The following is a 113,410-nucleotide window of genomic DNA, read 5'->3' on the forward strand; positions in this document are numbered from 1 at the left end:
GCCCGGGGCCCCCACCCCCCCCCCCCCCGGGGGGGGGTGGGGGGTGGGGGGGGGCCCCCCTCCGGCGGATGCAGAGCTGTCCGGTCCCCCCTCAACCCCCTCACCCCGACCCTCTCCCCAGAGGGGAGAGGGAGAAAATGGCCAAAGTCAGCGCCAATACGTGAAAGCGGGAATCTGAAAAGGGCCTCCCAAACACCTGCGTCGGCATTTTCCACTTTGGAAATTTCCTCATCACCGGAATTCCCCCATCGCCGATGGGAAACACGGGATCGCCATCGTGGCGATCCCCCTTTGAAAAATGGAGTGTGTCATGACGATCAAGACCGTTGCCGCCGCTAGCCTGCTGTCCTTCGGCCTGCTGCTGTCCGCCGCCCCGTCCTTTGCCGCCGCCTCATCCGACGGATCGGACGCCTACCAGCAGGGCATCGCGAAGCTGCACCAGGAGCTGGCGGACAACTACCTCCTGGGATCCCGCCGCCGCGAGCGGGTGGACATCAACCTGCACACGGCCGAATGGCTGCACCAGCAGGGCCGGGACAAGCAGGCGCTCTCCTACCTGGACTTTGCGATCGGGCAGGCGAGCCTGCCTTATTGAACCGGCCGCAGGGCTGGGTCCGCCGCTCCATCCGGCCTCCATCCGGAACGGCGGACCCGCCTGAGCCAACTCCCGACCATACATGAAGGAGACGACATGCCAGCGCAGACACCGGATTCCGCGCGCTACGGCCTGGGCGCCCTGCGCCAGACGTCTTGGCTCAACCTCGGCATCGTCGTGGCCGCCGTGGCCGGGACGGCGGGAGCCTTCGCCTACGCCGGCGGGTGGATCGCGCCGCAACGCCTGTCGCAGGGCCGCATCATCGACCGTTTCGAGCAGGTCAACGGCCAGCATCCCGGCTTCCGGCGCAACCACGCCAAGGGGCTGTGCTTCGCCGGCTGGTTCGACGGCAACGGGGAAGGGGAGCGCCTGTCCAAGGCGGCCGTGTTCCGGGCCGAGCGCACCCCGGTGTTCGGGCGCTTCGCCCTGGCGGGCGGCCAGCCCTACCAGGCGGACATGGCGGCGACCGTGCGCAGCATGGCGGTCAACTTCGCGCTGGCCGACGGCGAGATCTGGCGCACGGGCATGAACAACATCCCGGTCTTCCCGGTGCGCGACGCGGCGGGCTTCTACGACCAGCTGGCCGCGTCGAAACCCGACCCCGCCACCGGCAAGCCCGACCCCGCCCGGATGTCGGCCTTCCTCGCCGCCCATACTGAGGCCGGCCGCGCCCTGGCGCTGATCAAGGCGCAGGCGCCCACCGCCGGTTTTGCCGACGCGAGCTACAACAGCCTGAACGCCTTCCGCTTCGTCGCGGCGTCCGGCGCCTCCACGCCCGTCCGCTGGAGCATGGTGGCCGACGAGCCGCCCCAGGCCCCCCAGCCGGCCAGCGCCGGCAACGCCGACCCGAACCGCCTGTTCGACGCCCTGGAAACCCGGGTGGAGCGCGGCCCGGTGCGCTGGCACCTGCTGGTGACCGTCGGGCAGCCGGGCGATCCGACCGCCGACGCCACCGTTCCCTGGCCGGCCAACCGCGAGCGGTTGGACGTCGGCATCCTGACGGTGAAGAGCGTGCAGGACGAAGCTGAGGGGGATTGCCGGGACGTCAACTTCGACCCACTGCTCCTGCCCGACGGCATTCAGCCCTCGGACGACCCGCTGCTCAGCGTGCGATCCGCCGCCTATTCCGAATCCTTCACCCGGCGCGCGGGTGAGCCGAAATCGCCGAGCGCCATTCAGCTGTCCGCCAACGCCGGGGGTGCCCGCCCATGACCAGCACGACCTTGTTCCCGGCCGTCTCGCGCCTTCTCCACTGGCTGATGGCGGTGATGATCCTGGCGATGCTGTTCATCGGCGTGGGCATGGTCACGTCGCCGGACTGGTACCACTGGCTGCTGTCGGTGCACCGCCCGCTGGGCGCCGCGATCCTCGTGCTCGCTGCGCTGCGGCTGCTGAACCGCCAACTCAACCCGCCGCCGCCGCTGCCGCGGGACATGCCCTCGCCCATGAAGGCGATGGCGCACCTGTCCCACGTCGCCCTCTACGCGCTGATGTTTGCAGTGCCGCTCGCCGGCTGGGGGGCGCTGTCCGCGGGCGGCTACCCGATCGTGCTCTACGGGGCCATCCACCTGCCGCCGATCCTGCCGCAGGGGGCTGCGCTCTACACCGCCCTGCACATGGCGCACGAAATCCTGGCGCTCCTGCTGTTCGCGACCTTCCTCGCCCATCTCGGCGCCGCGCTGGCCCACGCCCTGGTCTTCCGCGACGGGGTGTTCGAGAGCATGGCCTCGCTCAAGGCCGCCGCATCCCGCCAGGCTGAACCCGGAGCCCGGTAGACCACCCTCATTCCAGCGTGGCGCCCAGCCGGCGCCCGTAGGCGGCCACGGCGGCGCCCGCGGGGTGGCGCTCGCGGTTGTAGGCCTGGAGGGCGTCGGGAACGCGGTCGTGCCGCGTCAGCTGCCGGTGCAGAGTCATGGCGTCGCCCGCCGCCTTGGCCACACCCATCGCGGTGTGTGGCCGAACCACGAAAGCGGCGTCGCCCAGCAACGCCACGCGGCCCAGCGCCATCTCCGGCGCTTCGTAATCGAAGATGGCCTGGAGGAAGGGCCGCGGCTCCGCCGCCACCGCCGCCGCGAAGGGCGGGGGCAACTGGTCCGCCGCGTCCCGCCGAAGCCGCTCCGCGACATCCCGCGGCATCTGTCCGGGCGCGAGGGAGAAGGGATGGCGCCGCCCCTCCGCGTCGGTCAGCACCGCCGGGAGGTCCGCTTCCGCGATCGGCCGGTACCAGACCCAGTTGTAGCGGCGGGCGCCCGCCTCCGTCTCCGCCCCCGGGCCGGCCACCAGATAGCCCAGCGCGTGCGAGCGCGGCATGTCGTAGAAGGCGAAGCGCTCCAGCAGCATGGCCGCAGCTTCCGGCAGCTCCCCCTCCGGGACGAGGCCCCGCCAGGCGACGTAGCCGGCGTAGCGGTTGGCCGACCGATCTCCAACCACGGCGGTGCGCACGACGGAGCCCAGCCCGTCGGCCCCGATGACGAGGTCCGCCTCCTCCACCGCGCCGTCCTCGAACAGCAGGCGGGCGGAGCCTTCGTCCTGCTCCACCGCGCGGACGGCGCGGCCCAGCTCATACTCCGCGTCCGCCACCTTGCCGCGCATGGTGCGGTAGAGGTGGTCCCAGGAAATCTGGGTTTGCGGAGTCTTCTGCCGGTGGTCGATGCCGCCGGCGCGGTTCAGGAAGATGCGCTCCCAGGCGACCACGCCGACCTGCGCGACGCGTTCGCAGCCGACCGCGCGCAGCAGGTCGAACAGGTCGCGCTGCCCCACCAGCCCGGCGCCGCGCCCGGCCAGCCCGCCGGTGGAACGCTCGTAGAGGCGGACGTCGTGCCCCTGCTGCCGCAGCAGGGCCGCGGCGAAAAGGCCGCCGACCGAACCGCCGACGATCCGCACGCGCAATGGATTCATCGCTGTGGTCTCCCTATTCCAGGGGTGCCGGCCCGGTCGGGCTCGACAAGGAGGCCGGCTTACGGGATCCGGGACCGCCGGGTCTTGTCGGATCCGGACATCCTTGCCGGAGAATGCCGCCTCCGGAGGTCGTCGCGCGCTTCACCGCGCCCGCGGCACCCGGTATCCTGGTCTGCAACGGCGGGCAGGGGAGGGCGTTATGGCGGACAGCGACCTGACGGTGCGGGTGGCGGGGCCGGAGGAGGTCGCGCTGATCCTCGACTGGGCGGCGGCGGAGGGCTGGAACCCCGGCCGGCAGGACGCGGCCTGCTTCCGGGCGCAGGACCCCCAGGGCTTCTTCGTGGGCGTGGCGGACGGGGTCCCGGTGTCCGCCATCTCCGTCGTCACCTACGGGTCGGCGTTCGCGTTCCTCGGCTGCTACATCGTCCGGCCCGACCGCCGCGGGCGGGGCTACGGGATGGCGACGTGGCGGGCCGGGCTGGCGCACGGCGGCGAGCGCCCGATCGGGCTCGACGGCGTGGTCGCGCAGCAGGACAACTACCGCAAGTCCGGCTTCACCCTGGCCCACCGCAACGTCCGCTACGGCGGGACGGTGGAGGCGCTGGGCCGCGTCGATGGAAGCGTCGTCCCGCTCGCCTCCCTGGGGTTCGACGCCCTGGCCGCCTACGACTCCGCGTGTTTCCCGGCGGAACGTCCGGCCTTCCTGCGCGCCTGGACCACGGCGCCCGGCCACCACGCCCTGGGCGTGCTGCGCGACGGCCGCCTCGCCGGCTACGGCGTCGCCCGGCCTTGCCGCGAGGGGACGAAGATCGGCCCGCTGTTCGCCGACGACCGCGCCGCCGCCGACAGCCTGTTCGACGCGCTCGCCGCGGCGTCCGGGGGCGGCCTTCTGTTCCTCGACGTGCCCGAACCCAACGCCGCCGCCGTCGCCCTGGCCGAGGCGCGCGGCCTCCGCCCGGTCTTCGAGACGGCGCGCATGTATACACGGCCGGTCCGCCCGGTCGCGCTGGAACGCGTGTTCGGCATCACGACCTTCGAGCTGGGCTGACACCCACAACCCCCGGTCATAACGCGACCCCCGACCATGGTCGGGGGTGACGCGGACGGTTTGCCTGTCTCACTATCCAACTACAAACAATAGGCGGGAGTTGCGGCTCCCGTTGGGGAATGGGAGGGCACAAGAGACATGGCCTACGCAGCAGCGGCGGGATCCGCCAGCCGAAGCATCACCGGGGAGGAACGGAAGGTCATCTTCGCGTCCTCGCTCGGCACCGTGTTCGAATGGTACGACTTCTACCTCTACGGCTCGCTCAGCGCCGTGATCGCCAAGCAGTTCTTCTCCGGCGTCAACCCGACGGCGGCCTTCATCTTCGCGCTGATGGCCTTCGCCGCGGGCTTCGCCGTGCGCCCCTTCGGCGCGCTGTTCTTCGGCCGGCTGGGCGACCTGATCGGGCGCAAGCACACCTTCCTCGTCACCATCCTGATCATGGGCCTGTCCACCTTTATCGTGGGCATCCTGCCGACCTACGCCAGCATCGGCATCGCGGCCCCGATCATCCTGATCGTCCTGCGCCTCCTCCAGGGCCTGGCGCTGGGCGGCGAGTACGGCGGTGCGGCCACCTACGTGGCGGAGCACGCGCCGAACGGGCGCCGCGGCGCCTACACCTCCTGGATCCAGACCACCGCGACGCTCGGCCTGTTCCTGTCGCTGCTGGTCATCCTGGGCTGCCGCCTGTCCATGTCGTCCGAGGATTTCGACGCCTGGGGCTGGCGCATTCCGTTCCTGATCTCGATCCTCCTGCTGGGCATCTCGGTCTGGATCCGGCTGATGCTCAACGAAAGCCCGGCCTTCAAGCGCATGAAGGAAGAGGGCAAGACCTCCAAGGCGCCGCTGACCGAGTCCTTCGGCGAGTGGAAGAACCTGAAGGTCGTGCTGCTGGCCCTGTTCGGCCTCGTCGCCGGCCAGGCGGTGGTCTGGTACACCGGCCAGTTCTACGCGCTGTTCTTCCTGACGCAGACGCTGAAGGTCGACGCCCAGGCGGCGAACCTGATGATCGCCGGCGCGCTCCTGCTCGGCACGCCCTTCTTCGTCATCTTCGGATCGCTGTCCGACCGCATCGGCCGCAAGCCGATCATCATGGCCGGCCTGCTGCTGGCCTGCGTCACCTACTTCCCGATCTTCAAGGGCATCACCCACTTCGCCAACCCGGCGCTGGAGCAGGCCGTCGCCACCTCCCCGGTGGTGGTCGTCGCCGACCCGAGCGAGTGCTCCTTCCAGTTCAACCCGGTCGGCACCAGCCAGTTCACCACCTCCTGCGACATCGCCAAGAGCGCGCTGGTGAAGCGCGGCATCCCCTACCGGAACGAGACGGCGCCCGCCGGCACGGTCGCCCAGGTGAAGGTCGGCAGCACGGCCATCCCGTCCTACACCGCCACCCCGGCGGCGAACACGGCGGTCAACATCGGCCACGGCCCGTCCACCGCCGCCGCCCCGACCGACGCCAAGGCTGCCGGCGCCGTCTTCGACAAGGGCCTGGGCGACGCCCTGAAGACCGCCGGCTACCCGGCCAAGGCCGACCCGGCCGCCATCAACTACACCATGACGGTGCTGCTGCTGACGGTGCTGGTGATCTACGTGACGCTGGTCTACGCCCCCATCGCCGCCATGCTGGTGGAGATGTTCCCGACCCGCATCCGCTACACCTCCATGTCGCTGCCCTACCACATCGGCAACGGCTGGTTCGGCGGCTTCCTGCCGACGACCTCCTTCGCCATCGTGGCGGCCACCGGCGACATCTACTCCGGCCTCTGGTACCCGATCGTCATCGCCGCGGCGACCCTGCTGATCGGCCTGCTGTTCGTCCGCGAAACCAAGGACCTGGACATCCACCACCACGACTGACGCAGTCGGCGCTTCACCTTTACCCAGCCCCTCTCCCCGCAAGGGAGGGGGGCTTCGCTGTTCCCTCTCCCCCCTGGGGAGAGGGTTAGGGTGAGGGGGTTGCGCTTTTGCCGTACGTGCCAAAAATGCGAGACCCCCTCACCCTCCCCTCTCCCGCTCTCGGCGGCCAACGGCCGCCTGTCGCCGACAGCGCAAGCTTCGCTTGCGCGAAAGGCCAGAGGGGAGAGGGTTAACGAGCCAAGCGCGGACGCTTTCATGGAGAGTTGGTTCATTCTGGCGGTGTCGCTGGTCTACCTGGCCTCGCTGTTCGCCATCGCCTGGTACAGTGACCGCAAGGCCGAAACGCCGGCGGAATCGCCCGGTGACCGGCGCACCCCGCTCCTCTACGCGCTCAGCCTCGGCGTCTACTGCACCTCCTGGACCTTCTACGGCGCGGTCGGGCGGGCGGCGACCGGGGGGTTCTATTTCCTGCCGATCTACATCGGCCCCATCGTCATGATCGGGCTCGGCTGGCCGGTGCTGGCCCGCATCGTCCGGCTGGCGAAGGCGGAGAACGTCGTCTCCATCTCCGACTTCCTGGCCGCCCGCTACGGCAAGAGCCAGGGGCTGGCGGCGCTGGTCACCGCCACCGCGGTGATCGGGCTGCTGCCCTACATCGCCTTGCAGATGAAGGCCATCACCATCAGCTTCGAGGCGCTGGCTGGCGGCGCATCCGGCGCAGCACTCGGGGCGGAAACCGCGCGGCTGCCCGGCGGGACGACGCTGATGGTCGCCTTCCTGATGGCGGCCTTCGCCATCCTGTTCGGCGTGCGCAACATCAGCGCGAACGAGCATCACCGCGGCCTGATGACGGCCATCGCGGCGGAATCGGTGGTGAAGCTGGCCGCCTCCCTGGCGGTCGGGGGCTTCATCGCCTTCGCCGTCTTCGGCGACCCCGCCGGCTTCGTGGCGGCGGTGGCCGCCCATCCCGGATTCCTGGAGACGGTCAGCCTCGGCTCCCTGGGGACGGACTGGTGGGTGGCCTGCCTGCTGTCGGCGCTCGCCATGCTGTGCCTGCCGCGCCAGTTCCACGTCGCGGTGGTGGAGAACACGCATGCGGGCGACATCCGCACCGCGGCGCGGCTGTTCCCGGCCTACCTGATCGTCATCAACCTGTTCGTGCTGCCGGTGGCGCTGGCCGGGCTGATGCTGTTCCCGGCCGGCAGCAACGCCGACACCTTCATGGTCTCCATCCCCCGGCAAGAGGGCTGGCCCTGGCTGGCGCTGATCGCCTTCATCGGCGGGCTGTCGGCGGCCACCAGCATGATCCTGGTGGAGATGGTGGCGCTCAGCACCATGATCTGCAACGACATCGCCGTGCCGCTGCTGATGGCACTGCGCCCCCACGACCGGCGCCTGCGCGAGAATCCGGCGCCGGTGCTGCTGGCGGTGCGGCGGTCGGCGGTGATCGCCGTTCTGGTGCTTGCCTACGGCTGCTACCGCCTGATCGGCTCGGCCTTTCCGCTGGCGACCATCGGGCTGATGTCCTTCACCGCGGTGGCGCAGTTCGCCCCGGCCCTGCTGGGCGGGCTGGTCTGGACGCGGGCGACCAAGGCCGGCGCCTTCGGCGGCATCGGCGCGGGATTCCTCGGCTGGGCCTACACCATGCTGCTGCCCTCCTTCGCCGAGGCCGGCTGGCTGGCGGCGGAGGCCTTGCGCGCCGGGCCCTTCGGCCTGTCGGCGCTCAGCCCCGTGGCGCTGGCGGGCCTGACCGGCATCGACCCGCTGACCAACGCCGTGCTGTGGAGCCTCGGCCCCAACCTGCTGGTCTTCGTCGGCCTGTCCCTGCTGACCAGCCCGTCGCCGCTGGAGGTGCGTCAGGCCGCCCGCTTCGTCCAGCTGCGCCGCGGGCCGGAGGCGGAAACCCACGGTCCGAAGGCCGCCACGCTGGCCGACCTGCACGACCTCGCCGCCCGCTACGTCGGCCAGGCCAAGGCCGACGCCGTCTTCCAGCGCCTGGCCGCCGGGCGGGAGGGGACCGGCAGCGCGATCCAGGCGACCGAACGGCTGCTGGCCGGCGCCGTGGGCACCGCCTCGGCGCGGGTGGTGGTGGCCGGCCTGCTGTCCGACCGGCACCTGTCGCGCACCGACGTGCGCTCCATCATCGACGACGCCTCCCGCGCGATCCTGAAGCAGCACGAGCTTCTGCGCGCCACCGTGGAGAACATCAGCCAGGGCATCGGCGTCTTCGACGAGGAGTTCCGGGTGGCGACCTGGAACCGGCGGTTCGAGGTGCTGCTCGACCTGCCCGACGGCTTCGTCCAGGTCGGCACCACGCTGGAGGAGATCGTCCGCTTCAACGAGCAGCGCGGCGAATACGGCCGCAACGGCGAGATCGAGACCCTGCTCGCCCGCCGCTCCGACCCGCGGCGGCAGGGGCGCCCGGACGTCTACCTGCGCGAACGCCCGGACGGCACGGTGCTGGAGATCGCCACCAACCCCATGCCCGGCGGCGGCTTCGTCGCCGTCTACACCGACGTGACGGAGCAGCACCGCGCCGCCGCGGCACTCCGCGAAGCCAACGAGGGGCTGGAGCGCAAGATCGCCGAGCGCACCCGCGCGCTGGCCGAGGCGAAGACGGAGGCGGAGCGCGCCAACCAGGGCAAGACCCGCTTCCTGGCCGCCGCCGGCCACGACCTGATGCAGCCCCTGCACGCCGCCCGCCTGTTCCTGGCGGCGCTGGGCGACCCGGCGGAGAACGCGACCATCGGGCAGATCGACACCTCCCTGCGCTCGGTGGAGCACATCCTGGGCGACCTGCTGGAGGTGTCGAAGCTGGACAGCGGCGTCATGCGCCCCAACCCCTCGCCCATTCGCATCGGCGACCTGATGGAGCCGCTGATCCAGGAGTTCACCGTGCTCGCCGGCCAGCACGGCCTCACGCTGCGGGCGGTGCGCAGCGACGCCGCGGTGTTCAGCGACCCGCACCTGCTGCGGCGCATCCTGCAGAACTTCCTGTCCAACGCCGTGCGCTACACCACGCGCGGCCGGATCCTGTTCGGCTGCCGCCGCCGCGGCGCTTGCCTGTCCATCGAGGTGTGGGACACCGGCCCCGGCATCCCGCAGGACAAGCAGCGGGAAATCTTCGTGGAGTTCCGCCAGCTGGACGAGGGAGCCGCGGAGGGTGCGGCCGGGCGCGGCCTGGGCCTCGGGCTCGCCATTGTGGAGCGGCTGGCCGGCATCCTCGGCCACGGCATCGCCGTCCGGTCGGAGGTCGGGCGGGGAAGCGGCTTCTCCGTCCTGGTGCCGCTCGCCGCGGACGCCCCGGCGGAGCGCCCGGCGCCGGCGCCGCGCAGCCGCCGCAGCTTCGACGGCGCGCTGGTGCTGTGCGTGGAGAACGAGCCGGCCATCGCCCAGGCCATGGACACACTGCTGACCGGCTGGTCCTGCCGGGTCGTCACCGCCCCCACCGTGGAGCAGGCGCTGGCGGCGCTGGAGGGGGAAATGCCCGACCTGATCCTGTCCGACTACCATCTCGGCCGCGGCCGGACCGGGCTGGAGGCGCTGGAGTCCCTGCACGCGGCCTTCGGGCGGCCGGTGCCGGCGGCCCTGATCACCGCCGACCGCGGCGCCGGCCTGCGCGAATCCGCGAAGGCCGCCGGCTTCCCGCTGCTTCACAAGCCGGTGCGGCCGGGGGCTCTGCGTGCCCTGGTCAACCAGCTCCTCATGCAGGGCCGGTCGGGCGCTCCGAAACTTCCGGCTCCGTCGGCGGAGTCGTGAGGGCGAGCTGGCTGGCGAGGACGGCCGCCTGGGTGCGGCTGTGGACGCCCAGCTTGCGCAGGATGGTCGTGACGTGGGCCTTGACCGTCTTTTCGGTCACGTCCAGCTCGAAGGCGATCTGCTTGTTCAGCTTTCCCACGGCGATCCCGGCCAGGACGCGCAGTTCCTTCGGGGTCAGGCTGGCGATGCGCTGAACCGGCGGGGCGCCGTCCTCCGGCACGTCCGCCACCGGCGGCATCCAGATCTCGCCGTCCAGGACCGCCTGCACCGCCTCCGCGATGGCCGCGTTGGGGGCCGACTTCGGCACGAAGCCGGACGCGCCGCAGTCGATGGCCCGCTGGATGGTCGCCGGCTCTTCCGAGGCGGAGACGACCAGCACCGGGATCCCCGCATGGTCGGCGCGCAGCGTCATCAGGCCGATGAAGCCGCTCATCCCCGGCATGTGGAGGTCCAGCACGATCAGGTCGACCACGTCCGATTCGACCAGCAGAGGCTCGATCTGGTCGAAGCGGGCCGCTTCGATCACCACGGCGTCGTCGAAGCCGAGGGTGATGGTTTGCCGCAACGCCGAACGCATCAGGGGATGGTCGTCGGCAACGAGAATGGTCAACGGCATGACGGCCCTCTCTCCCCAGTCCCCAGCCCTATGTCCGACCCTTGCAGTGGGTCGTATCTTTTATCGCACGATGAAGCAGTTCGGGGATTGTTTCAACAATAGGAAGAATTCTCCCATTCCCGCGGAGGGTTATCGGAAGCGCGAAAGCGCCCTTAAATTTCCCTCTCCCCTCTGGGGAGAGGGTTAGGGTGAGGGGGTTGCGCTTGTGCCGGACGTCCCAAGATGGCGGGACCCCCTCACCCTGCCCTCTCCCCAGAGGGGAGAGGGTTAAACGGCCAGATGCGAAAGAAAAAGCCGCCCGAAGGCGGCTTGAGGGTTGCACTCTGAAAGGTTCGCTCACAACACGAATACCGTATACCACCAAATTGTTCGGTCATCAAGCAGTTTTGTGTGTGAACGGAATCGAAATCCCAGGGCCGGGTTTCACGACGGCTCCCAATCCTCCGTTCCTTCGCCCTCGTCGCCGGTCCAGTCGCCCGACAGGCTGCCGTCGGAGGCAATGCGCAGGTCGTAGCGGAACGGCTCGCCGTCGTGGCGGCCCTCGATGACCAGACGGTTGCCGACCAGCGTCCCGACCCCGTTGTAGACCACGTCGTCGATGTCCCAGCGGACCTGGAAACGGTCGCCGTTCGGGCGCAGCGTGACGGTGCCTTCATAGGTGATGTCCTCGCCGTTCGTGCCGCTGACCGCGTAGCGCTGGGCGAGGCGCGCCATGCCCGCCGACGGGTCGGCCTCCCGCGCCATCTTGCCCGAACGGGGTGCGGTTTCCGCGGTGCGCATGGGTTGCATCCGCACCGGGCTGCCGTTGACCAGCGCCGGACCCACCGGGGTGCCGGGCGGCATCGGCGGCTTCAGCTGCTCGCAGCCCGAGGTGCAGATCGGCTGCGCGACCACCTGCCCGCCGCAGGCGGCGTAGCAATCGTTGTAGTCGACCTTGCACTGCGACTCGACGTTCTGGCAGGCGTAGGAATTGTCGAAATAGGACAGGCTGTGTTTCGGCTTCTCCCCGCGCCGCAGCGTGCTCAGGTAATGGTGATAGGCGTGTTCGGCCCGGCGGTGGGCGTCGGCCTTGCACGAATCCTGGGAATAGCGCGCCTCGCGCACGCACTGGAACCGGCCGGCCTCGCACTGCTGGATGCAGGCCATGCCCCCGCTGCCGGGCGGCGGCGTGTAGGCGTAGCGCGTCTCGATGACCGGGCCGCAGGCGGCCGCAAGGACGGCGACCACAAGGCACAAAAGAACACGTCGCACGTCGCGCACCGGCACCCACTCCCGATTGGATCGTCACGAACGGAGATGACCGATAAATAAGCGCATTTGAAATCTTGCTGCGTCAAGGCGAATGGCGGCCGAAACCTCTCCCCACGATTGAATCCGGGCTGCGGCATTGACCCAAGCCCCGCCCGTGATACCGTTTGTGCACTTGCGATAGGGGAGAGCGACATGCGGATCGAGCCAGCCTTTCTCTTCGATTTGGACGGCACCCTCGTCGACACCGTCTATCAGCACGTCATGGCGTGGCAGGAAGCCCTCCGGGAGGAGGGGATCGAGCTGTCCACCTGGCGAATCCACCGCAAGATCGGGATGAGCGGCGGCCTGTTCACCAACCAGCTGCTGCGCGAAACCGGCGAGCCGATCAGCCCCGAGCGGATCGACCGCCTGCGCCGCCTCCACGCCGACGCCTACAAGCGGCACGCCGACACGATCCGGCCCCTGCCGGGCGCGCGCGAGCTGCTGGATACCCTGACCGGGTCCGGCATCAAGTGGGCCATCGCCACCAGCGCGCACATGGACACCGCCGCGCACAACATCCGGGCGCTGGGCGTCGATCCGGACACGGTGCCGGTCGTGACGCGCGACCTGGTGAAATATGCCAAGCCCGACCCCGACCTGTTCCTCGCCGCCGCCGCGCGGATCGGCGTGCGCATCGAGACGGCCATGGTGGTGGGCGACAGCATCTGGGACATGCTGGCCGCGCAGCGCTGCCGTGCGCTCGGCGTCGGCCTCCTGTGCGGCGGCTATGGCGCTGGGGAGCTGGAACGCGCCGGCGCCTACCGCGTGTACGAGGATCCGGCCGACATGCTCCGGCACCTTGACGAGGTCGGCGGCCGCCTCTGACCGGCCGCATCCCACAACTCCGAACAGCATGAGCGTCGCGGCGCCGGCCCGCCCCCGAACGGGCTAACCCCGCTGCGCATTTTGTTTGTTCGCCAAACAATCATACTGTCGACAGCAGACAGTCGAACAGAAGCCCACGAACGATTGACTGCGGATCGGCCACGGATCGGGCTGGCGACGCGCAAAACGCCGTCGCCGTTCAGCGCAAAAAGACCGCGCGGCCACCCTGAACGCCAAAAAAGAACCATCCCGTTGTTTGGGGCCGCCCTCTGGGGGAGGAATGTCCATGTCGGATGTGTCGGACACCGGACCGGTGCCGAAACCCGCGCTTGCTGACGTACGGGTCCTCGATATCTCGAATTTCCTGGCAGCGCCGCTGTGCTCGATGTTCCTCGCCGACTTCGGCGCCGACGTCGTCAAGATCGAGCAGCCGGGGCGCGGGGACGAAATCCGTTATTGGGGCCACGACAAGGACGGCGTCGGCCTCTACTACAAGGTCGTCAACCGCGGCAAGCGGTCGGTGACCGCCGACCTGCGCACCCCGCTGGGGGTGGAGATCGTCAAGCGGCTCGCCCGCGACGTCGATGTCGTGGTTGAGAATTACCGTCCCGGCACGCTGGAACGCTGGGGCCTCGATTACGAGACGCTCAGCGCGGAGAATCCCGGCCTGATCCTGGTCCGCGTCTCCGGCTTCGGCCAGACCGGCCCGAACAGCCGCCGGCCGGGCTTCGGCACGCTGGCGGAGGCCTACGCCGGCTACGCCCACATCAGCGGCCACCCCGACGGCCCGCCGCTGCTGCCGGCCTTCGGGCTGGCGGACTCCACCACAGGCCTGATGGCCGCCTACCTCACCATGGTCGCGCTGCACGAACAGCGGCGGACGGGCCGGGGCCAAGTCGTGGATTTGGCGATCTACGAGACCCTGCTGACCCTGCTCGGCCCCCAGGTCGTGGACTACGACCAGCTGGGCATCGTGCAGCAGCGCGCCGGCAGCCGGCTGCCCTTCACCGCGCCGCGCAACACCTACCGGACGCGCGACGGCAAATGGGTGTCCATGGCCGGCAGCGCGCAATCGACCTTCGAGCGCATCTGCGCCGCCCTGGAGGCGCCGGAGCTGGTGCAGGACCCGCGCTTCGCCGAGAACCGGGAGCGGCTGAAGAACGCCGCCGCCCTGGACGTCGAGCTGCAAAAGGCCATCGGGCGCTTCGACTTCTCCGACCTTCAGGAACGCTTCCTGCACCACCAGGCGACGGTCGCCCCGGTCAACGACATCGCCGCGATCTTCCGGGACGAGCATATGGCCGCGCGCCAGAACATCGTGGCGCTGGAGGATGCGGAGCTGGGCGGCCCGCTGCGCATGCAGAACGTGGTCGGCAAATTCTCCCGCACGCCGGGGGCGATCCGCTCCACCGGCCCGCGCATGGGGGAACACAACCGCGAGGTCCTCGTGGGCCGGCTGGGCATCGACGCGGAACGGCTGCGCGCGGCCGGCATCCGGCTGGAACCCGCGGAAGACAAGGTTGCAAACGGAGGACAGGCATGACGGTGCTGCGCTCCCTGCTGTTCGCGCCGGGCAACCACCCCCGGCGGGTGGAGAAGGCCTTCACGCTCGGCGCCGACGCGGTGATCCTCGACCTGGAGGACGCCTGCGCGGTGGCCGAGAAGGCGGCGACCCGGCCGGTGGTCGTGGAGGCGCTGCGACGCCTGCGCCCCTGCCTGGGCTATGTCCGCGTCAACGCGCTCAGCACCGACTTCGCCTACGAGGATCTGCGCGCCGTCGTGCAGGCCGGGGTGGACGGCATCGTCCTGCCCAAGGTGGAGCGGCCGGACGACCTGCGGACGGCCGACTGGCTGGTCGGCCAGCTGGAACGGGAACGCGGGCTGCCGGTCGGCAGCACCGACATCATCCCGATCCTGGAAAGCGGCGCCGGGTTCAGCGCGCTCGACGCCATCGCCCGGTCCGGCACGCGGGTCCGCCGCTTCGCCTTCGGGGCCGGCGACTTCACGCTCGACATGGGGCTGACCTGGACGCGGGACGAGCTGGAACTGCTGCACCACCGCAGCGCCATCGTGCTCGCCTCCCGCGCGGCGGGGCTGGAGCCGCCTATCGACACGGTGTGGATCGACCTGAAGGACGCGGACGGCTTCCGGGACTCGTCGGTCCGCGCCCGCACCCTCGGCTTCCAGGGCAAGCTGTGCATCCACCCGGACCAGGTGCCGGCGGTGAACGACGCCTTCACCCCGACCGACGCGGAGGTGCGCAAGGCCCGGCGGGTGATCGACGCCTTCGCGGAGGCTGAGGCCAAGGGCTCCTCCTCCTTCCAGATCGACGGGCAGTTCGTCGATTACCCGATCCTCTACCAGGCGCAGCGGGTGCTTTCGACGCTGGACGCCATCGACGCGCGCCGGACGGCGCGGCTGTGAGACTTCACGGGGAGAAGACCATGGACACGGGCATGGAAACGGGCAACACCGGCAACGGGGGGACGCGGCCGCTGGACGGCCTGCGCGTGATCGACGTGTCGAGCTTCCTCGCCGGCCCCTTCTGCTCGACCCAGCTGGCCGAGTTCGGCGCGGAGGTGATCAAGATCGAGCTGCCGAAGGTGGGCGACGCGCTGCGCCGCTTCGGCTCCATCACAGAATGCGGCGACAGCCTGCCCTGGCTGTCGGAATGCCGAAACAAGAAGTCGGTCACCCTCGACCTGCGCAAGCCGGAGGGGGCGGACCTGCTGAAGGAGCTGGTGCGCGGCGCCGACGTGCTGGTGGAGAATTTCCAGCCTGGCACGCTGGAGAAATGGGGCCTGGGCTGGGAGGATCTGCGCGCGGTCAACGACCGGCTGATCATGGTGCGCATTTCCGGCTATGGGCAGACCGGTCCCTACAGCGGGCGCCCCGGCTTCGGGCGGATCGGCAACGCCTTTGGCGGCCTGTCCTTCCTGGCCGGATACCCGGACCGCCCGCCGGTCACGCCCGGCTCCGCGACGATCCCCGACTACATGGCCGGCATCTACGGCGCGCTCGGCGCCTTGCTGGCGCTGCGGGCGCGCGACCTCACCGGCAAGGGGCAGGTGATCGACATCGGCCTCTACGAGCCGATCTTCCGCATCCTGGACGAACTGGCGCCGGCCTTTCACATGAAGGGCTATGTGCGGGAACGGATGGGGCCGGGCACCGTCAACGTCGTGCCGCACAGCCACTATCCCACCAAGGACGGCCGCTGGATCGCCATCGCCTGCACCAACGACAAGATCTTTGCCCGCCTCGCCGAGGCGATGGGCGAGCCCGAACTGGCCGGCCCCGACCGCTGGGGCCCGCTGAAGAACCGGGAACGTGACCGCGCCGCCGTCGACGCCCATGTCGGCGCCTGGACCGCTCGGCACACGCGCGACGAGGCGCTCGCCGTTTGCGAGGAGTTCCAGGTCCCCTGCGGGGCGGTCTACGCCATCGACGAGATCTTCGAGGATCCGCAGTACAAGGCCCGGCAGAACATCGCCTTCGTCAAGGACGAGCGGATCGGCGAGCTGGCCATCCCCAACGTCGTCCCGCGCCTGACCGAAACCCCCGGCCGCATCGACAGCCTGGGCCCCCCGCTCGGCGCCCACAACGACGAGGTGCTGCGCGGCCTGCTCGGGCTGTCCGAGGAGCGGCTGGCGGCCTTGGCGGCGGCGGGGGTGATTTAAAGAAAAAACCCTCTCCCCTCCGGGGAGAGGGGAGGGTGAGGGGGCCCCGCCACCTTGCAGCGCCCAGCAACAGCGCAACCCCCTCACCCTAACCCTCTCCCCAGAGGGGAGAGGGGACACCTCGGGGAACACTGGTGAGGGCGACATGTACGATTCCGACAACACGGCGCGGCGCTGGGAACTCGATCCCGACACGGTGGAGGACGACGGCGAATCCTGGCGGCTGCCGGAGCAGCGCTCCCTGCCGGACATCGTGGCGGAGCGCATCATCCAGGCGATCCGCAGCGGCGAGCTGAAGCCCGGCGACCGCATCGTCGAGGTGGCGCTGGCAAAACGGCTCGGCGTCAGCCGGGCGCCGCTGCGCGAGGCGCTGAAGACGCTGGGCGCGCGGGGGCTGGTGGAATCCTGGCGCAACCGCGGCACCTTCGTGACCTCGCTCTCGAACGAAAACGCGGTGCAGGTCATCATGATGCGGGCGAACCTGGAAGGCTTCGCCGCCCGCATCGTCGCCTCCACCCTGACCGACGCGATGCTGGCCGACCTGGAGGCCCGCACCCGCGAGATGGAGCGGGTCGGCAAGTCCGGCGACGCCATGGCCTACCGGAACCTGGACTGGGGCTTCCACGAGCGGCTGTGCATCCTGGCCGGCAACGAATACCTGCTCGGCGCCTGGCGCTCCATCAGCAGCCTGGTCTGGCTGTTCCTGCTGAGCCATCCGGACCACGAGCGCGCCGTCCCGCGCGTCATCAACAATCACGAACTGATGCTGGCCGCCCTGGCGTCGCGCGACCCCGACGTCGCGGAGCGGACCTTCCGCGGCGTGATCCTGCGCAGCGGCTTCCGCCGCTACGGCATGGAGATCCCGCCGGCCTTCACCGCCATCGTTGCGGCGCTGCCGGATGGCACCGCGCCCTAGCGAACGCCCTTTAGGCAAGCCCCCTTCATCACACGAGGTGCGGAGATGCCTGTCTTCGAACTGCTCATCGCCGGGATTCTCCTGGGGGGCCTGTACGCCCTGATGGCCTGCGGCCTGAACCTCGTCTTCGGGGTGATGCGCATCATCAACTTCGCGCACGGCGACCTGCTGGCGGTCGGCGCGCTGACCACCGTGTCGATCGTCACCGGCCTGCATCTGCCCTTCTACGTCGCCATCGTCGTGGTCCCGCTGCTGACCGCGGCGCTGGGCCTCGCCATGCAGGTGCTGGTGCTGCGGCGGCTGGCCGACGGGCCGATGATCATGTCGCTGCTCGCCACCTTCGCCCTGTCGACCATCCTGGTGAACCTGTCGATCCTGATCTGGGGCGGCGGCTACCGCGGACTGCCGGGCGTGCTCGGCGGGTCGGTGCACCTGCTGGGGCTGGACGTCGCCCTGTCGCGGCTGGTCTCCTTCCTGGTCGCCATGGCGGTGACGCTGCTGGTCTGGTGGTTCCTGCAAAGCACGCGCTTCGGGCGGGCCATCCGCTCCGTCTCGCAGGCGCCGGAGCTGGCGGTGATCAACGGCATCTCCATCGACGCGGTGCGCAACGTCACCTTCGCGCTGGGGGCGGCAATGGCCGGGCTGGCCGGGGTGCTGCTGGCGCCGACCTTCGCCTCCGACCCGCAGCTGGGCGCGCGCTTCGGCATCAAGGCCTTCGCGGTGATCATCGTCGGCGGCATGGGAAGCTACCCCGGCGCCATGGCGGCGGCCCTGCTGCTGGGCGTGCTGGAGGTCTTCGGCGGCTACTGGTTCGGGCAGGTGATCGGGTCGGCGATGCTGTTCCTGGTCATGCTGGTCGTCCTCCTCGTCCGCCCGCGCGGACTGCTGGGCATGGGGGTACGGGCATGAAGTCCCTGGTCATCATCGTGGTGTCGGCGGCGCTCGCCGCGGTCATCCCCTTCGTCGGCAGCGAATACGCCCTGTCCTTCACGGTGCAGCTGTTCGTCTTCGTGGCGCTGGCCTATTCCTGGAACCTGATCGGCGGCTACGCGGGCTACACCCACTTCGGGCAGGTCGCCTTCTTCGGCGTCGGCGCCTACACCGGCGCCCTGATGATGGACGCCGGCTTCCACTGGCTGCTCGCCGCCGGCGCCGCCGGGCTCAGCGGGGCCTTGCTGGCGCTGCCGCTCGGCGGGGCCATGCTGCGGGTGAAGGGGCCCTTCTTCGCCATCGGCATGTTCGGCATGGCGCGGGTGTGCGAGTCCTTCGCGCTCGGCTTCGACGGCATCACCCAGGGCGGAACCGGCCTCTACCTGACGCCGGTGACCGACCTGAAGCCCCTCTACTTCGTCCTGTGGGCCATCGCCTTCGGCATGGTGGTACTGACCTGGAAGCTGGACAACTCACGCCTCGGCATCCAGCTGCTGGCGATCCGCGAGGACGAGACGGCCGCGGACGCGCTGGGCATCCGGACCACCCGGCTGAAGATCGGCACCTTCGTCGCGTCGGCCATCGCGCCGGCCGCGGTGGGCTCCCTCTACGCCACCTACCTCAGCTTCATCGACCCGGCCACGGCCTTCGCGCCGATGACCGAGCTGACCACCATCGCCATGGTTCTGCTGGGCGGCATGGGCACGACCTTCGGCCCGCTGGTCGGCGCGGTGGTCATGTCGGTGGTGAACGAGCTTCTGTGGTCCCGCTTCCCGGAGATCTACCTGGCGCTGGTCGGGGCGGTGATCCTGGCCGTCGTCCTCTTCATGCCGCGCGGCATCGTCAGCTTCGCGATGCGCCGCGCCTGGTGGTGGGTGCCGGCGGCGCGCAGCAGCCTGCGTCGCCTCGCCAGCCGCCCGGCGCCCAGCCGCAGCCCCAAGGAGGCCCACTGACATGCACGTCCAGCGCATCCAGCCGCAACCCACCCCCGTTCCGCCCCCCGACTTCGCGAGCGCTACGGACACCGCCGAACGAATCCTGGTGGTGGAGGGGGTCGGCAAGCGCTTCGGCGGCCTGGTCGCCCTGTCCGACGTCAGCCTGTCGGTGGGGCGCGGATCCATCACCGGGGTAATCGGGCCGAACGGGTCGGGCAAGTCGACGCTGTTCAACATCATCGCCGGCACGCTGCGGCCCGACCGCGGGCGCGTCTTCCTGAACGGCCACGACACGACGCGCGCCTCCCCGGCCCAGATCTGCCGCAACGGGGTCGGCCGCACCTTCCAGATCAGCCGCCTGTTCGGCGAGATGACCGTGCTGGAAAACCTCGTCGCGGTGGCCCACGGCGCGTCCGACGCGGAGGCGGTGGAGCGGGCGCTCGGCCTGCTCGACTTCCTGGAGATCACGGGCTTGCGCGACAAGTGGGGGACGGAGCTGTCCTACGGCCAGCGCAAGCTGGTGGAGATCGCCCGCGCGCTGATGCTGCGCCCCACGGTCATGCTGCTGGACGAGCCCTTCGCCGGCATCAACCCGCGGCTCCAGAACCGCATCGTCGACCATCTGGAGGCGCTGCGCCAACGTGGCCTGACCCTCTTCTTCATCGACCACGAAATGCGCATCGTCCTGGAGATCTGCGACACGATCCACGTGCTCGCCCAGGGGCGGGTGATCGCCGAAGGCGACGCCGCCGCCATCCGCTCCGACCCCAAGGTCCAGGACGCCTATTTCTGAGGAGGCGAGTCCATGCTCACCATTCCAGACAGCGTCCTCGTCGCGGAGGTCGGCCCCCGCGACGGGCTGCAAAGCCTGCCCCGCTGGATCGACACCGACGCCAAGGTGCGGATGGTCGACCGGCTGAGCGAGGCCGGCTTTCCGGTCATCGAGGTAACGGGATTCGTCAGTCCGCGCGTCATCCCCAACCTGCGCGACGCCGACGAGGTCTTCGCGCGTATCCAGCGCCGGCCGGGCACGGTCTACCGCGCGCTGGTCCCCAACGCCCGCGGGGCGGAGCGGGCGGCGGCGGCCGGGGTGGGGGAGATGCTGGGGCTGACCACCGCCGGGGAGATCTACCTCAAGAAGAACCAGAACATGACGCCGGACACCGCGGTGGAGCAGGCGGCGGAGGCCTTCCGCATCGCCGACCGGGCCGGCATCCCCTTCGTCATGGCCATCGGCGTGGCCTTCTGGTGCGCCTACGAGGGCGCCATCCCGGAAGACCGCGTGCTCGGCCTCGCCCGGCGCCTGCGCAACGCCGGGATCCGCCGCTTCTACCTCGCGGGCTCCATGGGGATGGAGGATCCGGCCCATGTCGGGCGGCTGATCGGGCGGGTCTACGACGCGCTGCCCGACGTGGAGGTTGGCTTCCATGTCCACGACCTCGCCGGCATGGGCGGTGCCAACGTGCTGGCGGCCATCGACGCCGGGGCGCGCTGGGTCGAGGGTTCCATCTGCGGAATCGGCGGCGGCATCGCCATGCCGGGCGCGGTGCATGAGATCGGCTCCGTCGGCAACCTGCCGACCGAGGACATCGTCTGCATGCTGGAGGCCATGGGCGTGCGGACCGGCATCGACCCGGACGCCGCCGTCGCGGCGGCGCGGGACGTGGCCGCGATCCTGGGCATCGAGCCGCGCAGCCGCTCCGCCAAGGGGGCGACCCGGCGCGAGGTTCTGGCCGCGAGCAAGGCCGCAGCCTGATGCACCCCCAAAACGGCCGGAAACAGGCCGGGGGCGAACCACCATCATGGGAGGAAAAGGCATGAACGGGTTCAAGACGATTCTTGCGGGTGCCGCACTTCTGGCCGCACCGGCGCTGACCCTGGCCCCGGCCGGGGCGGCGGAGCCGATCAAGGTCGGCATCGCCCTGTCGCAGTCGGGCAACCTCGCGGACTCCGCGGAGCACTACAAGAAGGCGGTCGAGCTGTGGCGCGACCAGGTGAACGCCCGCGGCGGGCTGCTCAACCGGCCGGTGGAACTGGTGCTCTACGATGACCGCAGCGACCCGGCCACCGCCGCGCGCCTCTATGAACGGCTGATCACCAACGACAACGTCGACCTGCTGGTCTCGCCCTGGGGCTCCGCCTCCACCGCCACGGCCACGGCGGTGGCGGAGAAGCACAAGCGCGTCATGATCAACAGCGGTGGTGCCTCGGAGAAGATCCACCAGCGCAACTTCAAACACATCTTCCAGTCCGCCGCCCCGATCTCCGCCTATGTGGAGGGCATCGGGCCGGTGGCCGAGAAGTTCGGCCTGAAGACCATGGACATCATCTCCCGCGACTACCCGGCGGCGCGCGACATGGAGGTCGCGCTGAACAAGATCGCCAAGGACCGCAACATCAAGATCGAAAAGGCCGAGTATTTCCCGGCGGGGACGTCCGACTACTCCTCCTATCTGGCGCAGGCCAAGCAGTCCAACCCGGACATCTGGATCTCCGTCGGCTACCCCAACGAGGCCATCGAGATGGTCCGGCAGTTCCGGGCCAACAACTACCTGCCGAAGCTGTTCGTGCACAACGGCGCCTCCATCGACGATTTCGTGAAGGCGGCGGGCAAGGACGCCGAATACGCCGTCGGCATGTCGCTCTACGAACCGGTGCTGAAGACCAAGGGCAACGCCGAGTTCGTGAAGGCCTACAAGGACAAGTACGGCGCGGAGCCCGGCTACTACTCCGGCTTCGGCTACGCCGGCGTGACCGTGCTGGAGGAGGCGGTGCGCAAGACCGGCAGCCTCGACCAGGACAAGCTGCGCGAGACCCTGTCCACCATGGAAACCGACACCGTGCTGGGCCACCACAAGGTCGATCCCAAGACGGGCCTCCAGGTCGGCGTGAAGGGCCTGCTCGTCCAGATCCGCGACGGCAAGCGCGCGATCATCTACCCCGAGGAACTGAAGACCGCCGACGCCGTGATCCCCATGCCGGCTTGGGCCAACCGGTGATGATCTCCCTCTCCCCCCTGGGGAGAGGGAAGGGGCCCACGAAGTGGGAAGGGTGAGGGGGGTTCGCAGGACGGCAGGTCCGGCAAAAGTGCAACCCCCTCACCCTAACCCTCTCCCCGGAGGGGAGAGGGGATTGTGGGCGGATTGAATGTGGCGACCCTTGGGAGGGACCGATGGACGGTTCACCGAACACGTTGCTCGAATTGCAGGACGTCACCACCGGCTACGGCGACGTGCCCGTGGTGCGCGGGGCCTCCATGACCTTTGAAAAGGGGCTGATCACCTGCGTCATCGGCTCCAACGGGGCCGGCAAGTCGACGGCGATCAAGGCGGCGGCCGGCTTGCTGCGGGTCTGGTCGGGCCGGGTCTTCGTCTCCGGCGCCGACGTGACGCGGGAGGCGCCGCACCGCCGGCTCGGCCGCGGCGTCGCCTTCGTGCCGCAGGGGCGCATCGTGCTGCCGGAAATGACCGTGCGCGAGAATCTCGAACTCGGCGCGCACATCCTGGGCGGCGACCGCCAGCGCATTGAGGAGGCCATCGCCCGCCTCGTCACCCTGTTCCCCATCGTCGGCAAGCGCATGGGCCAGCTGGCCGGCACCATGAGCGGCGGCGAGCAGCAGATGCTGGCCATCGCGCGGGCGCTGATGACCAGCCCGTCGCTGGTCATCCTCGACGAGCCCAGCCTGGGGCTGGCGCCGAAATACGTGGACATCGTCTTTGACAAGCTGCGGGAACTCGCCGGCACCGGCCTCACCGTCGTGATGGTGGAGCAGAAGGCCTCCCGCGCCCTGTCCTTTTCCGATTGGGGCTACGTCATGCACACGGGCCAGGTCGTCTATGCGGGAGCCGCGCAAGCGCTGCTCGGCAACGAGAACGTGAAGCGCCTGTTCCTCGGCGAGGTGCCGGAGGACGTGCGGCTGCTGGTCGAAGGAGAAGCCGGCCATGCGTGACCCCCATCGACCCGAACCGCGCCTGCGCCGCAGCCTGATGCTGACCCCCGGCAACCGCCGGGACCGGCTGCCCAAGGCGGTCACCCTGCCGTCCGACTGCACCGTCTTCGACCTGGAGGACGGCGTCCCGCCGCAGGAAAAGGACACCGCACGGGCGGCCATCGCCGAGGCCCTCACCACGCTCGACTTCGGCGGGCGGGAGCGCTGCGTGCGCATCAACGGCACCGACACCGCCGACAGCCACACGGATCTCGACAGCCTGCCGCTTGCCCGACTGGACAGCCTGATGCTGCCCAAGGTGGAGAGCGCCGAGGCGCTGCGCCGCTTCGAGGAGCGTCTGGCCGCCGCGGAACGGCGCGCCGGGCGGGAAACCCCCATCGACCTGATCCTCAGCATCGAAACGCCCAAGGGGCTGCTGAAGGCGGCGGAGATCGCCGAGGCGCTGCCGCGGGCCTCGGCCCTGTTCTTCGGCTCGGGCGACTTCACCGCCATCACCGGCGGCGCCGTGTCGGCGGAGGCGCTGCTCTATCCCCGCTCCGTCCTCGTCGTGGCCGCCGCCGCCGCCGGCCTGCAGGCCATCGACGCCGCCTATTTCGCCGCGGTCAAGGATGCGGAGGCGACCCGCCGCGACGCCCTGGCGGCCCGCGACCTCGGCTTCTGCGGCAAACTCGTGTTCCACCCCGTGCAGGTCGATGTCGCCAACGCGGTCTTCGCGCCCACCGAATCCGAAGTCGCCCGCGCCCGGCGCATCGTGCAGGCCTACCACGACAGCCTGGAGCGCGGGCACGGCACCGCGGTCGTGGACGGCATCTTCATCGCCATCGACATGCTGCCGCCCGCGGAGCGGACGCTCCGCACCGCCCGGCAGATCGCGGAGCGCCAGTCTGGAGGACCCATCCATGCCCAACCCTGACCTGCGGCGCCGTCTGGCCGAGGGCCAGTTCGTCTCGGCCCCCGGCGTCTTCGACATGATCTCGGCCAAGATCGCCGACGCCGGCCCGGCCGACGCGCTCTACGTCACCGGCTACGGCACGGTGGCCTCGCACCTCGGCCTGCCGGACGCGGGCATCGCCACCTACACCGACATGGTCGGGCGCGTGGAGCGCATCACCCAGGGCGTCTCGAAACCGGTGATCGCCGACGCCGACACCGGCTACGGCGGGCTGCTCAATGTCCATCACACCGTGCGCGGCTACGAGCGCGCCGGGGTGTCCGGCATTCAGCTGGAAGACCAGGAGTTCCCCAAGAAATGCGGCCACACGCCGGGCCGGCGCGTCGTCCCGGCGGAGGACATGGCGCGCAAGATCCGCGTCGCCTGCGACGCGCGCAGCTCCGCCGACCTGCTGGTCATCGCGCGGACCGACGCGCGGAGCAGCCTCGGCCTCGACGAGGCGCTGCGGCGGGGGGAGGCCTACGCCCGCGCCGGGGCCGACATCCTCTTCATCGAAAGCCCGGAGACGGAGGAGGAGATGGCCCGCATCGGCTCCGCCTTCGACGTGCCGGTGCTGGTCAACATCGTCCACGGCGGCCGCACCCCGGTGCTGGAGCGCGACCAGCTGCGCCAGCTGGGATTCTCCATCGCGATCTACCCGACCGTGGGGTTCCTCGCCGCCGCCCAGGCCATGCGGACCGCCTACGCGGCGATGGCGGAGGGGCGGGCGGAGCCGCCGGTTCCCCTCTACCCCTTCACCGACTTCAACCTGCTGATGGGCTTCGCGGAGGTGTGGGCGTTCGACAAGCGCCACGCCGAAATCCCGGCCGGGGAGGACAAAGATGCGCGCTGAGGGCGTTGCGACGGTGGTCGGGGACGACGTCGACACCGACGTCATCTTCCCGGCCCGCTATCTGGCGGTGCTCGACCCGCAGGACCAGGCCCGGCACCTGTTCGAACCCCTGGGGCCGGAGATCAACGCGAAGATCCGCGCCGGCGGCGTGCTGGTCGGGGGCTGGAACCTCGGCTGCGGCTCGTCGCGCGAACACGCGGTCACCGCCCTGATCGGGGCGGGGGCGCGGCTGGTGATCGCGAAGTCCTTTTCCCGGATTTTCTTCCGCAACGCCATCAACAACGGGCTCGCATTGGTGATCGCTCCCGACCTCGCCGCCGCGATCGCCGACGGCGACCGGGTGCAGGCCGACCTCGCGGCCGGGACCGCAGCGGTGAACGGCGTGGAACACGCCTTCCCGCCGCTGCCGCCGGAGCTTCTGGCCCTGGTGTCCCGCGGCGGCCTGTGGAGCCCGCGGGCGGCCTGACGAAATCCCAAAGAAAGGGTGCTGCGATGGGCCAGACCTTGGCCGAAAAGATCATGTCGCGCCTCGCCGGACGCTCGGTAAGCGCCGGCGACTTCGTGGAAATCCAGCCGGACTGGACCTTCAGCCTGGACGACGGCATCGGGCTGATCGACCGTTACCTGACGGCGAACGGCGTGGACCGGCTGGCGGCGCCGGAGCGGATCGCCGTCTTCTACGACCATTACGCCCCGGCCGACACGCCGCTGCACGCCCATGTCCAGCGCGTCGGGCGGCTGCTGTGCGCGCGGTTCGGGATCGAGCGGCTGTACGACGTGGGGGAGGGGATCTCGCACCAGATCGCCGTTGAAAGCGGCCTCGTCCGCCCCGGCCAGATGGTGACCAACACGGATTCCCACACCACCACGACCGGGGCGGTTGGCGCCGTCGGCTGCGGCATCGGTGCGGCTGAGATGGCCTATCTCTGGGCGCACGGCCGGCTGTGGTTCCGGGTTCCGGAAAGCGTGCGGATCAGCCTGAACGGCCGGCTGGCGCCGGGTGCCGCGGCAAAGGACGTGGTGCTGTCGATCCTGAAGACGGTCACCGCGCGCGGGGCCATCTACCGCTCGGTCGAGTATCACGGTGACGGCATCGGCCAGTTCTCCCTGCCGGAGCGCATGACGCTCTGCAACATGGGCATCGAGATGGGGGCGAAGTTCGCCACCGTGCCCTTCGACGCGGTGACGGCGGAGCATTACCGCAACCTCGGCATCGAAGTCGGCGACCCGCCGCGGCCGGACCCCGACGCCCGCTACGTCGAGGATTGGGCCATCGACCTCGCCACGGTCGAACCCATGGTCTCCGTGCCGAACCGGGTGGACGACGTGCATTCCATCGGCAGCCTGCCGGAGGTGCGCATCAACCAGGCGCTGCTCGGCACCTGCACCAACGGGCGCTTCGAGGACTTGGCGGTCGCCGCCGGAATCCTGAAGGGGCGGCGGATCGCTCCCGGCGTGCGCATGCTCGTCACCCCGGCGTCGAAGGCCGTCTACAAGCGGGCGCTCGCCGCGGGCATCGTGGAGACTCTGGTGGAGGCCGGCTGCACCGTCACGACGCCCGGCTGCGGCGCCTGCGCCGGCATCCACCAGGGCGTCCTGGCGGAGGACGAGGTCTGCATCTCCTCCTCCTCCCGCAACTTCGTCGGCCGGATGGGCAACTGGACCGCGCGGATCTACCTGGGGTCCCCCGCCACCGTGGCGGCCAGCGCGCTGGCCGGCCGCATCACCGACCCGCGTTCCATCCCGGAGGCCGTGCCATGAGCGGACATGAGAGAATGCGGCGCCTGCAACGGTCGGAACTGGCCGTGCCTGCGACGTCGGAGCGCTTCTTCGCCAAGGCGGCGGCCGGACCCGCCGACGTGGTCTTCCTGGACCTGGAGGACGCGGTCGCCCCCACCGCCAAGGAGCAGGCGCGCGAGAACGCCGTCCGCGCCCTGGCGGAGATCGACTGGGGGCCGAAGACCATGGCCCTGCGCGTCAACGGGCTGGACACGCCCTGGGCGCTCAAGGACATCGTGGAGGTGGTGTCGCGCGCGCCGCGGCTCGACCTCGTCCTGCTGCCCAAGGCCGGCTCCGCCTTCGACGTCCGCTTCGTCGAGCAGATCCTCACCCTCATTGAGCGGGAGCAGGGGCGGGACAAGCGGGTCGGCATCGAGGTGCTGATCGAAACCGCCCGCGGCGTCGCGAACGCGGAGGAGATCGCCGCATCCTCCGACCGGCTGGAGGCGATGATCTTCGGCATCGGCGACTACACGGTGGACATGCGCACCTACGACCCGGTGTTCGGCACGCCGAACGAGCGCTACGCCGTCCTGACCGGGCCCGACACCGCGGGACGGCGGGAGCGGCACTGGAACGACCAGTGGCACTTCGCCATGGCGCGCGTCGCCAACGCCTGCCGGGCCAACGGCCTGCGCCCGATCGACGGCCCCTTCACCGACTTCGGCGACGCCGACGGCTACCGGGCGAGCGCGCTGCGCGCCGCCGCGCTGGGCTTCGAAGGGAAGTGGGCCATCCACCCCACGCAGGTGTCCCTCGCCAACGAGGTCTTCTCACCCTCCGAACAGCAAATCGCCTGGGCGCGCGCCGTCCACGAGGCGATGGGCCGCGCGACCGCCGAGGGCCGGGGGGCCGTCGGCGTCGACGGCGTGCTCGTGGACATGGCGCACCTGAAGCAGGCCGACGCCCTGCTGCGCCGCGCCGAGGAGGTCGCAGTCCGGGACGGTCGCAAAGCATAAAGCGGATTGCGATCCGCTTTGGACCGCGACTGCGGTCCCGGACGCCCATGCGTCCGAAGCCCGGCCGGCAAGTGAGGCCATGTGATCCTAAAGCGAATGCAAATTCGCTTTAGGACCGGCGTTCCGCGCGCTGGAGGTTGGCGCCGCCGCGGGCGTAGATCTGCATGGGGCGGCAGGTGTTGTCCAGGTTGACGATGACCGCGCCGTCCTGGTCCCGCGGGTACAGCCAGACATCGTACTGCGAGACTGTGGAACTCGGGCCGCCGCGGATTTCGCTGTAGATGGCGGCCCGGACCTCGGAGATGGGGATCCCCTCGCCGGCCATGACCGAGGCGACGGCCTGGTTGCACGGGCCGCGCACCAGCCCGTTCAGGGCCGTGACCACCGCGGGGTCGGCCGTGGCGGTGCGCGGCGGCGCGAAGCTCGCGCAACCGGTGAGCAGCAGGGCGATCGCCCCGGCGGACAGCCCCGCCGTCGGCGCTGGGCTGCGGACATGGTACGCACGACGGGTCATGGTGGTCTCCACAAGGTTCTCTCCCAAAAGCATGGGTTTGGGGGGAGACCGCACCAACCTCTACCAAGGTTTAGTCCGCAACGAAATCCGCCCGGCGCGTTCGGCGCGCCCAGCGCCACCCATCGGAATGCGTCCGCTCCGGTGCAACCCCGTCGCGTCCCGTTAGGCGAGTGTTTACCGTCGCGATGGTCAAGTGGGGCGGAGTTCCCCGCCGCCCGGACGCCTTGTGACCCGCTTTCCGCCGATCGCCGCACCCGACCGCCGCCGGACCCCCGATGTCCGTCCGGCGCCGTGGCGTGGCGGGCGAACGGTCGGCGCATGAGGATCCGCTACCGCATCGCGCTGGTGGGCGGCGTCCCGGTGGCCGTCGCGGCCGTGATCGCCGTGTCCGGCTGGCTGCTGCTGAGCCGCAGCGAAAAGGTCTACGAGGCGGCGGTCCTCGCCGGGTCCGTGTACCGGGACGTGACCGCGGCCACCGCGGCGCGCGTCGACTACCTCCAGGTGGCGCCGGACGAGCGGGGCCCCCGGGCCGAGCGCTTCCGGTCCTTCGCGGAGTCCGCCCGTTCGGAGCTGGCCAGCCTCGGCGCGGCCATGCGGGGCACGCAGCACGAGCCCGCCCTGACCGCGGCGGCGGCCGTGCTGGACCGCTCCATCTCGCTGATCAACATCTTCGTCGGCGTGACGCGGGAGAACGACGCGCTGGTCGCCGACATGGCGCGGCACGCCGCCACGCTGATCGGCCTGACCGACCGCGCCCGCGCCCGCCAGCACGCGTCCAACGTCGATCTCCTCGGCTCCCTGACCGAGGCCGACCAGCGCCTGCGCGACAGCCGGGAGATCGTCGACCGCGCGCACGAGCTGCGCGAGGCCATGCTGTCGGTCGCGCGGTCGGAGGCGGAGCAGGTGGCCGGCCTCGTGGCGACCGCGGCCCAGCCGACCCGGTCGCGCGACGTCCGGCGGGAGGTTGATCGACTCATCACCTCCGCCCGACACATCCAGCAGGCCCTGCTCCGGACGGACACGCCGTCCGGGCATGGGGAAGCGGTCGAACTGGCGCAGCGCTACGCCGCCGCCGTCGACGGCCTGCAGCGGGCGGTGGCGGCGGTCCGCGACGCGCGGGCCCGCCAGACGGCGGAGGTCGCGCGCTTCGAGCGGGAGGCGGACGCGCTGGCGACCCTGAACGACGGGGCCGAGGCCACCCGGGTCGGCCTTCTGGTGCCCGTCGTCCGCGCGCTCGCCCTGTCCGGCCTGCTGGACCGGCAGCCGGGAGTCGCGGCGCTGGTCGCCGAGACGCCGCCGCTCCTCCCCGCCTTCGCGCGGCTGCTGGACGGGCAGGCGGAGATCGGCCGCGCCAACGCGGCGCTGGAGGCCGCACAGCGCGCCAGCGCGGAGGCGGCGTCGGCGATCGAGGCGCTGACGGCGCGCATCCTCACGCTGCGCACCACCGGCTACACGGCCATCCAGGACGAGGTCGTCCAACTGCTCGCCTTCTCCATCCAGGCCAACGACACGGAGCAGGAGACCCAGAACGTCGCCGTCGTGTCGCTGCGGCTGGGCCGGCAGGCGGCCGACGCCGTCGCCCGCCGGGACGCGGAGGCGGCCGACGCGGTCGTCGGCGACGCGGAGCGGCTGCTGGCCGTCGTGCGCGGGCTGCCCATGTCGCCGCTCCTCCAGGACGAGGTGGTCGCCGCGATCGAAAAGTGGCGCGACAGCCTGGGCAAGACCGCCATGGGCCTGCGCCGCCTCAACGCGACGCTCGTGGCGATGGACGACGATTCGGCCATGATGGTCGAAACCGCGCGGCAGCTCGATGAAACCTTCCGGGAGCAGGCGGCCTCCATCGGCGCGCTGCTGACCCGCGTCCTGCTGGTCGGCGCGACCATCGGCCTTCTGCTGGGCGGCGGCACCGCGCTGGTCGTCGCCCGCTCCATCAGCCGGCCGGTGCTGCGTCTGAAGGAGCAGATGGTGCGGCTGGCCGCCGATCCACAGGCTGCCAACCCGCTTGCCGGCCGCATCGACGGGACCGGCCGCCAGGACGAGTTCGGGGAGATGGCGCGCGCCGCGGCCTTCTTCCTGGGCGAGATCGGCCGGCGCGAAGGCGCGCTGCGCCACGCCAAGGACCAGGCCGACCGCGCGTTGCTTGAGCTGCGGCAGACCCAGGCCGACCTGATCCAGGCGGAGAAGATGGCCTCGCTCGGCCAGCTGGTCGCCGGCGTCGCGCACGAGATCAACACGCCGCTCGGCAACGCCCTGATGGGGGCCTCGCACCTGTCCGACCGGCTGGCCCAGCTGTCGCACGCCGCGGCGGGTGGCACGCTGCGCAAGAAGGGCTTCGACCAGTTCATGGCCGGGGCGGAGGAGCTGACCCGCCTCATGCTGATCAACCTCGACCGCGCGACCCGGCTGGTGCAGAGCTTCAAGTCGGTGGCCGCCGACCAGACCAGCGGCGACCGCCGCCGCTTCGACCTGCGCGCCTACCTGGACGAGCTGGTGACCAGCCTCAACCCCTCCTGGCGCCGGGCGGGGCACGCGGTGCGGATCGATTGCCCCGACTCCATCGACATCGACGGCCATCCGGGCATCCTCGCCCAGATCCTGACGAACTTCGTCATGAACTCCGTCGTGCACGGGTTCGACGACGGCCGGGCCGGCCTGCTGTCGATCAAGGCGGGGCTCATCGACGAGGACACGGTGGAGCTGGTCTACACGGACACCGGCAAGGGGATCGATCCCGCGCATCTCGGCCGGATCTTCGATCCCTTCTTCACAACCAAACGTTCAAAGGGCAGCACCGGCCTCGGCCTGCACATCGTTTACAATCTGGTGACAAGCAAGCTTGGTGGTCGCATCGCTGTGGAAAGCGCGCCAGGGCAGGGCGTTTGTTTCACCATTCGCTTCCCAAGAAGAGTTACCACTGTTAGCCTTCCCTGAATGGGGAGGCTGACGGGTTCTTCTTGGGGTGTTTGATGTCACAAATTGACAAAACTGACAACCGCAGTTTGCGTAATTTTGTCACAGCATCGGCGCTGGCCTTGGCGACGCTGGCGTCTTCGCCCGCGCTGGCGGACAAATCCCTGGTCTTTTGCTCCGAAGGAAACCCGGAAAGCTTCAACCCGCAGGTCACGACAACCGGTACGAGCATGAACGCGGCCCTGCCGCTGTTCAATAACCTCGTGGAGTTCGTGCGCGGCTCGACGAACCTCAAACCCGGCCTTGCGGAATCCTGGACGATTTCCCCGGACGGCCTGACCTATGTGTTCACGCTGCGCCGCGACGTGTGGTTCCACGCCAACGCCGACTTCCAGCCGACCCGCCCGTTCAACGCCGACGACGTCCTGTTTTCCATCAACCGCCAGTGGAAGGACGACCACCCCTTCCACAAGGTCGGCCGGGGCACCTACGACTATTTTAAGGACATGTCGATGGGCAGCCTCCTGAAGGAGGTGGAACGGGTCGACGACCACACGGTGCGCATCGTCCTGAACCGGCCGGAGGCGCCGTTCCTCGCCAACCTCGCCATGCCCTTCTCGTCGATCCAGTCGGCCGAATACGCCGACACGCTGACCCGCCTGAACCGGACGGCGCAGTTCGACGAGGCGCCGATCGGCACGGGGCCGTTCCAGTTCGTCTCCTACCAGAAGGATGCCGCGATCCGCTACAAGGCGTTCGACCGCCATTGGGCGGGGCGCCAGCCGCTCGACAACCTGATCTTCTCCATCAGCCCGAACGCGGCGGTGCGGCTGAACAAGCTGCGGGCGGGCGAATGCCACCTCATGGTCTTCCCCAACCCGGCCGAGCTGGCGAAGATCGACTCCGACCCGAATCTGGTGATCCAGCAGCGGGAGGGGCTGAACGTCGCCTATCTGGCCTTCAACACGCAGAAGGCCCCCTTGAGCGACGTGCGCGTCCGCCGCGCGATCAGCCTGGCGATCGACAAGGGCATGATCCTCGACGGCGTCTACCAGGGCGGCGGCCGGCCGGCCAAGAACCCCATCCCGCCGATCATGTGGTCCTACGACGAGTCCACGAAGGAGTATCCCTTCGCCCCCGACGAGGCGCGGCGGCTGCTGGCCGACGCCGGCTACCCCGACGGCTTCTCCATTGAGCTATGGTACCCGCCGGTCGCCCGCCAGTACATGCCCAACGGGAAGCGCACGGCGGAGATCATCCAGGCCAACCTGGAGCGGGTCGGCATCAAGGCGACGCTGGTCACCGACGAGTGGCGCGAGTACCGCCGGCGCATGGCGAACGGCGAGCATGAGATGGGCATCTACGGCTGGACCGGCGACAACGGCGACCCGGACAACTTCCTGTTCGTCCTGCTCGGCTGCGACGCGACGCGGCCCGGCGGCGGCAACTTCGCGAAATGGTGCAACCCGGAATTCGACGATCCGGTGCTGAAGGCCAAGCGCACCGCGTCCGTGGAGGAACGGACGGCCTATTACCGCCAGGCCCAGCAGGTCTTCAACCGGGAAGCGCCCTGGTACCCCATCGCGCATTCCGTCGTCTCCGTGGCGCTCCGCAAGGAGGTGAAGGGCTACCGCATCGACCCGTTCCTCCAGGTCTTCACCGGCGTCGACATCGTCAACGACTGAACCCGACCATGGACCCGTTGGAAAGCCCGCCAGAAAGCCCGCCGGACAGCGACCTGTTCCTGCGCGAGGATGAACCGGCCGACGGCGCCGCCGGGGCGGAGCCGTGGCTGGTCCTGGTCGTGGACGACGACGAGCAGGTCCACGCCATGACGCGGGTCCTGCTCGGCGACTTCCGGTTCGAAGACCGCCCCTTCGCGATGATCAGCGCCTTCTCCGCGGCCGAGGCGCGGGCGATCCTCGCGGAGCGGCCGGACGTGCCGGTCATGCTGCTCGACGTCGTGATGGAAGCCCAGGATTCCGGGCTGGAGCTGGTCCACCACATCCGCCGGGACCTCGGCAACCAGCGCATCCGCATCATCCTGCGCACCGGCCAGCCGGGCCAGGCGCCGGAGCGCGACGTCATCATCGCCTACGACATCAACGACTATAAGGCCAAGAGCGAGCTGACCTCGCAGAAGCTGTTCACCAGCCTGGTCGGCGCGCTGCGCGCCTGGCGCGACATCGCGACCATCGAGCAGCTGAACCAGTCGCTGGAACGGCGCGTCGCCGAACGCACGGCGGAGCTGGCGCGACAGCAGGCCCAGGCGGAGGAGCAGCGGCGCTTCGTCGAACACCTCATCGAAATGATGCCGAGCCCGGTCTGGTACGAGGACGCCCAGGGGCGCCGCGTGCTGAGCAACCGCGCCTTCCGCGACCTGTTCCCGCAGGCCCCCGCGCAGGACGGGGCCCAGGACACGGAAAGCGAAGCGGGAACGGTGCCGATCGGGCAGGGCCGCTGGGTCCCGGCCATGGACCCGTCCTCCACGGTGTTCGAAACGAGCGTCACCGCCCCCGGCGGGTTCACGCGTGAACTTCTGGTCGTCCGCAAGGCCCTGCCGACGGAGGAGGGCAGCCCCCAGGGCTCCATCGGCATCGCCACCGACATCACCGCGCGCCGCCTGATGGAGCGCGAACTGCACCGGCTGGCCATCACCGACGCGCTGAGCGGGGTCCACAACCGCCGCCACCTGCTGGGCATCCTCGCGGGCGCCGTCGCCGATGTGGCCTCTGGGGCGGCTGCCGGGGCCGATCCCTGCTCCCTGGTCATGCTCGACATCGACCATTTCAAGCGCATCAACGACGAGCACGGCCACGCCGCCGGCGACCGCACCATCGAGTTCGTCGCCGCCGAAATCCGCGAGCATCTGCGCGGCACCGACAGCATCGGCCGCATCGGCGGGGAGGAGTTCGCGATCCTCCTCCCCGGCGCGGCGCTGAAGGCCGCCGGCGCGATCGCCGAGCGGATCCGCGCCGGCATCGCCGCATCGCCGATCCCCCTCCCCGACGGCCGCTTCCACCCCACCACCGCCAGCTTCGGCGTGACCGAACTGCGCCCCGGCCAGGACAGCGTCGAAGCCGTCCTCCACCGCGCCGACGAGGCCCTCTATCGCGCCAAAGCCAACGGCCGCAACCGCATCGAGTTCAATTGAGGGGGCGTGTTCGGCTTCCCAATCTGCAAGTAATAAGGAAGACAAAAGCCCCTCTCCCTTGAGGGGAGAGGGGTTGGGGTGAGGGTGGTGCCGGCTTTGGCCGGCCGGAACTTTCAGAAGTCACCGGGTTCGAGAGTCTTTTCCGGGCTGCCGCCCGTAACGACCCCTCACCCCAACCCCTCTCCCCCAAGGGGCGAGGGGCTTTTTACTGCACCCCTCAAATCACCCCCACCGCCGCCCTCACCCGCTCCGGGCTCAGCGGCATGTCGCGCAGGCGCACGCCGGTGGCGTCGGCCACCGCGTTGGCCAGCGCCGCCGCCGCCGGTCCCTGCGCCGCCTCCGCCGTGCCGAGGAAGGGCTGGCCCGGCCGGTCCATCACATGCACCGCGACGCTGTCCGGCACGTCCTTGAAGCGCAGGATGGGGTAGGCGCTCCAGTCGAAGCCGGTGCGCCGCTCCGCGTCGAAGGACATCGCCTCGCGGCTCGTCCAGCTGATCGACTGGACGATGCCGCCTTCGACCTGGTTGCGGACGCCGTCGGGGCTGGCCGCCTGCCCGCAATCGACCGCGGCGACCGCGCGCCGCACCCGGATGCGGCCGGTCTCCCGCTCCACCTCGACCTCCATCGCCACCGCGCAGTAGGCGCCCAGGTTCTTGTAGCGGGCGAAGGCCAGGCCGCAGCCGCGCCGCCCGTCGGGCCGGGGACGGCCGCGCCAGCCGAAACGCTCCGCCACCGTGGCGATCACGTCCCGCCCGCGCTCGTCCACCATGTGGGCCAGCCGCAGGTCCAGCGGGTCGATGCCGCCGGCCTTGGCCAGCTCGTCGAACATGCTCTCGATGGAGAACACGTTCAGGTGCGCGCCCAGCGAGCGCAGCGCCGACACCCGGATCGGCATGTCCTTCAGGAAGTGATAGACGACGTGCAGGTTCGGCAGGTCGTACAGGGGCACGGAATTGCGGCTGCCGTCGCCCTCCGGCATCGGGATGGGCTTGCCCTCCGGCACCGGGAAGGGGTTCGGGATCTCCCCGCCGGCCAGCACGCCGCCCGCCCCGACCGGGCGGTTGTTGTGCGGGTTGCTCCAGACCTCGTGCCGCCAAGCGGCGATGCGCTTGTCGGGGCCGAGCGACGCTTCCAGTTCCGTCACCATGCCGGGGCCCAGCGGTTCCCAGCCGAACTCCTGCTCCCGCATCCATTGCAGGCGGATCGGGCGGCCGGGCACATGCCTGGCGATCAGCGCGGCGTCGGCCGAGACGTCGTCGGCGCCGTTCTGGCCGTAGCAGCCGGCCCCCTCCACATGGATGGCGTGGACATCCTCCTCCGGAAGGCCGACCAGCTGCGCGGCGACGCGGCGCACGTCGAAGGTGCCCTGGCTGTGCGTCCACACCGTCAGCTTGCCGTCCTGGAACAGCGCCAGGGAACAGGACGGCCCAATGGAGCCGTGGCTCAGCCACGGGCGGGTGTAGCGCGCCTTGACCGTGTGGGCCGGCGTGGCTGGGGTGTCCGGGCCGTCCTGGATCACGATGTCCCGCGACGGCAGCGCCTTCAGCGCCTCCACCACACCACCATTTGGCAGCGGCGGCGCGCTTCGCACCGCCTTCGCGGTTTGGATGCGGCGCAGCGCCTTGACCGCGGTCCATTCCCGTTCCGCGACGATGGCGACGAAGGACCCGTCCTGGACGACCGTCACCACGCCCGGCATCGCCGCGACCTCCGCGATCGCCAGCGGCTCCAGCCGGGTGCCGACGCTGGGGCCGCGGACCACGCGGGCGTGCAGCATGCCCGGCAGCCGCATGTCCTGGATGTAGGCGGCCCCGCCGGCCAGCTTCGCCGGGATGTCCACGCGGGGAAGGTCCCGACCCATGGTCCGGTACTGGGCCGGATCGCGCCGCGGCGCGTCGGGCACCGCCTCCACGTGCAGCGACAGGGCCGCCGCGACCTCGCCATAGGGCGCGGACCGGCCGCCGGGTCCGGCCAGCCGGCCGTCGCCGGTGGTGGTGACCGCGTCCTCCGCCACGCCCCAGCTCTCCGCGGCCTTGCGCGCCAGCAGCATCCGCACATTCGCCGCGGCGTTCAGGATGGCGGTGCCGCTGTCCTGCATGGAATGGCTGCCGGCGGTCAGCCCCTCGTCCGGCGTGCGCGCCGTGTCGGCGGTGACCAGCGTGACGCGCGCCGGCGGCACGTCCAGCTCCTCCGCCGCGACCTGGATCAGCGCGGTCTTGATGCCCTGGCCCAGCTCCACCTTGCCGGTGAAGACGGTGACCGCCCCGTTGGCGTCGATGCGGATCCAGGAATCCAGCATGGGCGCCGATTTCAGGCTGCCCGGCAGGTTCGGCGCGACCACCTTGGGGCCGGGGCCGCCCTCCCCGCCGCCGGCCAGCTGCGCGAAGGCGCGCGGCACCATGGAGAATCCGACGACGAGGGCGCCCGCCGTCAGACCCGTGGAGAGAAATGACCGGCGCGAGAGGGTGTCCAGGGACCGGGTCACGGCTTGGCCTCCAGGCTGGAGGTGCGGGCGCCCGTCGCGTCGACGGCGCGCCGGACCGCGCGCAGGATGCGCATGTGCGTGCCGCAGCGGCACAGGTTCGTCTGCATGTGGTTGCGGATGTCCGCGTCGCTGATCGGCCCGCCGCGGTCGAGCAGGGCCTGCGCGCGCATGATCATGCCAGCGATGCAATAGCCGCACTGGGCCGCCTGCTCCTGTTCGAAGGCCTGTTGCAGCGGGCCGAGGTTGCCGGGCGAGCCCAGCCCTTCCACGGTGGTGACCCGCCGCCCCTGGACCGCCGCGACCGGCGTCAGGCAGGAGAAGACCGGCCGGCCGTCCACATGCACCGTGCAGGCCCCGCACTGGCCGAGCCCGCAGCCGTACTTGGCCCCGTTCAGCCCCAGATCGTCGCGCAGCACGTAGAGCAGGGGGGTGTCCGGCTCCGCGTCGACGCGGTGCTCGGCCCCGTTGATGGTCAGGGTCATGGTCATTGGGGTGATCCTTCGCGCTTGGCCTCGGCGACGGCGTCGGCCAGCTTCGGCCAGGCGGGTTTCTCGCTGAAGCGCGTGCGCACATAGGCGGCGATCTGGGCGACCTGCGCGTCGGTCAGGTTGTCCCGGAAGGGCGGCATGTAAGGGCCGGCCCCGCCGGAGGAGGGCTTCAGCCCCTGGAGGATGGCCTGGACCGCGTTGCGCGGGTCGTCGGCCTGCACAGCGTCGACATGGGACAGGGGCGGCCGGCCCTGCGCCACCATCGGCGCGCCGTCGCCGTGGCATCCTGCGCAGGCCCCGGCGAACAGCGCCGCACCGTTTGGATGCTCCCGCGCCGCCTCCGCCGCACGGTCCACCGGCGGAGAAACGGGCGTAGGCTGAGCCGGCGCCTTCAGGCCCATCACCGACCCGATGTAGGTCGCGATGGCGCGCACGTCCTCCTCCGGCGCGGTGGACAGGCCGTGCACCACCGGCTCCATCGGGCCGGCTGCCGCACCCTGCCGCGGGGACAGGCCGGTGCGCAGATAGGCGTACAGCGTGTCCGCCGTCCAGCCGCGCGCGGCGGCGTTCGAACCGTCGAGCGGCGGAGCGTTCCACCCCTCCGCGACCCCGCCGGCGAAGGCTTTGGAGCGCATCTCCGCGCCGGCGAGGTTGCGCGGCGTGTGGCAGGACCCGCAGTGGCCCAGCCCCTCCACCAGGTACCGGCCGCGGTTCCAGGCGTCGCTCTGCGCCGGGTCCGGGGCGATGCCGCCCGTCTCCAGGAACAGCAGTTTCCAGCCGGCTAGCAGCGGGCGGAACCCCAGCGGCGGGATCAGGCTGTTCTCCGGCGCTTTTGCGGACACCGCCGGCCGGGTCATCAGGTAGGCGTAGAGCGCGTCGAGGTCGCCGTCGGTCACGTGGGTGTAATGGTCGTAGGGCAGCGCGGGATACAGATGGCTGCCATCGCGCGCCACCCCGTCGCGCATCGCGCGCTTGAACGCGTCCTTCGACCAGCGGCCGATGCCCGTCGCCTCGTCCGGGGTGATGTTGGTGGCGTAGAGCGTCCCGAACGGCGTGGCGAGCGGCCGGCCGCCGGCATAGATCACGCCATCTTCGGCCGTATGGCAGACGGCGCAGTCGCCCAGCGTCGCCAGCGTCGCCCCGCGGCGCACCTCATCCGGCGTGAAGTCCCCGGCCGCCGGCCGCCGGATGGGGGCGATCTCCGGCTTCCAGGCGACCACGGCGAACCCCGCCAGCCCGGCCACAGCAAGGGCGGCCAGCGCCGCCGCGGTTCGCAGCGGGGTCATGGGACGCCTGCCACCAGATCCGACATGGACGCGTAGTCCGTGTAGCCCTCCGCCCCGCCGCCGTACCAGCCCACCGGGCGCGGGTCGTTGAATGGCCCGCCTTGGGCGATGCGCGCGGGCAGGTCGGGGTTGGCGATGAACAGCCGCGCGAAGGACGCGAGGCTGATGGTGTCCAGCGCGACCAGCTGCTCCGCCAGGTCGGGGCTCAGTCCGCCGTTGAGGATCACCGGCCCGTGGTAATGCGGCTTGATCATCTGCAGCAGTTCCGTCCGGTCCGGCGCGCCGGCCCAGGCGTTGGTGTCCGCGATCTCCACGAAGCCGACGCCGAGCTGGTCGAGCATCGACGCGACGTGCCCATAGGTCTCATGCGGGTCCGGGTCCATCGGGTTGTTGTAGGCGGCGGTGGGCGACAGCCGGACGCCGACGCGGCCCATCGGCACGACCTCGCCCACCGCCTCGACGATCTCGCGCAGGAAGCGCGCGCGGTTCTCAACAGGACCACCGTAGCGATCGTCGCGGCGGTTGGTGCCCGGCGACAGGAACTGCTGCGGCAGGTAGCCGTTGGCGGCGTGCACCTCCACCCCGTCGAAGCCGGCCGCCCAGGCGTTGGCGGCGGCCACCCGGAACTGCTGCACCGCCTCCTCGACCTCCGCCAGCGTCATGGCGCGCGACGGCGTCGCGGCGATGCGCACATAATGGCCGTTTCCCAGCTGCCCGTAGACCTGGAGGAGCCCCAGGTCGTCGTTGACCGCCGAGGGCGCCAGGGGCTGCTGCCCGTTCAGGATGCCCGCCGCACCCACCCGGCCGCAATGCCACAGCTGGCAGACGATCCGCCCGCCGGCCTCGTGCACCGCGTCGACCACCGGGCGCCAGCCCGCGACCTGCTCCGCCGAGTAAATCCCCGGCGCGTGCTCGAACGCGCAGGACGCCGCCGTGACGTTCGTCGCCTCGGTCACGATCAGGCCGGCGCTCGCCCGCTGGGCGTAGTAGGTGGCGTTCAGGGCCACCGGCACGTCGCCGGCCCCCGCCCGGCAGCGGGTCATTGGCGCCATGACGATGCGGTTCGGAAGCGTGATGTCGCCCAGTTGAAACGGGCTGAGGAGCTTGCTCATGAAGTCGTTCCTGTGAAGCGTCGGCAAAAACGGTCGGCAATGGGCAGGATCTGGAGCGCCGGCGCGGACCGTATTGAAGAATATTCACCGCCCTTGCCCATTCTGGACTTGGGCGCATCAGGCAGCTTCTGGATTTGGCCGCCTCAGGCGGCCAGGCGCGGCGCCACGGCGGTTTCCCGCATCACCGCGTCCGGCGTGCGGTAACGCTCGGCGTTCGCGCGCTCTTCATCGGTGCGGAGCTGCCTGAAGAGACGGTGGCACTCGCCCGGCCACGCCCGCCCGCGGGACAAACGGGGCGCAAGCGCCGGACACCCGACGAGCGCGAGAATAAGGCGGTGACGGGCCACATCCTCATGCGCTTCTTCACCGTCCACGACGCGGTGGAACTGGTCGGCACCGACCCCGCGCTTCAAGGATGCGGCCGGCGGCCTGATCGGGGGCGGCAACATGGTGGCCGTGCATCTGGCCGACGCCATCGGCGGGTCGCTGCTGCTGGGCTTCATCTCCGCGGTCGCCTTCGCCACCATCCTGGCGGTGGTTGCCGGGCTGACGCTGGCCGGCGCGTCGGCGGTCAGCCACGACCTCTACGCCTGCGTTTTCAAGCGCGGGCGCGCGACGGAGGCGCAGGAGATCCGCGTCTCCAAGGGCGCCGCGGTGGTGATCAGCCTGGCGGCCATCGCGCTGGGGATCGAGTTCGAGACGATGAACATCGCCTACATGGTGGGGCTGGTCTTCGCCATCGCCGCCAGCGCCAATTTCCCGATCCTCGTGCTGTCGGTGTTCTGGCGCGGCCTGACCACGCGGGGCGCGGTGGCCGGCGGGGTGACCGGGCTGGTGACGGCGGTCGGCATGGTCGTGCTCGGCCCCGGCGTCTGGGTGGCGGCCCTCCACCACCCCGCGCCGATCTTCCCCTACGAGAACCCGGCCCTGTTCTCCGTCCCCCTGGCCTTCGCGGCGGCCTGGATCGTCTCGGTCCTCGACCGCTCCCGCGCCGCGGCGGAGGTCCGCTCCGCCTTCAACGCCCAGTTCGTCCGCGCCCAGATCGGGGCGGGCGCGGACTGAAGGAAGCCGTCAAACCGTCGCCCGGGCCGCCGCGCGCTCGGCGTCCTTGGCGCGACGGTTGCGGCGCTTCAGGTACCACATGGCCGTGCCGGTCACCGCGAACAGGGGCGGCAGGACGCCGGACAGGAACACCAGCACCTTCCACACCCAGCCCAGCCCCTGGCCGGCGTGCAGCGGCCGCTGCCACGCGACGAAGGTCTCGCCGGCCGAGTAAGTGCGGGGGTCGCGGACCTCGACGACGCGGGACGTCCAGGGATCGACGAAGGCGGTGACCGACGGTGCCCCCGGACGGGCGTCCGGCCGGACCAGCGTGATACGGTAGGCTTGGTCCGGCCGCGCCGGCAGACCGACGGCGCGCACCCGGCCGTCGGGCACGGCGGCTAGGGCCAGCGCCACGGCCTGGTCGGGGCCGGCGGGCTCCGCACCCCGCACCGGCTCCACCTTCACCGCCGCGCGCAGGTCGCGGGTGGGGGAGACCATGGCGACGGCGGCGCTGAGCGTCTGCGGAAAGGCGATGTAGACGCCGGAAAAGCTGACCACCACGAAGACCGCCAGCGTCCAGATGCCGACCGCGCCGTGCAGGTCCCGGTGCAGCCGCACCCCGCGCGCCCCGCGCTTGACCTGCAAGGCCTCCTTCCAGCGGCCCGGCCGCGGCCACCACAGCACCAGCCCGGACACGCCCAGCACCAGCATCGCCACGCCCAGCCAGCCGACCGCGTCCCGGCCGCTGCGGTCGGGGATCAGCAGGTTGGCGTGCAGCATGAAGATCTGCCGCATCAGCCCGCCGCCGCCCGGCTTGCTGGTCTCCAGCACCGCCAGCGAGACCGGATCGACCAGCATGGTGGCCCCACCGCCGCCCGGTCCGCTGCGCCCCGGCGCCATCAAGCGGACCGAGGCCGGCTCGCCCGCCTCGTTGGGCAGCGTCACCATGCCGGGCGCCAGCCCCTGCGGGGCGTTGGCCTTGGCCGTATCCAGGATCGCGGCGACCGACTGCGGCTCGCCCACCGCCAGAGTCCGGGCCGTGGGGGCAGAGAACAGATCCTCAAGCTCGTGCTCGAAGACGAGGATCGCGCCGGTGATGCCAAGCACCGCCAGCGGCAGGCACAGGATGAGCCCGACCCAGAGGTGGATGGTCTGAAGCGCGCGGTGCCAGGGGCGGGCGGAGCGGGGCTGTGTCGCCATGGTCCAACATCGAAAAGGGTTGCCGCCTGCGGGCGGATAATGAGAATTACTCTTATTATCATGGCGAAGGCGGCCATGGCACCCGCTAAATGATAATGACTCGCATTTTCGTTTCTCCCTCTCCCGCCCCGGGAGAGGGAAGGGGCCCACGAAGTGGGAAGGGTGAGGGTGCCGACAAGGATCAAACCGCTGATCCTCGGTCGACCCTCACCCGGCGCCTTGCGGCGCCACCCTCTCCCGGGACGGGAGAGGGAATGAATGCAACGCCCCCGGCCGCAACCCCATTGCTCCCGCTGCCCAAATCCACTAGGATAAGAATCACAAACGGGCGGAATCCGCCCGTGCGACATCACAGCAATTCATGTTTCACAGCGTTTCAAACGTCGCACGGCGCGCGCCGGGAAGGCCCCGACGCGCGCCGCACGGCACCGCTTACAGGAAGCCGCTCACAGGAAACCGATGGACAGCCAGGGAATGGCGGCGACCAGGGCCAGCCCAACCATGAGTGCTGCCAGATAGCCCAGGATCGGCCGCATGCCCTCGTCCGGGCTGACGCGCCCGATGGCCGAGGCGACGTAGTAGCCGACGCCGAAGGGCGGGGCGAACAGGCCCATGCCCATGGCGAGGATGACGACCATGGCGTACTGCACCTCGTGCACGCCCATCTGGCGAGCGATGGGGAACAGCAGCGGGCCGAACAGCACGATGGCGGGGATGCCCTCCAGCACGCTGCCCAGGATGATGAAGGCGACGATGGACACGGCCATGAAGGTGAAGGAGCCGCCCGGCAGGCCGGCCATGAACTGCGCGAGGTCGGTGGAGAAGCCCGACCGGGTCAGGCACCAGGCCATGCCGGTGGCCGTGCCGATGATCAGCAGGATGGCGCCGGACAGGGCTGCCGTCTCCACCAGCATCGGCACGACCCGCCGCCAGTCGAAGCGGCGGTAGACCATCAGCCCGACGGCGATGGAATAGATGATGCCGATGGTCGACACCTCGGTCGCGGTGGCGACGCCCTCCACCACCGCCGCGCGGATGACGAAGGGCAGGGCCAGCGCGGGCAGGGCGACCACAAGGCTGCGGCCCAGCTCCCGCCCGGTGGGGCGGCGGACGTGGGACAGGTCCTCCCCGCGGTAGCGGTACCAGACCACGACGCAGAGCATCGCGGCGAGCACGACGCCGGGCAGCAGGCCGCCTGTGAACAGCGCGGCGATGGACACGCCGGTGACGGAGCCGATGGTGATCAGGACGATGCTGGGCGGGATGGTCTCGGTCTGGGCGCCGGTGGCCGCCAGCAAGGCCACGAGGTCGCCGGGCTTGGCGCCGCGGGCCTTCATCTCCGGGAACAGCACCGGGGCCACCGCGGCCATGTCCGCCGCCTTGGCCCCGGAGATGCCGGAGACGAGGTACATGGCTCCGATCAGCACATAGGACAGGCCGCCGCGCACATGGCCCAGCAGGTTGGCCAACACCGCCACCATGGCCCGCGCCATGCCGGTCATCTCGATCAGCAGGCCGAGGAAGACGAACAGCGGCACCGACAGCAGGATCAGGTGCGACATGCCCTCGTCCATGCGGCCGACGACGACCAGCAGCGGGACCTTCGTGGTCAAAGCGAGGTAACCGAAGCTGGCGAGGCCGAATGAGAAAGCGATGGGCACGCCTGCGAAGACGGTGCCCGCGACGATGCCGACGAAGAAGATCAGCAGGTTGAGCTTGCCGAGCCCGGCCAGCGCCGGCTGCAGCAGGACGAAGGCGGCCATCAATGCCACGACCAGCGCCGCCGCTCCGGCCACCAGCCGCACGCTGCCGACCCGGCCCAGCCGGATCAGCGCCGTGGCGATCATCAGCCCCAGCCCGACCGGCAGGGCCCCGGCCCGGACCATGTTGGAGATCTCCAGTGCCGGCGTGACGATCTCGTACTCCTCGATCGCGAACTCCGCGGCCGGCCCGATGACCAGCAGCAGGAAGCCCAGCGCCGCCGCCACGGCGAAGACGTCCAGGAAGGCCCGCGCGGCGGGCGGCGCCCAGCCGACGAAGGCGGTCATGCGCATGTGCTCGCCCCGGCGGAAGGCGACCACCGAGCCGAGCATGGCGAGCCACAGGAACAGGATGGAGGCCAGCTCGTCCGACCAGGTGATCGGGGTGTGGAGCACATAGCGCGCCACGATGCCGGAGAACAGCAGGATGATCTCGGCGGCGACGAGCAGCGCCACCGGGATCTCCACGATCATGCCGAGTGCGGCGTCCAGGCGCGCCAGCGCGCCCGACCCGCCGCCCCGTGCGGAGGCGGCGTCGGCCGCTCCGCCGGGTTTGACATCGGCCAGGGTGCTCACGTCAGGGCGCCCACGGACTTCTCGAAGACGCCCCAGGCCTCGTCGCCGTACTTGGCCTTCCACTCCTTGTAGAAGCCGGACTTGCGGAGTGCTGCCCGGAAGGGCTCCGGATCGGTCGTGTTGAAGACCAGCCCCTTCTGCGCCAGCGACGCCTGGAGCGCGCTGTTCAGCCCGGCGATGTCCTGGCGCTGCTGAAGGCCGCTCTCGTTGAAGCCGCGGCTGACGACCTCGCGCAGGTCGTCCGGCAGCGACTTCCAGGCCCGGCCGTTCATGACGATCCACGACCCGTCCCAGACGTGGTTGGTCAGCGAGCAGTACTTCTGCACCTCGTAGAACTTGGCGGTGTCGGCAACCACCAGTGGGTTCTCCTGCCCGTCGACCACGCCCGTTTGCAGGGCGGAGTAGACCTCGCCCAGGTTGATGCTGGCCGGCGCGCCGCCCAGCGCCTTGAAGAGCGAGACATAGACCGGGCTGACCGGCACGCGGATCTTGAAGTTGCCGAGATCCTCCGGCCCGTTGATCGGCTTGTTGCGCGTGGTGACCTGGCGGAAGCCGTTGTCCCAGATGCGCTCGAAGCTGTGCAGACCGACCTTGTCGAAACCCTTGCGGACATAAGAGCCAAGGTCGCCGTCCATGGCCTTCCACACGGCGTCGTAGTCCTTGAAGGCGAAGCCCATGCCGTTGATCGACGCCACCGGCACCAGCGTGGACAGGATCAGCCCGCCGGTGCTGAAGAACTCGATGCCGCCGGACCGCACCTGGGCCAGCAGGTCGCTGTCGCCGCCCAACTGGCTGTTCGGGAAGACGGCGATGTCGACCCGGCCGTTGCTGTCCTTCTTGATCCGCTCCGCCGCCTCGACGGCGCGGACGTGCAGCGGGTGGGTGGCCGGGAAGCCGTGGCCGAACTTCCAGCTGAAGTCCGCCGCCCGTGCCCGCGACACGAACGGTCCCATGGCCGCGACCGTGGCGGTGGCCGCCAGAAAAGTCCTGCGATTGACCAGCATCCTCGTTCCTCCCAATCGATGTTCTTCGTATCCGGGCACGCTTGCCCGTTCGTCAGCCCGGCCGCCGCCCGTGGAAGGCCGCGTCCAGGATTCCGCGGACGGCCTCCTCGGTCACCGGCCCCGGGTTGCTGCCGTCGTCGGTCTCAACCGTGATTCGCGCCGCTTCGCCGATGGCGCTTTCGGAGAAGCCGACATCGGCCAGCCGCGTCGGCAGCCCGGCGGTCTTCATCACGTCGAAGATGGCGCCGCCGACCTCCGCCACGCCCATCGCTTCGGCGATCCGGCCCAGCGCCTCGGGTGCGAAGCGCGCGTTGTAGGCGGCGACGTGCGGCAGCACGAGCGCATGGGACAACCCGTGCGGCACGCCGTACGTTCCGCCCAGCACATGGGCGACGCCATGCTGCAGGGCAAAGCCGCCGGTCAGCGCGGCCCCGGCCAGATAGCCGCCGTACAGCAGGTCTCCGCGGGCCTCCAGGTCGTCGGGCTTGCGGGCGACGCGGGGCAGGGCGTCCATGATGACCCGCGCGCCCTCGACCGCCGCCTGCACGATGACCGGGCTGGCCGTCGGCACATAGACGACGTCCACGCAGTGGGCCAGCGCGTTCATGGCGCTGGCCGCACTCACGTCCAGCGGCAGGGACGCCGACAGCGCCGGGTCGTAGACCACGGTGCTGGCCAGCATGCGCAGGCTCTTGTGCATGCGCTTCACGCCGTCGATGGTGATGCCGCAGAAGCCGGTCATCTCCGACCCGGAGTAGGTGGTCGGCACCGCGATGACCGGCACGGCCAGCTCCAGCGCGATGGCTTTGCCGAGCCCGATGGAGGCGCCGCCGCCGACGCTCACGAGGCAGTCGGCGCCCATCTCCTTCGCCCGCGCCTGGCCGCGCCGGGCCAGCTCGATGGGCACCTGGGAGACGGCCTCGGGCAGCAGGCCGATGCAGCGGTCGCCCAACTGGGCGACGATCCGCTCCGCCATGCCGCTGCGGCCGGGGGTGGAGACGACCAGCGCGCGCCGCGCGCCCAGCCGGTCGACCTCCTCCGCGATCCGCTCCGACGTGCCCGCGCCGAAGACCACGCGCGGCGGCACGGCGTTGTAGACGTCACCGGGGGTGCTGAAAGTGCGCATTCTTCTTCTCACCAATCGACAATGGTGCCGTCTTCCAGCACGGCGGACATCGCGTGCATGACCTCGGGCTTGAAGGGGTGCTTGGCGGCTTCGGCCTCGTTCACCTCGATGCCGAAGCCGGGAAGCTCGGGCACCTCCCAGGCGCTGCCGACGCGGCGGATGGGGGTCTGCACCACGTCGTCGTACCAGGGCACGGCGCCGCTCATCTCCTCCTGGATCACGAAGTTCGGGGTGGAGACGTCGAAGTGCAGGGCCGCCACGCCGGCCAGCGGGCCGTTGGGGTTGTGCGGGGCGATGCCGATCAGGGCCGCCTCCGCCGCCGCGGCGATGCGCTTGCCCTCCAGCAGGCCGCCGGTGTGGTTCAGGTCCGGCTGGGCGATGTGCAGGGCGCGCTGGTTGAAGACGGGCTGGAACTCCTTGATGCCGACCAGCCGCTCGCCCGACGCGATGGGGCATTCGGCCTTCTCGGCGATGATGCGCAGCGCCTCCGTGTCGCCGGGCTGCACCGGCTCCTCGCAGAACATCGGGCGGTAGGGCTCTAGCTCGCGGATGAAGCCCATGGCTGCGGCGATGGAGCCCGGCCGGCCGTGGAAGTCGATCATGATGTCCACGCCGTCGCCCACCGTGGTGCGCAGCGCTTCCATCATCTTGCCGACATGGCGCTGCGCCGGGATGGGGGACGTGTGCGCGCCATAGGGGATGAAGACCACCTTCAGCGCGTCATAGCCCTTCTCCACCACCGCCGCGGCGCGCTCCTTCAGGGAGCCGACGTCGAAGGTCTCGTAGACCGACTTCATCTCGCCGAGGCCGAGGTGCGTGTAGACGCGCACCCGGTCGCGCACCTTGCCGCCGAGCAGGCGCCACACCGGCAGGCCGACGCTCTTGCCGAAGATATCCCACAGCGCGTGCTCGATGCCGCTGATGGCGGTCACCCCGACCATGCCGAGGTTGTAATAGCTGAACTTGTTCATGGCGCGGACGCACTGCTCGATGTCGCGCGGGTCGCGGCCCAGCAGCATCGGCTCCAGGTCCTCCACGGCGCCGGTGACGGCGCGGGTCTTCCAGTTCAGGCTCGCCTCGCCCCAGCCATACAGGCCGGGCTGGTCGGTCAGCACCTTCACGAAGATCCAGTTGCGCATCTCGGCGTTGACCACGACCGTCTTCACGCCGGTGATCTTGATCGGCGTGCCGGTGGTCCGCCGGGCGATGTCTTCGTTGTCCCGGATCATGAAACTCATTGCTCCTTAGGCGTTTTGGGAGGGCGCGCGGACCACGTTCACCAGCGGCTCGCCGGCCCGCAGCCGGTCGATGTTCTGCGCGATGAAGGCGTAGCGCCGCTCGGGCAGGCTGCTCGTCCAGGCCGACGAGTGCGGCGTGCAGAAGGCGTTGGGAAGTTCCTCGAACCGGAAGCGCGACGGCGGAACGCGGTCGTCGCTGCCGGTGGGGTAGCCGTACCAGACGTCCAGAAAGGCCCCGGCGATGGTCCGCCGCGACAGGGCGTCGTAGAGCGCCGCCTCGTCCACGATCGGCGCGCGGGAGACGTTGATGAGCACGGCCGAGGGCTTCATGGCCCGAAACTGGTCGGCGCCGATCAGCCCGCGCGTCTGCTCCGTCAGCGGGCAGGACACGACCAGGAAGTCGGCGTCGGCCAGCAACTCCGGCAGGCCGGAGGGGGGCAGCACCGCGTCGGCCAGATCGCCGGGGGCGGACGGCATGGCGTCCAGCGCGATCACGCGCATGCCGAAGGCGCGGGCGCGCCGGGCGATGGTCCGGCCGATGCGGCCAAAGCCGATCAGCCCCAGCGTCTTGCCATAAATCTCGCCATGCGGCACGCGCGCCCGGTAGACGTCCGGCCAGCGGTCCGTGGAGAAGGAGCCGCGCAGCTCGTCCAGCCGGATCTCCCATTGCAGCATGGCCGCGAGGACGAATTCGGCGATGGGGATCTCATGCTCGAAGACGTTGCAGACCGTGCAGCCGGCCGGCAGCGACGCCATGTCGATGCCGTCCAGCCCGGCGCCGGGGACATGCAGCAGCCGGAAGGCCGGAGCCGGCCCGTCCTTGCGGGCGAAGCGCAGGGACACGACGATATCGTCACGGCCAATTGCGCTGTCGAACTCCGACGAAGAAGCCGCTTCGCGCGGCAGCGCGACGATCTCGCAGGGAGTCTTCAGAAAGGCCGCCAGTTTTTCTTTGTGATGGGCCGCCTCGCCGATCATGAACACTTTCATGGGCATTATCCTCCGCGGCGCAGACGATAGGATAAGCCAACTAAGTAGGTCCAACGATTTAAAATGATTGATTGATAAGAGGTTCTTATTAGAGCGCTTTGCGTGAGCAACCTATCACTGCAGCCCTTCGCCGACCGCGGTCGCCACGTCCAGGAAGGTGCGGATTGCCGGCGACGTCTCGTCGCTGGGGTAAGCGACGCCAAGGGTCAGGTAGGGGGCCGGCCCCTCAAGCGGGCGGTAGGTCACGCCCGGGCGGTCGAATTGCTGAAGGCGCGACGCGATGAGCCCGATGCCGAAGTCCGCGGCGGCCAGCGCGATGATCGACTGGGCCGGGGAGGATTCCAGGATCACCTCCGGGCTGAAGCCCGCCTGCTGGCACAGCGTGATGATCTCGTCGTACAGACGCGGCCCGATCACGCGCGGGAAGATGATGAAGCGCTCCTTCGATAGGTCCTCCAGCCGCAGGCTGGGGCGGGAGGCCAGATGGTTGCGGTCGGACAGCACGACGTTGAACCGCATGCGGGCGATCGGGTGCGAGGACAGCGACTGGTCGTCCAGCGGCGGGTGGAAGATGCCGACGTCGATGGTTCCCGACCGCAGCGCCGCCTCCTGCTCCGCCGTCGTCATGACGTGGACGTTGACGCCAACGTTGGGCAACTCGGTCCGGAACTGGTGCATGATCTCCGGGAAGATGATGTAGAGCGCCGGGGCGGTGACCCCGACGGACAGCTGCCCGATCTCGCCCCGGTCGGTCTGGCGGGCGAGGAGGGCCGCATGCTCCATCTGCCGCAGGATCTTCCGCGCCTCATTGAGGAACATCTCCCCTGCACGCGTCAGGGAGACGCGCCGCTTGTTCCGGTGGACCAGCTGCACCTGCAACTCGGCCTCCAGCTGCTGCAGTTGCTGGCTAAGGGCCGGCTGCGTGATGTGGCACCGCGCCGCCGCGCGATGAAAATGCAGCTCTTCGGAGAGCGCGATGAAGGATTGGAGGCGCCGACGATCCATGCCCCAGTGATAGAACCTCCTTATCAGAAGCTCAAGGCCGGGTCTCCAATGGTGGAAAACGCACCACCTTCGTGCGTGCGCCGTTCGCTGCATCGTTCTTATTGATGGCGTGATCGGCGGACCCAGCAGCCAAGATGGATGCGCGAATTCCACAAGGCTCCGCAGGCCAGGGTAAAGCCGAAGGTGCGCCGCGCTCTCCTCTGTCCTGTAAGGACCCCGGCCGCCCGCTGACCGCCGAGGTCGCCTGGGTCCGCTTCGAGGAGGACACGTCGGCCCTGAGCAACTGAGGTCCCGACCAAGCAATGCCCGAGACGCGCGCATGGCTGCCGCAGGAATGCGGCGGCCGTCGGCGTTTGGCGTCAAATCCCTCTCCCGCCTCGGGAGAGGGGGGCCGCGAAGCGGCCGGGTGAGGGTGCCGCCGAGAATCAGCGCGTTCTCCGTGAACACCCCTCACCCTCCCGCCGCTTCGCGGCGGGTCCCTCCCTCTCCCGGGGCGGGAGAGGGAATCGAATGCCGATCGCCCATCAAACCATACCCCTTGTCGGACGGTTGGGGCTTCCCATACACTGCCGATGCGGGCGCCGCTGACGACGGCGATGCACCAGCCCGTCTCGGGTCCCGACGAGCCCGAGCGTCGTTTTCACGACCACCGAGTTCCAGGCCCGATCGGGCCGCCATGCGCCATGTCCGGATGCGCGCAGACTCGTCGTCGCAATCCCCCAAAGAAACGTCTCAACCCATGGGAGGGTATGCCCTCATGTCCGCACAATCCGAACGCCCGAGCCCCCTGGTCTTCCGCCGACGCCTGCTGGGCCGGGAGCCTCTGCTCGGCACCTTCATCAAGACTCCGACCGGGCATGCGATGGAGATCTTCGGCGATGTCGGCTTCGACTTCGCCGTCATCGACGCCGAACACGCCCCGTTCGACCGCGCCGCCATCGACGTGACGCTGATGGCGGCGCGCGCCGCCGGGATCGCCGGACTTGTCCGGGTCGCGGAGCCCAGCCCAGCGCAGCTGCTGGCGGCGCTCGACGACGGGGCCGCCGGGGTGCTCGTTCCGCACGTGTCGACGGCCGAGGCCGCGCGGGCGGCCGTTTCCGCCTGCCGCTACCGCGGCGGACGGCGCGGATTCTCCAACTCGCCGCGCGCCGGGCGGTACGGCGGGCTTGCCATGTGGCCGCACGTCGATGCGCAGGACGCGTCGGTGGCGGTCATCGCCATGATCGAGGATCCGGAGGCACTGGACGTGCTGGACGCCATCCTCGCGACCGACGGGCTGGACGCCGTCTTCATCGGCCGCGCCGACCTGACCGTGGCGCTCGGCGCCGCTTCGCCCGACGCGCCGGAGGTGCGCAACGCCGTCGACCGCATCCTGGCGGCGGCCCGCGCCGCCGATAAGCCGGTCTGCTTGATGGTGGCGAGCGCGGAGGAGGCCCGGTCCTACACCGCGCACGGCGCCAGCGCCTTCATGATCGGCTCCGACCAGGGGCTGATGCGGCAGGCGGCGGCCAAGCACCACAAGGACTTCGCCGCGCTGAAGGGGGCGGCGGGCGGCTGATCCTGCCGTTTGTTCGCTATGCTGAAGATTCTGATCAAAACGGTACGCGGAACGGAAAATAGGTGATTGACAACAGCGCATGCCGGAGTAATCATAGGCCCACGTTGAAACGACGTTTCAACATTTAAAACGACAGCCAAGCCGAAACCGCCGAACAGATTGGGTGCAGGAGCCGCAGGAGCCTGTGGAGAGGGCATGCCTTGCCTGAAGTCGCACGCCATCGATGAAACGGCGTTTCAATATTTAAAACGGAGTGGGAAGCCAGTGCAAGGGGCGCCGAAACCAGTGGAGAAGGAACCGGCGGGGACCAGCACGCTGGATCTGGCGCTGCGCGCCCTGGAGCTTCTCGCCCTTGAGAACCAACCCATGGCGCTGGCCCAGATCGCCCACGCGCTGGCCGCGTCCAAGGCCACGATCTACCGCCATCTCGTGACGCTCCAGCGCCATGGCCTCGTCAGCCAGGACCCGGAGACCGGACGTTACGAGGCCGGCGTGAAGCTCCTGGTCCTGGGCGAGGCCGTGCGCACCCGGTTCGACATCGTGACGACCGGGCGCGACGAGCTGATGCGCCTGCGCGACGCGACGGGCCAGGCCGTCACCATCTGCCGCATCGTCGACGGCGAGCTGGTGGTCCTGGACCTGATCCAGGGGCGCACGGTGGTCGAGTTCGGAACGCGCCCCGGAACGCGCTTCGACCTCCACAACAGCGCCCATGGCAAGGTCTGGCTGGCCTTCGGGCCGCCGGCGCTGCTCGACAAGACCCTTTCGGCGCCGATGCGCCAGTGGACGCCCCACACCATCACCGACCCCGAACGCCTGCGCGCCGAGGTCACGGAGGTGCGGCAGCGCGGCTGGGCCATCGCCGCCGACGAAATGATCACCGCCGTCAACGCCTTGGCCGCTCCGGTCTTCGATCATCGAAACCAGATCGCCGGCTCCATCGCGATCGTCGGCTCCACGCAATTCATCCCTTCCCCCCCTGACGCCCTGCACCTCGAGAAGATCCTTGCCGCCGCGCAGTCGATCTCCCGGGGGCTCGGCTGGAGATCGAGCCGATGAGCTATTCACTCGCCGTCGACATCGGTGGGACCTTCACCGACATCGTCCTGCGCAACTCCGACGGCAGCCTGACCGTCGACAAGACCCTGACCACGCACGAGGATCTGCTGTCCGGCTTCTTCGGCGGCGTCCATTCGGTGCTGCGCAAGGCCGGCGTGTCCGCCCAGGCGGTCGACGGCGTCGTCGTCCACGCCACAACGGTCGTCACCAACGCGCTGATCGAGCGCAAGGGGCCGCCGACCGCGCTGGTGGTCACCGAGGGCTTCCGCGACGTGCTCGCCATCCGCAACGAGCACCGCTACGACATGTACGACCCGCAGATCGAGTTTCCGGAACCCCTGGTGCCGGATAGCCTGACCTTCGGGCTGAAGGAGCGGACGCTCGCCGACGGCACGGTGGTGACCGAGCCCGCGGCGGAGGACATCGCCGAACTGGCGCAGACGCTGCGCGCCAGCGGCGCCAAGGCGGTCGCCATCTGCTTCCTCAACAGCTTCGCCAACCCGGCCAACGAGGCCGCCGTGGCGGCGGAGCTGGGCCGGCAGCTGAACGACATGTTCATCTGCACCTCCTCCGACGTGGCGCCGCAGATCCGCGAATACCCGCGGGCCTCCACGGCCACCGTCAACGCTTACACCATGCCGATCTCCCAGCCCTACCTGCGCCGCCTCAGCGAGCAGCTGCGGACCGAGGGCTTCGGCAACACGCCGCTGATCATGCTGTCGTCGGGCGGCGTTGTCGGGGCGGAGACGGCCGGGCGCAACCCGGTCCGCATGATCGAAAGCGGCCCGGCCGCCGGCGCGCTGGCCGCCTGCCACTACGCGGAGATCCTGGGGATCGACCGGCTGATGTCCTTCGACATGGGCGGGACCACCGCCAAGGCCTGCCTGATCGAGAACCGCACGCCGCTGGTCACCGGCCTGTTCGAGGTCGATCGCCGCTACCGCTTCAAGGAAGGCAGCGGCCTGCCCGTGACGGTGCCGTCCATCGACCTGATCGAGATCGGCGCCGGTGGCGGCAGCATCGCGCATGTGGACGGCCTCGGCCTGCTGAAGGTCGGGCCGGAGAGCGCCGGCTCCAACCCCGGCCCGGCCTGCTACGGCCGCGGCGGCACGGGGGCGACGGTGACCGACGCCGACCTGATGCTGGGCCTGATCGACGCCGACAACTTCCTGGGCGGCGAGATGAAACTCGACCGCGCCGCAACGGAAGGTGCGCTGACGGCCCTGGCGGACAAGCTGGGCGGCACGGCAGTGCAGGCCGCGCGCGGCATCTACCGCGTGGTGACGGAGGCGATGGCGTCCGCCGCGCGCTCCCACGCCACCGACCGCGGCGTCGATTACCGCGGCCTGCCGCTGTTCGCCTTCGGCGGCGCCGGCCCGCTGCACGCCTGCGGCGTGGCGGAACTGCTGCAAAGCTCCTCCGTCATCGTGCCGCCGCAGTCGAGCGTACTGTCCGCCTTCGGGACCCTGGTCACGCCGGTCCGCCTCGACCTCGTGCGCAGCGACCTGATGCGGCTGGACACCGTCGACTGGGACCGCGTCGGCCGCATCGTCGCCGATCTGGAGAAGGAAGGGCGCAGCGCCCTTGCCGAGGCCGGCTGCGCGCCGTCCGACGTGCGGGTCGCGGTGGGCGCTGATATGCGCTACACCGGCCAGCAGAACGAAGTCACGGTCATGTTCGACGTCGATCCGCGCGACAGCCGCGACGTCGCCGCCATCGCGGAGCAGTTCGCGCAGACCTACCGCGTGCTCTACGGCATGAACCCGTCGCACGTCCCGGCGGAGATCGTCACCTGGCGCATCACCGTCCAGGGCCCGGCCATCCGCTTCCACCCCGCCGGCAAGCCGGCGAGCGAGCCCGGCAAGCCGAAGAATTTCCGCCCGGTCCACGCCTGGGCGGACGGCCAGTCGGTCCCGGTCTACGAACGCCGCGACCTCGCGGTCGGCCAGACCGTCGCCGGCCCCGCCATCATCGAGGAGCGCGAGACCACCACGGCCATCCCGCCGGGCTGGGTCGCCACCATCGATCCCATGGGCTGCATCGTCGCCACCACCGCCCCCCAAGCCCGCGCCTGACCAAAGGACATCGGAACATGGACGGAGTCGAACTCGAAATCCTGTGGTCCAACCTGATCGGCGTCGTGACCGAGCGGGCCAAGGCCCTCCAGCGCATCGCCTTCAGCCCGATCGTTCGCGAGGCCGGCGACCTCGCCTGCGCGCTGTTCGACCAGCGCGGCCGGATGGTCGCCCAGGCCAACACCGGCACGCCGGGCCACATCAACTCGCTGGCCTTCGCCGGCGCCCATCTGGTCCGCGAGTTCGCCGGCCGCTGCGAGCCGGGCGACGTGCTGATCACCAACGACCCGTGGCTGTCCGCCGGCCACTTCTTCGACATCACCACCCTGACGCCGATCTTCAACGGCGACCGGCTGATCGCCTACATCGGCTCGACCATCCACCACACGGACATTGGCGGCTACGGCATCGGCGCCGGCGCGCGCGACGTGCATGAGGAAGGGCTGTGGATCCCGCCGCTGAAGCTGTATGAGCGCGGCACGCCGAACCCGGTCCTGCACGCCATGATCCGCCGCAACGTGCGCACGCCGGACGCCGTCTTCGGCGACCTCGCCGCCCAGGTGTCGAGCGGGCAGGCGGCGGCGGAGCACTTGATCGCTCTGTGCGAGCGGCACGGGCTGACCGAGATCGAGGCGCTGTCGGACGAGATCATTTCCCGGTCGGAGGAGGCCACCCGCGCCGCCATCCGCAAGCTGAAACCGGGCACCTACCACGGCGAGTCCAGCTTCGACGTGCCGGGCGGCGAGGTCATCACGCTGAAGACCGCGGTCACGGTCGATGCGGAATCCGGCGGGATCCTGGTGGACTTCACCGGCAGCTCCATGCAGACGACGACCGGCATCAACGTGGTGCTGAACTACACCCACGCCTATGCCACCTTCGCCATCCGCAGCTGCCTGAACCCCGACCTGCCGAACAACACCGGCAGCCTCGCGCCGATCACGTTGCAGGCGCCGGAAGGCTCGATCATCAACTGCCGCTACCCGGCCCCGGTCAACGCGCGCCACGTCGTCGGCATGTATGTGCCGATGCCGATCCTGAAGGCGCTCTACCAGGTGCTTCCGGAACGGGTGCTGGCCGAAGGCTCCGGCGCGGTCTGGACGATCCAGATCGGTGGGCGGAAGGCCGACGGGCAGAACTTCACCTCCTCCATGTTCAACTACTCCGGCGGCATGGGCGCCCGCGCCACCAAGCCGGGGCCGAGCGCCACCTGCTACCCGACGGGCGTGGCGGCCGTGCCGGTGGAGATCCTGGAGGCGGCGATGCCCATCGTCTTCGACCGCAAGGAGTTGCGGCGCGGTTCCGGCGGCGCCGGGCGCACGCCGGGCGGCGACGGCCAGATCATCGCCTTCCACATGAACACCCAGGATCCCTGGATGCTCAACGCCGTGCCCAGCCGCCTCAACATGGGGCCGGAAGGGCTGGGCGGCGGCGAACCCGGACAGCCAGGCCGCTTCCTGGTCAACGGCGCCTCCGTCAGCCAGGCGCGCAAGCTGAACATGGAGCCGGGCGACCGGGTGGTCCTGGAAACCCCGGGCGGCGGCGGCTTCGGCCCGGCAGCGTAGGGGTCTGGCCGATTAGCCCTCTCCCCTCTGGGGAGAGGGTGGCCCGGAGGGCCGGTGAGGGGGTCCGGCTTTTGGGGACGTCCGGCAAAAGCGCAACCCCCTCACCCTAACCCTCTCCCCAGAGGGGAGAGGGGACAGCAACGACAGGCGCTGTCCAACAGGCGCCGCACGGGAGGGAGGTGCATGCCCATGAAGCAAAACATCCAGCGGACTATTCTCGCTGTCGCCGTCACCGCGGCGACCCTGGCCGGCGTCCAGCCGGCGTCCTCGGCCGAAGCGCTGAAGATCGGCATCTCAGCCGGCCTGACCGGTTACGCCGCGACCGTCGACCGGGCCTGGCGCGACGGCGTCCAGGTTGCCGCCGACGCGCTGAACGCGCAGGGCGGCGTCATGGGCCGGAAGATCGAGGTGGTCGTCGAGGACAACCGGTCCGAACCGCAGGAGGCCGTGACCGTCTACCGCAAGATGATGTCGTCGGACAACGTCGACGTCTTCATCAGCGGCTGCGTGTCGGCCGGCAACTTCGCCGCCGCCAGCATGGTCGCCAAGGCCGAGAAGCCGATGATGCTGTGCTCCATCCTGCCGCAGCAGGCCGCCCAGGTGAAATGGGCCTTCACCACCCTGCCGCCCGCCGGGTTCGAGGTGGAGAAGCGGTTCGAATACCTGCGTGACAAGACCGACATCCGCAAGGTGGGCGTGCTGCACGACCCGACCCCCTACGCGCTGCTGCAGAAGACCGTGGCGCAGGACGTCGCGGCCAAGTACGGACTCCAGGTCGTCGGGGTCGAGTCCTACAAGCAGGACGACGCCGATCTCAGCGTCCAGATCAGCAAGATCCAGGCGGCGGGGGCCGGCGCCATCATCAAGATCGGGCTGGGCGGCACCACGCTGACCGCGGCCAAGAACTTGAAGCAGCTGAATTCCAACATGCTGATGCTGACGAGCCTTGAGGATCTGGCGGTCTTCAAGCCGGTGGCGGAGGTGCTGGGCGACAAGTTCTTCTTCGTCGCCTCGCCGTCGCAAGTGTACGACGCATTGCCCGACAGCGCGACCAAGGCGGAGATCGGCAAGTTCCTGGGGCCGTGGCGCGCGAAGTACGGCGACCGCGATCCGAACTGGGCGTCGCGCGGCTGGGACGGCGTGATGCTGACCGTTGCCGCGATCGTGAACGGCAAGTCGGCCGAGGGGCCGGCGATCCGCGACAACATCGAGAAGATCACCGGCTTCCAGGGCACGACCGGTGTCTACAACTTCACCGCGGCGAACCACCAGGGGATCACGCAGAACCCCTTCGTGCTCGCCACCATCGCCGGCAACCAAGTCAAGATCGTCCAATGACGGCGGCCAACTCGCCCGTTTTGGATGGCCCCGTTTTGGAAGCGCGGAACCTCAGCGCGCGCTACGGGCAGGTGCAGGCGCTGGCCCCCATCGACTTCCAGGTGGGGGCGGGCGAGCTGGTCGCGGTGCTCGGCCCCAACGGTGCGGGCAAATCGACCCTGCTGCGCGCCATCCTCGGCCTCGTGACCAACGCCGGGGAGGTCGCCTTCATGGGGGCCGCGCTGCCGCGCCGCAATCCGGTGGCCGTCGCGTCGCGCGGCGTGGTGCTGGTCCCGGAAGGGCGCGGCATCTTCGGGCCGATGACCGTGATGGAGAACCTGGAACTCGGCGCCTACCGCCTGAAGGACCGGCACGAGCGCCAGCGCCGCTTCGACCGTGTGTTCGAGCTGTTCCCCAGGCTGAAGGAGCGGCTTGGGCAAACGGCCGGCTCCATGTCCGGCGGCGAGCAGCAGATGCTCGCCATCGGGCGGGCGCTGATGGCCGACCCGAAGATCCTGCTGCTCGACGAGCCGTCGCTGGGGCTGGCGCCGCGGGTGACGGACGAAATCCTGGAAACGCTCGGCGTCCTCAACCGGTCGGGGCTGCCGGTGGTGCTGGTGGAGCAGAGGGCGCCGCAGGCGCTGAAGCTTGCGCACCGCGCCTACCTGCTGTCGCTCGGCCGCCTGGTCGCCGTCATCGACCCACGCGAGGTCCAATCGCATGACCAGCTCGCCCAGTACTACTTTGCGTGAGGCCGCGCGGGCGCCGGCGCGGGGATCCCTGCGGGGCCACGCCGCCCGCGCCGCGCCCTGGCTGATCGCCGCCTGCGTGGTCGGCTACGCGCTGGTCGTCGGCGGCTACGCCGCGACGGTCGTCGCCTTCGCGCTGATCTACGCCATCTTCGTGTCCGGCCTGAACATCTTCATGGGGCTGACCGCCCAGGTCTCCTTTGGGCAGAGCGCCTTCGCGGCCATCGGCGGATACGCGTCGGCGGTGCTCACCACCGAGTACGAGTGGGGGCTGCTGCCGGCCATGGGCGCCGGGCTGGCCGGGGCGCTGGCCTTCGCCTTCGTCGTCGGCTACCCGACGCTGCGGCTGAAGGGCCATTACCTGTCCATGGCGACGCTGGCCATCGGCCTGATCACCTACGAGATCGCCGTGCAGTGGGACAGCGTCACCCAGGGCTATCTCGGCATCTCCGGCATTCCGCCGCTGGGCATCGCGGGGTACGAGGCGACGACCGACCGGCAGATTCTGATCGTGCTGTCGGTCTGCGTCATCGCCACGGTGCTGGCGGTGGCGCGCATCCGAAGGTCCCGCGTTGGCCGAGCCTTTGCCGGACTGGCCGGCAGCGAGGAGGCGGCGCGGGCGCTGGGCATCAACGTGGCGCGCTACAAGCTGCTGTCCTTCCTGCTGTCGGCCGGCTTCGGCTCTCTCGCCGGGTCGCTGTTCGTCCATGTGGTCGGCTATGTCAGCCCGGAAGTGTTCAGCCTGCACATGATCATTCTGTCCTTCACCATGCTCTATGTTGGCGGCATCGGCACCATCGCCGGGCCGGTGGTCGGGGCGCTGGTGGTCAGCGTGCTGCCGGAAACCTTCCGGGCCTTCCGCGACTACCAGGATTTGGCCTACGGGACGGCGCTGATCCTGCTGCTGATCTTCGCGCCGCGTGGCTTGGCCGGGCTGTTCACCGCGATTGAAGAAAAGAGGTCGCCATGACGGCCTGCCTCAAGGTGGAGGGCGCCACGAAGACCTTCGGCGGCCTGACCGCGGTCAACGCCGTCAGTTTCGAGGTGAAGCCGCGCAGCGTCACCGCGATCATCGGCCCGAACGGCGCCGGCAAGACGACGCTGTTCAACCTGATCTCCGGCGCGCTGCCGCTCAGCGACGGGCGCGTCCTGTTCGAGGGCGTGGACGTCACCGCCGAGGAGCCGGAGGCCAAGGCGGCGCGCGGCCTGATCCGCACCTTCCAGCTGGTGAAGCTGTTCCCGGAACTGAGCGCGGTCGAGAACGTCAAGGTGGGCTTTCATCTCCGCAGCCGCGGCGGCCTGCTGTCCGCCCTTCTGCGCCCGCGCTGGGTCCGGCAGATGGAGGCGGAGATCGACGGCCGCGCGCGCGAATTGCTCGACCTCGTTGGGCTGGGTACGGCCGCCGACCGTCCGGCCTCGGCGCTCAGCTACGGGCAGGGGCGGTTGCTGGAGGTGGCACGTGCGCTCGCCGCCGGGCCGAAGCTGCTGCTGCTCGACGAGCCGGCAGCGGGGCTGAACGCGGACGAAAGCGCGCGCTTGGCCTCTCTCATCCGGCGCATCGCCGAGGACGGCACCGCGGTGCTGCTGATCGAGCATGACATGCATCTGGTGATGAACACCGCCGACGACATCGTGGTCGTCGATTTCGGCAAGAAGATCGCCCAGGGCGCGCCCGACCGCATCCGCGAGGATCCCGCCGTCATCGCCGCCTATCTCGGGTGAAGGAAAGACCGACACATGGACAGCGCCCTCATCGGCCAGAGTCTGGTCAGCGGTCTCGGCATCGGCTGTGTCTACGGCCTGATCGGGATCGGCTTCTGCGTGATCTACAACGCCAGCGGCATCGTGAACTTCGCCCAGGGCGCCTTCGTCATGCTGGGCGGCATGATCACCCACGTGCTGCTGGTGCGCGGGCAGTTGCCCTACATCGCCGCCATCGTCCTGTCGGTGCTCGTGGTGGCGCTGCTCGGCGTCGTCATCGAACGGCTGGTCGTGCGCCCCCTGTGGAAGCGGAACGCGCCGATGTTCGTGATGATCCTGGCGACGCTGGCCGCCCAGATCGTCATCGAAAGGCTGACCTTCCTGGCGGTGGACGACCAGCCCAAGACGCTGCCGGTCTTCACCGACCTGCCGCCCATCATGGTCGGTGGCGTCGCGGTGAACATCCAGTCGCTGTGGATCGTCGCCGGATCGTTGGCCATCGTCGGGCTGCTCGCCCTGTTCTTCAAGGGCACGCGGACCGGCAAGGCGATGCGCGCCTGCGCCATCAACCGCGAGGCGGCGGCGCTCCAGGGCATCCCGGTGCACGGCATGCTGGCGCTGGCCTTCGGGCTCAGCGCCGGGCTGGGCGCCATCGCCGGCATCATGCTGACGCCGACGCAATACACCGCCTTCAACGTCGGCGTGCCCTTCGCGATCTCCGGCTTCATCGCCGCCATCATCGGCGGCTTCGGCCGGCCCTTCGGTGCTTTCCTCGGCGGCCTGACGCTGGGTGTCGTGCAGTCGGTCGCCATCCTGGCCTTCGGGGCTGGGCTGAAGACCGTGGTCGCGCTGTCGGTCCTGCTGCTCTTCCTGTTCGTCCGGCCGTCCGGAATCCTCGGCGCCGCCAAATAACGCCAATCATGGAGAGTTCGAGAATGCCCATCCCCAGCGTCGATTGGAGCGCGCTGCCCTGGACGCCGGTGCGTCCCGGCGTCGAGCGCAAGGTCTTCACCGGCGAGGGCGCCACGCTGGCGCTCCACCGCCTGATGCCGGGCCACGAGCCGCGTCCGCACAGCCACGTGCACGAGCAGATCGTCTACATCCTGGCCGGCACCATCCGCTTCCACGTGGCGGGGGAGGAGCATCTGGTCGGGCCGGGCGGCCTGCTCGCCATCCCGTCCAACGTCGAGCATTGGGGCGAGGTGGTCGGCGACGAGCCGGTGCTGAACCTGGACGTGTTCACCCCGAAGCGTCCGGAATATCTTTGACCGCATATGGTATGGATCGACAATAATCGGCGGGACCGAGGACAGGCTGGGGTGCGCAGGTGAATCTTTTCTCCCTTCTCGACCAAGCGGCGACGCGCTTCCCGAACAACGGCGCGGTGTTCCGCGGCACGGAGCAAGTCCACAGCTTCGCCGAACTGCGGTCCCGCGCGCTGCGACTCGCCGCGGCCCTGCGGGAGCGTGGGCGGCCGGGGGACCGCATCGCCATCGTCAGCGAGAACGCGCCGGAGTATGTGGAGCTGTTCTTCGCCGTCTGGGCCGCCGGCATGGCCGCGACGCCGATCAACGCCAAGCTCCACGCCAAGGAGGTCGTCCAGATCCTGGAGGACGCGGGCGCGTCGGTGGTCTTCGTGTCGGGGAAACTCGCCCCCGGTCTGGAGCACGAACTGAAGGGATCGCCGGCGGCGGAATGCCTGCGGGTGGTCATTGGCAGCGAACGCTACACGGCCCTGCTGAAGGACGAGATGACCGGCCCCGTCGACCCGACGCCGGAGGCGCTCGCCTGGCTGTTCTTCACCAGCGGGACGACCGGCCGCTCCAAGGGCGCCATGCTGTCGCACCGCAACCTGATGGCCCTGACCATCGCCCACCTCGCCGACGTGGAGGCGGTGGATGAGGCGTCGAGCCTGCTGCACGGTGCGCCCATGTCGCACGGTTCGGGCCTCTACATGCCGGCCTACATCGCGCGCGGCGCGCGGCAGGTGGTCCCCGCGTCGTCGGCGTTTGACCCGGCGGAGTTCCTGGATCTCTGCGACCATCACCCGGGCTGCGGCGCGTTCCTGGCGCCGACCATGGTGCAGCGGCTGCGGCTGGAGGCGGAACGGAGCGGGCGGCGCCCGGCCAACCTGCGCTCCATCGTCTACGGCGGCGGCCCGATGTATGTGGAGGAACTGAAGAAATCGCTCGCCACCTTCGGGCCGGTCTTCGCGCAGATCTACGGGCAGGGTGAATCGCCCATGACCATCACCGGCCTGCGCCGCGCCGACCATGCGACGGACGATGACGGCATTTTGGGCTCGGTCGGCTACGCGCGCAGCGGGGTCGAAGTCGCCGTCGTCGATGACCAGGGCCGGCCGCTGCCCGCCGGGGAGATCGGGGAGATCGTCTGCCGCGGCGACGTTGTCATGTCCGGCTACTGGAACAACCCGAAGGCCACCGCCGACGCGCTGCGCGACGGCTGGCTCTACACCGGCGACATGGGCGCCTTCGACGAGCGCGGTTACCTGACCCTGCGCGACCGCTCGAAGGACGTGATCATCAGCGGCGGCACCAACATCTACCCGCGCGAGGTCGAGGAGGCTCTGCTCCGCCACCCCGGCGTGGCCGAGGTCTGCGTGACCGGCCAGCCGCACGAGGAATGGGGCGAGATCGTCGTCGCCTTCATCGTGCCGACGCCGGGGGTGGACCTCGCGTCCGCCGCATTGGACGAGCACTGCGCCGCCAACATCGCGCGCTTCAAGAAGCCCAAGCGCTACGTGTTCGTCGAGGCGCTGCCGAAGAACAACTACGGCAAGGTGCTGAAGCGCGAGCTGCGCCAACAGCTTGCCGACGGCCTGTAATCCGGCCCTTCCAAAATTCGAGAGGAAACCAGCATGGCGACCGCCATCGTCGGGTGGGCCCACACGCCCTTCGGCAAGCATGAGAACCAGACGCTCGAAAGTCTGATCGTCACCGCCGCGACGGACGCGCTGGCCCACGCCGGGCTTGCCCCCAGCGACGTGGACGAGATCGTGCTCGGCCACTTCAACGCCGGCTTCTCGCCGCAGGACTTCACCGCGTCCCTGGTGTTGCAGGCCAGCGACGACTTCCGCTTCACCCCGGCGACGCGCGTCGAGAACGCCTGCGCCACGGGCTCCGCCGCGGTGCATCAGGCCATCAAGACCATTGAGGCCCGCCGCGCCCGCGTCGTGCTGGTGGTCGGGGCGGAGCAGATGACGACAACCCCGGGGCCGGAGATCGGGCGCAACCTGCTGCGCGCCTCCTACCTGCGGGAGGAGAGCGGGATCGACGGCGGTTTCGCCGGCGTGTTCGGCATGATCGCCGGCGCCTATTTCCAGAAATACGGCGACCAGTCCGACGCGCTGGCCCGGATCGCCGCCAAGAACCACAAGAACGGGGCGAGCAACCCGCTGGCCCAGATGCGCAAGGATCTCGGCTACGAGTTCTGCCGCCGCGAGAGCGAGAAGAACCCGCTGGTCGCCGGCCCGCTGAAGCGGACCGACTGCTCCCTGGTGTCGGACGGCGCGGCGGCGCTGGTGCTGACGGACGTGGAAACGGCGCTGCGCATGCGCCGCGCGGTGATGTTCCGCGGCACGGCGCATGTGCAGGACTTCCTGCCCCTGTCGAAGCGCGACATTCTGAAGATGGAAGGCTGCGCGCAGGCTTGGCGCAAGGTCCTGGCGGAGGCCGGTGTCGCGCTGTCCGACCTGTCCTTCGTCGAAACCCACGACTGCTTCACCATCGCCGAGTTGATGGAGTACGAGGCCATGGGCCTGACGCCCGAAGGGCAGGGCGCGCGGGCCATCGAGGAAGGCTGGACCGAGATCGGCGGCAAGCTGCCGGTCAACGCCTCCGGCGGGCTGAAGGCCAAGGGCCACCCCATCGGCGCCACGGGCGTGTCCATGCACGTGCTGTCGGCCATGCAGCTGTGCGGGGAGATGCCGGCCCCGATCCAGGTAAAGGACGCCAAGCTCGGCGGCGTCTTCAACATGGGCGGCACGGCGGTGGCGAACTACGCGAGCGTGCTGGAGCGGATACGGTAGGGGCTGCGCATTCTCACCCTCTCCCAGCTCTGCTGGGAGAGGGAGGGACCCGCCACAGGCGGGAGGGTGAGGGCAAGGTCTTCTCCAGAATCCTAGCCCTCACCCTTCCCACTTCGTGGGCCCCTTCCCTCTCCCGCCGGAGGCGGGCGAGGGAGGCTTCGTCGGCCGCTCAATCCCCCGCGGGTGCGGGCTCGGCGTGGTGGGGCGCTTGCTCCACCCGCCTCCGGACGAACATGCGGTAGACCGCGACGAAGAACACCGGCACGAAGATGATCGCCAGCACGGTGGCGGAGATCATGCCGCCCATCACGCCGACGCCGATGGCGTTCTGGCTTTCCGAGCCGGCGCCGCTGCTGATCGCCAGCGGCAGCACGCCCAGGATGAAGGCCAGCGACGTCATGATGATCGGGCGCAGGCGCTGGCGGCAGGCCTCGATCGCGGCCTCCTTCAGGTCCATGCCCTCGTCGTACAGCGCCTTGGCGAACTCCACGATCAGGATGGCGTTCTTCGCCGACAGGCCGATGGTCGTCAGCAGGCCGACCTGGAAGTAGACGTCGCTCGGCAGGCCGCGCAGCGTGGCGGCGAGCACCGCGCCGATGACGCCCAGCGGCACCACCAGCATCACCGACACCGGCACCGACCAGCTCTCGTACAGCGCCGCCAGACACAGGAAGACGATGAGCATCGACAGGGCGTAGAGCGCCGGCGCCTGCGAGCCGCTCAGCCGCTCCTCGTAGGAGAGGCCGGTCCACTCGTAGCCGATGCCCGCCGGCAGCTTCGCCATCATCGCCTCCATCTCCTGCATCGCCTCGCCGGAGCTGATGCCCGGCGCGGCGGAGCCCTGGATGTTCAGCGACGAGCTGCCGTTGTACCGCTCCAGCTTCGGCGAGCCGTAGGTCCACTGCGCCATGGTGAAGGCGGAGAAGGGGACCATCTGGCCGAGGTTGTTGCGGACGTACCAGCGTTCCACGTCGGACGGCTGCATGCGGTAGGGCGCGTCGGCCTGGAGATAGACCTTCTTCACGCGCCCGCGGTCGATGAAGTCGTTGACGTAGGAAGACCCCCAGGCGGCCGACAGCGTCGTGTTGATGTCGCTGAGCGACAGGCCCAGCGCGCTCGCCTTCTCGCGGTCCACCGTCAGCTTGTACTGCGGCGTGTCCTCCAGCCCGTTCGGGCGGACGGCGATCAGCTTGGGGTTCTGCGCCGCCATGCCCAGCAGCTGGTTGCGCGCCTGCATCAGCTTCTCGTGGCCGAGGCCGCCGCGGTCCACCAGCTGCAGGTCGAAGCCGGTGGCGTTGCCGAGGCCGGGCACCGACGGCGGCATGAAGGCGAAGACCACCGCGTCCTTGATCCGCGACAGCGCACCCATGGCGCGGCGGGAGATGGCGTCGGGCTTGCTTTCCGGCGTCTTGCGCTCCTCCCAGTCCTTCAGGCGGACGAAGGCGAGGCCGGCGTTCTGCCCGCGGCCGGCGAAGTTGAAGCCGGCGATGGTGAACAGGCCCTCCACATGGTCCTTCTCCTTGTCCAGGAAGTAGGCCTCGACCTGCTTGCTGGTCTCCAGCGTGCGTTCGATGCTGGCGTTCGGCGGCGCCGACCACAGCACGAACAGCTGGCCGCGGTCCTCCGTCGGCAGGAAGGAGGAGGGCATCTGGAGGAACAGGTAGGCCAGCCCGCCGACGATCAGCAGATAGGCGAAGCCGAACCGCCAGAGGCGCGACACCGCCCCGCGCACGCCCTTCAGGTAGACGCGGCTGCTGGCGTCGAAACCGCGGTTGAACAGGCCGAAGACGCCGCCGCGGGCGTGCCCGTGGTCATGGGCCAGCGGCTTCAGGATGGTGGCGCAGAGCGCCGGGGTCAGCACCAGCGCGACCAGCACCGACAGCGCCATGGCCGACACGATGGTCAGCGAGAACTGGCGGTAGATGGCGCCGGCCGAGCCGCCGAAGAAGGCCATCGGCACGAACACGGCGGACAGCACCAGCGCGATGCCGACCAGCGCGCCGGTGATCTGGCCCATGGACTTGCGCGTCGCCTCGCGCGGGGAGAGCTTCTCCTCGCTCATCACGCGCTCGACGTTTTCCACCACCACGATGGCGTCGTCCACCAGCAGGCCGATCGCCAGCACCATGCCGAACATGGTCAGCACGTTGATGGAGAAGCCGAAGGCCGACAGGATGCCGAAGGCGCCCAGCAGCACCACCGGAACCGCGATGGTCGGGATCAGCGTGGCCCGGAAGTTCTGGAGGAAGAGGTACATCACCGCGAAGACGAGGACGATGGCCTCGAACAGCGTCTTGATGACCTCGTGGATCGACACCTGGACGAAGGGCGTCGAATCGTAGGGGTAGATGATCTCCAGGCCGGGCGGGAAGAAGGGCGACAGCTCCGTGATCTTGGCCTTCACGGCGGCGGCGGTGTCCAGCGCGTTGGCGCCGGTCGCCAGCTTGATGCCCAGGCCCGCCGCCGGCTTGCCGTTGTAGCGGGCGGAGACCTCGTAGGTTTCCTGGCCGACCTCGATGCGCGCCACGTCGCGCAGGCGCAGCTGCGACCCGTCCGGGTTGACGCGCAGCAGGATGGCGCCGAACTCCTCCGGCGTCTGCATGCGCGACTGCGCCATGATGGTGGCGTTGAAGCGCTGGCCGGGAACCGCCGGCGCGCCGCCGAGCTGGCCGGCGGAGATCTGCGCGTTCTCCGTCTTGATCGCGTTGGTGACGTCGACGGTGGTCAGCTGGTGGCTGTTCAGCGCGTCGGGGTCGAGCCAGATGCGCATGGCGTGCTGCGGGCCGAACACCGTGATGTCGCCCACGCCCTGGACGCGGCTCATCGTGTCCTGGATGTTCGACACCACATAGTCGGCGATGTCGCCCTGGCTGAGCCGCCCGTCGCTGGAGACGAAGCCGACCACCATCAGGAAGTCGTTCGACGCCTTGGAGACCTGGAGGCCGCGCTGCTGCACCTCCTGCGGCAGGAGCGGTGTGGCGAGCTGGAGCTTGTTCTGCACCTGCACCTGGGCGATGTCCGGGTTGGCCTCCGGCTCGAAGGTCAGGGTGATGGTGACGTTGCCCGAGGAGTCGCTGGTCGAGGACATGTAGCGGAAGTGGTCGAGCCCGGTCATCTTCTGCTCGATGACCTGGGTGACCGTGTCTTCCAGCGTCTTCGCCGAGGCGCCGGGATAGCTCGCGGTGATGGACACCGTCGGCGGCGCGATCTTCGGGTACTGCTCGATGGGCAGGCGGAGGATCGCCAGGGCGCCCGCCACCATGATCACGATGGCGATGACCCAGGCGAAGACGGGCCGGTCGATGAAGAATTTCGACATGGATCAGTACCGCTTCAGCGTGCCGGCGTGGTCAGGACTGCGACCGTGCTCTGCACCGGGACGGGCTTCACGGGCGCGCCGGGCTTCACCTTTTGCAGGCCCTCCACCACGATGCGCTCGCCGGGGCGCAGGCCGTCGGACACCAGCCAGGCGTTGCCGACCACCCGTTCGGTCTTGATGATCCGCTGCGACACCTTGTTGTCGTCGCCGACCACCCAGACCTGGGCGGCGCCGTCCGGGCCGCGGGTGACCGCCGCCTGCGGCACGGCGATGGCGCCCTCGGCCACGCCCTGCTCGACGCGGGCGCGCACGAACAGGCCCGGCAGCAGGTCCTGGTTCGGGTTGGGGAAGACCGCCCGCAGCTGGACGGAGCTGGTCCCCGGATCGACCGTCACGTCGGAGAACTGAAGCTCGCCACGCTGGCCGTAGGGGGCGTCGGCGGCGCTGAGGAACAGCGACACCGGAATCTTGCCGGGCTCCGCCGGGCGGATGCGGCCGGTCGCCATGTCCTGGCGCAGCTGCATCAGTTGCGAGGCGGTCTGCGTCACGTCGACGTAGATGGGGTCGAGCTGCTGAATGGTCGCCAGCGCGGTCGCCTGATTGGCGGTGACCAGCGCCCCTTCGGTCACCGCGGACTTGCCGATGCGGCCGGAGATGGGGGCGAAGACCTTGGTGTAGTCCAGGTTGATGCGCGCCAGGTTGTAGGCGGCCTTGGAGGCAGCGAGCGCCGCCTCGTTCTGCTTCAGCGTGGCGGTGACGTCGTCGAAGTCCTGCTTGCTGACGACGCTGCTCTTGACCAGGTCGCCGTAGCGCGACGCCTTGTTGCGGGCGGCCTGGAGGTTGGCCTCCGCCTTCTGGATGTCGGCCTGGGCGCTGGCGAGTGCGGCCTCGTAGGTGGCCGGGTCGATCTGGTAGAGCTGGTCGCCGGCCTTGACGTCGCTGCCCTCGCGGAAGAAGCGCTTCAGCACGATGCCGCTGACCTGCGGCCGGATCTCCGCCACCCGGTAGGCCGCGGTGCGTCCGGGCAGCTCGGTCGTCACGGGCAGGCGCTGCGGCTCGATCGTCGCCACCGACACCTCCGCCGGCGGGGCGGCCGGCGGGGTGGCAGCCGCCTGCTTCTTCTCCTGGCAGCCGCCGAGCGCCACGGTCAGGCCGGCCGCCACGGCCATGGACAGCAATGCGTTTGCTTTGACCATCAATTTCCTCGTGAGAACGCCGTGGAGCGGCGGTGGAAAAGCCCTGAAGACGGGTTTCGGCAAGCCCGCCGCCCACCCGCGACACGTGACCGCCCGCAACCGGTCTGGCCGGTCGCGAGGGTCCAAATAACCCTTTGCGCTGTACTGTCTCATACAGTACACTGTACCGGACGATACACTTGGATCCCTTGGTCGTGCAAGAGGGATCCGCCGCAGCCTGAAATAGCGGCCGGAAAAAGGGGCCCGCAGGGGGACCAAGCGGGCTTCAAGGGGGAAACATGGTGCACAAGGACACGGACAGGGAGCCGTCGGCGGTCGGGCCGCGCGGGCTGGCGCGGCGCAAGGCGCTGCTCGACGCCGCGGAATGCCTGTTCGTCGAGAAGGGCTTTGAGAAGACGACGCTCAGCGACATCATCAACAAGGCCGGCGGGTCGCGCGCCACGCTGTACGAGCAGTTCGGCGACAAGGACGGGCTGTTCCGCGCGATGATGGAGGAGAACAGCGCCCGCATCCTGGACGGGATGGCGGCGATCCACGCCGACGACACGGTGCCGCCGGAAGTCGCGCTGACCAAGTTCGCGCTGTACTTCGTTCAGGTGCTGTCGGAGCCGCAGACGGCCTCCATCCTGCGCATCCTGGTGTCGGAGGGCGGCCGCGTCCCCGACATCGCGGAGGCCTTCTTCCGCATCGGCCCGGAGACGACCGTCGCGCGCCTCGCCTGTTACCTGAAGAGCCTGGACGACGCCGGGTCGCTGCGCATCGACGACCCGGACGTGGCGGCCCAAGCCTTCCTTGGGATGATCACCGGTAACCTCGTCGTCCGGCGGCTGATCCTCCCCCACCAGCCGCTCGCCATGGCCGACGTCGACCATTACGTGCGGCAGGCGATCGCGCTGTTCCTGTCCGGCGCGCGGGTGACCGGCCTGGAGGCGTCGTCTCGGACGAACGGATAGGCCCCGATCACAGGGTCCGGTAGGTGTGGATTCCGTCCTTGCCGGTCTCCACCGCCAGGACTCCGTTTGCAATCATGTGGTTCAGGTGGGCCAGCGCCTCCCCGACCGCGAAGCCGAGCTGGTGGGAGTCCAGCGCCCGGTGGAAGATCACCGGGACGACCTGGGCGCAGGTCAGCGGCGCCGGGCGGCAGGCGGCGGCGATGCGCGCGCAGCGGTCCTCGTGATGGGCGTCCAGCTCCCGGGCGCGCTGGTGCAGGCCAAGGAAGGGGCGGCGGTGGGACGGCAGGACGAGGGTGTTCGGCGGGATCGTCTCCATCAGCTCCCGCAGCGAATCCCGGTACTGCGACAGCGGGTCGGCGTTGGGCTGCATCGGCTGCACGCTGACGTTCGGGGAGATGCGCTCCAGCACCTGGTCGGCGGCGAGGAACAGGCCGTCGGCCTCGCACCACAGCATCGCCTGGTCCGGCGAATGGCCGCCGCCGGTGAGGATGCGCCAGTCGCGCCCGCCCAAACGCAGCGTCCGGCCGGCGACCAGCGGTTCGAAGGCCGGCGGCAGGCCGGTCGTCTGGGTCAGGTAGCGCAGCCCCCGGCCCAGCAGCCCGGCGACCGCATCCTCCCCCAGCCCGCAGGACCGGTAGAAGCGTGCCACCGCGGCGCGCGAGCGCTCGTCGTCCGTGTCCTGGCGATAGACGCGGGTGGTGAGGTACTCGGCCTCCGTCATGTGGACGGGCGGGGCGAAGCGTTCGTCGAACCAGCCGGCCAGCCCGACATGGTCGGGGTGGCAGTGGCTGACCACGATCCGCGTGATCGGCCGGCCGCCCAGCGCCCCGGCGAGCACCGCGGCCCATAGGGTCCGGCTGCGCTCGTCGCCCAGGCCAGTGTCGAACAGCGCCCAGCCGTCCCCGTCCTCCAGCAGGTACAGGTTCACGTGGTCGAGCGCGTAGGGCAGCGGCAGGCGCAGCCACAGGATGCCCGGCGCGACCGGAACGGGTTCCCCGAAGGGCGGGGGCTCGGCGAAGGGGAAACGAAGCGTCTCGGGCTCTGGCTGCATCAACGGCCGGTTATCCTGTCCTGTGGCGCCGCGCTGCGCACGGCCGAACGTAGATGTGGAGTCGATGGCCGCGCCGACAACCCGGACGAAAGCACGTTCCGCGCCTTCAGCGTGGTGCCGACGGCTCCCTGGGCCACCGTCAGCGCGGTCACCAGCGCCGCGCCGGTCATGCCCAGCGACGGGATGAGGACGGCGCCGAGGACGATGCAGCTCGCGAGCTGGAGAAGGTTGAGCCTGCGCAAGGCCTGCCCCTGTCCGGTCATGGCGAGCAGGATGTCCTGGCAGGCCATCAGGCAATTGACCAACTGCCCCGCGGCAAGGATGACCAGCGCCGTGGCCGCGATGCCGAACCCCGGGCCGACCAGCGTCAGCAGGGTTTCGGGCGCCGCCATCATCGCTAGCACCAGGGGCGAACCCAGGGCGGCCACCGTCAGCATCACCCGGCGGTTCATGGCGCGCAACCGGTCCATCTCTCCGCGGCGGTGCAGTTCGGCGTAGGCGGGGGACGCGAAGGTGCCGATGCTGATGATGACGACCCAGATGAGCATGGAGATGCGGTTCGCCACGCTGAAGGCGCCGACCGAGGCCGCGTCCACGAACACCCCCAGCGCCAGGACCGGCAGGGAGGCGAGCGAGACCTGCACCAGCTCCACCACGAACAGGGGCATCGCGGTGTGCCACAGGGAGGGCAGGGAGTCCGCGGCCTGACCCTGCGCTTCCGGCCCGTCGGCAAACTGGCCGCGGTCGCGGGCGAGGAAGGCCATCCCGACCAGGAAGCTGAACGCCAGCACCGCGGCGAGCGTCAGCAGGATGCCCTCGACGCTGTCGACTCCGGCCAACAGGGCGGCCAGCGTCAGCACCGGCCACAGGGCGTTCTGGACGAACTGGGCCGCCACGCCGCGCTTCAGCCCGGCCAGGGCGTAGCCGACGGTGATGGTCAGGGTTTGCGGCACCAGGGCCGCCGCCGACAGGCGCAGGGGGACCTCCAGGTCCGGCGCGCCGAACAGAAGGTGCGACGCGGGGCCGGCCACGGCCGCGGTGACCAGCGCGGCGCCGGCCGACGCGGCCCCCGTCCAGACCAGCGCCGTCCGCAGGTCGCGCCCGGCCGCGCGCCCCCGCCCGACCGCCAGCTCGGCCGCGAGGTGGCGGGTGATCGCCCGCTCCAACCCCAGGCGGGCGACTGTGGAGCCCAAGCCGATCCAGGTCAGGCACAGGAAGAAGAGGCCGGCGTCGTGCGCCCCGAGCGACCGCGCGGCGACGATGTAGAGGCCGAGCTTCCCGGCCACCTCCACCCCGCGCAAGCCAAGGCCGGTGGCGTAGCGGGCCAGGCTGTGCCAGTTTCGCGGCCGCATCATGGGGTGTGGGACCGATGAAGACGACCATGACAATCGCCGCGTCCATCGTCGCGGCCCTGCTCACGAACGGCGCCGCCGCGCAGGACACCGAGGAGGAGTGGCGCCCCGTGGACATCCGGCAGGAGATCCGCTCCCACTTCGCCCGCCTGCCCTACGGCTGGTGGATCCGGGAGCCGGAGATGCACCTCAACACCTACGAGGTGGAGGTCAACATTCCGGACTGGTGGCGCGGCAACCCGACCTCGGCTGTCAACAACCTGTGCCCGGAGCGGCAGAGCCGCATCTGGAAGGTGACCAGCATCCTCACGCTTCGCCCCTTCTACCAGAAGCGCCCTTGGCCGGAAGTGGACTGCCGCCGCTGACTTCAAGAAAGGCGGTCCGTCTGCTGGCCCGTTTGGCGGGCCGCCTGGCCCAACGCCGCGCGCAGGCGGTCCGCCACGCCGTCGCGGGCGACGAAGATGAAGTTGTTGATGTAGGTCTGCCCCTTCAGCCGGTGCGTGCCGGCCGGGTTCAGCGCCGCGCGCGACTGGTGGCGGGCCGGGTCGAAGGCGTCCAGGCTGCACAGCCGGCCGGACAGGACGAAATAGCCGCGGTAGCCGAGCGGCGCCAGCAGCGCCGCCAGCCTCGCCAGGGATCCGGGGCTGTGCCGCTCCTCGGCCTCCACCAGCAGGTTGGGGCGATGGCGCGCGATCAGCCGCATGCCGCCGGCGACCACCGCCGCCTCGTGCCCCTCCACGTCGATCTTCACGAAACCGACGGGACCCTCGTCGAACCGGTCGAGCGTGAGACGCGGCACGGTCACCGCCGTGACCTCCTGCCCGTGGGCGTCCACCGCGCCCGCCTCGACCGACGCCAAGGCGGTGGCCTGCGGCACGTGCAGCACGATGGACCCGTCGCCGTCGCTCAGCGCGCAGCCTTCGATCCGCAGCCGGCCGGACGCGACCAGAGAGCCGAACTTGGCGGCCAGCAGCCCCGCGAGCTTCGGGTTGGGCTCGAACGCGACCACGCGGGCGGCCTCACGGCACATCCAGAAGGTGTAGATGCCGCTGTTGGCGCCGACGTCGAAGGCGGCCTCGCCGGGGACGCACAGGGCGGGAAGCAGGCGCAGCTCCGGCTCCGCATAATAGGGGGCGAGGCGGTCCCGCAGCCAGGTCAGGCGCCGGAACAGCGCCGGGTGGCGGGCCTCAATCTCGGCTTTCAGCGTGGATAGGTGATGGATCATGCAGGCGGCGCTCGGCTGGCTGCGCGGGGCAAAATCCGCGCGATGCATTCGGGCAACTTTTAGACAAATTGTTGCAAAACAGCAACCATGGAATGACAGAGGTACACCAAACATGGTAAACCATTCAAACGAATTGCATACGCAACACCCTTTGGTACCCGCTCCCAATGCTCTCTCAGGACCAGGAAATCCGGAGGCAAAGCCAGCCGGCTGAACAGCCGGACGGCCCTGCCATCCCATTTTCGAACGGGGCCTTATCGGCTGGCGGTGCTGCCGCGTTCACGCCGCGCGACCTGCTGATACTCGCTTTTTATCACAAGCGCGTCATCCTGGCGGTCGCTCTTCTTTCCGTCGTCGCGGGCTTGATCGCGGCAACCTACGCGCGCACGCAATACACGGCGGAAAGCCTGATCCTGATGATGGTCGACCGCGAGCACGCGGGGCTTCAGGACGTCGGCGGCAGTCTTCCGTCCGTGCTGTCCATCGACGGGTTGAAGTCGGTCGACAGCGAAATCCGCATCCTGGAGAGCCGCAAGGTCATCGAGGACACGCTGCAGGTCGTCGATCCCACGGTGCTGTTTCCCGAGCTGGGGCGGCCGCGGCTGTTCGGCCTGCTCCGCTCCGACGACGCGCAGGACCGCCTGGAAAAGGCGATCGACCTGTTCAAACGGCATCTGCGGGTGGAGCAGCAATCCGCGTCCAACATCGTCCGGCTGAGCTTCAGCCACGAAAACCCGGACGTTGCGGCGGACACCGTCAACGCCATCGCCGACGCCTATCTGAAGCGTCGCCGCGCGATCTTCGACATCCCGCGTTCGCCCTTCCTGGCATCGGAGCTGGCCCGCCATTCCGACCAGCTGAAGAGCATCGAGGAGCAGATCCTGCGCCTGAAGTCGGAGTATGAGATCGTCGACCTGGGGCAGGAAATCCTCCTCGCCGCCAATCAGGTGGACAGCATCGTCCAGCGCCGCCGCCAGACCCAGGAACGCCAGGCGGCGCTTCAGGCGGAGGTGTCCACGGCCCGGAAGCGGCTGGCCGCCCTGCCGGAGCGGGTCTTCGACTTCAAGGAGCAGAGCAACCAGACGCACAACGACGACGACCGCAACGTCCTGCTGCGCCTGGAGCTGGAACGCGACCGGCTGGCGTCGCAGTTCCTGCCGGACTACCCGCCGCTCCAGGAGATCGAGAAGAAGATCAAGACGGTGCGGCAGTCGATGAAGGGGGCGGAAAAGCCGGTCTTCAGCACCCAGCGCGAGGTGCGCAACCCGACCATCGCCTTCCTGAACAACCACCTGCTGACTCTGGAGATCGAACAGGACGCCGTGGCGCGCCAGCTGGCCGAACTGGACCGCCAGCACGCCATCGCGGTGGAGAAGGTCGGGCGCCTGCGCAAGGCGGAAACCGAGCTGCACGACCTGGAGCGCACGCGCGGCGTCCTGGAGGGCATCTACCGCGACTACGCCCAGCGCACGGAGGCCGCCCGCGCCGAGGAGGAGGCCGCGAAGGTGCGGACCTCCAACGTCCGCGTGGTGCAGCCGGGCGTCGCGCCCGCGACCGGGACGAGCATGGGACCGAGCTTCATCATCGCCGGCCTCGTCGGCGGCATCCTCCTGGGCGCGGCGGCCGGCGTGCTCGCGACTTGGTTGCGTCAGGTCTACATCCTGCCGCACGAGATCGAGCGCGACCTCGGCGTGCCGGCCATCGCCAGCTTCGCCGACACGGCCGGAGAGCTGGCCTCCCCGGGCGCGCAGCAGGAGCTGATCCATCTCGCGGCCCAACTGCTCGACCACGGCGTGGGGGAGCGGCCGATGTCGCTGCTCCAGTTCGTCACCGCCAACGAGGGCGACGGGGAGGCGGTGGTGGCGCGCGGCTTGGCGTTGGAGCTTGCCAAGGGCCGCGGCCTGCGCACGCTGGTCATCGACCTGTGCGGCGACGGCACCGGGCAGCTGATGGCGATCAACGCCTCCGCCGACCCGGCCGCGGGCGATGCGCTGGCCCCGTCCGACGCGCTGCTGGCGGCGGAGCTGGACGCCGTCCCGTCCACCGTCCCGCTGCTGTGGGTGTCCAAGGCGGCGCCGGATTCGGCGCTGGGCAGCCTGCGCACGCCCATCGCCCAGTCGCGCCAGATGCTGGAACGGCTGCGCCAGCGCTTCGACATGATTTTGATCCTGTCGCCGCCGATCGGCAGCAGCCATCTTGCGCGCCGCCTGTCGCCCATGGCCGACGCCAACATCCTGATCGCGCGCGCCGAGCACACCCGCGCCCCGGTCGCCGCCCGGATGCGCGATTCCATCCTGGCGTCCGGCGGCGACATCGTCGGGCTGGTGCTGACCGGTCGGCACTTCCACATCCCGCAGGTGATCTACCGATGGCTGTGACGCGCTGCATTCTGTTGCTGGCGGTGGCGGCGCTGGGCGCCTGCACCGGCCAGTCCCTGTCGCCGAAGCAGGCGATGCCGGAAGGCTTCGCCGGGTGGGAGGACGCCGTTCCGGCCTACCGCCTGGGGCCGGGAGACCGTTTCCAGGTGAAGTTCACGCTCGTCCCGGACATGGACGAGGAGGTGATGATCGGCCCCGACGGGTCGGCCGGCCTGCGCATGGCCGGGCAGGTGGAGGCCGCCGGCCTGACCCCGACCGAACTCGCCGGCCTCATCGAGACCAAGGCCAAGCGCTGGATGCGCGCCCCGCAGGTCAGCGTCGGCCTGCGCGAGACGCCGTCGAACCGCGCCTATGTCGGCGGTTCCGTCGCCCGCCCCGGCCCCTACCTGCTGAACGGCCGCGTCGGCGTCATGGAGGCGATCATGCTGGCCGGCGGCTTCGACCGCGAGGCCCGGTATGAGGAGGTCGTGCTGATCCGGCGCAACCCGCAGAACAAGCCGATGCTGCGCACCATCGACCTGCGCAACTTCATCGAGACGGGGACGGCGGTCGGCGATGTGCCGATGGCCGCCGGCGACATCCTGTTCGTGCCGCGCAGCTCCATCGCCGAAACCGGCCTTTGGGTGGAACAGTTCATCAACCGCGTCGTGCCGTTCGAGCGCGTGTTCAGCTACACCATCGGCCGCACGCACGGCGTTTCGACGAGCTTCCCATGACGCCGGCGGTTTCCACGGAGGACATCCCCGCGGACTTGGTCTTCGGCGTCCGCATCGCCCGGCTGGACGTGGCCGGCGCTGCGGAGGCCATCGCCGGCCGCGCGCCGGAGGCTCCCTTCGCCTATGTCGTAACGCCGAACGCGCAGCATGTGGTGCGCCTGCACCGTGGCGACGCACCCTTCCGCGCGGCTTATGACGCCGCGTGGCTGCGGCTGTGCGACAGCCAGATCATGCGGCTGCTCGTCCGCCTGCTGTTCGGCCGCCGCCTGCCGAGCGCCCCGGGCAGCGATCTGACGGCGCACCTCTTCGCGCACCAGATCACGCCGGACGACCCCATCACGGTCATCGGCGGCAACGACGAGCTGGTGCGGCGCCTGCATGCGCGCTTCGGCCTGACGCGGCTGGCGCTGCACGAACCGCCCATGGGCTTCTCCGCCGACCCGCGGGAGGTGGAGCGCTGCGTCCGCTTCGTGCTCGACCATCCCGCCCGCTACGTCTTCCTGGCGGTCGGCGCGCCGCAGTCCGAATGCCTGGCGCTGGCCATCCGGGACACCGGGCGGGCGACGGGCGTGGGCCTGTGCGTCGGCAGCTCCCTGCTGTTCGTCACGGGGATGGTGGAGCGGGCGCCGCCCCTGGTCCGGCGGCTTGCCCTGGAATGGTTGTTCCGGCTGGCGTTGAACCCGCGGGGGCACGCACGGCGCGTGTTCGTGGATTCGCTGCCGCTGATCGGCATCGCACTGTCGTCCTGGTGGGCGGACCGGCTGGGGCGCACACGGTCCAAGACGGCCCGGCCCAAGACGGCCCGGCCCAAGACGGTGCTGCGCCCGTGATCATCGACCTGGCGACGAGGCGGCGCGGGCGCATCCTGCGTCCGGTCCGGGCGGCGGCCCCGCGCCGCGCCCTGCCACGGTCGCTGGTCGCCCTGCTGCTTCTGGTCGTCCTGCCCCTGTTCGGGCAGACCTTCCATTACATGGTGGACGTGCCGCCGCTCTACGCCCTGTCGAAGGCGTGGCCGGTGCTGACCATCCCGTTGGCCGTCTACGCGCTGGCGCAGATCGAGCTTCCGCACACGTCGCTCGGCGTCGCGCTGCTCGCCTACCTCGTGGCGATCACGCCGGCGGTGTCGATGGTCCAGCTCGGCAACGGGCTGACGGACGCGCTGGCGACCACCGTCAAGGTCTGGCCCTTCGCCTATGTGTTCTCGCTGAGCGCCCTGCTGGTTCTGCTGCGGCCCACGCTGCCGCAGATCCGCGGCGCGCTGGTCGTGCTGGGTGCGGGCACCTTCGTCGTCATGCTGGCGCTGTGGCTGGTGATGCCGTTGGGGGCCTACGCCACCGACCCGCTGAAAAGCAAGCTGCTGATGTACGACTTCGAGCGCGGCTACCGCATCTTCATGCCGATGTTCTTCGGCGTGCTGTTCCTGCTGTACCTGACGCGGCGGTTCTGCGCGTACCGGGAATGGTGGACCCTGCCGCTGTTCCTGATCGGCCTTCTGCTGATGGTCTGGATCTACAAGCAGCGCACGGTTCTGGGCGGTGTCGTGCTGGTGGCCGGCTTCGCGATGCTCACCTCCGCGCGCGGCTGGTGGCGAATCGTGGCGGTCGCTGCGGCCGTGCTGGGCGCCATCGCGCTGGCGGTCGTCTACAGCGGGCTGCTCGCCGACCATGTGGAGAAGTTGCTCGGCGCGTCCCTGTCGATCCGGCAGAACTCCATCGCGCTGGCGCTGGACTTCCTGGAGGTGACGCCGCTGCGCTGGCTGCTGGGCGTCGGCGCGATCACCCGCTTCAGCACCGTGACCCTGGCCGACCTGCTGGGCAACAGCCAGTTCTACCTGGCCGACATCGGCTGGATCGGCGTCGTGTTCGAATACGGCGTGATCGGCGCCGTCCTGATCGCCGCCTTCTACGTCGCGGCCTTCCGCACCGCCCGCCGGGCGGCCAGGGACGGCGACCCGATGGCGCAGGCGCTGGCCGACTACGTCCTGTACGCGCTCGCCACCTCCACCGTCTATTCCGTCGTCTTCACGCCCGGCGAGGTCGCCAGCGTGATGGCGCTCGCCGTCTATTGGCGCACCGCCGGCCGTCCTAATGCCCCCAGCCCAATGCACTCAGCCCGAAGCCCCCTCACGTGAGCAGGCCATGACCGCAGCTTCGCCCTCCCGACCCGCCTTCTTCCGCCGCCTGCGCCGTCTTCTCGCCCATCCGGGCTTCCGCGCGGAGCCCGTCGCGGTGCTGGCGCGCGCCGCCTTGTGGGCCGGCTGCGTCGCCATGAAGCAGAGCCCGCGCTTCAGCCTGACCGCCGGCGGCGAGCGGCTGCGCGTGCCGCCGGACCTGCGCTACACCTCCGTCACCGCCTTCGTGCTGCGCGACTGGTCGGAGCCGGAACTGCGGGAGCTTCAGCAGTTCGTCCGCCCCGGCGCGGTGTTCATCGACGCCGGCGCCAACATCGGCCTCTACACGCTGAAGGCGGCGCGGCTCGCCGGGCCGGAGGGCACCGTGGTGGCGGTGGAGCCGGGTCGGACCGCCGCCGACCGCCTCGCCGCCAACGTCGCGCTGAACCGCTTCGCCAAGGTGCATCTGGTGCGCAAGGCGCTGTCTGACCGCAACGGCACGGCCGTCCTGCACCACGTCGTCGCGGGCGGCGACCTCCAGGCCTTCTCCCTGCTGGGCGACAGCGCGACCCGCGAGGGGGAGGAGGTTGCGACGGTGACGCTCGACAGCCTGGTGGAGGAGCTGAAGCTGCCGCGGATCGACTGCATCAAGATGGACGTCGAGGGGGCCGAGCCGATGGTGGTGGAGGGCGCGCGGCGCAGCCTGGAGCGCTGGCACCCGACCATCCTCTTCGAGGTCAACAGCGCCATCCTGCACCGCCGCGGGGAGCGCACCGACGCCTGCTGGGACCGGCTGGAGGAACTCGGCTACCGATTCTGGCGGTTGCAGGACGGCCGGCTGGTGCCGATCGACCGGGTGCCGGACGACTTCTGCAACGTGGTCGCGATGCACGAGGCCGCCGGGACGGACGCAGAGAGGGCGGCCGCCGAAACCGCCGTCTGATCTAGGGCAGCGGCTGGTCGCAGTCGGCGAGGCCCAGGCCACGGCACAGCGCCTGGGCCAGCAGGCGGCCATCCGGGTTGTCCGGCCCAATCGGATCGGGCGGGCGGCCGAGCAGCGGGTACAGCATCATACCGGCGCGTTCGTCAGCCTGCGCCTCTTGGGCCACCTGGCGGGCCAGCCTCTCGGCCAGAGGCACCGTGTAGGTCGGCCCGCCTAGCTGGCTCGGCGGGACCTGAACGCCCAGCGCGAGCGGCCCGCTCCAGACCTGACGGTAGGCCTGGTAGGCCTGCCAGGGATCGAAGGTCGGGCCGGCCTCGTACGCCATGACGGAGACGAGGTCGATCGCCGCCGCCTGGGGCGAGCGCAGCAGGTTGAGCATGGAGCCGGTGTAGCGCCCGCGCGGCTGGGCGTTCTGCCAGGCGCCCTCGCCATAGGCGCCGATGCTCCAACCGGGGACGGTCAGCAACAGGGGGCGCGGGAAGGCGGCGCGGAAGCGGCCGACCAGATCCTGCCATGCACCGTCCGACAGGCAGCGCATCCGTCCCGGCGGCCGCAGGGCGCAGCCGGGCGACTCCGGCTCGAAGTCCAGGTCCACGCCGTCCACGCCCAGGTCGCGGACCAGCCGGACGATGGCGTCCAGGTCGAGGGCGTCCCAATTGTTGTAGTTGGCGCCGCCGACGGCGAGCAGCACGCGCGTGCCCGGCTGGCGCCGCTTCAGCAGCGCGACGGCGTCCCGCAGCACCGTGCCCGGAAAGCCGTACTGGAGCCCCGTCTTGGACAGGTCGAGGCGACCCCAATAGACCGCATCCGGCCGCACGAAGGACAGCGCCACCATGTTCATGTAGGAGGGCAGGGACGCCAGCGTGGTGGCCGCCGGGCCGGTCGCCGGGCGCTCGTACCAGCTGTCGTGGTAGACCAGCAGCGGGCGCGCCGGCACGCCCTGCGCCTGCGCCTTGTCCACACCGAGCAGCGCCGCCGATGCGAGCAGCAGGGAGGCTAGAAAACGTCGCGCCCGAACAAACCCGTGGCGAGGGTGCTGACCATGATCTTTGCGTCGAGCCATAGCGACCAGTTTTCGATGTAGTGGATGTCCATGTCGACCCCGGCGCGGGCCTTCTCGATCGAATGGATACCACCGCGCATGCCGTTGATCTGCGCCCAACCGGTGATCCCCGGCTTGACGCGGCTGCGCGCCGCGTACTCGCGCACGGCCTCCGCGTAGCGATAGTTGCCGACGCGCATGTTCGGCACATGGGCACGGGGACCGACGACGGACATGTCGCCGGCCAGCACGTTGAACAGTTGCGGCAGCTCGTCGATGCTCGTCCGCCGAAGGATGGCGCCGATGCGCGTGATCCGCGGGTTGTCGCGGTGGGTGCCCATGGCGCCGTCGTCCGTGTCATCCACCGTCATCGTGCGGAACTTCAGCATCGTGAAGGGGCGGTTGTTGAAGCCGACGCGCGTCTGCCGGAAGATCACCGGCCCCGGCGATTCCAGCCGGATCGCCAGGGCGGCGGCCAGCATGACCGGCGAGGCGACCAGCAGGCCGAGCGAGGCCACCGCCACGTCCTCGATCCGCTTGAGGATGATCTGCATGCCGCGCAGCGGCTGCCGCATCACCAGCAGCGCCGGCGTGTCCCCGATGTGCCGCACGCTGGCCAGCCGCAGCTTGAAGTTCTCCTCGTCCAGCGGGATCAGGATGTCGAGGGAGATCATCTGCAGCTGCATGCACAGGCTGTGGATGCGCAGCGCCGCCCGCCAGGGCAGCGCGATGACGATCATGTCCACGCGGTTGTTCTGAAGGAAGGTCTTGAAGGCGACCAGATCGCCGGCCACGGGCATGCCGGCCAGCGACTCCGGCCGGCGGTCGGCCCCCCGGTCGTCGAACAGCGCCAGCACGTCGTAGTTCGCCCGGTGTTCCGGCAGAGCCAGATGCTTGATCATCCGCTCCGCGCTGTCGGTCGCGCCGAACAGGACGACCTTGCGCCGCAGCGATCCGCGGCCTTCCAGCCGGCGCACCATCCGCGCCGTCACGGCCCGCCCGGCGGCCAGGTACGCGACCGCCGCGCCGGCCCACAGGGCGACCCAGTCCGGCCGGTCCGTCGGCGGCAGGAACGCCCAGACCAGCAGGAGGAGCACGAGGCCCGTGGGCAGGAGCCCGCCGATCGCGTCGAACAGCGCCTTGCGACCCTGCCGGTAATTCTCGACGCGGTACGCGCCGATGGCCGTCATGGTGCGCAGATAGACGTCGATCGTGATGGCCGTGACAATGATCGCCTGGACCAGCGACAGGCCGGCGCCGTCGCCCAGCCCCACCGCCCAGGCGGTCAGCCCGGCAAGCGTCAGCAACGCGCCGTCCGACGCCTTCACCAGCCGGTTGACCAGCCCATGGGTCCAGTGCAGCCGTCCGGCGCGGGCGGAGGCGAGGCCTTGCGGCGCGGTGCCGACGGCATTCGATGCGTCCTGACGCGGCGTCATCTCGCGCTGCCCGGCCGGATCGCGGGTCTGCACGTCGTCGAGCATGGGTCGGCGCCTTCAGCCTTGCACGAAGCGGCGGACGATCGGCTTCAGCGCCTGTCCCAGCGGGTGGGAGCGGAGCCGGCGGGTGAGGTTGGTCTGCCGAATGATCTGCATCAGCGTTCGCGGCGTGCGGAAGACGGAGATGGGGGTGCCGAACAGCTCGGTGTCCCGCACGAAGTAGCGCGGCGTCACCGTCTGGACGAGCATGGCGCGGTAGCGTTCGGCCCAGCCGGGCCGCGCCAGCATCAGCTTGTTGTCGCCGATGGCGAAGGGGGCGAGGGATTGCGGACGCTCCATCATGAAGCGGCACATCCCTTCCGACACGGCGGGAAACTCGGGGTTGAAATAGTCGTCCAGCACGATCACGCCGCCCTCGCCCAGGCTGTCGTCGGCAATGGTCAGGTCGTTCCGGGTGATCTCCGCCGTGTGGCCGCCGTCGACGCTGAACAGCCGCACGGACGGCGCCTGCCCGCCCGACAGGCCGGCCCAGGTCAGGGCCAGCGAGTTCCCCCGGACGATGTCGACGGTGCCCGGATCGATGCCGAATCGCGCGAGGTTGGTGCGGAAGACCGCCTCGTCGCCCTGGCCCGACTGGTCGACGTTGAACTGCTGGTCCTCGAACAGGTCGATAGCGAAGGCCTGCTCGCCCGGATTGCGCAGCAGCGCCAGAAGGATGAACAGCCGCCCATGGTGAACGCCGATCTCTCCCACCGCGCCGGACACTCCGGCGGCGCTCTGCCACTGGCCCACGCAGGATATCAGGGTGGCGTCCAGGCGCGACAGCCAGCCATCGACCCGCCGGTGGTGACCGCGGACATACTGCTGCACCGGATCGCTGACGGAGGAGGACGGTTGCATGGTCATGAAGAAGCACTATTCGTATACTTATTTATAAAGGCTTAAAATCCCCTGTTGTGACAAGATTTGCCGACTTTTGTTGACGAATGTTGCAGTCGGTCTGCCGCCACACGGCAAAATTCCAAGCGAAAACGATCACATCTTCGTGCTGATTTCCACGATTCAACGTCTGGTTTCCCATGCGGCCGGCGACCCATTCCGCATGAGTCCCGCGTCCAGCAGAGGATGCCAGGTGGACGGTTCCACCGGCAACACGTCGGTCACAAGGGCGGCGAGACGGCAGAAAAGCCCATTATATCTCACTATATGGGATTGAATGTTATTATTTGACATTTCCGCGCGCCACCCCTATCCACATTATGACGTTGCCAATCAGTATGTGAGACAGCTGAGGCGCGCCGCCTCCGTCCGACGCACCCTGTCGAGTCCAGAAGGCCGGTTCAAAACGAACGACACGCCGTGGCTCCACCCCCCGGCGTGCGCAGAGGGAGGTTTTCGATGCTTTTCGCCACGATCGACACGGGCACCACGAACACTCGCGTGATGGTCTGGAAGGACGGTGCCGTCCTGGCGGAGGCCGGTCGGCCGGTCGGGGTGCGCGACACCGCGATCACCGGCAGCACCGACGCGCTGAAGACGGGCGTGCGGGACGCCATCGCGGAGGCGCTGTCCGGGGCCGGCCTGTCCGGCACCGCTGACGTGCTGTTCCTGGCGTCGGGCATGATCACGTCGAACGTCGGGCTGTGCGAGATCCCCCACCTGCTTGCCCCCGCCGGCCGGGCGGAGCTGGCGCAGGGCATGCGGTCGGCCGAGCTGCCGGACGTCGTCGACCGGCCGATCTGGTTCATCCCCGGCATCAAGAGCCACGCCGGCCCCATCACGCTCGACACTGCCGACACCATGGACATCATGCGTGGCGAGGAAACGGAGACCATCGGCGTCCTCCACGCGATGCGCGTGGACGGCCCGGCCGTCCTCGTCCTGCCGGGGTCGCATTCGAAATTCGTGCGGGTGGACGCGGAGGGGCGGATCGCCGGCTCCGTCACGACGATCTCCGGCGAACTGCTGGACGTTTTGACGAAGAACACGCTGATCGCCAGCTCGCTCGCCCACAGCTTCGCCGACCGCATCGTGCCGGACGCGCTGCTGCGCGGCGCCGAATACGGGCGGACGCTGAGCCTGGGGCGGAGCGCCTTCCTGGTCCGTCTGCTCGACCTGTTCGGCGATCTGGATGTGCAGGGGCGTGCCAACCTGATCCTGGGCGCCGTTTTGGCGTCCGACATCACAGCGCTGAGACACAGCCGGTCGCTGGGCATGGAGCCCGGCACAGCCATCATCGTGGGCGGCAAGGCGATGCTGCGCGACGCCTTCGCGCTCCTGCTGCGCAACGACCCCGCCTTCACCGGCACGATCACGATCGTTCCGGACGGGCTGCCTTCCGTCGCCGCCGTCGGAGCGATCGAGATCGCGCGCACGCGCGGCCTGATCAATCTGTAACGCACCAAGAGTTTGGGAGGTTTACAAGAATGGTTTCCCAAGATGTGGGCGCGGTGTCGTCCGGCGCCCGCAGCCGGCGTTGGATCATCGTCTTCCTGCTGCTGATCGGCGGCATGGTCAACTTCATCGACCGGACGGCCCTGTCCATCGCCGCGCCGGAGATGATGACCGAACTGAACCTGACCAACAGCGACATCGGCCTGCTCGGCACGGTGTTCTCGCTGATCTACGCCATCTTCCAGCTTCCCTCCGGCTGGCTGATCGACAAGCTGGGCGCCAAGAAGGTCTATTCGCTCAGCATCATCCTGTGGAGCGGCGCCACCATGCTGACCGGCGCCTGCTCCTCCAAGCTCGGGCTGATCTTCGCCCGCGGCATCCTCGGCGTCACCGAGGCGCCCTGCTGGCCGAGTGCGGCCAAGATCACCGCCGCCTGGTTCCCCAAGAAGGAGCGTGCGCTGGCGACCGGCATCTGGGACGCCGCGTCGAAGTGGGGGCCGGCCGTGGCGCCGCCGCTGCTCGTCTTCCTGATGGTCACCTTCGGCTGGCGTGCGCTGTTCTACATCGCCGGCGGCTTCGGCGTCCTGTTCGGCCTGCTGCTGCTCGCCTTCTACAAGCAGCCGGAAAAGACCAAGTGGCTGTCGGCCGACGAGCTGGCCTACATCAAGGAGGGCGGCGGCGGCACGGCGGAGGAGCTGGGCGCCACCCCCGACGGCATCCGCTGGCGCGACCTGTTCGCCTACCGCAGCGTCTGGGGCATGATCCTGGGCTGGTTCTGCTACATCTGGATGTTCAACATCCTGACCTACTTCGTGCCGCTCTACCTGCTGAAGACGCAGAACGTGAACATGGCGTCGGTCGGCTATCTGGCCAGCGTGCCCTTCTTCGGCGGCATTGTCGGGGCGTTCCTCGGCGGCTATGTCTCCAAGTGGTTGGTGGATCGCGAGATCGCGGAGCCTCTGGTCGCCAAGCGCGCCACCATCTCCGTCTGCGCGCTGCTCGGCGGCGTCGCCCTGGTGGCGGCACCCTTCTTCACCGGCCTGACCGCGACGCTCGTCCTGCTGACGGTCGGCATGGGCATGCTGTCGGCGGTGTCGGCCAACGGCTGGGCTCTGCCGGGCGACGTCGCCCCGCGCTCCATGGTCGGCTCGGTCGGCGGCATCCAGAACTTCGGCGGTTACTTCGCCGGCTCGCTGTCGCCGCTGGTTACCGGCATGATCGCGGACAGCACCGGCTCCTACGCGCTGGCCTTCGTCAGCGGCGGCGTGATCGCGGCCTGCGCGGCGCTCTGCTACTGGTTCATCGTCAACAAGCCGATCGAGGCGAAAGCCTGACCGGGGCGCTTTAAATCCCCTCTCCCCCCTGGGGAGAGGGTTAGGGTGAGGGGGTCGTGCTTTTGCCGGACATATCAAAGTCGCGGGACCCCCTCACCGGCCCTTCGGGCCACCCTCTCCCCAGGGGGAGAGGGCTAGACGGCACTGCGGGCTGGTATGGCATCGACCAAAGGACGGAAGACATGCTGAAGCATCAGGTCATCCAAGCCATCGACGACACGGGTGTGATCGCCATCGCGCGGGGTCTTGCCCCGGCGGATGTGGTGCCCGTGGCTCGGGCGCTGTATGAGGGCGGCATCCGGGTGTTCGAAATCACCTGCAACAGCCTGTCCGTCTATGACGGCATCCGCGCGGTGAAGGCGGAGTTCGGCACCCGCATGAAGGTGGGCGCCGGCACGGTGATCAACCCGGTCTCCGCGTACCTCGCGCTCGACGCCGGGGCGGACTTCGCGCTCGCCCCGAACTTCGACCCGGAGGTCATCCAGGCGGTGCACGAGCGCCAGCGCCTGATGATTCCGTCAGTGACGACCCCGTCGGAGGTCGTGCGGGCGCACCGGCTGGGCGTCGACCTGCTGAAGCTGTTCCCGGCCAGCGGCCTCGGCCCCGCCTACCTGAAGGACTTGCGCGGGCCGTTCGACGAGGCGGCCCTGATCCCGGTCGGCGGCGTCGGGCTGGACAACATCGGCGCCTTCGCCAAGGCCGGCGCCTTCGCCGCCGGCGTCGGCGGCAGCCTGATGCGCAAGGACCTCATCGCCGGCCAGCGCTGGGACGAGCTTGCCGAGGAAGCGCGCAAGTTCATCGCCGCCTTCAAGGCCGGCCGCTGACCGAACACTCTGCCGGGCAGAATCAAGAAAATGAAAATCACCAAGCTCACAACCTACCGCCTGCCGCCGCGCTGGATGTTCCTGAAGGTCGAGACCGACGAAGGGATCACCGGCTGGGGCGAACCGGTCATCGAAGGGCGCGCCCGCAGCGTCGAGGCCGCCGTGCACGAGCTGTCGGAATACGTCGTCGGCAAGGACCCGGCGCGCATCAACGATATCTGGCAGGTGCTGTACCGCGGCGGCTTCTACCGCGGCGGCCCGATCCTGATGTCGGCCATCGCCGGCATCGACCAGGCGTTGTGGGACATCAAGGGCAAGGCGCTGGGCGCGCCGGTCTACCAACTGCTCGGCGGGCTGGTGCGCGACCGGATCAAGGCCTATTCCTGGGTCGGCGGCGACCGCCCGGCCGAGGTGATCGACGGCATCCGGATGCTCCAGCAGATCGGCTTCGACACCTTCAAGCTGAACGGCTGCGAGGAGATGGGCACCATCGACACCTCGCGGAAAGTGGACGCCGCCGTGGCGGTGGTGGCCGAGATCCGCGAGGCCTTCGGCGATTCCATCGAGTTCGGCCTGGACTTCCACGGACGCGTCGCCGCACCCATGGCCAAGGTGCTGATCCACGAGCTGGAGCCCTTCCGCCCCCTCTTCATCGAGGAGCCGGTGCTGGCCGAGCAGTCGGAACATTACGCGCGCCTCGCCGCCCAGACGCACATCCCGCTGGCCGCGGGGGAGCGCATGTTCTCCCGCTTCGACTTCAAGCGGGTGTTCGCGGAGGGCGGCATTTCCATCCTGCAGCCCGACCTCAGCCACGCGGGCGGCATCACCGAATGCGTGAAAATCGCCGGCATGGCGGAGGCTTACGACGTCGCGCTGGCGCCCCATTGCCCGTTGGGGCCGCTGGCGCTGGCCTCTTGCCTGGCGGTGGACTTCGTGTCGCGCAACGCCGTCTTCCAGGAACAGAGCATGGGCATCCACTACAACCAGGGGGCCGAGCTGTTCGACTATGTCCTGAACAAGGACGACTTCAAGATCGACGGCGGCTACTTCTACCCCTCCGACAAGCCCGGCCTTGGTGTTGAGGTGGACGAGGAACTGGTGATCGCGCGCAGCAAGGACGCGCCGGACTGGCGCAATCCGATCTGGCGCCTGCACGACGGCACCGTCGCGGAATGGTGAGGTCAACAAAGCGGTCATCCGGATCCGAAAATCGGCTATGGTGCGCCGTCACCGCGCGGCGTCCGGCGAAGCCTTGCGGTGGACACTCAACAAGGGATCGCCGGGAGCACGGAGCCACGCTTGAAGTCGCCATCGCCCCGCCTGAACGACGCTGAACCGAACGACGGTGCCAAGGGCGCGAGCGGAGCGCAGACGCTGGTGCGCGGGCTGACGCTGCTGGAACTCGTCGCCCAGGGCATCGGGGACGTGAAGGGGTTGTCCGAACGGCTCGGCGTACCGCGCAGCACGCTCCACCGGGTGCTGAGCAACCTCGTGGCCGAGGGGTACCTGCACCACGTGCCCTACCAGGGCTACACGCTTGGCTACAAGCTGATCTATCTCGGCACCCGCGCGCGGGAGCAGCGGCCGCTGACCCAGATCGCGCGCCCCTTCCTGGAGGCTCTGGTCACCGCCTGCGGCGCCACCGTGCATCTCGGCCAGATGGAGGGCTCGCACGTCCTCTATCTCGACAAGCTCTCAGGCGACAAAGGGCTGGAGATGCGCTCCCGCATCGGCCAACGCATGCCGCTGATTTCCACCGGGGTTGGCAAGGCCCTGATGCTCGGCCTGTCGGAGGCGCGCTGGCGGGAGCTGTACGACGAGGCTCAAGCGCTGAAGGAACGGACCGGGGCGGAAAAGCCGAGCCTGCTCCCCTGGCCCGACTATCTGGACTCCATGCGCGCCTACCGGCGGCAAGGCTGGGTCATGGAGTGCGAGGAGAACGAGCTGGGCATCCATTGCGTCGGCGCGCCGGTGCGCGACGTCAACGGCGAGGTCGTGGCCGCCGTCAGCATTGCCAGCGTCAACTTCTACATGCCCCGCGAACGCATGCTCGACCTCGGCCCGGTCGTCGCCGAGGTCGCGGGGAAGATTTCGCACGCGCTGGGCGCGGCGGACCAGGGGAACCCGTGACCGCCGCGGCGTCCCCGCATCACTGGTACTTGGCGTAGACCCACAGCACCTCGGCATCGGTGTCGCCCTCGGACACCCAGAGGTGCGGCGTGCTGGCGTCGTAATACAGGGAATCGCCGGCGCCCAGCCGCAGCGGCTCGTAGATCTGGCTGTGGATCACGACCGTCCCCGACAGGACGTAGAGGAACATCTCCGCCTCGTACCGGGCCCATTCCGGATACTCGTCGATCGACCGCGCGACGATCGTCGTCTTGATCGGCGTCATGACCTTGTGGGTCAGGTCGGGGCACAGCCAGGCGTTGTTGCAGGTGCCGGTGGGGAAGGGGCGTCCCTCGCCCGCCCGGGTCAGCGCGCGCCGGCCGGGCACGCGCAGCACCGGGGCCGCCGTCTGGCCGCCGATGATCGCCGCGGGATCCATCTCGAACCCCGCCGCGATCTTCTGGAGCGTGGAGAAGGTCGGCGACAGCTCGTTCCGCTCGATCTTCGACAGGGTCGACAGCCCCACGCCGGTGCGGTCGGCCGCCTGCTGGAGCGTCCAGCGCTTGCGCTTACGAAGGTCCTTCAGCCGCGCACCCAGGTCCACCTCGCCATCGGCCAGGGCCGGCATGTCGTAGGCGTCGTCCGCGACGTCGATCCCGCCCATGACGGCCCTGCCCATCACTGCGGCGGCCGGTTTGATTGATTTGCTTCTGACGTTCTTCGCCTTCAAAGCCGAGCGCGCCATCGAAGAACCTCGATTCAGAGAACTTTTCCGGGATTCATAATATTTTCGGGGTCGATCGTCGCCTTGATTTTCAGCATCAGCCCATAGCGGACCGGATCGATCGACTGCGCCAGCCGCTTGCGGTTGCTTTTCCCGATGCCGTGCTCGGCGCTGATCGAGCCATCGCATTTCAGCGTCGCGTCGTCCACGATGCCGTTGACGACGGCGGCGGCCTCCTCGAACTCCGCCTTCGACGGGAAGGCGTCCTTGTCGAAATGGGCGATGGCGTGCAGGTTGCCGTCGCCGACATGGCCGACGAACAGGATGCGCGCCTGCGGAAAGGCCTTCGCCACGCCCGCCACCGTGTCCGCCGCGAAGTCGGCCAGCCGGTCGAGCGGGACCACCGTGTCGTAGGACGCGCTGATGCCCGACACCTTGTTGGCCTCCGACACGGAATGGCGCAGACGCCAGAGGGCGGCGCGCTGCGCCTCGCTCTTCGGGATCACGGCGTCGGCGACCAGCCCCTGCTCGAAACCGTCCGCCAGGCATTCTTCGAGGAGGGAGGCCAGATCGACGGTGGCGAAGCTGTCCTCCGCCTCGATCAGGACGTACCAGGGGTGGGACCGGTCGAAGGGCAGGGTGCAGTTCGGGATGTGGTCCAGCACAAGCTGCATCTGCGAATGCGACATGACCTCGTAGGCGCTGATCCGGTCGCCCAGCTTGGTGCGGACCAGCGCCAGCAGCGCCAACGCCTGGCCGAGGTCGGCCGCACCGGTCATGGCGGTGGCGCTGGCCTGAGGCGGCGGGAACAGCTTCAGCGTCGCCGCGGTGATGATGCCGAGCGTCCCTTCCGACCCGACGAACAGGTGGCGGACGGCGTAGCCGCTGTTGTCCTTGCGCAGGCGCTTGAGGTCGTTCATCACCGACCCGTCGGGCAGCACCACCTCCAAGCCCATCACGAGGTCGCGCATCGGGCCGTAGCGCAGCACCGCGGTGCCGCCGGCGTTGGTGGCGATGTTGCCGCCGATCTGGCAGCTGCCCTCCGCACCCAGGCTGAGCGGGAACAGCCGCCCGACCTCCTGCGCCTTGTTTTGCAGGTCGGCGAGGATGCAGCCGGCCTCCACCACCATGGTGTTGTCGAGCGCGCTGATGTGGCGGACCCGGTTCAGCCGGTCCAGCCGCAGCACCACCTCGTCCTCGCCGAAGGGTGTCGCCGCCCCGCACATGCCCGTGTTGCCGCCCTGCGGAACAACCTTGGCCCCGGCCTCGCGGCAGAGGCGGACGACCCGCGAAACCTCATCCGTGTCGGCCGGATAGACCGCGCACAAGGCCGTGCCCTGGTAGCGCCCGCGCCAGTCGTGGACGAGCGGTTCGAGGTCCGTGACCGCGGTCACCACATGGCGCTCCCCCACGAGCGCGCGCAACGACGTCACCAAGGCTTGCGGGTCACGCATTGTTTTGTCCTCGAAGATCCGCGTTGACGATTTTTGCCTTCTCTGTCTAGCATACGAGAAGTTTTTCCCGAAGATGAAAAATTGGCGGGAGCGAAATCGATCATGCGGCTTGGTGCCCACTCCATATTGAACGTCGCCGAGGCCAGGGACCGGGCTCGATCCCGCCTGCCCCGCGGCCTGTTCGAATACATCGAGCGCGGCACCGAGGACGAGGTGGGCCTTATCGAGGCCAAGCGGTCCCTGGACAGCGTGACCTTCAATCCGCGCGTCCTCGTGGACATTTCCAACCGGGACGCGACGACGTCGATCTTCGGCACGCGCCAACCGCTGCCGCTGGTCGTGGCGCCCACCGCGATCGCCGGGCTGATCTGGTACGACGGGGAGGTGGAGTTGGCGAAGGCCGCCGCCGCCGCCGGCATTCCCTTCTGCGTGTCCACGCAATCCATCACGTCCGTCGAGCGGATCGCGGAGGAATCCAGGGCGCGGCTGTGGTTCCAACTCTACGTCTGGCGCAACCGCGACCGCGCGATCCAATTGGTGAAGCGGGCCGAGCGGGCGGGTGCGGAAGCGCTGGTGCTGACGGTGGACACGGCGGTGGCACCCAACCGGGAATACAACATCCGCAACGGCTTCGGCATCCCGATCAAGCCGTCCCTCCGCGCCGGGCTCGACTGCGTCGCCCACCCCCGCTGGTTCGTGACTGTTTTCGCAAAGTACCTGCGGAATGGCGGCGTGCCGACCTACGCGCATTATCCGGATGAATTCCGCACCGCGCTCGGCCGCGTGGCCGTGGCCGACGAGATCAGCCTCGCCCAGGACGTCAGCTGGGAGGATGTGCGGACTCTGCGGTCGGCCTGGAAAGGGCAGCTGATACTGAAGGGCGTTTTGCGCGCGGACGACGCGGTGCGGGCGGCGGAACTGGGCGTGGACGGCATCGTCGTGTCCAATCACGGCGCCCGCAACCTGGACGGGGCCGCGACCCCCGCGACCTGCCTGCCGGAGATCGTCGACCGCGTCGGCCACCGGCTGACGGTCCTGGCGGACGGCGGGGTGCGCCGCGGCAGCCACGTGGCGAAATACATCGGCATGGGCGCGCAGGGCGTGCTGCTCGGCCGCTCGGTGCTGTACGGGCTCGCCATCGGCGGGGCGGAGGGGGCCGGCGCCGTGCTGGACATTTTTCGGCGCGAGTTGCTGACCACCATGGGATTCCTCGGCGCGCCGTCGATCCCCGACATCGTCGGGACGGTCGTGCCGGCCCGCGGATGATCGCGCCCAATGGTTGTCGTATCATATTTGTTTTACGATGATACGATTTGATATTGCATGATACGGAAAAATGGGTTCACATTGCGTCCTGTGGAAGGGAGGTGAAGTTCCCAGGCACAGAGGCGCTGTACCCCAACGCTTTCAAAAGAGCGCTTTCACTTTAAAGAATCGGCGTTTTTCGGGCCGACCTCCTGGCGTTTGGCCCAGGCTGTTCTTTGAGATTACTTGGGTTCCGCGCCCGACCCTACCCAGGGCGACCCGGAACATCCTGCCCGCTGCCCGGCACATTCACACGGCAACGCCACACGACAACGCCATGCGAGGACACTTTATGGAACTCACCCAAACGGAGATCAGCGGCCTTTTCAGCGCGATCGTCACGCCGCTGACGGGCGACGGCTCCGTCGACGTCGCCGGGCTGAAGCGCCTCGTTCGGCACCAGCTGGACGCCGGGGCGTCGGGCGTCGTGCCGATCGGCGGCACCGGCGAGTATCCGGCCCTGTCGCGGGACGAGCGCAAGCTGATCGTGGCGACCTGCGTGGAGGAGGCGGGGGACAAGCCCGTCATCCCCGGCGTGCTCTCCACCGGCTTCCACGACGCGGTCGAGGCCGGCCGGGACTTCGCCCAGGCCGGTGCGGCGGCCGTGATGACGGTCACGCCCTATTACGCGCCGGGCACCCAGGACGGGATGCGCGCCTATTTCAAGGCCTACCGCGACGCGGTCGATCTTCCGGTGATGCTGTACCAGATCCCGCGCCGCACGACGGTGTCGGCGACCGCCGAAGCCGTGCAGGCGATGGCGGAGGACGGCTCGATCATCGGCATGAAGTTCTCCTCCTACGACATGCCGGAGTTCATCAAGACCATCAAGCTGGCCGGCGACAAGATCGCGGTGCTGAGCGGCGAGGAGCCGCTGTTCGCCACCCACGTCGCGCTGGGCGCCCGCGGCGGCGTGCTGGCGTCCGCCACCATCTACCCGAAGATCTGGCTGCGCATTTTCGCGCTGGCGCGCGCCGGCAAGCTCACCGAGGCGCTGGAGGTTCAGGCGCAGATCGACCCGGTGGTGAACTCGATCTTCCTGGAAACCAACCCCGGCCCGCTGAAAGCCTATATGGCGCTGGCCGGCATGCCGGTGGGCGGCGTGCGCCTGCCGCTGCTGCCGCCGAGCGCCGAGACGAACGCGAAGCTGGAGGCGGTCGCCGCGCACGCGCGCTCCATCGCCCTGGCTTGAGGGTGGCGGCCGGAACGGCCCAAGACCAACGGCCGCGAAAAGCGGCCCTTCGATGACGACAGGAACGGCAACACACGGAAGGGAGACGGAGATGGTCAATCGCAGGGAACTGGCTGGTCTGATGGGGATGGGCGCCGCGGTGGCGGCGGTCGGCACTGCGGCGGCCGGCATGGCGGCAGCCCCGGCCGCGGCGCAGGAGGCCGGCGGCAGCTTCGACCGGATTCTGAAGGCGAAGAAGCTGCGCATCGGCGGCGTCGCCACCGGCGCGCCCTGGATCATGAAGGACCAGTCCACCGGCCAGTGGTCGGGCCAGTTCTGGGACATCGCGTCGGCGCTCGCCACCGACATGGACGTCGCGCTTGAGGTGGTGGAGACCACCTGGGGCAACGGCATCCTGGACCTCCAGGCCAACAAGATCGACATCATGTTCGGCATGAACCCGACGCCGAAACGGGCGCTCGCGGTCGATTTCTCGGTCCCGATTTACAACAGCGCGCTGGTCGTGATCGCCAAGCCCGGCTTCGAGCCGAAGACCTGGGCGGACATGAACAAGCCGGAGGTGAAGATCGCCGTGGACGTCGGGTCGGCCCACGACCAGGTCGCCTCCCGCCTGTGTCCGAAGGCGCAGATCATCCGCTTCAAGTCGCTGGACGAGGCAACGCTGGCGGTGCGCAGCGGCCGGGCCGACGCGCAGTCGATCTTCTGGATGGGCGGCGTGCGCGCCGTGAAGCGCGACCCCGGCCTCGGCAAGGTCGTCGTGCCGCAGCCGATGTTCGGCTCGACCTCCAACGCCGCCTTCCGGCGCGAGCCGGACAAGACGCTGCGCGACTTCGTGAACACCTGGATCGTCTACGCCCAGGGCCTGGGCCTGATCCGGGAAGCGGTGGTGAACAGCCTCGCCAAGGTGGACATCGCGATGAGCGACATCCCCGAAGGCATCACGTTCTGATGGCGCGGGGGCGGCCGACGAGCCGCCCTTTCGTCCCGCCAGCGCCCGAAGACTCCGCACAGGCCCTGCATGTACACCTTCAACTACGACATCCTCTGGGGATATCGCTGGCTGTTCCTGAACGGCACGCTGGTCACCATCGGCCTGACCATCGGGATCATCGTTCTCGGCCTGTTGCTGGGCTTGATCGCCGGTCTGGCCCAGCTGTCGCGCTTCGCGGTGCTGCGCTGGGTGTCCTGGCTCTACATCGAGCTGTTCCGCTGCACGCCGCTGCTGGTCCAGCTGCTCTGGTTCTACTACGCGCTGCCGATCCTGGTCGGCATCCAGATCGACGCGGTCACCGCGTCGGTGCTGACGCTGTCGCTGTACGGCGGGTCCTTCTACGCGGAGGTCATCCGCGGCGGCGTCGTCTCCATCGAGCCGGGCCAGACGGAGGCCGGGCTGGCACTCGGCATGACGCCGGCGCGCGTCATGCGGCGCATCGTGCTGCCGCAGGCGGTCAAGCGCATGATCCCGCCGCTGATGAACCAGTCGATCATCCAGTTCAAGAACACCTCGCTGGTGTCGGTGGTGGCGGTGCCCGACCTGCTGTACCAGGGCCAGGTCGCCGCGACGGACACCTTCCGCCCGCTGGAGGTCTATTCGATCGTCGCCCTGATCTACTTCGTCGTGCTGGTCCCCCTCACCGCCGTCGTGAAGCGGGCGGAGCGGAAACTCCAGGTCAGCCACTGAGTGCAGCAGTCGAGGTCGCCATGAACACCCCCAAGATTGAAGTCGCGGCGCTGAAGAAGCAGTTCGGCGACCATGTCGTCCTGCGCGACATCAACCTGAAGATCGACCCGGGCGCGGTGGTCGCGCTGATCGGCCCGTCGGGGTCGGGCAAATCCACGCTGCTGCGCTGCCTGAACCTGCTGGTCGTCCCGAACGGCGGGCGCATCCGCATCGGGTCCGACGCCTTCGACTTCGACGGCGCCAAGGCGATGCCCAAGCCGAAGGCGCAGGCGAAGTTCCGCTCCAACACCGGGATGGTGTTCCAGCACTTCAACCTGTTCCCGCACATGACGGTCCTCCAGAACGTCATGGAAGGCCCCGTCTCCGCCAAGAACATGCACAAGGGGGAGGCCGAGGCGATCGCGCGCCGGCTTCTCGCCAAGGTCGGCCTCGCCGACAAGGCGGACGCCTTCCCCAACCGGCTGTCCGGCGGACAGAAGCAGCGCGTCGCCATCGCGCGGGCGCTCGCCATGGAGCCGGAGGTCATGCTGTTCGACGAGGCCACCTCCGCGCTCGACCCCGAACTGGTGTCGGAGGTGCTATCGGTGATGCGCGACCTCGCGGCGGAGGGCATGACGATGATCATCGTCACCCACGAGATTGCCTTCGCGCGGGAGGTTGCCGACCGTGTCGTCTTCATGCGCGACGGCGTGATCGTGGAGGAAGGACCGGCGCGGGAGGTCATCGACAACCCGCGCCAGGAGGCCACCCGCTCCTTCCTCAGCCACTTCCACACGCGGAACTGAGGCTCACGCCAGCGCCCGGACGGTCACGCCGGCCGCTTCCAGCGCGCGGCGGACGGTGGCCGCCATGGCGACCGCGGTGGGCGTGTCGCCGTGGACGCAGACGGTGTCGGCGGTGATCGGCAGGCGGGTGCCGTGGCGGCTGTGCACCGCGCCCTCCAGCACCATGCGCACGACCCGCTCCGCCGCCGCGTCGGGGTCGTGGATCACCGATCCGGCGACGTTGCGCGGGGTGAGCGTGCCGTCGTCCTCGTAGGTCCGGTCGGCGAAGGCCTCGCGCGCCACGTGCAGCCCGGCAGCCTCGCCCGCACGCTCGATGGCGCTCAGCGGCGGGACGACGAACAGCAGCGCCGGGTCCACCGCCTTGACCGCGCGGGCGATGGAAACGGCCAAGTCCTCCTCCACCGCCGCCATGTTGTAGAGCGCGCCGTGCGGCTTCACGTGGGTCACGCGCTGGCCGGACAGGGCGGCGCAGGCCTGGAGAGCGCCGATCTGGTAGGCGACCAGCCCCTCCACCTCCCGCGCGGACAGGCCGCGGATGATCCGGCGGCCGAAGCCGGCGCGATCCTCGAACCCCGGATGGGCGCCGATGCGCACGCCCTTTTCCCCGGCCAGCCGGGCGGTCTCCGCCATGATGGACGGGTCCCCGGCGTGGAAGCCGCAGGCGATGTTGGCGGAGGTGACGATGCCCAGCATCGCCCGGTCGTCGCCCATCGTCCAGGCGCCGTAGCCCTCCCCCAGGTCGCAGTTCAGGTCGATGGTCGGCATGGGTGGTCCTTGTCGTGACGGATGGTGGAAGGAGGGGGCAGGCCCCCCGGCGATTCAGTCGAGGTCCGAGGCCCGCAGGGAGCGGACGAAGCCGGCCACCTGGGTCCGCATCGCGGTCATGCGGTCCTTCAGGTCGGCGGCCGATCCCTGCAGCCGGACCGACGCGTCGCCGGTCCGCTCGGCCATGGCGGTGGCGGTGGTGACGTCGCCCAGCAGGGCGCGAACGCCGTCCGCCGCGTCGTTGGTGCCCCGGCCGATCTCGGCGGTGGCGGCGTTCTGTTCCTCCACCGCGGCGGCGATGGAGGCGCTGATTTCGCTCAGCGCCTGGACGACGCGGGCGATCTCGACGATCTCCCCGGCGGCTTGGCCGGTGGAGTCCTGGATCGTCCGGACCTGGCTTTCGATCTCCTCGGTCGCTTTCGCCGTCTGGGTCGCCAGCGCCTTCACCTCGCCGGCCACCACAGCAAACCCTTTTCCGGCCTCCCCGGCGCGCGCCGCCTCGATGGTGGCGTTCAGCGCCAGCAGGTTGGTCTGCTTGGCGATGGCGTTGATCAGGGTGATGACGGTGGTCACGCGCTCGGCCGCCTGCACCAGCCCGCCGACCTGGTCGCGGGCGCGGGAGGCGCGCTGCGACGCCTCCCCGGCGATGGACTGCGACGACTGGGCCTGCACCGAGATCTCGCGGATCGAGGCGGCCAGCTGGTCGACGGCGACGGCCATGCCCTCGACGGAGCCGCTGACGGTCGTCGCGTTGCCGGCCGCGTGCCGGCTGGTGCGGCCGTTGTGGTCGGCCGCCTCGGCCAGGACATGCGTGGCCTCGTCGATGCGGTCGGCCGTGGCGAGGACGTCCGACAGGGCGGTCCCCACCTGCCGTTCGAAGTCGTCGGCGACGGCGGCAACGGCCGCGCGGCGCTCCTCCTCCGCCCGGCGGCGCAGTTCCACCTGTTCGGCCTCCAGCAGGCGCTTGGCCGCGCCCTGCTCCTTGAAGACCTGGACCGCCTCGGCCATGCGGCCGATCTCGTCGCGGCGGCCGAGCGAGGGGACCTCCACCTCGACCGCCCCGCCGGCCAGCCGGGTCATGACGGCGGTCAGCCGGACGATGGGCCGGGTGGCGCCGCGCACCATCAGGAACAGCACGCCGCACAGCGCCACCAGCGCGGCCAGCCCGCCGCCGGCCAGCAGCCAGGCCCGCTCCGTCGCCTGCCGCTCCGCCCGGCGCGGGGAGAGGTGGATTTCGACCGTGCCCAGTGTCTCCACGCGGCTGCCCGAGCCGCGCTGGATGTCGGCGCGGCGGACGAGGTTCGAGGAATCGGCGGCGGACAGGTCGCCGCTGCTGGCGAAGACCTTGCCTTTGGGGTCGGTGATGCGGCTGCCGACATAGTCCGGGTCGTTGGCGAGTGCCGCCAGCTGGGCGGCGGCGGACTCCTTGTCGACGTTCCACATCGGCTCGGCGAGGCCGCCGGCGATGACGCGGACCGTGACGCTCGCCCGATCCTCCAGCGCGATCCGGGCGTCGCCGCGGTTCATGGCGACCACCGCGGCGATGCCGGCGCAGCTGATCGCCGTGACCATCACCGCGATCGGAACGACGACCCGCAGGGCCAGGGTCCGGCCCAGAAGCTGCACCATCGGCTACCTCGTGTGTGGTTGGGATTTCAGGGCCGTCCCGGGGCGTCAGTCCCAGCCGGTCACGGCCCCGTCGATCAGGTTGAACCCGAGCAGGCGGGTGCTGTCGTGCAGGTCGAAACCACCGGCCGACCGGCGCAGGCCGGGCAGGGCGTCCAGCGTCTCGCGGTGGCGGGCGTGGATGCGCTGGGCCTCCTCCGCCTCCACCGCGCGGAAGCGCAGGCGGTCGCCCGGCCGCTTCTGCGCCAGCGCGGCGACGTCCGGGCCGACGAGGCAGGCGATCTTGGGATAGCCGCCGGTGGTCTGGCGGTCGGCCATCAGCGCGATGGGCTGTCCGGTTCCCGGCACCTGGATGGCGCCGAGCGGGATGCCGTCCGACGTGATGTTGAATCCGCGGGCGTGCTCGATGGCCGGGCCGTTCAGCCGGCAGCCCATGCGGTCGGCCTCGTGGCTGACGGTGAATTCCTCCCCCAGGAAGGCGGCGAGGCCGGCGGCGGTGAAGTATTCCTGCTGCGGCCCCAGCACGACCCGCAGCGTGCCGCCGCGCGCCGGCAGAAGCGACGGGTCGAGCGTGGCTTCCCCCTGGTCCGGCGCTTCGTCCAGGGCGAGCGGAAGCCGGTCGCCGGCCTTCAGCAAGCCCCCGTCCAACCCGCCGAGGCGGCTGCGCACGTGGGTGGCGACGCTGCCCAGAACGGGCTGAATGGCGAAGCCGCCCTGCACGGCCCAATAGCCGCGCATGCCGCTGCGTAAGGGACCGACGCGCAGGGTCTGGCCGTCGCGCAGGCGCAGGCTGGTCCAGGCCGGAACCGGCTGGTCGTCCACGGTCACAGCAACGTCGGCCGCCACGGCGACGCGCGCGGGGCCGCCCTCCACCGTCAGGCTGTCGCCGGCCAGCGCGAACTCGACCGCCCCCGCGTCGGGCCGGTTGCCGACCAGGATGTTGGCGGCGGCGTGCAGCAGCGGATCCGCCGCTCCGGCGACCGACACGCCGTAGCGCTGGTAGCCGACCCGGCCGCGATCCTGGATGGTGGAACTGGGACCGGCGGCGAGGATGCGGAGGTGCGTGGTCATGCGGCGACCTCCTTCCCGGCGGCGGGCACCGTCTCGCTCGGGGGGACGAAGCCGGGCAGCGCCTCCAGCCGGTTGAACTCCGCGGGGCTGATGGCGGTGAAGCGGACCCGGTCGCCGGGAGCGAGGAGGAAGGGCGGGTCGCGCCGCAGGTCGAAGGTGCGGGCCGGCGTGCGCCCCAGCAGGTGCCAACCGCTGGGCATGACGATGGGGGAGATGGCGGCCTGGGCACCCCCCTGCATGACGCTGCCGGCCGGCGTCGCCATGCGCGGATTCTCCCGCCGCGGCTGGTGCAGCGCCTCCGGCAAGCCGCCCAGATAGGCGAAGCCCGGCGAGAAGCCCAGCATGTAGACGCGGTAGTCGGCGCTGCAATGAAGGTCGATCACCTCCGCCGTCGTCCGGTCGCTGCGGCGCGCCACCTCGTCCAGATCCTCGCCGTGCGCGCCGCCGAAGCAGACCGGCACGATCCACCGGCGCTGCGGCTCCGCCGCCGCCGTGTCGAGCCCGGCGGCAAGGTCCAGCAGGGTTTGGCCGAGCGGCTCCAGCCCGGTCACCGCGGGATCGAACTGCACGAGGATCGACCGGTAGGTCGGCACCGTCTCGACGATGCCGGGAAGGCCGGACTCGGCGATGCGGCGGTCCAGCCGGTGGACGGCGGCGTTCAGCGCCGGGGCGATGCCGTCGCCCAGCTCCACGATCAGGGCGCTGTCGCCGGCGGCGCGCAGGACCGGAGTCCGGCCGGACGCGGGCAGGGGAATCACACTCATGGTCGGTCTCGGGGGTTGGACGGCGGAACCGGCCGGGGCCGGCCCGCCCTTGCGGTTCAGCGCGCGTATTTGTCGAGCAGCGCCTGGTAGTCGCCGCTGGCCTTCATCGCCGCGACGCCCGCGTCGAAGTCGTTGCGCAGGCGGGTGGTGTCGCGCGCCTTGGTGAAGGCGATGTAGCTCGGCAGGTCCTGCACCGGGGGCGACAACTCCTTCACGCGGTCGAGCGCGCCTTCCTGCTTCAGGAAATACTGGGCGACGTAGCGGTTGCTGGGCATCACGTCGAAGCGGCCGGACAGCAGCTTCTTCACGTTGCTGTCGCTGTCGTTCGACTTCTCCACGGCGGGCAGGACGCCGGCCTTGAAGGCGTCGTCGAGGACGGAGCCGTAGCTGATCTGGTTGACGACGCCGACCTTGTAGGCCGCCAGCTTGGACAGGTCGCCGTCGAAGGCGACCTTGCTGTCCTTCGCGACGAACAGCGAGACCACCTGCGGCACCAGCACCTCGGTGGAGTAGTTGAGGAACTGCTCGCGCTCCGGCGTCTTGTAGGCGGTGAAGATCGCGTCCGCCCCGCCGTCGCGGACGGTGTCCAGCGCCCGCGCCCAGGGCATGATCTCCACCGTCACCGTGTGGCCGGCTTTCGCCATCGCCCGGGTCACGATGTCGTAGGCGATGCCGGCGGGCTTGCCGCCGTCGTCGTGGATCAGCGGCGGGAAGCTGAGCGCCACCATGCGCAGCTGGTCGGCGGCGGCGGGCAGGGCGGCGCACACCAGGGTGGTGGCGAGAAGCGTGGTCTTGAAGAGGCCGGGCATGGGGGGAAACCTCCGCTGACGGTGGACGCTCGGATTGGAACGTTCGGATTGGGACGCTCAGAGAACCGACAGGTGCGTGTTCAGCAGATCGGTGATCAGCATGGCGCCGGGGCTGTGGGTGATGGCGATCGGCGGCCGGGCGTTGCGGATCGCCACCTGCGGCGTGACCCCGCAGGCCCAGAAAACCGGCACCTCGCCCGCCGCGATCGGCACGGCCTCGCCATGCTCCGGGTCGGCGATGTCGCGGATGCCGATGGCCTCTGGATCGCCGAAATGCACCGGCGCGCCGTGCACGGACGGGAAGCGCGAGGTGATCTGGATGGCGCGGATGGCGTTCTTCGGCGTCATCGGCCGCATCGACACCACCATGCTGCCGGAGAAGCGGCCGGCGCCGACGCAGGGGATGTTCGTCTCGTACATCGGCACGTTGCGGTCCAGCTCGATGTGGCGGACCGGCACGCCGTCGGCCAGCAGCGCCTCTTCAAACGAGAAGGAACAGCCGATCAGGAAGGCCACGAAATCGTCGCGCCACAGCTCCGTGATGTCGGTCGGCCCGTCGGTCAGCACGCCGTCGCGGTAGACGCGGTAGCGCGGCACGTCGGTGCGGATGTCGATGTTCGTGCCCAGCGTCGGCAGCGACGGGTCGCCGACCTCCGACACCGCCAGCAACGGGCAGGGGCGCGGGTTGGCCTGGCAGAAGCGCAGGAAGTCGCCGGCCCAGTCCGCCGGCAGGATGGCGAGGTTGGCCTGGACGTGGCCGGGGGCGAGCCCGGCGGTCGGGCCTGTGTAGGCACCGGAGCGGATGCGCAGCCGCTCTTCGGCCGCGGTCGGGGTGGTGGTGGTCATGGGTGGGTTCCGGTTGAAGGATTGGGCTTCATTCCCCTCTCCCCCCTGGGGAGAGGGTCAGGGTGAGGGGGCCGCGCGGCGAGGATGTTCCGGGCGAGGATGATTTCGGCTGCGCCGAACCCCCTCATCCCAACCTTCTCCCCAGGGGGGAGAAGGGGCAGGGGCGCGTTCACATGCCGAGGTAGGCTTGGCGGACCTCGTCGTTGCCGAGCAGGTCCGTGCCGCTGCCCTCCATCACGACGCGGCCGGTCTGGATGACGTAGCCGCGGTCGGCGATCTCCAGCGCGCGGTGGATGTTCTGTTCGACCAGCAGGACGGTGATGCCGCGTTCGCGGATCTGCTGGACCGTCTCGAAGATGCGGGTCACCAGCTTCGGCGCCACGCCCCAGGAGGGCTCGTCGAGCATCAGCAGGTCCGGCTGGCTCATCAGGCCGCGGCACATGGCCAGCATCTGCTGCTCCCCGCCCGACAGGGTGCCGGCCTGCTGCCGCCGCCGCTCGCCCAGCACCGTGAAGGTGTCGTAGGCGAACTGCAGCGTCTCCTGCCGCTTGTGGTGGTCGCTGGTCGTGAAGCCACCCAGCATCAGGTTCTGCTCCACCGTCAGGCGCGGGAACAGGCGGCGCCCTTCCGGCACCAGGACGAGGCCGCGCTTGACCCGCTCGTGCGCCGGGACGGCGGAGATGTCCTGGCCCTTCAGGCGGATGGCGCCGCCGTCGAGCGCGTTCAGGCCGGCGATGGCGCGCAGCGTGGTCGACTTGCCGTTGCCGTTGCCGCCGACGATGGCGACGATCTCCCCCCGGTTCAGCGACAGGCTGATGTCGCGGATGGCCGGGACGCGGCGGTAGCTGGACTGGATGTTGCGGACCTGGAGCATCGGTTCGGTCATGCGATCAATCCCCCAGGTAGGCGGCGATGACGGCCGGGTTCTCGGCGATCTCCGCCGGGGTGCCGTCGGCGATCTTGGCGCCATAGTCCAGGACCAGCATGCGGTGGGCGATGGGCATGATGCCCTCCATCACATGCTCCACGATGATGCTGGCGATGCCGCGCTGGTGGATGCGGTGGACGAGCTGCGAGGCCTCGCGCACCTCGGTCGGGTTCAGGCCGGCCATCACCTCGTCCAGCAGGATCAGCTTCGGGTCGGTGGCGAGCGCGCGGGCGACCTCCAGCCGCTTCTGCTCCGACACGGTGAGGTCGGAGGCCGGGACGTCCGCCCGGTGCGACAAGCCGACGAAGGCCAGCTCCGCGTCGGCCCGCTTGCGCGCCTCGCGCACCCGCTTGTCGCGCAGCATGGCGCCGACCATCACGTTCTCCCGCGCGGTCATCGAATGGAAGACGCGGACGATCTGGAAGGTGCGGGCGATGCCAAGCGCCGCCGCGGACTCCGGCGAGGAGCCGGTGATGTCGCGCCCCTCGAAGGCGATGCGGCCGGTGGTCGGGGTGTAGAAGCCGGCAAGGCAGTTGAACAGCGTCGTCTTGCCGGCCCCGTTGGGGCCGATCAGGCCGACGATCTCGGCGTGGTGGATTTTGAAGCTGATGTCGCGGTTGGCGACCAGACCGTCAAAGGCCTTGCCCAGGCCGTCCACGGCCAGAAGGGGGGCGGTGTTCACGGGCGGATCTCCATCTTGTCGGCCATGTCGGGCCCCTTGCTCCGGGCGCCGGGCAGGAAGCGCCGCAGGTCGCCCAGCAGGCCCAGCACGCCGGACGGGCTGAAGACGGCCACCAGGATGATCATGGCGGCGTAGATGATCATGTCCGTGCCGGAGCCGGTGCTGCCGAACAGGGTGCGGCTGTACTCCTCGATGGTGATCAGCACCGCCGCACCCAGCACCGGGCCGAGCAGCGTGCCGACGCCGCCCAGGATGGCGATCAGCGCGATCTTGATGGAGATCGCCCCGGCCAGGACGGAGCCCGGGTCGATGAACATCTCCTTCTGGGCGTAGAAGCTGCCGCCGAGCGCCGTCAGGAAGGCCGACACCGACAGGGCGATCAGCTTGTAGCGGGTGAGGCTGACGCCGAGAGCGCGGGCCGCCTCCGGCTCGTCCTTGATGGCGCGGAAATAATAGCCGATGTGGCTGCGCTCGATGGCCCAGGCGGTCAGCACCGTCAGCACCAGCAGGCCCAGGATCACGTAGTAGTAGGGCAGCTTCGACAGGAAGATCAGCACGCCCCAGCCGCTCTGGTCCATGGGCAGGGACAGGCCGACCGCACCCTCCAGGAATTCGCTGTTGGTCACCAGGATCTGCACGATCTCGGCCACCGCGATGGTCGCCATGGCGAAATAGTGGCCCTTCAGCCGGAAGCAGGGCCATCCCATGGCCAGGGCGAACAGCACGGACACTCCCCCACCGGCCAGCGCGCCGACCCAGGGCGACAGGCCGAGCGTCAGCAGCAGCATGGTCGAGGTGTAGGCGCCGATCCCGTAGAACACGGCGTGGCCGAGCGAGACCTGCCCCGCGTAGCCGCCGACGATGTTCCAGGCAACGCCGAGCTGCGCGCCCATCAGGATCAGGATCAGGAAGTTCTGCTGCGACGGCTCGGTGACGACCAGCGGCAGCAGGGCGGCCAAGGCGAGCAGGGCGAGCGCCCCGAAAGCCTTCACCGGCGTGGGAATGGTTCGCTCGGACATCACGCTTTCCCCATCAGGCCGCGCGGGCGCACCAGCAGGACGACCAGCAGGAGCGACAGCACGATGGCGGTCTTGTATTCGGGGCCGACCAGGAAGCCGCCCAGCACCTCGATCAGGCCGACGATGATGCCGGCCAGGAAGGCGCCGGTGACGCTGCCGAAGCCGCCCAGCACGACCACCACGAAGGCGATCAGGATGAAGTTCGCCCCAACCTCCGGGAAGATCGGGAAGAAGGTGGCGATCAGTCCGCCGGCGATGCCGGCGCAGGCAGCCCCGATGCCCCAGGCCAGCGCGAACATCTTCTGGCCGTCGATGCCCATCAGCGTGGCGGCCTCGCGGTCGATGGCGGTGGCCTCCAGCGCGGTGCCGAGGCGGGTGCGGTGCAGGAAGTACCACAGCCCCCCGGTGACCCCGACCGCGCCCAGCGCCGCCACGAACTGCGGCAGGCCGAACTGGACGGAGCCGAGCGTCAGGTTGCCGCTGACCAGGCTGTGCGGGATCAGCCGGTGGTCGGGCTTCCAGAAGAACTGGGCCAGCCCGCGCAGCAGGATCATCAGGCCGAAGGTCGCGAAGATCTGCGACAGCATCGGCGCCTTCAGGATGCGGCGGATCACCGTCTGGTAGACGATGACGCCGACCGCGAACAGAAGCAGCGCCGTGAAGGGAAGCGCCACGATGGGATCGACGGCGAACAGGGCGAAGGCCCAGAAGCTGGCGTACATGCCCAGCATCAGGAATTCGCCGTGGGCGAAGTTGACGATGTCCATCACGCCGAAGATCAGCGTCAGGCCGACCGCGACCAGGGCGTAGATCAGCCCGATCAGCAGGCCCGAGACGAGCACTTGGAAGAGAATGTCGGCGGTCATTGCCGCGCCCTTTCCGAAAAGGGTGGGCCAGGGGGCAGGCGTCCCTTCTCCCCCCGGAGGGGAGAGGGAGGCGCGCGGTCAGCGCTTGTCCCAGGCGGGCATCGGGTAGACGACCGGCTTGGTCGCCACGTCGAAGGGCCACACCGTCACATACTGGCCGCCCTGGACCTGCACGATGATGCCCTGGCCCAGTTCGTTCTGGCCGTGCTCGTCGAACTTCACGCCCTTCCACGGCATGATCAGGCCGGACGCCGGGATGTTGGTTTCCTGCAACGCCTTGCGGATGTCCTCCGGCTTGGTGGAGCCGGCCCGGTCGATGGCGTCGGCCAGCACCGCGATGCCGGTGAAGGCGCGGGCGGAGTTGCCGTTGAAGTTCACGCCGGACCGTTCGCGCATCAGGTCGTTGACCTGCTTGATCAGCGGGTTGCGCTCCGCCTGGTCGAGCGCCCAGACCTCGCGGCTGATGATGTACTCACCATCCTTGCCCATGGTCTTCAGGAACTCGCTGTCGTTGAAGCCGGCGTCGTTGGCCAGCAGCATCTTCGGCAGGAAGCCCAGCTCCTTGTAGGTCTTCATCGACAGGATGGCGTCGCCGAGATAGCTGGACTGCATGATGACCGCCGGGTTGGCGGCCTTCAGGCGCTGCACCTCCGACGTCATCTGCGTGGTCTTGGCCGGGTAGAGGATCTTCTCGGCGATGGTGAATTTCTGCTCTTCCGACAGCTTGGTCTGGAGCTTGGTCGTCTCGTTGCCCCACAGCGTGTTCTCGTTGAACAGGCCGACGCTGCGCAGCTGTTCACCGGTCTTCTTCTCCATGTCGTTGAGGAAGGTGAAGAAGTTGGTGACGAACAGGTCGTCGTGCGGCGTGGTGCGGAAGAACCACTTGAACTTGCGCTGGGTCAGCGTGGCGGAGGAGGACTCGCCGTTCAGGAAGGGCACGCCGTAGCGCTCCGCCACCTGACTGGCGGTGGCGGTGACGTTGGAGAAATAGGCGCCGGTCAGCGCCGTCACCTTCTCGCTGGTGATCAGGCGTTCCGCCTCGGTGGCGCCGACCTGCGGGTTGCCCTGGTGGTCGCCGAAGACCAGCTTGATCTTGGCGCCCTTCATGTGCGGCATGCCGACGCCGGCGACGAGGCCCGCCGGGGCCGGGATCTCCTTGTTCACGATGGCCGCGGCCAGCTCCGCGGCGGCCTTCAGTTCCACGCCGGTGGAGGCGGCGGCGCCGGTCAGGGGATAGATCACGCCGATGCGGATCTCGTCCTCGGCGCGGGCCGTGCCGGTGGCGAAGGTCAGGCCGGACAGCGCGGTGGTGGCCAGCAACGCCGTCGCGGCCAGCATCCGCGTGATCGCCGACCGGCGGCCGGGCGCTGCCGTGTCGTCGAACCGGTTTTTGGCAAACCAATTTCTGGTGGTCGCAACCGGAAACCGCATCGTGAAATCTCCTTGTTCAGTGCCGTTGTTGGCATGCGGCGCGGCCTTTTCCGGCTCGTTTCTGGGCGCCTTCTGAAGGGATGATCGCACGAACAGTAATCATTCCGTCCAATCGTATATTTTGATCTGAAATGATAAAGAGTCTTTATCAATCGGATTTGGACGGATCGCTAGGCCGCGCCGTTGCCCACACCGTGGGTCGCCTCGTAATCGGCGGCCACGTCGGCCGCCAGTTGGGCCACGACGGACGCCATGTGGTTGTCGTGGTTGGCCGGATAGGCGGCGCTGAAGCTCAGCGCCGGCAGCGGGTGCTGGACATCGACCAGCCGCAGCAGCCCCTCGCCGAGTTCCCGCTGGACGATGGCGATGGGGATCACGCTGACTCCGACGGCGTCGACCGCCATCCGCACCACGCTGGCGAGCGAGCTGTTGCCGAACATCCGCACCGACAGCCCGACGGAGGAGAACATCTCGCGGATCACGCCGTAGGGCTGCGTGGTGCGGGAGAAGGTGATGATCGGCCATGCCGCCAGATCCTCCAGCGATGCCGGCTCCCCCGGCAGGCGCAGCGTCGGGCTGGCGACCCAGGCCAGCGGGTAGTTGCCGACCGGCACCGACTTGAACCGGATGTCGGTGTAGGAGGACAGCATCACCGCCACGTCGATGTCGTGGCGGGCGAGCGCGTCGCGCAGGTTGGGGGAGGTTTCGACCTCCACCTCCAGCGACACGGCGGGGTACAGGTCGTTCAACCGCTCGATCAGCCGGCTGAGCCACGTGTGGACCACCGTTTCGGCGACGCCGAGCCGGATGACGCCGTGGATGGCGCTGCGGTCGGCGACCGCGTGCAGCAGCTCGTCGCGCAACGCCAGCATCCGCTCCGCGTAGGTCAGCAGCACCATGGCCTGCGGCGTCGGCGCGACCCGGCGGCCCACCCGCTCGAACAGCGGCACCCCCAACTCCTCCTGGAGTTGGGCGATGCGGGCGGAGATGGCCGGCTGGGTGGTGTTCAGCCGCTCCGCCGCCCGGCGGAAGCCGCCCAGCCGCATCGTCCAGATGAAGGTCTCCAGCGACTTCAGGTCCAGCATGCGGCTCCTGTCCGGCGCGGCGTCACGCGCGGCACTCCGGCGGCCTTCCCCCGTGCCGTCGATGTGCCGCCGATGTGCGGAGGGATCGTTTGCCCACTCCCTTTTCGCCCACGCTATCCGAATTTCCGGCCCGTAGGAACGGCGGATCGGTGGGTCGGGCGATTGTCGGGGCTGCGCGTTGACACGTCGCAATGACGGGGGCGCCGCGCCGGAATAGACTGTCGGTGATTCAACGTCGCGTTGGACACGACGATGACGAAGCCAGACGAGGCCGAACCGCGGCCGACCACGCCGGACCCGGCGCCCGAATCGAAAGATGGCGCCCGGGCGGACCAGACCCTTTCGAACCCGGCCGCGCCGGGCCTGCCCGTGCCGGTGGCGGAACGGCCGCTGGTGCCGCGCCCGCCCGTTCCCGCCGTGCCCCGGCCGTCGCTGTGGCGCCGGCTGCGGGTGCCGCTGGTGGTGGTTCTGCTGGCTGCGGCGTTGGGAGCGGCGGCGCTGTGGTGGGCGGGGCGGGCGCCGCTGGTGGGGGTCACCGGCGTGGAGCGCGGGCCGGCCATCGAGGCGGTGTACGCGACCGGCACGGTCGAATCCCTCAACACCGTGCGCGTCGGCCCGCCGGTCGGCGGCCGCGTCGCCACGGTGCTTGTGGACGACGGCGATCGGGTGACGGCGGGGCAGCGCATGGCGACGCTCGACCCCCGGCAGCTGGAGCAGCGCCTGCAGAACGCCGAGGTGCGGCTGCGGCTGGCGCGGACCGAGGCCACGCGGGTGGAGACGCTGCTGGCGCGCGGGGTCACCACGGTGGAGGCGCGCGACAAGGCCGTGGCCGAGCGGCAGCAGGCGGAGGCGGACGTGGCGCTGGCCCGGCGCATGCTCGACGACCTCATCGTCAACGCGCCCATCGACGGGGTGGTGCTGCGCCGGCAGGTGGAGGCGGGGGAGAGCGTGGCCGCCAACGCCGTGCTGTTCACCGTGGCCGACCCGACCCGTCTGCGCGTCGTCGCCGACGTCGACGAGCGGGACATACCCAGGGTCCACATCGGCTCCCGCATCGCGGCGCGGGCGGAGGCCTTTCCCGGAGACGTGTTCCAGGCCGCGGTGACCAACATCCGGGCGGAGAGCGACAGCCAGACGCGCACCTACCGCATCGAGGCGACGCTTCCGCCGGGCAGCCCGCTCTACATCGGCATGACGCTGGACGTGAACGTCATCGTGGCGGAGCGGCGGGACGCGCTGCTGGTGCCCGCCGGCGCCGTGCAGCGCGAACCGCCGCGCGGCGGGCGTCCGGGGCAGGCCCATGTCTGGACGGTCGGCCCGGACGGGCGCGTGAAGCGTGTTCCCGTAACGTTGGGCGCCGAGGGACCCGCCCGCGTGGAGGTGACGGAGGGGATCGGCCCCGACGACCGGCTGCTGGAGGCCCCGCCCGCCAGCCTCGCCGAGGGCGACCGCGTGCGGGTGCGGCCATGAACCCGCCCACAACTTGGCGTCTCGGGTGGTCGATGGTGCCGCTGCCGGTGTCGATCGCCATTGCCCATCTGCGCGCCCGGCGCCGGCAGAGCGCGGTGTCGATCCTGGGGGTGGCGCTGGGGGTCGGCTTCTTCATCGCCATTTCCGGCATGATGCACGGATTCCAGCAGTATTTCCTGGTGCAGATCGTCGAATCCACGCCGCATGTCCTGATCACCGACGAGTACCGCGCGCCACCCGCCCAGCCGCTGGAGGTGCTGGAGCCCCACGCGGCGCTCGACCTGCGCCGCGTGGTGGCGCGCGATCCGGTGCGCGGCATCGCCAACGCCCAGGCCATCCTCGACGCGCTCGAGGCCATGCCGGGGCTGGAGGCGGCGCCGGCGTTGCGTGGGCAGGGGCTGCTGCGGCGCGCCGGCCGCGACTATGGCGTCACCGTCCTGGGCATCCGGCCGGAGCGGGAGGCGCGGGCGACCCAGCTGGCGGGGGAGATGGTGGCCGGGCGGCTCGACGCGCTGGACGCGGCACCCGACGGGGTGATCCTGGGGTCCGGTCTCGCCGCGAAGATGGCCATCGGCATGGGCGATTCCGTGCTGCTGGCCAGCCCCACGGGCGGCACGGCGCGGCTGCGCGTCGTCGGGCTGTTCAAGACGGGCATCGAGACGCTGGACACCGGCCAGATCTACGTCCAGCTCGCCAAGCAGCAGGCGGTGCAGGGGCGCCCGCGGGTCATCAACGAGATCCGCATCCGGCTGGCCGAGGTCGCCCGCTCCATCCCCGTGGCCGACGCGCTGGAGCGCCGCTTCGGCTACAAGGCCGCCCCCTGGGAGGAGACGAACAGCCGCGTCCTGTCCGTCTTCCGGCTGCAGAACGTCATCATCTACATGACCACGGGCGCCATCCTGGTGGTGGCGGGCTTCGGCATCTTCAACATCATCTCCACGGTGGTGCTGGAGAAGGCGCGCGACATCGCCATCCTGCGCTCCGTCGGCATGCCGCCGGCCACGGTGACGCGCATCTTCATCGTGGAAGGGCTGGTGGTCGGGCTGGTCGGCATGCTGGTCGGCTGGGTCGTCGCGGTGGGCATCGCGGAGGCGCTGCGGATGATCCCCGCGCCCGGCAGCACCGATCCCACCCAGACCCTGCGGGTCGACACCTCCCCGCTCAGCTTCGCGATCGCCGGGGGCATCGCGCTGGCGACCTCCGTCCTCGCCGCGTGGCTGCCGGCCAGCCGGGCGGCGCGCATCGACCCGCTGACCATCATCCGGGGGGCCGTGTGATGACCGGCGCGGTGGTGCAGGAGGAGGGCGGGCTGCGGGCGGTGGACCTCGTCCGCGTGCTGCCGGGTCCGGTGCCGACCGTGCTGGTGGACGGTGTCAGCCTGACCATCCGGCCAGGATCGCTGGCCGCGATCACCGGGCCGTCCGGGTCGGGCAAGTCGTCGCTGCTCTACCTGCTCGGGCTGCTCGACCGGCCGACCTCGGGGGATGTGCTGGTGGACGGCGCGCCAACGGCGGGGCTGGACTCGGCGACGCGCGACCGGCTGCGGCTGGAGCGGTTCGGCTTCGTCTTCCAGTTCCATTTCCTGCTGCCGGAGTTTTCCGTCCTGGACAATGTGCTGGTGCCGATGCGGGAACTGGGGGCGCTGTCCGGCACCGCCATGCGAAGCCGCGCGCTGGAGATCCTGGACAGCCTGGACATGGCGGAGCAGGCGGACAAGCTGCCGGCGCAGCTGTCGGGTGGACAGCGCCAGCGCACCGCCGTCGCACGGGCGCTCGCCAACGACCCGCCCTTCATCCTGGCCGATGAGCCGACCGGGGCGCTGGACACCCGCAACGCCGCCGCGGTGTTCGAGATCCTGCACGGGCTGGCGCGCGCCGGCCGCACCGTCGCCGTGGTCACGCACGACGCCGGCCTCGCGGCCACCGCGCCGCAGCGCTTTCACCTCGTGGACGGGCGGCTGGTGGCGATTCCGACGGCGGCGTGAACGGTCCGGCGGGTGGTGAAGGCGTCGGCGATGCGCTGGCCATCGCTGTCCCGGACGATCGCGAACCAGTGGGTCAGCCGCGCGCTCTCCGGACGCTCGCCGCACAGGCGGACCGTCAGCGTGTCGCCGGGGTTGATGTTGCCGTAGTAGAACAGCTCGCGTTCCGCCGTGACCAGAGGCGCGCTGCGCTCGCGCAACAGCGCCCATTCCGCCCGGTCGACGAAGGACTGGAACGAGGCGAAATAGAGGAACCCGGCGCCGTTGAAATCGCCGTGCGGGCAGGGGAGCAGCGCCACTTCGCCCAGCGTGCGGCCGGCGCCTTGGTCGAAGCCGCGGTGCCGTTCCCAGGTCCCGCGGCGGAAGCGCAGGGTCAGGCCGGCCAGGGGCTCGCCGGGGTCCGCGTCCTCCATCCCGACCGGCGCGCGGGCGGGCAGGGCGCGCAGGACGCTGCGGTTGTCGCCGGGGGCGGCGCGGCGCAGGAAGATGGACACCATCGCGACTGTGGCGACGGTCTGGCCCGCCACGCTGATTCGCTGGACGCTCTGATACTGGGTGCGCGACACCCGCCCGATGTCGCCGTCGAACAGCAGCGGGTCATGCTCCTCCACGCGGTCGAGCCGCGCGTCGCGGACCGAGACGCCGGTGAAGGTGGCGTAGAGCTTGCCGCCGTCGCGGTCGCGGAACTCCGGCGTGGACAGGCCGAAGGAGTCCGCCAGCATCAGCCAGTGGCGGTGGCCGCATTCCTTCAGCAGCCAGTTTTCCGAAAGCCCGTTGCGCGACAGCTGCGGCATCCCGGCGACGACGCGGTGGGGCGGAAGGCCGGCGGTGATGGGCTGGGGCGCGATGACGCTCATGAGAAGGCAACGACTGTAACCGTCGGGGCAGGCAGGGCCGCGAAACGCGCGGCCTTGGCTTCGATCTCCCCGATCTGGCGGGCAGCGCGGGAGCAGGGGAAGCCGTAGCGTTCCGCGACGCGGTCGCTGGCGATGGTCAGCGCCTCGCGGCTGATCCGCGTGAACTCCTCCAGCGGATAGACGGCGCCCTCGCGCAAGTGGTCCCTGATCACCAGGGAGGGGGAATAGCAGTCGGTCAGGCTGTCGTCCGGCCAGCGGACGCGGAAGATCATCTCAGGCATGGGCGGTGTCCCTCCAGTGCTCGAAAAGGTCGGCGTAAACCTCGGCGTGGCGGCGGGCGCAACGGTCCCAGCCGAAGCCGGCGGCGCGGCGCAGCCCGGCCTGCCGCAATGGCCCGGCCCGTTCCGGACGCGCGGCGTCGATCATCGCCGCGGCGATGCCGGCGGGATCCAGCGGATCGACCCACAGCGCGTCACCGGACGCCAGATGCTCGGTGAAGGGCGGGATGCTCGACACGATGGCCGGGGTGCCGCTCGCCATCGCCTCCAGCACCACCAGCCCGAACCCTTCGACCAGCGAGGGGAAGACCAGCGCGGTGGCGAGCCGGAACAGGGCGGGCATGTCCGCGTCGGGGAGGGGGCCGGTGCGGATCACGGGCCTTCCGGGACCCGCGTCCACCCCATGCTCGGCGAGCAGCGCGTCGAAGGCGCGGGCCTCCGCCGAATGGTCGAGCAGGGTGGCGCCCCCGGCCACCACCAGCTGCGCGTCGGGCAACGCGCGGCGCGCGAACAGGAAGGCCCGCAGCAGCCGGGCGCTGTTCTTGCGCGCCTCCACACCGCCCACCGACAGGAAAATGGGCCCGGCGCCGAGCCCCAGCCTTTGCCGCAGGGCCTCATCCGCAAGACCGGCGTGCGGCGTGAAGCGGTCGAGATCCACGCCGTTGCCGACCAGCGCCGCGCGGATGCCGTGCTCCAGCGCCAGACGGTCGCGCCACATCCGGCTGACGCACAGCACACGGTCGGCGCTGCGGATCGCCCGCCACTGCCGGGCCTCGACGGCCGGGTCGTCGAACCGGTCGATGTGATGGACGGTGTAGACGTAGCCGGGAATGCGCCCCTGGTCGCGCAAAGTCGCCAGCGCGTTGCCGCTGATGCCGTCCTGGGCGTGGTGGACGTCGAAGGCGGCGGCCTTGGAGCGGTCGAAATGGTCGAGATAGTCGGCGATGCGCGCCTCGACCAGCGCCGCCAGCCCGTCGCCGGCCACTGGCCGGGCCGGGACCGCGACGTTGGTGCAGCGGGTGGCGCGGAAGAAGCCGCGTCCCGTGGCGTCGGGCGCGTGGACCGTCACGCGGTGGCCGAGCGCCGTCAGGGCCTCCGCCAACTCCAGCGTGTGCACCACGCCGCCGCGCGGGTTGGTGGAATGGGCGAACAGCCCGACGGAGGGTTTCCGGCTGAGATCATCCCTGGGCATCACGCCTCCTTCGGGCCGCAGCCGATCAGCGGGCTGTCGGCGAAATTCCAGAGCGGCATCCGTTCATCCCCGTCGGTCAGGGCGACCTGCGTCCCGGCCTCCACCGTGCCGATCGCGGCGCAGGCGAGGCCGCGGGCGGCGAAGCGGGCGGCGACCGCCTCCGTGTGCTCCGGCGGAACGCTCAGCAGGAAGCCGAAGCTGGGGAAGGACAGAAGCCAGCGGTCCAGCAATACGCCCGGCGGGCGCGGGACCGCTGTCACGTCGATGGTGCCTCCGGTGCCGGAGCATTCCAGCAGCATCAGCGCGGTGCCGATGGCGCCGGCCATGCTGATGTCCTTGGCGGCGCGGCACAGCCCATCCTCGGCAAGGCCGGGCAGCAGGGCGAGGTCGCCACGCAGCCGTTCCGGCGGGGCGCTGGTGGCGGCGTCGAAGA

The 113,410-nt window shown here is 69.8% G+C and carries 101 protein-coding genes and 1 pseudogene (1 of these 102 cut by a window edge); 59 read left to right on the top strand and 43 right to left on the bottom strand.

What is annotated here, in order from left to right:
* Positions 1–310: 310 nt before the first annotated feature.
* The 3 genes from J2851_RS16900 (at position 311) to J2851_RS16910 (ending at position 2,370) form a co-directional block, all read left to right on the top strand.
* Entirely contained in the window at positions 311–595 is a 285-nt protein-coding gene (locus J2851_RS16900; protein ID WP_209767559.1) for a hypothetical protein, read from the top strand.
* A gap of 96 nt (positions 596–691) precedes the next feature.
* Complete coding sequence (locus J2851_RS16905; RefSeq protein WP_209767560.1) at positions 692–1,807, top strand: catalase family peroxidase; 1,116 nt, start codon at positions 692–694, stop codon at positions 1,805–1,807.
* Positions 1,804–2,370 carry a cytochrome b gene (locus J2851_RS16910; protein WP_209767561.1) on the top strand — a complete coding sequence of 189 codons (567 nt, stop codon included), beginning with the start codon at positions 1,804–1,806 and terminating at the stop codon, positions 2,368–2,370. Before J2851_RS16905 ends, J2851_RS16910 begins: the two co-directional genes overlap by 4 nt.
* A 7-nt stretch (positions 2,371–2,377) precedes the next feature.
* On the opposite strand, the gene J2851_RS16915 is transcribed toward J2851_RS16910, so the two are convergent.
* Positions 2,378–3,493: an FAD binding domain-containing protein gene (locus tag J2851_RS16915; RefSeq protein WP_209767562.1), complete on the bottom strand. Its 1,116-nt coding sequence runs from the start codon at positions 3,491–3,493 to the stop codon at positions 2,378–2,380.
* Between the two features lie 199 nt (positions 3,494–3,692).
* Between J2851_RS16915 and J2851_RS16920 the strand changes: the two genes are divergently transcribed.
* From J2851_RS16920 to J2851_RS16930, 3 genes are all read left to right on the top strand, one after another.
* Positions 3,693–4,541 (top strand): GNAT family N-acetyltransferase, encoded by an 849-nt coding sequence (locus J2851_RS16920; RefSeq protein WP_209767563.1) that lies wholly within the window; start codon positions 3,693–3,695, stop codon positions 4,539–4,541.
* A gap of 138 nt (positions 4,542–4,679) precedes the next feature.
* Positions 4,680–6,395, top strand: coding sequence for an MFS transporter (locus J2851_RS16925; RefSeq protein ID WP_209767564.1), 1,716 nt, complete (start codon positions 4,680–4,682; stop codon positions 6,393–6,395).
* Between the two features lie 255 nt (positions 6,396–6,650).
* Entirely contained in the window at positions 6,651–10,154 is a 3,504-nt protein-coding gene (locus tag J2851_RS16930; RefSeq protein WP_209767565.1) for a PAS domain-containing hybrid sensor histidine kinase/response regulator, read from the top strand.
* On the opposite strand, the gene J2851_RS16935 is transcribed toward J2851_RS16930, so the two are convergent.
* Together J2851_RS16935 and J2851_RS16940 are read right to left on the bottom strand one after the other, a co-directional pair.
* Positions 10,099–10,770 (bottom strand): response regulator, encoded by a 672-nt coding sequence (locus tag J2851_RS16935; RefSeq protein WP_209767566.1) that lies wholly within the window; start codon positions 10,768–10,770, stop codon positions 10,099–10,101. The two genes, J2851_RS16930 and J2851_RS16935, sit on opposite strands and share 56 nt — an antisense overlap.
* Before the next feature lie 423 nt (positions 10,771–11,193).
* Positions 11,194–12,021 (bottom strand): hypothetical protein, encoded by an 828-nt coding sequence (locus tag J2851_RS16940; RefSeq protein ID WP_209767567.1) that lies wholly within the window; start codon positions 12,019–12,021, stop codon positions 11,194–11,196.
* A gap of 192 nt (positions 12,022–12,213) precedes the next feature.
* Here J2851_RS16940 and J2851_RS16945 point away from each other — a divergent pair, with 192 nt between their 5' ends.
* The 16 genes from J2851_RS16945 to J2851_RS17020 all read left to right on the top strand — a co-directional run bounded on the left by J2851_RS16945 (position 12,214) and on the right by J2851_RS17020 (position 27,820).
* On the top strand, positions 12,214–12,888 hold the full coding sequence (locus tag J2851_RS16945) for an HAD family hydrolase (protein ID WP_209767568.1): 675 nt from the start codon (positions 12,214–12,216) through the stop codon (positions 12,886–12,888).
* Between the two features lie 286 nt (positions 12,889–13,174).
* A complete protein-coding gene (locus J2851_RS16950) occupies positions 13,175–14,431 on the top strand; it encodes a CaiB/BaiF CoA transferase family protein (RefSeq protein WP_209767569.1) in 1,257 nt (418 codons plus the stop codon).
* The gene (locus J2851_RS16955) at positions 14,428–15,312 is read left to right on the top strand and encodes an HpcH/HpaI aldolase/citrate lyase family protein (protein WP_209767570.1); all 885 of its coding nucleotides are present in this window, start codon (positions 14,428–14,430) and stop codon (positions 15,310–15,312) included. The genes J2851_RS16950 and J2851_RS16955 overlap by 4 nt, the downstream gene beginning before the upstream one ends.
* A gap of 20 nt (positions 15,313–15,332) precedes the next feature.
* Positions 15,333–16,568, top strand: coding sequence for a CaiB/BaiF CoA transferase family protein (locus J2851_RS16960; protein WP_246500726.1), 1,236 nt, complete (start codon positions 15,333–15,335; stop codon positions 16,566–16,568).
* Positions 16,569–16,713: 145 nt separating this feature from the next.
* Entirely contained in the window at positions 16,714–17,484 is a 771-nt protein-coding gene (locus J2851_RS16965) for a GntR family transcriptional regulator (protein WP_209767571.1), read from the top strand.
* A 45-nt stretch (positions 17,485–17,529) separates the two neighbouring features.
* Positions 17,530–18,393: a branched-chain amino acid ABC transporter permease gene (locus J2851_RS16970; protein ID WP_209767572.1), complete on the top strand. Its 864-nt coding sequence runs from the start codon at positions 17,530–17,532 to the stop codon at positions 18,391–18,393.
* Positions 18,390–19,367 carry a branched-chain amino acid ABC transporter permease gene (locus tag J2851_RS16975; protein WP_209767573.1) on the top strand — a complete coding sequence of 326 codons (978 nt, stop codon included), beginning with the start codon at positions 18,390–18,392 and terminating at the stop codon, positions 19,365–19,367. Before J2851_RS16970 ends, J2851_RS16975 begins: the two co-directional genes overlap by 4 nt.
* Before the next feature lies 1 nt (position 19,368).
* On the top strand, positions 19,369–20,142 hold the full coding sequence (locus J2851_RS16980) for an ABC transporter ATP-binding protein (protein ID WP_209767574.1): 774 nt from the start codon (positions 19,369–19,371) through the stop codon (positions 20,140–20,142).
* Between the two features lie 12 nt (positions 20,143–20,154).
* Positions 20,155–21,105: a beta/alpha barrel domain-containing protein gene (locus J2851_RS16985; protein ID WP_209767575.1), complete on the top strand. Its 951-nt coding sequence runs from the start codon at positions 20,155–20,157 to the stop codon at positions 21,103–21,105.
* A 61-nt stretch (positions 21,106–21,166) separates the two neighbouring features.
* Positions 21,167–22,348, top strand: a complete 1,182-nt coding sequence (locus J2851_RS16990; protein WP_209767576.1) for an amino acid ABC transporter substrate-binding protein — start codon at positions 21,167–21,169, stop codon at positions 22,346–22,348.
* A gap of 173 nt (positions 22,349–22,521) precedes the next feature.
* Positions 22,522–23,298: an ABC transporter ATP-binding protein gene (locus J2851_RS16995; protein WP_209767577.1), complete on the top strand. Its 777-nt coding sequence runs from the start codon at positions 22,522–22,524 to the stop codon at positions 23,296–23,298.
* Positions 23,291–24,211 carry an HpcH/HpaI aldolase/citrate lyase family protein gene (locus J2851_RS17000; RefSeq protein ID WP_209767578.1) on the top strand — a complete coding sequence of 307 codons (921 nt, stop codon included), beginning with the start codon at positions 23,291–23,293 and terminating at the stop codon, positions 24,209–24,211. Before J2851_RS16995 ends, J2851_RS17000 begins: the two co-directional genes overlap by 8 nt.
* The gene (locus J2851_RS17005; protein WP_209767579.1) at positions 24,198–25,082 is read left to right on the top strand and encodes an isocitrate lyase/PEP mutase family protein; all 885 of its coding nucleotides are present in this window, start codon (positions 24,198–24,200) and stop codon (positions 25,080–25,082) included. Before J2851_RS17000 ends, J2851_RS17005 begins: the two co-directional genes overlap by 14 nt.
* A complete protein-coding gene (locus J2851_RS17010; protein ID WP_209767580.1) occupies positions 25,072–25,548 on the top strand; it encodes a LeuD/DmdB family oxidoreductase small subunit in 477 nt (158 codons plus the stop codon). Before J2851_RS17005 ends, J2851_RS17010 begins: the two co-directional genes overlap by 11 nt.
* Before the next feature lie 26 nt (positions 25,549–25,574).
* Positions 25,575–26,843, top strand: coding sequence for an aconitase/3-isopropylmalate dehydratase large subunit family protein (locus J2851_RS17015; RefSeq protein ID WP_209767581.1), 1,269 nt, complete (start codon positions 25,575–25,577; stop codon positions 26,841–26,843).
* The gene (locus tag J2851_RS17020; RefSeq protein WP_209767582.1) at positions 26,840–27,820 is read left to right on the top strand and encodes an HpcH/HpaI aldolase/citrate lyase family protein; all 981 of its coding nucleotides are present in this window, start codon (positions 26,840–26,842) and stop codon (positions 27,818–27,820) included. Before J2851_RS17015 ends, J2851_RS17020 begins: the two co-directional genes overlap by 4 nt.
* Before the next feature lie 109 nt (positions 27,821–27,929).
* Here the strand turns inward: J2851_RS17020 and J2851_RS17025 are convergent, their stop codons facing one another.
* Positions 27,930–28,334, bottom strand: a complete 405-nt coding sequence (locus J2851_RS17025) for a hypothetical protein (protein WP_209767583.1) — start codon at positions 28,332–28,334, stop codon at positions 27,930–27,932.
* 318 nt (positions 28,335–28,652) lie between these two features.
* On the opposite strand from J2851_RS17025, the gene J2851_RS17030 reads away from it, so the two are divergent.
* The 3 genes from J2851_RS17030 to J2851_RS17040 all read left to right on the top strand — a co-directional run bounded on the left by J2851_RS17030 (position 28,653) and on the right by J2851_RS17040 (position 34,398).
* Positions 28,653–31,265, top strand: a complete 2,613-nt coding sequence (locus J2851_RS17030) for a sensor histidine kinase (protein WP_209767584.1) — start codon at positions 28,653–28,655, stop codon at positions 31,263–31,265.
* A gap of 209 nt (positions 31,266–31,474) precedes the next feature.
* Complete coding sequence (locus tag J2851_RS17035; protein ID WP_307419836.1) at positions 31,475–32,929, top strand: ABC transporter substrate-binding protein; 1,455 nt, start codon at positions 31,475–31,477, stop codon at positions 32,927–32,929.
* Positions 32,930–32,937: 8 nt separating this feature from the next.
* Entirely contained in the window at positions 32,938–34,398 is a 1,461-nt protein-coding gene (locus J2851_RS17040; protein WP_209767586.1) for a GGDEF domain-containing response regulator, read from the top strand.
* A gap of 217 nt (positions 34,399–34,615) precedes the next feature.
* Here the strand turns inward: J2851_RS17040 and J2851_RS17045 are convergent, their stop codons facing one another.
* The 5 genes from J2851_RS17045 to J2851_RS36575 form a co-directional block, all read right to left on the bottom strand.
* Complete coding sequence (locus tag J2851_RS17045) at positions 34,616–36,883, bottom strand: xanthine dehydrogenase family protein molybdopterin-binding subunit (protein WP_209767587.1); 2,268 nt, start codon at positions 36,881–36,883, stop codon at positions 34,616–34,618.
* On the bottom strand, positions 36,880–37,371 hold the full coding sequence (locus J2851_RS17050) for a (2Fe-2S)-binding protein (RefSeq protein ID WP_209767588.1): 492 nt from the start codon (positions 37,369–37,371) through the stop codon (positions 36,880–36,882). The genes J2851_RS17045 and J2851_RS17050 overlap by 4 nt, the downstream gene beginning before the upstream one ends.
* On the bottom strand, positions 37,368–38,657 hold the full coding sequence (locus J2851_RS17055) for a cytochrome c (RefSeq protein ID WP_209767589.1): 1,290 nt from the start codon (positions 38,655–38,657) through the stop codon (positions 37,368–37,370). Before J2851_RS17055 ends, J2851_RS17050 begins: the two co-directional genes overlap by 4 nt.
* Positions 38,654–39,769 carry an alkene reductase gene (locus J2851_RS17060; RefSeq protein ID WP_209767590.1) on the bottom strand — a complete coding sequence of 372 codons (1,116 nt, stop codon included), beginning with the start codon at positions 39,767–39,769 and terminating at the stop codon, positions 38,654–38,656. The genes J2851_RS17055 and J2851_RS17060 overlap by 4 nt, the downstream gene beginning before the upstream one ends.
* A 143-nt stretch (positions 39,770–39,912) precedes the next feature.
* Positions 39,913–40,182: a hypothetical protein gene (locus J2851_RS36575; protein ID WP_307419839.1), complete on the bottom strand. Its 270-nt coding sequence runs from the start codon at positions 40,180–40,182 to the stop codon at positions 39,913–39,915.
* Between the two features lie 34 nt (positions 40,183–40,216).
* On the opposite strand from J2851_RS36575, the gene J2851_RS17065 reads away from it, so the two are divergent.
* A complete protein-coding gene (locus J2851_RS17065; protein WP_307419841.1) occupies positions 40,217–40,831 on the top strand; it encodes a sodium:solute symporter family transporter in 615 nt (204 codons plus the stop codon).
* Between the two features lie 9 nt (positions 40,832–40,840).
* Here the strand turns inward: J2851_RS17065 and J2851_RS17070 are convergent, their stop codons facing one another.
* The 8 genes and pseudogenes from J2851_RS17070 to J2851_RS36705 all read right to left on the bottom strand — a co-directional run.
* Complete coding sequence (locus J2851_RS17070; RefSeq protein ID WP_209767591.1) at positions 40,841–42,013, bottom strand: PepSY-associated TM helix domain-containing protein; 1,173 nt, start codon at positions 42,011–42,013, stop codon at positions 40,841–40,843.
* A 446-nt stretch (positions 42,014–42,459) separates the two neighbouring features.
* Positions 42,460–44,349, bottom strand: coding sequence for a TRAP transporter large permease (locus tag J2851_RS17075; RefSeq protein ID WP_307419843.1), 1,890 nt, complete (start codon positions 44,347–44,349; stop codon positions 42,460–42,462).
* Positions 44,346–45,353 carry a TRAP transporter substrate-binding protein gene (locus J2851_RS17080; RefSeq protein WP_209767592.1) on the bottom strand — a complete coding sequence of 336 codons (1,008 nt, stop codon included), beginning with the start codon at positions 45,351–45,353 and terminating at the stop codon, positions 44,346–44,348. The genes J2851_RS17075 and J2851_RS17080 overlap by 4 nt, the downstream gene beginning before the upstream one ends.
* A 52-nt stretch (positions 45,354–45,405) precedes the next feature.
* Positions 45,406–46,479 carry a maleylacetate reductase gene (locus tag J2851_RS17085; protein ID WP_209767593.1) on the bottom strand — a complete coding sequence of 358 codons (1,074 nt, stop codon included), beginning with the start codon at positions 46,477–46,479 and terminating at the stop codon, positions 45,406–45,408.
* Positions 46,480–46,487: 8 nt separating this feature from the next.
* Positions 46,488–47,708 (bottom strand): enolase C-terminal domain-like protein, encoded by a 1,221-nt coding sequence (locus tag J2851_RS17090; RefSeq protein ID WP_209767594.1) that lies wholly within the window; start codon positions 47,706–47,708, stop codon positions 46,488–46,490.
* 15 nt (positions 47,709–47,723) lie between these two features.
* Positions 47,724–48,707, bottom strand: coding sequence for a 2-hydroxyacid dehydrogenase (locus tag J2851_RS17095; RefSeq protein ID WP_209767595.1), 984 nt, complete (start codon positions 48,705–48,707; stop codon positions 47,724–47,726).
* 114 nt (positions 48,708–48,821) lie between these two features.
* Positions 48,822–49,490 (bottom strand): LysR family substrate-binding domain-containing protein, encoded by a 669-nt coding sequence (locus tag J2851_RS17100; RefSeq protein WP_246500727.1) that lies wholly within the window; start codon positions 49,488–49,490, stop codon positions 48,822–48,824.
* Positions 49,491–49,586: 96 nt separating this feature from the next.
* Positions 49,587–50,033, bottom strand: a pseudogene (locus J2851_RS36705) (LysR family transcriptional regulator); the annotation flags it as partial.
* Positions 50,034–50,469: 436 nt separating this feature from the next.
* On the opposite strand from J2851_RS36705, the gene J2851_RS17105 reads away from it, so the two are divergent.
* The 12 genes from J2851_RS17105 to J2851_RS17160 all read left to right on the top strand — a co-directional run bounded on the left by J2851_RS17105 (position 50,470) and on the right by J2851_RS17160 (position 63,784).
* The gene (locus J2851_RS17105; protein WP_209767597.1) at positions 50,470–51,270 is read left to right on the top strand and encodes an HpcH/HpaI aldolase family protein; all 801 of its coding nucleotides are present in this window, start codon (positions 50,470–50,472) and stop codon (positions 51,268–51,270) included.
* 285 nt (positions 51,271–51,555) lie between these two features.
* Positions 51,556–52,329 (top strand): IclR family transcriptional regulator, encoded by a 774-nt coding sequence (locus tag J2851_RS17110; protein ID WP_209767598.1) that lies wholly within the window; start codon positions 51,556–51,558, stop codon positions 52,327–52,329.
* A complete protein-coding gene (locus tag J2851_RS17115; RefSeq protein ID WP_209767599.1) occupies positions 52,326–54,404 on the top strand; it encodes a hydantoinase/oxoprolinase family protein in 2,079 nt (692 codons plus the stop codon). The genes J2851_RS17110 and J2851_RS17115 overlap by 4 nt, the downstream gene beginning before the upstream one ends.
* Before the next feature lie 17 nt (positions 54,405–54,421).
* Positions 54,422–55,969, top strand: a complete 1,548-nt coding sequence (locus J2851_RS17120) for a hydantoinase B/oxoprolinase family protein (protein ID WP_209767600.1) — start codon at positions 54,422–54,424, stop codon at positions 55,967–55,969.
* A 183-nt stretch (positions 55,970–56,152) separates the two neighbouring features.
* On the top strand, positions 56,153–57,307 hold the full coding sequence (locus J2851_RS17125; protein WP_209767601.1) for an ABC transporter substrate-binding protein: 1,155 nt from the start codon (positions 56,153–56,155) through the stop codon (positions 57,305–57,307).
* Positions 57,308–57,342: 35 nt separating this feature from the next.
* Positions 57,343–58,038 (top strand): ABC transporter ATP-binding protein, encoded by a 696-nt coding sequence (locus J2851_RS17130; RefSeq protein ID WP_209767602.1) that lies wholly within the window; start codon positions 57,343–57,345, stop codon positions 58,036–58,038.
* Positions 58,007–59,005: a branched-chain amino acid ABC transporter permease gene (locus J2851_RS17135; protein ID WP_209767603.1), complete on the top strand. Its 999-nt coding sequence runs from the start codon at positions 58,007–58,009 to the stop codon at positions 59,003–59,005. Before J2851_RS17130 ends, J2851_RS17135 begins: the two co-directional genes overlap by 32 nt.
* Positions 59,002–59,757 carry an ABC transporter ATP-binding protein gene (locus J2851_RS17140; protein ID WP_209767604.1) on the top strand — a complete coding sequence of 252 codons (756 nt, stop codon included), beginning with the start codon at positions 59,002–59,004 and terminating at the stop codon, positions 59,755–59,757. Before J2851_RS17135 ends, J2851_RS17140 begins: the two co-directional genes overlap by 4 nt.
* A 15-nt stretch (positions 59,758–59,772) precedes the next feature.
* On the top strand, positions 59,773–60,648 hold the full coding sequence (locus J2851_RS17145) for a branched-chain amino acid ABC transporter permease (RefSeq protein ID WP_209767605.1): 876 nt from the start codon (positions 59,773–59,775) through the stop codon (positions 60,646–60,648).
* 23 nt (positions 60,649–60,671) lie between these two features.
* The gene (locus J2851_RS17150) at positions 60,672–61,004 is read left to right on the top strand and encodes a cupin domain-containing protein (RefSeq protein ID WP_209767606.1); all 333 of its coding nucleotides are present in this window, start codon (positions 60,672–60,674) and stop codon (positions 61,002–61,004) included.
* 59 nt (positions 61,005–61,063) lie between these two features.
* Entirely contained in the window at positions 61,064–62,581 is a 1,518-nt protein-coding gene (locus J2851_RS17155; RefSeq protein WP_209767607.1) for an AMP-binding protein, read from the top strand.
* A gap of 33 nt (positions 62,582–62,614) precedes the next feature.
* The gene (locus J2851_RS17160; RefSeq protein ID WP_209767608.1) at positions 62,615–63,784 is read left to right on the top strand and encodes an acetyl-CoA acetyltransferase; all 1,170 of its coding nucleotides are present in this window, start codon (positions 62,615–62,617) and stop codon (positions 63,782–63,784) included.
* A gap of 169 nt (positions 63,785–63,953) precedes the next feature.
* Here J2851_RS17160 and J2851_RS17165 read toward each other — a convergent pair whose 3' ends face one another.
* On the bottom strand, positions 63,954–67,103 hold the full coding sequence (locus J2851_RS17165; RefSeq protein WP_209767609.1) for an efflux RND transporter permease subunit: 3,150 nt from the start codon (positions 67,101–67,103) through the stop codon (positions 63,954–63,956).
* A 14-nt stretch (positions 67,104–67,117) separates the two neighbouring features.
* Complete coding sequence (locus J2851_RS17170; protein ID WP_209767610.1) at positions 67,118–68,299, bottom strand: efflux RND transporter periplasmic adaptor subunit; 1,182 nt, start codon at positions 68,297–68,299, stop codon at positions 67,118–67,120.
* A gap of 278 nt (positions 68,300–68,577) precedes the next feature.
* Between J2851_RS17170 and J2851_RS17175 the strand changes: the two genes are divergently transcribed.
* The gene (locus J2851_RS17175) at positions 68,578–69,252 is read left to right on the top strand and encodes a TetR/AcrR family transcriptional regulator (RefSeq protein WP_209767611.1); all 675 of its coding nucleotides are present in this window, start codon (positions 68,578–68,580) and stop codon (positions 69,250–69,252) included.
* Positions 69,253–69,259: 7 nt separating this feature from the next.
* On the opposite strand, the gene J2851_RS17180 is transcribed toward J2851_RS17175, so the two are convergent.
* Together J2851_RS17180 and J2851_RS17185 are read right to left on the bottom strand one after the other, a co-directional pair.
* On the bottom strand, positions 69,260–70,303 hold the full coding sequence (locus J2851_RS17180; RefSeq protein WP_209767612.1) for an MBL fold metallo-hydrolase: 1,044 nt from the start codon (positions 70,301–70,303) through the stop codon (positions 69,260–69,262).
* Positions 70,303–71,658: a lipopolysaccharide biosynthesis protein gene (locus J2851_RS17185; RefSeq protein WP_246500729.1), complete on the bottom strand. Its 1,356-nt coding sequence runs from the start codon at positions 71,656–71,658 to the stop codon at positions 70,303–70,305. The genes J2851_RS17180 and J2851_RS17185 overlap by 1 nt, the downstream gene beginning before the upstream one ends.
* Before the next feature lie 14 nt (positions 71,659–71,672).
* Between J2851_RS17185 and J2851_RS17190 the strand changes: the two genes are divergently transcribed.
* Positions 71,673–72,020, top strand: coding sequence for a hypothetical protein (locus J2851_RS17190; protein WP_209767613.1), 348 nt, complete (start codon positions 71,673–71,675; stop codon positions 72,018–72,020).
* Between the two features lie 2 nt (positions 72,021–72,022).
* Here the strand turns inward: J2851_RS17190 and J2851_RS17195 are convergent, their stop codons facing one another.
* A complete protein-coding gene (locus J2851_RS17195) occupies positions 72,023–72,928 on the bottom strand; it encodes an FkbM family methyltransferase (RefSeq protein ID WP_281416040.1) in 906 nt (301 codons plus the stop codon).
* Positions 72,929–73,242: 314 nt separating this feature from the next.
* On the opposite strand from J2851_RS17195, the gene J2851_RS35830 reads away from it, so the two are divergent.
* Genes J2851_RS35830 through J2851_RS17220 form a run of 5 tightly spaced genes read left to right on the top strand, consistent with a single transcriptional unit; the run spans position 73,243 to position 79,027 of the window.
* Positions 73,243–75,258, top strand: coding sequence for a GumC family protein (locus J2851_RS35830; protein ID WP_246500730.1), 2,016 nt, complete (start codon positions 73,243–73,245; stop codon positions 75,256–75,258).
* Positions 75,249–75,974 (top strand): polysaccharide biosynthesis/export family protein, encoded by a 726-nt coding sequence (locus J2851_RS17205; protein ID WP_209767614.1) that lies wholly within the window; start codon positions 75,249–75,251, stop codon positions 75,972–75,974. The genes J2851_RS35830 and J2851_RS17205 overlap by 10 nt, the downstream gene beginning before the upstream one ends.
* Positions 75,971–76,804, top strand: coding sequence for a WecB/TagA/CpsF family glycosyltransferase (locus tag J2851_RS17210; protein ID WP_209767615.1), 834 nt, complete (start codon positions 75,971–75,973; stop codon positions 76,802–76,804). Before J2851_RS17205 ends, J2851_RS17210 begins: the two co-directional genes overlap by 4 nt.
* Positions 76,801–78,105, top strand: a complete 1,305-nt coding sequence (locus J2851_RS17215; protein WP_209767616.1) for a hypothetical protein — start codon at positions 76,801–76,803, stop codon at positions 78,103–78,105. Before J2851_RS17210 ends, J2851_RS17215 begins: the two co-directional genes overlap by 4 nt.
* Positions 78,106–78,112: 7 nt before the next feature.
* Positions 78,113–79,027 carry an FkbM family methyltransferase gene (locus J2851_RS17220; RefSeq protein WP_209767617.1) on the top strand — a complete coding sequence of 305 codons (915 nt, stop codon included), beginning with the start codon at positions 78,113–78,115 and terminating at the stop codon, positions 79,025–79,027.
* A gap of 1 nt (position 79,028) precedes the next feature.
* Here the strand turns inward: J2851_RS17220 and J2851_RS17225 are convergent, their stop codons facing one another.
* The 3 genes from J2851_RS17225 to J2851_RS17235 are packed head-to-tail and all read right to left on the bottom strand — an operon-like array spanning position 79,029 to position 82,411.
* The gene (locus J2851_RS17225) at positions 79,029–79,988 is read right to left on the bottom strand and encodes a glycoside hydrolase family 18 protein (protein WP_209767618.1); all 960 of its coding nucleotides are present in this window, start codon (positions 79,986–79,988) and stop codon (positions 79,029–79,031) included.
* 35 nt (positions 79,989–80,023) lie between these two features.
* Positions 80,024–81,550 carry an exopolysaccharide biosynthesis polyprenyl glycosylphosphotransferase gene (locus tag J2851_RS17230; RefSeq protein WP_209767619.1) on the bottom strand — a complete coding sequence of 509 codons (1,527 nt, stop codon included), beginning with the start codon at positions 81,548–81,550 and terminating at the stop codon, positions 80,024–80,026.
* A 12-nt stretch (positions 81,551–81,562) separates the two neighbouring features.
* On the bottom strand, positions 81,563–82,411 hold the full coding sequence (locus J2851_RS17235; RefSeq protein ID WP_246500731.1) for a class I SAM-dependent methyltransferase: 849 nt from the start codon (positions 82,409–82,411) through the stop codon (positions 81,563–81,565).
* Positions 82,412–82,903: 492 nt separating this feature from the next.
* Between J2851_RS17235 and J2851_RS17240 the strand changes: the two genes are divergently transcribed.
* The 5 genes from J2851_RS17240 to J2851_RS17260 all read left to right on the top strand — a co-directional run bounded on the left by J2851_RS17240 (position 82,904) and on the right by J2851_RS17260 (position 88,187).
* Entirely contained in the window at positions 82,904–83,902 is a 999-nt protein-coding gene (locus J2851_RS17240; protein ID WP_209767620.1) for a 2-dehydro-3-deoxygalactonokinase, read from the top strand.
* A gap of 29 nt (positions 83,903–83,931) precedes the next feature.
* Positions 83,932–85,233 carry an MFS transporter gene (locus J2851_RS17245; protein ID WP_209767621.1) on the top strand — a complete coding sequence of 434 codons (1,302 nt, stop codon included), beginning with the start codon at positions 83,932–83,934 and terminating at the stop codon, positions 85,231–85,233.
* Positions 85,234–85,415: 182 nt separating this feature from the next.
* Complete coding sequence (locus J2851_RS17250; protein ID WP_209767622.1) at positions 85,416–86,057, top strand: bifunctional 4-hydroxy-2-oxoglutarate aldolase/2-dehydro-3-deoxy-phosphogluconate aldolase; 642 nt, start codon at positions 85,416–85,418, stop codon at positions 86,055–86,057.
* A gap of 30 nt (positions 86,058–86,087) precedes the next feature.
* Complete coding sequence (gene dgoD, locus J2851_RS17255; RefSeq protein WP_209767623.1) at positions 86,088–87,236, top strand: galactonate dehydratase; 1,149 nt, start codon at positions 86,088–86,090, stop codon at positions 87,234–87,236.
* 120 nt (positions 87,237–87,356) lie between these two features.
* A complete protein-coding gene (locus J2851_RS17260; RefSeq protein WP_209767624.1) occupies positions 87,357–88,187 on the top strand; it encodes an IclR family transcriptional regulator in 831 nt (276 codons plus the stop codon).
* Positions 88,188–88,206: 19 nt separating this feature from the next.
* Here J2851_RS17260 and J2851_RS17265 read toward each other — a convergent pair whose 3' ends face one another.
* Both J2851_RS17265 and J2851_RS17270 read right to left on the bottom strand, forming a co-directional pair.
* Positions 88,207–88,830: a helix-turn-helix domain-containing protein gene (locus J2851_RS17265; protein ID WP_246500732.1), complete on the bottom strand. Its 624-nt coding sequence runs from the start codon at positions 88,828–88,830 to the stop codon at positions 88,207–88,209.
* Positions 88,831–88,925: 95 nt separating this feature from the next.
* Positions 88,926–90,344 (bottom strand): FAD-binding oxidoreductase, encoded by a 1,419-nt coding sequence (locus J2851_RS17270; RefSeq protein WP_209767626.1) that lies wholly within the window; start codon positions 90,342–90,344, stop codon positions 88,926–88,928.
* Positions 90,345–90,446: 102 nt separating this feature from the next.
* Between J2851_RS17270 and J2851_RS17275 the strand changes: the two genes are divergently transcribed.
* The 5 genes from J2851_RS17275 to J2851_RS17295 all read left to right on the top strand — a co-directional run bounded on the left by J2851_RS17275 (position 90,447) and on the right by J2851_RS17295 (position 95,307).
* Complete coding sequence (locus tag J2851_RS17275; RefSeq protein WP_209767627.1) at positions 90,447–91,610, top strand: alpha-hydroxy acid oxidase; 1,164 nt, start codon at positions 90,447–90,449, stop codon at positions 91,608–91,610.
* 331 nt (positions 91,611–91,941) lie between these two features.
* Positions 91,942–92,841 (top strand): 4-hydroxy-tetrahydrodipicolinate synthase, encoded by a 900-nt coding sequence (dapA, locus tag J2851_RS17280; protein WP_209767628.1) that lies wholly within the window; start codon positions 91,942–91,944, stop codon positions 92,839–92,841.
* A gap of 91 nt (positions 92,842–92,932) precedes the next feature.
* Positions 92,933–93,790 (top strand): transporter substrate-binding domain-containing protein, encoded by an 858-nt coding sequence (locus J2851_RS17285; RefSeq protein ID WP_209767629.1) that lies wholly within the window; start codon positions 92,933–92,935, stop codon positions 93,788–93,790.
* 69 nt (positions 93,791–93,859) lie between these two features.
* Positions 93,860–94,522, top strand: coding sequence for an amino acid ABC transporter permease (locus J2851_RS17290; RefSeq protein WP_209767630.1), 663 nt, complete (start codon positions 93,860–93,862; stop codon positions 94,520–94,522).
* Positions 94,523–94,542: 20 nt separating this feature from the next.
* Positions 94,543–95,307 carry an amino acid ABC transporter ATP-binding protein gene (locus J2851_RS17295; protein WP_209767631.1) on the top strand — a complete coding sequence of 255 codons (765 nt, stop codon included), beginning with the start codon at positions 94,543–94,545 and terminating at the stop codon, positions 95,305–95,307.
* Positions 95,308–95,310: 3 nt separating this feature from the next.
* Here the strand turns inward: J2851_RS17295 and J2851_RS17300 are convergent, their stop codons facing one another.
* The 11 genes from J2851_RS17300 to J2851_RS17350 all read right to left on the bottom strand — a co-directional run bounded on the left by J2851_RS17300 (position 95,311) and on the right by J2851_RS17350 (position 106,021).
* Positions 95,311–96,072 (bottom strand): LamB/YcsF family protein, encoded by a 762-nt coding sequence (locus J2851_RS17300; RefSeq protein ID WP_209767632.1) that lies wholly within the window; start codon positions 96,070–96,072, stop codon positions 95,311–95,313.
* Between the two features lie 54 nt (positions 96,073–96,126).
* Positions 96,127–97,701 carry a methyl-accepting chemotaxis protein gene (locus J2851_RS36795; RefSeq protein WP_209767633.1) on the bottom strand — a complete coding sequence of 525 codons (1,575 nt, stop codon included), beginning with the start codon at positions 97,699–97,701 and terminating at the stop codon, positions 96,127–96,129.
* A 45-nt stretch (positions 97,702–97,746) separates the two neighbouring features.
* A complete protein-coding gene (locus J2851_RS17310; protein ID WP_209767634.1) occupies positions 97,747–98,769 on the bottom strand; it encodes a 5-oxoprolinase subunit C family protein in 1,023 nt (340 codons plus the stop codon).
* A complete protein-coding gene (pxpB, locus tag J2851_RS17315; RefSeq protein WP_209767635.1) occupies positions 98,766–99,533 on the bottom strand; it encodes a 5-oxoprolinase subunit PxpB in 768 nt (255 codons plus the stop codon). The genes J2851_RS17310 and pxpB overlap by 4 nt, the downstream gene beginning before the upstream one ends.
* A gap of 56 nt (positions 99,534–99,589) precedes the next feature.
* On the bottom strand, positions 99,590–100,342 hold the full coding sequence (locus tag J2851_RS17320; RefSeq protein WP_209767636.1) for a substrate-binding periplasmic protein: 753 nt from the start codon (positions 100,340–100,342) through the stop codon (positions 99,590–99,592).
* A gap of 57 nt (positions 100,343–100,399) precedes the next feature.
* On the bottom strand, positions 100,400–101,188 hold the full coding sequence (locus J2851_RS17325) for a putative hydro-lyase (protein ID WP_209767637.1): 789 nt from the start codon (positions 101,186–101,188) through the stop codon (positions 100,400–100,402).
* Between the two features lie 169 nt (positions 101,189–101,357).
* Positions 101,358–102,074, bottom strand: coding sequence for an ABC transporter ATP-binding protein (locus J2851_RS17330; protein ID WP_209767638.1), 717 nt, complete (start codon positions 102,072–102,074; stop codon positions 101,358–101,360).
* Positions 102,075–102,078: 4 nt separating this feature from the next.
* Positions 102,079–102,798, bottom strand: a complete 720-nt coding sequence (locus J2851_RS17335; protein WP_209767639.1) for an ABC transporter ATP-binding protein — start codon at positions 102,796–102,798, stop codon at positions 102,079–102,081.
* Positions 102,795–103,817: a branched-chain amino acid ABC transporter permease gene (locus J2851_RS17340; RefSeq protein ID WP_209767640.1), complete on the bottom strand. Its 1,023-nt coding sequence runs from the start codon at positions 103,815–103,817 to the stop codon at positions 102,795–102,797. The genes J2851_RS17335 and J2851_RS17340 overlap by 4 nt, the downstream gene beginning before the upstream one ends.
* The gene (locus J2851_RS17345; RefSeq protein ID WP_209767641.1) at positions 103,817–104,683 is read right to left on the bottom strand and encodes a branched-chain amino acid ABC transporter permease; all 867 of its coding nucleotides are present in this window, start codon (positions 104,681–104,683) and stop codon (positions 103,817–103,819) included. The genes J2851_RS17340 and J2851_RS17345 overlap by 1 nt, the downstream gene beginning before the upstream one ends.
* 78 nt (positions 104,684–104,761) lie before the next feature.
* Complete coding sequence (locus J2851_RS17350; RefSeq protein WP_209767642.1) at positions 104,762–106,021, bottom strand: ABC transporter substrate-binding protein; 1,260 nt, start codon at positions 106,019–106,021, stop codon at positions 104,762–104,764.
* Between J2851_RS17350 and J2851_RS17355 the strand changes: the two genes are divergently transcribed.
* Complete coding sequence (locus tag J2851_RS17355) at positions 105,993–106,190, top strand: hypothetical protein (RefSeq protein WP_209767643.1); 198 nt, start codon at positions 105,993–105,995, stop codon at positions 106,188–106,190. The two genes, J2851_RS17350 and J2851_RS17355, sit on opposite strands and share 29 nt — an antisense overlap.
* A 94-nt stretch (positions 106,191–106,284) precedes the next feature.
* On the opposite strand, the gene J2851_RS17360 is transcribed toward J2851_RS17355, so the two are convergent.
* A complete protein-coding gene (locus J2851_RS17360; RefSeq protein ID WP_209767644.1) occupies positions 106,285–107,199 on the bottom strand; it encodes a LysR family transcriptional regulator in 915 nt (304 codons plus the stop codon).
* A 252-nt stretch (positions 107,200–107,451) separates the two neighbouring features.
* Here J2851_RS17360 and J2851_RS17365 point away from each other — a divergent pair, with 252 nt between their 5' ends.
* From J2851_RS17365 to J2851_RS17375, 3 genes are read left to right on the top strand one after another with little or no spacing between them, the layout of a single operon-like run.
* Positions 107,452–108,669 (top strand): efflux RND transporter periplasmic adaptor subunit, encoded by a 1,218-nt coding sequence (locus tag J2851_RS17365; RefSeq protein WP_209767645.1) that lies wholly within the window; start codon positions 107,452–107,454, stop codon positions 108,667–108,669.
* A complete protein-coding gene (locus J2851_RS17370; RefSeq protein ID WP_209767646.1) occupies positions 108,666–109,946 on the top strand; it encodes an ABC transporter permease in 1,281 nt (426 codons plus the stop codon). Before J2851_RS17365 ends, J2851_RS17370 begins: the two co-directional genes overlap by 4 nt.
* Positions 109,946–110,653: an ABC transporter ATP-binding protein gene (locus J2851_RS17375; RefSeq protein ID WP_209767647.1), complete on the top strand. Its 708-nt coding sequence runs from the start codon at positions 109,946–109,948 to the stop codon at positions 110,651–110,653. Before J2851_RS17370 ends, J2851_RS17375 begins: the two co-directional genes overlap by 1 nt.
* On the opposite strand, the gene J2851_RS17380 is transcribed toward J2851_RS17375, so the two are convergent.
* The 4 genes in view from J2851_RS17380 to J2851_RS17395 are tightly spaced (each overlapping or abutting the next) and all read right to left on the bottom strand, a layout consistent with a single transcriptional unit that may run on beyond the window.
* Positions 110,608–111,507: a Pnap_2097 family protein gene (locus J2851_RS17380; RefSeq protein WP_209767648.1), complete on the bottom strand. Its 900-nt coding sequence runs from the start codon at positions 111,505–111,507 to the stop codon at positions 110,608–110,610. The two genes, J2851_RS17375 and J2851_RS17380, sit on opposite strands and share 46 nt — an antisense overlap.
* A complete protein-coding gene (locus J2851_RS17385) occupies positions 111,504–111,788 on the bottom strand; it encodes an MSMEG_0570 family nitrogen starvation response protein (protein ID WP_209767649.1) in 285 nt (94 codons plus the stop codon). The genes J2851_RS17380 and J2851_RS17385 overlap by 4 nt, the downstream gene beginning before the upstream one ends.
* Positions 111,781–112,977, bottom strand: coding sequence for an MSMEG_0565 family glycosyltransferase (locus J2851_RS17390; RefSeq protein ID WP_209767650.1), 1,197 nt, complete (start codon positions 112,975–112,977; stop codon positions 111,781–111,783). The genes J2851_RS17385 and J2851_RS17390 overlap by 8 nt, the downstream gene beginning before the upstream one ends.
* Positions 112,977–113,410, bottom strand: the 3' end of a protein-coding gene (locus J2851_RS17395; RefSeq protein ID WP_209767651.1) for a sll0787 family AIR synthase-like protein. The gene runs 535 nt beyond the window's last position; the window shows 434 of its 969 coding nt (coding positions 536–969); its start codon lies off the right edge, out of view; its stop codon occupies positions 112,977–112,979. Before J2851_RS17395 ends, J2851_RS17390 begins: the two co-directional genes overlap by 1 nt.

The organism is Azospirillum rugosum (assembly GCF_017876155.1).
In the GTDB taxonomy this organism is placed as follows: Bacteria; Pseudomonadota; Alphaproteobacteria; order Azospirillales; family Azospirillaceae; genus Azospirillum; species Azospirillum rugosum.

Bases quoted from the DNA above. Each gene is read 5' to 3' on its own strand.
- J2851_RS17160 (WP_209767608.1), top strand. From the start codon at position 62,615: ATGGCGACCGCCATCGTCGGGTGGGCCCACACGCCCTTCGGCAAGCAT.
- J2851_RS17365 (WP_209767645.1), top strand. From the start codon at position 107,452: ATGACGAAGCCAGACGAGGCCGAACCGCGGCCGACCACGCCGGACCCG.
- J2851_RS17210 (WP_209767615.1), top strand. From the start codon at position 75,971: ATGACGCCGGCGGTTTCCACGGAGGACATCCCCGCGGACTTGGTCTTC.
- J2851_RS16990 (WP_209767576.1), top strand. From the start codon at position 21,167: ATGAACGGGTTCAAGACGATTCTTGCGGGTGCCGCACTTCTGGCCGCA.
- J2851_RS17165 (WP_209767609.1), bottom strand. From the start codon at position 67,103: ATGTCGAAATTCTTCATCGACCGGCCCGTCTTCGCCTGGGTCATCGCC.
- J2851_RS17090 (WP_209767594.1), bottom strand. From the start codon at position 47,708: ATGATCCGGGACAACGAAGACATCGCCCGGCGGACCACCGGCACGCCG.
- J2851_RS17100 (WP_246500727.1), bottom strand. From the start codon at position 49,490: ATGGAGCATGCGGCCCTCCTCGCCCGCCAGACCGACCGGGGCGAGATC.
- J2851_RS36795 (WP_209767633.1), bottom strand. From the start codon at position 97,701: ATGGTGCAGCTTCTGGGCCGGACCCTGGCCCTGCGGGTCGTCGTTCCG.
- J2851_RS17190 (WP_209767613.1), top strand. From the start codon at position 71,673: ATGAAGACGACCATGACAATCGCCGCGTCCATCGTCGCGGCCCTGCTC.
- J2851_RS17115 (WP_209767599.1), top strand. From the start codon at position 52,326: ATGAGCTATTCACTCGCCGTCGACATCGGTGGGACCTTCACCGACATC.
- J2851_RS17020 (WP_209767582.1), top strand. From the start codon at position 26,840: ATGAGCGGACATGAGAGAATGCGGCGCCTGCAACGGTCGGAACTGGCC.
- J2851_RS16925 (WP_209767564.1), top strand. From the start codon at position 4,680: ATGGCCTACGCAGCAGCGGCGGGATCCGCCAGCCGAAGCATCACCGGG.
- J2851_RS17135 (WP_209767603.1), top strand. From the start codon at position 58,007: ATGACCAGCTCGCCCAGTACTACTTTGCGTGAGGCCGCGCGGGCGCCG.
- J2851_RS17120 (WP_209767600.1), top strand. From the start codon at position 54,422: ATGGACGGAGTCGAACTCGAAATCCTGTGGTCCAACCTGATCGGCGTC.
- J2851_RS17275 (WP_209767627.1), top strand. From the start codon at position 90,447: ATGCGGCTTGGTGCCCACTCCATATTGAACGTCGCCGAGGCCAGGGAC.
- J2851_RS16955 (WP_209767570.1), top strand. From the start codon at position 14,428: ATGACGGTGCTGCGCTCCCTGCTGTTCGCGCCGGGCAACCACCCCCGG.
- J2851_RS16915 (WP_209767562.1), bottom strand. From the start codon at position 3,493: ATGAATCCATTGCGCGTGCGGATCGTCGGCGGTTCGGTCGGCGGCCTT.
- J2851_RS17250 (WP_209767622.1), top strand. From the start codon at position 85,416: ATGCTGAAGCATCAGGTCATCCAAGCCATCGACGACACGGGTGTGATC.
- J2851_RS16900 (WP_209767559.1), top strand. From the start codon at position 311: ATGACGATCAAGACCGTTGCCGCCGCTAGCCTGCTGTCCTTCGGCCTG.
- J2851_RS17290 (WP_209767630.1), top strand. From the start codon at position 93,860: ATGTACACCTTCAACTACGACATCCTCTGGGGATATCGCTGGCTGTTC.
- J2851_RS17040 (WP_209767586.1), top strand. From the start codon at position 32,938: ATGGACCCGTTGGAAAGCCCGCCAGAAAGCCCGCCGGACAGCGACCTG.
- J2851_RS17345 (WP_209767641.1), bottom strand. From the start codon at position 104,683: ATGACCGCCGACATTCTCTTCCAAGTGCTCGTCTCGGGCCTGCTGATC.
- J2851_RS17170 (WP_209767610.1), bottom strand. From the start codon at position 68,299: ATGGTCAAAGCAAACGCATTGCTGTCCATGGCCGTGGCGGCCGGCCTG.
- J2851_RS17205 (WP_209767614.1), top strand. From the start codon at position 75,249: ATGGCTGTGACGCGCTGCATTCTGTTGCTGGCGGTGGCGGCGCTGGGC.
- J2851_RS17095 (WP_209767595.1), bottom strand. From the start codon at position 48,707: ATGAAAGTGTTCATGATCGGCGAGGCGGCCCATCACAAAGAAAAACTG.
- J2851_RS17390 (WP_209767650.1), bottom strand. From the start codon at position 112,977: ATGCCCAGGGATGATCTCAGCCGGAAACCCTCCGTCGGGCTGTTCGCC.
- J2851_RS17285 (WP_209767629.1), top strand. From the start codon at position 92,933: ATGGTCAATCGCAGGGAACTGGCTGGTCTGATGGGGATGGGCGCCGCG.
- J2851_RS17080 (WP_209767592.1), bottom strand. From the start codon at position 45,353: ATGCTGGTCAATCGCAGGACTTTTCTGGCGGCCACCGCCACGGTCGCG.
- J2851_RS17370 (WP_209767646.1), top strand. From the start codon at position 108,666: ATGAACCCGCCCACAACTTGGCGTCTCGGGTGGTCGATGGTGCCGCTG.
- J2851_RS17350 (WP_209767642.1), bottom strand. From the start codon at position 106,021: ATGCTGGCCGCGACGGCGTTGCTGGCCACCACCGCGCTGTCCGGCCTG.
- dgoD (WP_209767623.1), top strand. From the start codon at position 86,088: ATGAAAATCACCAAGCTCACAACCTACCGCCTGCCGCCGCGCTGGATG.
- J2851_RS16980 (WP_209767574.1), top strand. From the start codon at position 19,369: ATGCACGTCCAGCGCATCCAGCCGCAACCCACCCCCGTTCCGCCCCCC.
- J2851_RS16935 (WP_209767566.1), bottom strand. From the start codon at position 10,770: ATGCCGTTGACCATTCTCGTTGCCGACGACCATCCCCTGATGCGTTCG.
- J2851_RS16920 (WP_209767563.1), top strand. From the start codon at position 3,693: ATGGCGGACAGCGACCTGACGGTGCGGGTGGCGGGGCCGGAGGAGGTC.
- J2851_RS17330 (WP_209767638.1), bottom strand. From the start codon at position 102,074: ATGACCGAACCGATGCTCCAGGTCCGCAACATCCAGTCCAGCTACCGC.
- J2851_RS16960 (WP_246500726.1), top strand. From the start codon at position 15,333: ATGGACACGGGCATGGAAACGGGCAACACCGGCAACGGGGGGACGCGG.
- J2851_RS17180 (WP_209767612.1), bottom strand. From the start codon at position 70,303: ATGCAGCCAGAGCCCGAGACGCTTCGTTTCCCCTTCGCCGAGCCCCCG.
- J2851_RS17175 (WP_209767611.1), top strand. From the start codon at position 68,578: ATGGTGCACAAGGACACGGACAGGGAGCCGTCGGCGGTCGGGCCGCGC.
- J2851_RS17320 (WP_209767636.1), bottom strand. From the start codon at position 100,342: ATGCCCGGCCTCTTCAAGACCACGCTTCTCGCCACCACCCTGGTGTGC.
- J2851_RS17195 (WP_281416040.1), bottom strand. From the start codon at position 72,928: ATGCATCGCGCGGATTTTGCCCCGCGCAGCCAGCCGAGCGCCGCCTGC.
- J2851_RS17235 (WP_246500731.1), bottom strand. From the start codon at position 82,411: ATGACCATGCAACCGTCCTCCTCCGTCAGCGATCCGGTGCAGCAGTAT.
- J2851_RS17150 (WP_209767606.1), top strand. From the start codon at position 60,672: ATGCCCATCCCCAGCGTCGATTGGAGCGCGCTGCCCTGGACGCCGGTG.
- J2851_RS16930 (WP_209767565.1), top strand. From the start codon at position 6,651: ATGGAGAGTTGGTTCATTCTGGCGGTGTCGCTGGTCTACCTGGCCTCG.
- J2851_RS16995 (WP_209767577.1), top strand. From the start codon at position 22,522: ATGGACGGTTCACCGAACACGTTGCTCGAATTGCAGGACGTCACCACC.
- J2851_RS17185 (WP_246500729.1), bottom strand. From the start codon at position 71,658: ATGATGCGGCCGCGAAACTGGCACAGCCTGGCCCGCTACGCCACCGGC.
- pxpB (WP_209767635.1), bottom strand. From the start codon at position 99,533: ATGAGTGTGATTCCCCTGCCCGCGTCCGGCCGGACTCCGGTCCTGCGC.
- J2851_RS17035 (WP_307419836.1), top strand. From the start codon at position 31,475: ATGAACGCGGCCCTGCCGCTGTTCAATAACCTCGTGGAGTTCGTGCGC.
- J2851_RS17015 (WP_209767581.1), top strand. From the start codon at position 25,575: ATGGGCCAGACCTTGGCCGAAAAGATCATGTCGCGCCTCGCCGGACGC.
- J2851_RS17050 (WP_209767588.1), bottom strand. From the start codon at position 37,371: ATGACCATGACCCTGACCATCAACGGGGCCGAGCACCGCGTCGACGCG.
- J2851_RS17055 (WP_209767589.1), bottom strand. From the start codon at position 38,657: ATGACCCCGCTGCGAACCGCGGCGGCGCTGGCCGCCCTTGCTGTGGCC.
- J2851_RS17005 (WP_209767579.1), top strand. From the start codon at position 24,198: ATGCCCAACCCTGACCTGCGGCGCCGTCTGGCCGAGGGCCAGTTCGTC.
- J2851_RS17125 (WP_209767601.1), top strand. From the start codon at position 56,153: ATGCCCATGAAGCAAAACATCCAGCGGACTATTCTCGCTGTCGCCGTC.
- J2851_RS17220 (WP_209767617.1), top strand. From the start codon at position 78,113: ATGACCGCAGCTTCGCCCTCCCGACCCGCCTTCTTCCGCCGCCTGCGC.
- J2851_RS16985 (WP_209767575.1), top strand. From the start codon at position 20,155: ATGCTCACCATTCCAGACAGCGTCCTCGTCGCGGAGGTCGGCCCCCGC.
- J2851_RS17325 (WP_209767637.1), bottom strand. From the start codon at position 101,188: ATGACCACCACCACCCCGACCGCGGCCGAAGAGCGGCTGCGCATCCGC.
- J2851_RS17000 (WP_209767578.1), top strand. From the start codon at position 23,291: ATGCGTGACCCCCATCGACCCGAACCGCGCCTGCGCCGCAGCCTGATG.
- dapA (WP_209767628.1), top strand. From the start codon at position 91,942: ATGGAACTCACCCAAACGGAGATCAGCGGCCTTTTCAGCGCGATCGTC.
- J2851_RS17295 (WP_209767631.1), top strand. From the start codon at position 94,543: ATGAACACCCCCAAGATTGAAGTCGCGGCGCTGAAGAAGCAGTTCGGC.
- J2851_RS17380 (WP_209767648.1), bottom strand. From the start codon at position 111,507: ATGAGCGTCATCGCGCCCCAGCCCATCACCGCCGGCCTTCCGCCCCAC.
- J2851_RS17310 (WP_209767634.1), bottom strand. From the start codon at position 98,769: ATGACCACGCACCTCCGCATCCTCGCCGCCGGTCCCAGTTCCACCATC.
- J2851_RS17240 (WP_209767620.1), top strand. From the start codon at position 82,904: ATGCTTTTCGCCACGATCGACACGGGCACCACGAACACTCGCGTGATG.
- J2851_RS17265 (WP_246500732.1), bottom strand. From the start codon at position 88,830: ATGGGCGGGATCGACGTCGCGGACGACGCCTACGACATGCCGGCCCTG.
- J2851_RS17360 (WP_209767644.1), bottom strand. From the start codon at position 107,199: ATGCTGGACCTGAAGTCGCTGGAGACCTTCATCTGGACGATGCGGCTG.
- J2851_RS17070 (WP_209767591.1), bottom strand. From the start codon at position 42,013: ATGGCGACACAGCCCCGCTCCGCCCGCCCCTGGCACCGCGCGCTTCAG.
- J2851_RS17105 (WP_209767597.1), top strand. From the start codon at position 50,470: ATGTCCGCACAATCCGAACGCCCGAGCCCCCTGGTCTTCCGCCGACGC.
- J2851_RS17340 (WP_209767640.1), bottom strand. From the start codon at position 103,817: ATGTCCGAGCGAACCATTCCCACGCCGGTGAAGGCTTTCGGGGCGCTC.
- J2851_RS16975 (WP_209767573.1), top strand. From the start codon at position 18,390: ATGAAGTCCCTGGTCATCATCGTGGTGTCGGCGGCGCTCGCCGCGGTC.
- J2851_RS17270 (WP_209767626.1), bottom strand. From the start codon at position 90,344: ATGCGTGACCCGCAAGCCTTGGTGACGTCGTTGCGCGCGCTCGTGGGG.
- J2851_RS17025 (WP_209767583.1), bottom strand. From the start codon at position 28,334: ATGACCCGTCGTGCGTACCATGTCCGCAGCCCAGCGCCGACGGCGGGG.
- J2851_RS17060 (WP_209767590.1), bottom strand. From the start codon at position 39,769: ATGAGCAAGCTCCTCAGCCCGTTTCAACTGGGCGACATCACGCTTCCG.
- J2851_RS17145 (WP_209767605.1), top strand. From the start codon at position 59,773: ATGGACAGCGCCCTCATCGGCCAGAGTCTGGTCAGCGGTCTCGGCATC.
- J2851_RS17375 (WP_209767647.1), top strand. From the start codon at position 109,946: ATGACCGGCGCGGTGGTGCAGGAGGAGGGCGGGCTGCGGGCGGTGGAC.
- J2851_RS16970 (WP_209767572.1), top strand. From the start codon at position 17,530: ATGCCTGTCTTCGAACTGCTCATCGCCGGGATTCTCCTGGGGGGCCTG.
- J2851_RS16945 (WP_209767568.1), top strand. From the start codon at position 12,214: ATGCGGATCGAGCCAGCCTTTCTCTTCGATTTGGACGGCACCCTCGTC.
- J2851_RS16950 (WP_209767569.1), top strand. From the start codon at position 13,175: ATGTCGGATGTGTCGGACACCGGACCGGTGCCGAAACCCGCGCTTGCT.
- J2851_RS17230 (WP_209767619.1), bottom strand. From the start codon at position 81,550: ATGCTCGACGACGTGCAGACCCGCGATCCGGCCGGGCAGCGCGAGATG.
- J2851_RS16910 (WP_209767561.1), top strand. From the start codon at position 1,804: ATGACCAGCACGACCTTGTTCCCGGCCGTCTCGCGCCTTCTCCACTGG.
- J2851_RS17010 (WP_209767580.1), top strand. From the start codon at position 25,072: ATGCGCGCTGAGGGCGTTGCGACGGTGGTCGGGGACGACGTCGACACC.
- J2851_RS17065 (WP_307419841.1), top strand. From the start codon at position 40,217: ATGGTGGCCGTGCATCTGGCCGACGCCATCGGCGGGTCGCTGCTGCTG.
- J2851_RS17140 (WP_209767604.1), top strand. From the start codon at position 59,002: ATGACGGCCTGCCTCAAGGTGGAGGGCGCCACGAAGACCTTCGGCGGC.
- J2851_RS17385 (WP_209767649.1), bottom strand. From the start codon at position 111,788: ATGCCTGAGATGATCTTCCGCGTCCGCTGGCCGGACGACAGCCTGACC.
- J2851_RS17245 (WP_209767621.1), top strand. From the start codon at position 83,932: ATGGTTTCCCAAGATGTGGGCGCGGTGTCGTCCGGCGCCCGCAGCCGG.
- J2851_RS17030 (WP_209767584.1), top strand. From the start codon at position 28,653: ATGAGGATCCGCTACCGCATCGCGCTGGTGGGCGGCGTCCCGGTGGCC.
- J2851_RS17300 (WP_209767632.1), bottom strand. From the start codon at position 96,072: ATGCCGACCATCGACCTGAACTGCGACCTGGGGGAGGGCTACGGCGCC.
- J2851_RS16965 (WP_209767571.1), top strand. From the start codon at position 16,714: ATGTACGATTCCGACAACACGGCGCGGCGCTGGGAACTCGATCCCGAC.
- J2851_RS16905 (WP_209767560.1), top strand. From the start codon at position 692: ATGCCAGCGCAGACACCGGATTCCGCGCGCTACGGCCTGGGCGCCCTG.
- J2851_RS17085 (WP_209767593.1), bottom strand. From the start codon at position 46,479: ATGCGCACTTTCAGCACCCCCGGTGACGTCTACAACGCCGTGCCGCCG.